102 protein-coding genes, 1 tRNA gene and 1 pseudogene (1 of these 104 running past the window's edge) are annotated in these 115,343 nt (G+C 38.1%); 74 read left to right on the top strand and 30 right to left on the bottom strand.

Annotated elements, in window-relative coordinates; all coding sequences use genetic code 11:
- The first annotated feature begins 37 nt into the window (after positions 1 to 37).
- From gatB to CYP43_RS05915, 3 genes are read left to right on the top strand one after another with little or no spacing between them, the layout of a single operon-like run.
- Entirely contained in the window at positions 38 to 1,459 is a 1,422-nt protein-coding gene (gene gatB, locus CYP43_RS05925) for an Asp-tRNA(Asn)/Glu-tRNA(Gln) amidotransferase subunit GatB (protein ID WP_103582859.1), read from the top strand.
- A gap of 11 nt (positions 1,460 to 1,470) precedes the next feature.
- Entirely contained in the window at positions 1,471 to 2,361 is an 891-nt protein-coding gene (locus CYP43_RS05920) for an NAD(P)H-dependent glycerol-3-phosphate dehydrogenase (RefSeq protein WP_021085124.1), read from the top strand.
- On the top strand, positions 2,358 to 3,413 hold the full coding sequence (locus CYP43_RS05915) for a glycoside hydrolase family 3 N-terminal domain-containing protein (RefSeq protein WP_103582858.1): 1,056 nt from the start codon (positions 2,358 to 2,360) through the stop codon (positions 3,411 to 3,413). Before CYP43_RS05920 ends, CYP43_RS05915 begins: the two co-directional genes overlap by 4 nt.
- Before the next feature lie 80 nt (positions 3,414 to 3,493).
- On the opposite strand, the gene CYP43_RS05910 is transcribed toward CYP43_RS05915, so the two are convergent.
- Genes CYP43_RS05910 through rarD (CYP43_RS05890) form a run of 5 tightly spaced genes read right to left on the bottom strand, consistent with a single transcriptional unit; the run spans position 3,494 to position 8,625 of the window.
- Positions 3,494 to 4,687: an McrC family protein gene (locus CYP43_RS05910; protein ID WP_103582857.1), complete on the bottom strand. Its 1,194-nt coding sequence runs from the start codon at positions 4,685 to 4,687 to the stop codon at positions 3,494 to 3,496.
- Between the two features lie 16 nt (positions 4,688 to 4,703).
- Positions 4,704 to 6,365 (bottom strand): McrB family protein, encoded by a 1,662-nt coding sequence (locus CYP43_RS05905; RefSeq protein ID WP_103583044.1) that lies wholly within the window; start codon positions 6,363 to 6,365, stop codon positions 4,704 to 4,706.
- Positions 6,366 to 6,420: 55 nt separating this feature from the next.
- On the bottom strand, positions 6,421 to 6,873 hold the full coding sequence (locus CYP43_RS05900; RefSeq protein ID WP_103582856.1) for an aryl-sulfate sulfotransferase: 453 nt from the start codon (positions 6,871 to 6,873) through the stop codon (positions 6,421 to 6,423).
- On the bottom strand, positions 6,866 to 7,753 hold the full coding sequence (gene rarD, locus CYP43_RS05895) for an EamA family transporter RarD (RefSeq protein ID WP_103582855.1): 888 nt from the start codon (positions 7,751 to 7,753) through the stop codon (positions 6,866 to 6,868). Before rarD (CYP43_RS05895) ends, CYP43_RS05900 begins: the two co-directional genes overlap by 8 nt.
- On the bottom strand, positions 7,741 to 8,625 hold the full coding sequence (rarD, locus tag CYP43_RS05890; protein WP_103582854.1) for an EamA family transporter RarD: 885 nt from the start codon (positions 8,623 to 8,625) through the stop codon (positions 7,741 to 7,743). Before rarD (CYP43_RS05890) ends, rarD (CYP43_RS05895) begins: the two co-directional genes overlap by 13 nt.
- 145 nt (positions 8,626 to 8,770) lie before the next feature.
- Between rarD (CYP43_RS05890) and CYP43_RS05885 the strand changes: the two genes are divergently transcribed.
- From CYP43_RS05885 to lpxD, 12 genes are all read left to right on the top strand, one after another.
- The gene (locus CYP43_RS05885) at positions 8,771 to 10,111 is read left to right on the top strand and encodes a class II 3-deoxy-7-phosphoheptulonate synthase (RefSeq protein ID WP_084041060.1); all 1,341 of its coding nucleotides are present in this window, start codon (positions 8,771 to 8,773) and stop codon (positions 10,109 to 10,111) included.
- Positions 10,112 to 10,134: 23 nt separating this feature from the next.
- Entirely contained in the window at positions 10,135 to 11,091 is a 957-nt protein-coding gene (locus tag CYP43_RS05880; RefSeq protein WP_103582853.1) for an NAD(P)/FAD-dependent oxidoreductase, read from the top strand.
- Between the two features lie 2 nt (positions 11,092 to 11,093).
- Positions 11,094 to 13,346, top strand: coding sequence for a vesicular transport factor Uso1p (locus tag CYP43_RS05875; protein ID WP_103582852.1), 2,253 nt, complete (start codon positions 11,094 to 11,096; stop codon positions 13,344 to 13,346).
- Positions 13,343 to 14,050 (top strand): tRNA1(Val) (adenine(37)-N6)-methyltransferase, encoded by a 708-nt coding sequence (locus CYP43_RS05870; RefSeq protein WP_103582851.1) that lies wholly within the window; start codon positions 13,343 to 13,345, stop codon positions 14,048 to 14,050. Before CYP43_RS05875 ends, CYP43_RS05870 begins: the two co-directional genes overlap by 4 nt.
- Positions 14,047 to 14,412: a YkgJ family cysteine cluster protein gene (locus tag CYP43_RS05865; RefSeq protein ID WP_103582850.1), complete on the top strand. Its 366-nt coding sequence runs from the start codon at positions 14,047 to 14,049 to the stop codon at positions 14,410 to 14,412. Before CYP43_RS05870 ends, CYP43_RS05865 begins: the two co-directional genes overlap by 4 nt.
- A gap of 8 nt (positions 14,413 to 14,420) precedes the next feature.
- Positions 14,421 to 15,656, top strand: coding sequence for a tetratricopeptide repeat protein (locus tag CYP43_RS05860; protein ID WP_180998649.1), 1,236 nt, complete (start codon positions 14,421 to 14,423; stop codon positions 15,654 to 15,656).
- Positions 15,653 to 16,438, top strand: a complete 786-nt coding sequence (gene trpC / locus CYP43_RS05855; protein WP_103582848.1) for an indole-3-glycerol phosphate synthase TrpC — start codon at positions 15,653 to 15,655, stop codon at positions 16,436 to 16,438. Before CYP43_RS05860 ends, trpC begins: the two co-directional genes overlap by 4 nt.
- Positions 16,438 to 16,920 (top strand): HIT family protein, encoded by a 483-nt coding sequence (locus tag CYP43_RS05850; protein WP_103582847.1) that lies wholly within the window; start codon positions 16,438 to 16,440, stop codon positions 16,918 to 16,920. Before trpC ends, CYP43_RS05850 begins: the two co-directional genes overlap by 1 nt.
- Positions 16,907 to 17,914, top strand: a complete 1,008-nt coding sequence (gene mnmH / locus CYP43_RS05845; protein WP_103582846.1) for a tRNA 2-selenouridine(34) synthase MnmH — start codon at positions 16,907 to 16,909, stop codon at positions 17,912 to 17,914. Before CYP43_RS05850 ends, mnmH begins: the two co-directional genes overlap by 14 nt.
- Before the next feature lie 270 nt (positions 17,915 to 18,184).
- On the top strand, positions 18,185 to 19,879 hold the full coding sequence (locus CYP43_RS05840) for an acetolactate synthase large subunit (RefSeq protein ID WP_258032182.1): 1,695 nt from the start codon (positions 18,185 to 18,187) through the stop codon (positions 19,877 to 19,879).
- Between the two features lie 5 nt (positions 19,880 to 19,884).
- A complete protein-coding gene (gene ilvN / locus CYP43_RS05835) occupies positions 19,885 to 20,346 on the top strand; it encodes an acetolactate synthase small subunit (protein ID WP_223154400.1) in 462 nt (153 codons plus the stop codon).
- On the top strand, positions 20,346 to 21,299 hold the full coding sequence (lpxD, locus tag CYP43_RS05830; RefSeq protein WP_103582844.1) for a UDP-3-O-(3-hydroxymyristoyl)glucosamine N-acyltransferase: 954 nt from the start codon (positions 20,346 to 20,348) through the stop codon (positions 21,297 to 21,299). The genes ilvN and lpxD overlap by 1 nt, the downstream gene beginning before the upstream one ends.
- Positions 21,300 to 21,424: 125 nt before the next feature.
- Here the strand turns inward: lpxD and CYP43_RS05825 are convergent, their stop codons facing one another.
- Together CYP43_RS05825 and pta are read right to left on the bottom strand one after the other, a co-directional pair.
- Positions 21,425 to 22,621, bottom strand: a complete 1,197-nt coding sequence (locus CYP43_RS05825) for an acetate kinase (protein WP_103582843.1) — start codon at positions 22,619 to 22,621, stop codon at positions 21,425 to 21,427.
- A gap of 1 nt (position 22,622) precedes the next feature.
- Entirely contained in the window at positions 22,623 to 23,990 is a 1,368-nt protein-coding gene (gene pta, locus CYP43_RS05820; protein ID WP_103582842.1) for a phosphate acetyltransferase, read from the bottom strand.
- A gap of 68 nt (positions 23,991 to 24,058) precedes the next feature.
- Between pta and flgH the strand changes: the two genes are divergently transcribed.
- The 16 genes from flgH (at position 24,059) to hypA (ending at position 39,339) form a co-directional block, all read left to right on the top strand.
- The gene (gene flgH / locus CYP43_RS05815) at positions 24,059 to 24,766 is read left to right on the top strand and encodes a flagellar basal body L-ring protein FlgH (RefSeq protein ID WP_072594280.1); all 708 of its coding nucleotides are present in this window, start codon (positions 24,059 to 24,061) and stop codon (positions 24,764 to 24,766) included.
- Positions 24,767 to 25,101: 335 nt separating this feature from the next.
- Positions 25,102 to 26,247, top strand: coding sequence for a hydrogenase small subunit (locus CYP43_RS05810; protein WP_103582841.1), 1,146 nt, complete (start codon positions 25,102 to 25,104; stop codon positions 26,245 to 26,247).
- Between the two features lie 9 nt (positions 26,248 to 26,256).
- Positions 26,257 to 27,975 carry a nickel-dependent hydrogenase large subunit gene (locus tag CYP43_RS05805; protein ID WP_103582840.1) on the top strand — a complete coding sequence of 573 codons (1,719 nt, stop codon included), beginning with the start codon at positions 26,257 to 26,259 and terminating at the stop codon, positions 27,973 to 27,975.
- 9 nt (positions 27,976 to 27,984) lie between these two features.
- The gene (gene cybH / locus CYP43_RS05800; RefSeq protein WP_103582839.1) at positions 27,985 to 28,665 is read left to right on the top strand and encodes a Ni/Fe-hydrogenase, b-type cytochrome subunit; all 681 of its coding nucleotides are present in this window, start codon (positions 27,985 to 27,987) and stop codon (positions 28,663 to 28,665) included.
- Positions 28,665 to 29,207: a HyaD/HybD family hydrogenase maturation endopeptidase gene (locus CYP43_RS05795; RefSeq protein ID WP_103559625.1), complete on the top strand. Its 543-nt coding sequence runs from the start codon at positions 28,665 to 28,667 to the stop codon at positions 29,205 to 29,207. Before cybH ends, CYP43_RS05795 begins: the two co-directional genes overlap by 1 nt.
- Positions 29,204 to 30,676, top strand: a complete 1,473-nt coding sequence (locus CYP43_RS05790; protein WP_103582838.1) for a hypothetical protein — start codon at positions 29,204 to 29,206, stop codon at positions 30,674 to 30,676. The genes CYP43_RS05795 and CYP43_RS05790 overlap by 4 nt, the downstream gene beginning before the upstream one ends.
- Positions 30,660 to 32,885, top strand: a complete 2,226-nt coding sequence (gene hypF, locus CYP43_RS05785; protein WP_103582837.1) for a carbamoyltransferase HypF — start codon at positions 30,660 to 30,662, stop codon at positions 32,883 to 32,885. Before CYP43_RS05790 ends, hypF begins: the two co-directional genes overlap by 17 nt.
- Before the next feature lie 45 nt (positions 32,886 to 32,930).
- Positions 32,931 to 33,344, top strand: coding sequence for a nickel-responsive transcriptional regulator NikR (gene nikR, locus CYP43_RS05780; RefSeq protein ID WP_021091291.1), 414 nt, complete (start codon positions 32,931 to 32,933; stop codon positions 33,342 to 33,344).
- Between the two features lie 17 nt (positions 33,345 to 33,361).
- Complete coding sequence (locus CYP43_RS05775) at positions 33,362 to 33,730, top strand: Na+/H+ antiporter NhaA (protein WP_103582836.1); 369 nt, start codon at positions 33,362 to 33,364, stop codon at positions 33,728 to 33,730.
- A gap of 95 nt (positions 33,731 to 33,825) precedes the next feature.
- On the top strand, positions 33,826 to 35,085 hold the full coding sequence (locus CYP43_RS05770; protein WP_103582835.1) for a DUF2157 domain-containing protein: 1,260 nt from the start codon (positions 33,826 to 33,828) through the stop codon (positions 35,083 to 35,085).
- Positions 35,082 to 35,687, top strand: a complete 606-nt coding sequence (locus CYP43_RS05765) for a GDYXXLXY domain-containing protein (RefSeq protein ID WP_103582834.1) — start codon at positions 35,082 to 35,084, stop codon at positions 35,685 to 35,687. Before CYP43_RS05770 ends, CYP43_RS05765 begins: the two co-directional genes overlap by 4 nt.
- A gap of 170 nt (positions 35,688 to 35,857) precedes the next feature.
- Positions 35,858 to 36,670: a hydrogenase nickel incorporation protein HypB gene (hypB, locus tag CYP43_RS05760; RefSeq protein WP_103582833.1), complete on the top strand. Its 813-nt coding sequence runs from the start codon at positions 35,858 to 35,860 to the stop codon at positions 36,668 to 36,670.
- A complete protein-coding gene (locus tag CYP43_RS05755) occupies positions 36,670 to 36,909 on the top strand; it encodes a HypC/HybG/HupF family hydrogenase formation chaperone (protein ID WP_054196671.1) in 240 nt (79 codons plus the stop codon). Before hypB ends, CYP43_RS05755 begins: the two co-directional genes overlap by 1 nt.
- Positions 36,909 to 37,997, top strand: coding sequence for a hydrogenase formation protein HypD (gene hypD, locus CYP43_RS05750; RefSeq protein ID WP_103582832.1), 1,089 nt, complete (start codon positions 36,909 to 36,911; stop codon positions 37,995 to 37,997). The genes CYP43_RS05755 and hypD overlap by 1 nt, the downstream gene beginning before the upstream one ends.
- Before the next feature lie 8 nt (positions 37,998 to 38,005).
- Entirely contained in the window at positions 38,006 to 38,998 is a 993-nt protein-coding gene (gene hypE, locus CYP43_RS05745; RefSeq protein ID WP_103582831.1) for a hydrogenase expression/formation protein HypE, read from the top strand.
- The gene (gene hypA, locus CYP43_RS05740) at positions 38,998 to 39,339 is read left to right on the top strand and encodes a hydrogenase maturation nickel metallochaperone HypA (RefSeq protein ID WP_103582830.1); all 342 of its coding nucleotides are present in this window, start codon (positions 38,998 to 39,000) and stop codon (positions 39,337 to 39,339) included. The genes hypE and hypA overlap by 1 nt, the downstream gene beginning before the upstream one ends.
- A 135-nt stretch (positions 39,340 to 39,474) precedes the next feature.
- Here the strand turns inward: hypA and CYP43_RS05735 are convergent, their stop codons facing one another.
- Entirely contained in the window at positions 39,475 to 41,940 is a 2,466-nt protein-coding gene (locus tag CYP43_RS05735; RefSeq protein ID WP_103583043.1) for an AsmA-like C-terminal domain-containing protein, read from the bottom strand.
- A gap of 73 nt (positions 41,941 to 42,013) precedes the next feature.
- Between CYP43_RS05735 and mltG the strand changes: the two genes are divergently transcribed.
- From mltG to CYP43_RS05655, 21 genes are all read left to right on the top strand, one after another.
- Complete coding sequence (gene mltG, locus CYP43_RS05730) at positions 42,014 to 42,958, top strand: endolytic transglycosylase MltG (RefSeq protein ID WP_103582829.1); 945 nt, start codon at positions 42,014 to 42,016, stop codon at positions 42,956 to 42,958.
- 83 nt (positions 42,959 to 43,041) lie between these two features.
- The gene (locus tag CYP43_RS05725; protein ID WP_103582828.1) at positions 43,042 to 45,216 is read left to right on the top strand and encodes an NADP-dependent isocitrate dehydrogenase; all 2,175 of its coding nucleotides are present in this window, start codon (positions 43,042 to 43,044) and stop codon (positions 45,214 to 45,216) included.
- A gap of 4 nt (positions 45,217 to 45,220) precedes the next feature.
- Positions 45,221 to 46,114 (top strand): lactate/malate family dehydrogenase, encoded by an 894-nt coding sequence (locus CYP43_RS05720; RefSeq protein ID WP_103582827.1) that lies wholly within the window; start codon positions 45,221 to 45,223, stop codon positions 46,112 to 46,114.
- 8 nt (positions 46,115 to 46,122) lie between these two features.
- Positions 46,123 to 46,434, top strand: a complete 312-nt coding sequence (locus CYP43_RS05715; RefSeq protein ID WP_103582826.1) for a 4Fe-4S dicluster domain-containing protein — start codon at positions 46,123 to 46,125, stop codon at positions 46,432 to 46,434.
- Entirely contained in the window at positions 46,431 to 47,561 is a 1,131-nt protein-coding gene (locus tag CYP43_RS05710) for a 2-oxoglutarate synthase subunit alpha (RefSeq protein WP_103582825.1), read from the top strand. Before CYP43_RS05715 ends, CYP43_RS05710 begins: the two co-directional genes overlap by 4 nt.
- Positions 47,551 to 48,396, top strand: a complete 846-nt coding sequence (locus CYP43_RS05705) for a 2-oxoglutarate ferredoxin oxidoreductase subunit beta (RefSeq protein WP_103582824.1) — start codon at positions 47,551 to 47,553, stop codon at positions 48,394 to 48,396. Before CYP43_RS05710 ends, CYP43_RS05705 begins: the two co-directional genes overlap by 11 nt.
- Positions 48,393 to 48,944 carry a 2-oxoacid:acceptor oxidoreductase family protein gene (locus CYP43_RS05700; protein ID WP_103582823.1) on the top strand — a complete coding sequence of 184 codons (552 nt, stop codon included), beginning with the start codon at positions 48,393 to 48,395 and terminating at the stop codon, positions 48,942 to 48,944. Before CYP43_RS05705 ends, CYP43_RS05700 begins: the two co-directional genes overlap by 4 nt.
- 305 nt (positions 48,945 to 49,249) lie before the next feature.
- Positions 49,250 to 49,945 (top strand): Plug domain-containing protein, encoded by a 696-nt coding sequence (locus CYP43_RS09705; protein WP_258032167.1) that lies wholly within the window; start codon positions 49,250 to 49,252, stop codon positions 49,943 to 49,945.
- Between the two features lie 62 nt (positions 49,946 to 50,007).
- Positions 50,008 to 50,229, top strand: a complete 222-nt coding sequence (locus CYP43_RS09700) for a hypothetical protein (RefSeq protein WP_258032166.1) — start codon at positions 50,008 to 50,010, stop codon at positions 50,227 to 50,229.
- Positions 50,201 to 50,695: a hypothetical protein gene (locus CYP43_RS09695; protein WP_258032165.1), complete on the top strand. Its 495-nt coding sequence runs from the start codon at positions 50,201 to 50,203 to the stop codon at positions 50,693 to 50,695. The genes CYP43_RS09700 and CYP43_RS09695 overlap by 29 nt, the downstream gene beginning before the upstream one ends.
- On the top strand, positions 50,683 to 51,420 hold the full coding sequence (locus CYP43_RS09690) for a TonB-dependent receptor domain-containing protein (RefSeq protein ID WP_258032181.1): 738 nt from the start codon (positions 50,683 to 50,685) through the stop codon (positions 51,418 to 51,420). The genes CYP43_RS09695 and CYP43_RS09690 overlap by 13 nt, the downstream gene beginning before the upstream one ends.
- Before the next feature lie 85 nt (positions 51,421 to 51,505).
- Entirely contained in the window at positions 51,506 to 52,345 is an 840-nt protein-coding gene (locus CYP43_RS05690) for a class I SAM-dependent methyltransferase (RefSeq protein WP_103582822.1), read from the top strand.
- A gap of 23 nt (positions 52,346 to 52,368) precedes the next feature.
- The gene (locus tag CYP43_RS09685) at positions 52,369 to 52,746 is read left to right on the top strand and encodes an iron ABC transporter permease (RefSeq protein ID WP_257640274.1); all 378 of its coding nucleotides are present in this window, start codon (positions 52,369 to 52,371) and stop codon (positions 52,744 to 52,746) included.
- The gene (locus CYP43_RS09680) at positions 52,710 to 53,348 is read left to right on the top strand and encodes a FecCD family ABC transporter permease (protein ID WP_345917496.1); all 639 of its coding nucleotides are present in this window, start codon (positions 52,710 to 52,712) and stop codon (positions 53,346 to 53,348) included. The genes CYP43_RS09685 and CYP43_RS09680 overlap by 37 nt, the downstream gene beginning before the upstream one ends.
- Positions 53,345 to 53,617, top strand: a complete 273-nt coding sequence (locus CYP43_RS09675) for an ATP-binding cassette domain-containing protein (RefSeq protein ID WP_258032164.1) — start codon at positions 53,345 to 53,347, stop codon at positions 53,615 to 53,617. The genes CYP43_RS09680 and CYP43_RS09675 overlap by 4 nt, the downstream gene beginning before the upstream one ends.
- A 16-nt stretch (positions 53,618 to 53,633) precedes the next feature.
- On the top strand, positions 53,634 to 54,119 hold the full coding sequence (locus tag CYP43_RS09670; RefSeq protein WP_258032163.1) for an ABC transporter ATP-binding protein: 486 nt from the start codon (positions 53,634 to 53,636) through the stop codon (positions 54,117 to 54,119).
- Positions 54,120 to 54,130: 11 nt separating this feature from the next.
- Positions 54,131 to 55,144, top strand: a complete 1,014-nt coding sequence (locus CYP43_RS05675) for an ABC transporter substrate-binding protein (protein ID WP_103582821.1) — start codon at positions 54,131 to 54,133, stop codon at positions 55,142 to 55,144.
- Between the two features lie 398 nt (positions 55,145 to 55,542).
- Positions 55,543 to 57,405, top strand: coding sequence for an 8-methylmenaquinol:fumarate reductase flavoprotein subunit (gene sdhA, locus CYP43_RS05670; RefSeq protein WP_103582820.1), 1,863 nt, complete (start codon positions 55,543 to 55,545; stop codon positions 57,403 to 57,405).
- Positions 57,406 to 57,414: 9 nt separating this feature from the next.
- Positions 57,415 to 58,380: an 8-methylmenaquinol:fumarate reductase iron-sulfur subunit gene (sdhB, locus tag CYP43_RS05665; RefSeq protein ID WP_103582819.1), complete on the top strand. Its 966-nt coding sequence runs from the start codon at positions 57,415 to 57,417 to the stop codon at positions 58,378 to 58,380.
- Positions 58,381 to 58,382: 2 nt separating this feature from the next.
- Positions 58,383 to 59,240 carry an 8-methylmenaquinol:fumarate reductase membrane anchor subunit gene (gene sdhE, locus CYP43_RS05660; RefSeq protein ID WP_103582818.1) on the top strand — a complete coding sequence of 286 codons (858 nt, stop codon included), beginning with the start codon at positions 58,383 to 58,385 and terminating at the stop codon, positions 59,238 to 59,240.
- A 226-nt stretch (positions 59,241 to 59,466) separates the two neighbouring features.
- Positions 59,467 to 64,173, top strand: a complete 4,707-nt coding sequence (locus CYP43_RS05655; RefSeq protein ID WP_103582817.1) for a hypothetical protein — start codon at positions 59,467 to 59,469, stop codon at positions 64,171 to 64,173.
- Positions 64,174 to 64,231: 58 nt separating this feature from the next.
- Here the strand turns inward: CYP43_RS05655 and htpG are convergent, their stop codons facing one another.
- Positions 64,232 to 66,088: a molecular chaperone HtpG gene (gene htpG / locus CYP43_RS05650; RefSeq protein ID WP_103582816.1), complete on the bottom strand. Its 1,857-nt coding sequence runs from the start codon at positions 66,086 to 66,088 to the stop codon at positions 64,232 to 64,234.
- Between the two features lie 247 nt (positions 66,089 to 66,335).
- On the opposite strand from htpG, the gene CYP43_RS09500 reads away from it, so the two are divergent.
- The gene (locus CYP43_RS09500; protein WP_180998647.1) at positions 66,336 to 67,211 is read left to right on the top strand and encodes a Cache 3/Cache 2 fusion domain-containing protein; all 876 of its coding nucleotides are present in this window, start codon (positions 66,336 to 66,338) and stop codon (positions 67,209 to 67,211) included.
- A 45-nt stretch (positions 67,212 to 67,256) separates the two neighbouring features.
- Positions 67,257 to 68,312 (top strand): annotated as a pseudogene (locus tag CYP43_RS09495) (methyl-accepting chemotaxis protein); the annotation flags it as partial.
- Positions 68,313 to 68,454: 142 nt separating this feature from the next.
- Here the strand turns inward: CYP43_RS09495 and CYP43_RS05640 are convergent.
- The 6 genes from CYP43_RS05640 to CYP43_RS05615 are packed head-to-tail and all read right to left on the bottom strand — an operon-like array spanning position 68,455 to position 73,350.
- Positions 68,455 to 69,129, bottom strand: coding sequence for a lysophospholipid acyltransferase family protein (locus CYP43_RS05640; RefSeq protein ID WP_258032179.1), 675 nt, complete (start codon positions 69,127 to 69,129; stop codon positions 68,455 to 68,457).
- Positions 69,110 to 70,405, bottom strand: coding sequence for an SH3 domain-containing protein (locus CYP43_RS05635; RefSeq protein WP_103582814.1), 1,296 nt, complete (start codon positions 70,403 to 70,405; stop codon positions 69,110 to 69,112). The genes CYP43_RS05640 and CYP43_RS05635 overlap by 20 nt, the downstream gene beginning before the upstream one ends.
- Entirely contained in the window at positions 70,399 to 71,064 is a 666-nt protein-coding gene (purQ, locus tag CYP43_RS05630; RefSeq protein ID WP_103582813.1) for a phosphoribosylformylglycinamidine synthase I, read from the bottom strand. Before purQ ends, CYP43_RS05635 begins: the two co-directional genes overlap by 7 nt.
- Entirely contained in the window at positions 71,061 to 71,297 is a 237-nt protein-coding gene (gene purS, locus CYP43_RS05625) for a phosphoribosylformylglycinamidine synthase subunit PurS (RefSeq protein WP_021091323.1), read from the bottom strand. The genes purQ and purS overlap by 4 nt, the downstream gene beginning before the upstream one ends.
- 8 nt (positions 71,298 to 71,305) lie before the next feature.
- Positions 71,306 to 72,016, bottom strand: a complete 711-nt coding sequence (gene purC / locus CYP43_RS05620) for a phosphoribosylaminoimidazolesuccinocarboxamide synthase (protein WP_021091373.1) — start codon at positions 72,014 to 72,016, stop codon at positions 71,306 to 71,308.
- A gap of 17 nt (positions 72,017 to 72,033) precedes the next feature.
- Positions 72,034 to 73,350: a S41 family peptidase gene (locus tag CYP43_RS05615; RefSeq protein WP_430622340.1), complete on the bottom strand. Its 1,317-nt coding sequence runs from the start codon at positions 73,348 to 73,350 to the stop codon at positions 72,034 to 72,036.
- Between the two features lie 207 nt (positions 73,351 to 73,557).
- Here CYP43_RS05615 and CYP43_RS05610 point away from each other — a divergent pair, with 207 nt between their 5' ends.
- Positions 73,558 to 76,131: an ATP-dependent Clp protease ATP-binding subunit gene (locus tag CYP43_RS05610; protein ID WP_103582811.1), complete on the top strand. Its 2,574-nt coding sequence runs from the start codon at positions 73,558 to 73,560 to the stop codon at positions 76,129 to 76,131.
- A gap of 105 nt (positions 76,132 to 76,236) precedes the next feature.
- Here the strand turns inward: CYP43_RS05610 and CYP43_RS05605 are convergent, their stop codons facing one another.
- Positions 76,237 to 77,775: an inorganic phosphate transporter gene (locus tag CYP43_RS05605; protein ID WP_103582810.1), complete on the bottom strand. Its 1,539-nt coding sequence runs from the start codon at positions 77,773 to 77,775 to the stop codon at positions 76,237 to 76,239.
- A 129-nt stretch (positions 77,776 to 77,904) separates the two neighbouring features.
- Here CYP43_RS05605 and CYP43_RS05600 point away from each other — a divergent pair, with 129 nt between their 5' ends.
- Complete coding sequence (locus CYP43_RS05600; protein ID WP_103582809.1) at positions 77,905 to 78,807, top strand: disulfide bond formation protein DsbA; 903 nt, start codon at positions 77,905 to 77,907, stop codon at positions 78,805 to 78,807.
- A gap of 30 nt (positions 78,808 to 78,837) precedes the next feature.
- Complete coding sequence (locus tag CYP43_RS05595; protein ID WP_103582808.1) at positions 78,838 to 79,269, top strand: GatB/YqeY domain-containing protein; 432 nt, start codon at positions 78,838 to 78,840, stop codon at positions 79,267 to 79,269.
- Positions 79,270 to 79,777: 508 nt separating this feature from the next.
- Here CYP43_RS05595 and CYP43_RS05590 read toward each other — a convergent pair.
- The 5 genes from CYP43_RS05590 to CYP43_RS05570 are packed head-to-tail and all read right to left on the bottom strand — an operon-like array spanning position 79,778 to position 86,832.
- Positions 79,778 to 80,269: a hypothetical protein gene (locus CYP43_RS05590; RefSeq protein WP_021091386.1), complete on the bottom strand. Its 492-nt coding sequence runs from the start codon at positions 80,267 to 80,269 to the stop codon at positions 79,778 to 79,780.
- A 4-nt stretch (positions 80,270 to 80,273) separates the two neighbouring features.
- Positions 80,274 to 81,620, bottom strand: a complete 1,347-nt coding sequence (locus CYP43_RS05585) for a TolC family protein (RefSeq protein WP_103582807.1) — start codon at positions 81,618 to 81,620, stop codon at positions 80,274 to 80,276.
- Position 81,621: 1 nt separating this feature from the next.
- A complete protein-coding gene (locus tag CYP43_RS05580) occupies positions 81,622 to 83,550 on the bottom strand; it encodes a MacB family efflux pump subunit (protein ID WP_103582806.1) in 1,929 nt (642 codons plus the stop codon).
- Positions 83,551 to 84,744: an efflux RND transporter periplasmic adaptor subunit gene (locus CYP43_RS05575; protein ID WP_103582805.1), complete on the bottom strand. Its 1,194-nt coding sequence runs from the start codon at positions 84,742 to 84,744 to the stop codon at positions 83,551 to 83,553.
- 54 nt (positions 84,745 to 84,798) lie between these two features.
- Positions 84,799 to 86,832 (bottom strand): ATP-dependent helicase, encoded by a 2,034-nt coding sequence (locus tag CYP43_RS05570; protein ID WP_103582804.1) that lies wholly within the window; start codon positions 86,830 to 86,832, stop codon positions 84,799 to 84,801.
- A 65-nt stretch (positions 86,833 to 86,897) separates the two neighbouring features.
- Here CYP43_RS05570 and pbpC point away from each other — a divergent pair, with 65 nt between their 5' ends.
- The 8 genes from pbpC to CYP43_RS05530 all read left to right on the top strand — a co-directional run bounded on the left by pbpC (position 86,898) and on the right by CYP43_RS05530 (position 101,185).
- Positions 86,898 to 89,066, top strand: coding sequence for a penicillin-binding protein 1C (pbpC, locus tag CYP43_RS05565; protein WP_103582803.1), 2,169 nt, complete (start codon positions 86,898 to 86,900; stop codon positions 89,064 to 89,066).
- Position 89,067: 1 nt separating this feature from the next.
- The gene (locus CYP43_RS05560) at positions 89,068 to 94,188 is read left to right on the top strand and encodes an alpha-2-macroglobulin family protein (protein ID WP_103582802.1); all 5,121 of its coding nucleotides are present in this window, start codon (positions 89,068 to 89,070) and stop codon (positions 94,186 to 94,188) included.
- Between the two features lie 119 nt (positions 94,189 to 94,307).
- Entirely contained in the window at positions 94,308 to 96,932 is a 2,625-nt protein-coding gene (locus CYP43_RS05555; RefSeq protein ID WP_103582801.1) for a valine--tRNA ligase, read from the top strand.
- Positions 96,932 to 97,888 carry a methionine ABC transporter ATP-binding protein gene (locus CYP43_RS05550; protein WP_103582800.1) on the top strand — a complete coding sequence of 319 codons (957 nt, stop codon included), beginning with the start codon at positions 96,932 to 96,934 and terminating at the stop codon, positions 97,886 to 97,888. Before CYP43_RS05555 ends, CYP43_RS05550 begins: the two co-directional genes overlap by 1 nt.
- Positions 97,888 to 98,562, top strand: coding sequence for a methionine ABC transporter permease (locus CYP43_RS05545; protein WP_021086223.1), 675 nt, complete (start codon positions 97,888 to 97,890; stop codon positions 98,560 to 98,562). The genes CYP43_RS05550 and CYP43_RS05545 overlap by 1 nt, the downstream gene beginning before the upstream one ends.
- Before the next feature lie 256 nt (positions 98,563 to 98,818).
- Entirely contained in the window at positions 98,819 to 99,601 is a 783-nt protein-coding gene (locus CYP43_RS05540; RefSeq protein WP_103582799.1) for a MetQ/NlpA family ABC transporter substrate-binding protein, read from the top strand.
- Between the two features lie 75 nt (positions 99,602 to 99,676).
- The gene (locus CYP43_RS05535; protein ID WP_103582798.1) at positions 99,677 to 100,456 is read left to right on the top strand and encodes a MetQ/NlpA family ABC transporter substrate-binding protein; all 780 of its coding nucleotides are present in this window, start codon (positions 99,677 to 99,679) and stop codon (positions 100,454 to 100,456) included.
- A 138-nt stretch (positions 100,457 to 100,594) separates the two neighbouring features.
- Positions 100,595 to 101,185: a DedA family protein gene (locus tag CYP43_RS05530; protein WP_103582797.1), complete on the top strand. Its 591-nt coding sequence runs from the start codon at positions 100,595 to 100,597 to the stop codon at positions 101,183 to 101,185.
- 70 nt (positions 101,186 to 101,255) lie between these two features.
- On the opposite strand, the gene murI is transcribed toward CYP43_RS05530, so the two are convergent.
- A complete protein-coding gene (gene murI, locus CYP43_RS05525) occupies positions 101,256 to 102,044 on the bottom strand; it encodes a glutamate racemase (protein ID WP_103582796.1) in 789 nt (262 codons plus the stop codon).
- Between the two features lie 92 nt (positions 102,045 to 102,136).
- On the opposite strand from murI, the gene CYP43_RS05520 reads away from it, so the two are divergent.
- A complete protein-coding gene (locus CYP43_RS05520; protein WP_021091312.1) occupies positions 102,137 to 103,297 on the top strand; it encodes an FtsW/RodA/SpoVE family cell cycle protein in 1,161 nt (386 codons plus the stop codon).
- Positions 103,294 to 104,316 carry an undecaprenyldiphospho-muramoylpentapeptide beta-N-acetylglucosaminyltransferase gene (gene murG / locus CYP43_RS05515; RefSeq protein WP_103582795.1) on the top strand — a complete coding sequence of 341 codons (1,023 nt, stop codon included), beginning with the start codon at positions 103,294 to 103,296 and terminating at the stop codon, positions 104,314 to 104,316. The genes CYP43_RS05520 and murG overlap by 4 nt, the downstream gene beginning before the upstream one ends.
- Here the strand turns inward: murG and CYP43_RS05510 are convergent.
- A complete protein-coding gene (locus CYP43_RS05510) occupies positions 104,308 to 105,042 on the bottom strand; it encodes an imidazole glycerol phosphate synthase (protein WP_103582794.1) in 735 nt (244 codons plus the stop codon). The two genes, murG and CYP43_RS05510, sit on opposite strands and share 9 nt — an antisense overlap.
- A 71-nt stretch (positions 105,043 to 105,113) precedes the next feature.
- Positions 105,114 to 105,190 (bottom strand) — tRNA-Arg (locus tag CYP43_RS05505).
- Between the two features lie 110 nt (positions 105,191 to 105,300).
- Between CYP43_RS05505 and CYP43_RS05500 the strand changes: the two genes are divergently transcribed.
- From CYP43_RS05500 to CYP43_RS05490, 3 genes are read left to right on the top strand one after another with little or no spacing between them, the layout of a single operon-like run.
- The gene (locus tag CYP43_RS05500; protein WP_054196631.1) at positions 105,301 to 105,486 is read left to right on the top strand and encodes a hypothetical protein; all 186 of its coding nucleotides are present in this window, start codon (positions 105,301 to 105,303) and stop codon (positions 105,484 to 105,486) included.
- 50 nt (positions 105,487 to 105,536) lie between these two features.
- Positions 105,537 to 106,367 carry an adenylosuccinate lyase gene (locus tag CYP43_RS05495; RefSeq protein WP_103582793.1) on the top strand — a complete coding sequence of 277 codons (831 nt, stop codon included), beginning with the start codon at positions 105,537 to 105,539 and terminating at the stop codon, positions 106,365 to 106,367.
- 38 nt (positions 106,368 to 106,405) lie between these two features.
- Positions 106,406 to 107,149, top strand: a complete 744-nt coding sequence (locus tag CYP43_RS05490) for a hypothetical protein (protein WP_103582792.1) — start codon at positions 106,406 to 106,408, stop codon at positions 107,147 to 107,149.
- Here CYP43_RS05490 and CYP43_RS05485 read toward each other — a convergent pair whose 3' ends face one another.
- From CYP43_RS05485 to CYP43_RS05460, 6 genes are read right to left on the bottom strand one after another with little or no spacing between them, the layout of a single operon-like run.
- A complete protein-coding gene (locus tag CYP43_RS05485) occupies positions 107,150 to 108,400 on the bottom strand; it encodes an RNA polymerase factor sigma-54 (RefSeq protein ID WP_258032177.1) in 1,251 nt (416 codons plus the stop codon).
- Between the two features lie 3 nt (positions 108,401 to 108,403).
- Entirely contained in the window at positions 108,404 to 109,132 is a 729-nt protein-coding gene (gene lptB, locus CYP43_RS05480; RefSeq protein ID WP_072594228.1) for an LPS export ABC transporter ATP-binding protein, read from the bottom strand.
- On the bottom strand, positions 109,125 to 109,523 hold the full coding sequence (gene tsaE, locus CYP43_RS05475; RefSeq protein ID WP_103582790.1) for a tRNA (adenosine(37)-N6)-threonylcarbamoyltransferase complex ATPase subunit type 1 TsaE: 399 nt from the start codon (positions 109,521 to 109,523) through the stop codon (positions 109,125 to 109,127). Before tsaE ends, lptB begins: the two co-directional genes overlap by 8 nt.
- Entirely contained in the window at positions 109,523 to 109,768 is a 246-nt protein-coding gene (locus CYP43_RS05470; RefSeq protein WP_103582789.1) for an RNA-binding S4 domain-containing protein, read from the bottom strand. Before CYP43_RS05470 ends, tsaE begins: the two co-directional genes overlap by 1 nt.
- A 33-nt stretch (positions 109,769 to 109,801) precedes the next feature.
- Positions 109,802 to 110,629, bottom strand: coding sequence for an alpha/beta hydrolase (locus CYP43_RS05465; RefSeq protein ID WP_103582788.1), 828 nt, complete (start codon positions 110,627 to 110,629; stop codon positions 109,802 to 109,804).
- Complete coding sequence (locus tag CYP43_RS05460) at positions 110,623 to 112,722, bottom strand: TonB-dependent receptor domain-containing protein (RefSeq protein ID WP_141089843.1); 2,100 nt, start codon at positions 112,720 to 112,722, stop codon at positions 110,623 to 110,625. Before CYP43_RS05460 ends, CYP43_RS05465 begins: the two co-directional genes overlap by 7 nt.
- 202 nt (positions 112,723 to 112,924) lie before the next feature.
- Here CYP43_RS05460 and CYP43_RS05455 point away from each other — a divergent pair, with 202 nt between their 5' ends.
- The 4 genes in view from CYP43_RS05455 to hslU are tightly spaced (at most 23 nt apart) and all read left to right on the top strand, a layout consistent with a single transcriptional unit that may run on beyond the window.
- Complete coding sequence (locus tag CYP43_RS05455; RefSeq protein ID WP_103582787.1) at positions 112,925 to 114,148, top strand: argininosuccinate synthase; 1,224 nt, start codon at positions 112,925 to 112,927, stop codon at positions 114,146 to 114,148.
- 23 nt (positions 114,149 to 114,171) lie between these two features.
- Positions 114,172 to 114,618, top strand: a complete 447-nt coding sequence (gene rplI / locus CYP43_RS05450) for a 50S ribosomal protein L9 (protein WP_103582786.1) — start codon at positions 114,172 to 114,174, stop codon at positions 114,616 to 114,618.
- The gene (hslV, locus tag CYP43_RS05445) at positions 114,619 to 115,164 is read left to right on the top strand and encodes an ATP-dependent protease subunit HslV (RefSeq protein WP_087580068.1); all 546 of its coding nucleotides are present in this window, start codon (positions 114,619 to 114,621) and stop codon (positions 115,162 to 115,164) included.
- On the top strand, positions 115,161 to 115,343 hold the beginning of the coding sequence (gene hslU, locus CYP43_RS05440) for an HslU--HslV peptidase ATPase subunit (protein ID WP_103582785.1). The gene runs 1,140 nt beyond the window's last position; only the first 183 of its 1,323 coding nucleotides appear in the window; the start codon lies at positions 115,161 to 115,163; its stop codon lies off the right edge, out of view. Before hslV ends, hslU begins: the two co-directional genes overlap by 4 nt.

Below are 115,343 nucleotides of genomic sequence, written 5' to 3'. Positions count from 1 at the left end.
ACGCCTTAAAAATTTGTATAAATTTAAAGGTAAAAATATGTTTGAAGTCGTTATCGGTTTAGAAGTTCACACTCAGCTTAATACAAAAACTAAAATTTTCTGCTCTTGCTCGACTAGCTTTGGTGACGAGGCAAATACTCACGTTTGTCCGACCTGCTTAGCTTTACCTGGAGCGCTACCTGTGCTAAACAAAGAGGCAGTCAAAAAAGCGATCAGCTTTGGCACAGCGATAAATGCTAAGATAAATAAAAAGTCAGTCTTTAATAGAAAAAACTACTTCTATCCGGATCTTCCAAAGGCATATCAAATTTCCCAGTTTGAGATCCCTATCGTAGAAGGTGGCGAGCTAATAATCGACGTAAATGGTACTAAAAAACGCATCGGTGTAACAAGAGCACACCTTGAAGAGGACGCTGGAAAGAACATCCACGAAGAAACCGAGAGTCTGGTTGATCTAAATAGAGCTGGCACGCCACTTCTTGAGATAGTTAGCGAGCCAGATCTTAGAAGCAGTGATGAGGCGGTGGCTTATCTTAAAAAACTACACTCAATCCTTCGCTTTTTAAACATCAGCGACGCAAATATGCAGGAAGGTAGCTTTCGCTGCGATGCAAACGTCTCTATCCGTCCAAAAGGCGATACCAAGCTTTATACAAGAGTTGAGATAAAAAATCTAAACTCATTTAAATTTATCCAAAAAGCGATCGATTACGAGGTGGAGCGCCAAAGTGCAGCTTGGGAAGATGGCAAATACGACCAAGAAGTCTATCAAGAGACAAGGCTGTTTGACACGACAAATTTGGTGACAAGATCGATGCGCGGTAAAGAGGATAGCGCAGAGTATAGGTATTTCCCTGACCCTGACTTGCTGCCTGTTGAAGTGTCAGAGCGGATGTATGATGAAGCGATAAAAATTCCAGAGCTTGCCGAGCAAAAGGTCGCAAGATATGTTAGCGAGCTAGGCGTAAAAGAGAGTGATGCCTTGAATTTAACTCAAAGCGTTGAGATGGCTAGATATTTTGAAGAGCTGATCGCTGCTGGAATTCAGCCAAAACTTGCTACTACTTGGCTTATAGTCGAACTTCTTGGTCGCTTAAATAACGGCGTAACGATCGAGACAAGCCCAGTTAATAGTGCCAAAATGATAAATTTACTAAAACGAATAGAAGATGGCACGATAAGCGGCAAGGCTGCAAAAGAGGTTCTAGACTATCTAATGGAAAATGACGTAGATGTTGATAGCGTCATCGAAAAGCTTGGCTTAAAACAAGTGAGCGACGACTCAGCTATTATCGCGATCATAGATCAAATTTTAGCTGCAAACGCCGATAAGGTAGAAGAGTATAAAAACGGCAAAGATAAGATGTTTGGCTTCTTTGTCGGTCAGGTGATGAAAGAGGGCAAGGGTGCCTTTAACCCAGGCAAGGTTAACGAGCTTTTAAAGGCCAAAATAGGCTAAAAAGGGCTAAAATGAGCATAGCAGTCATCGGAGCTGGCAAGTGGGGCAGTGCGCTTTTTCACGCATTTAGTGAAAATAACGAGTGTGTCATCAGCTCAAGAACGCCAAGAGAGATGCCAAATTTTGTAAGCTTGGATGAAGCTTTGGAGTGCGAATACCTAGTCTGCACAATCCCAACTCAAGCTACAAATTTATGGCTAAAGCAAAACTACAAAAACAAAGGTCAAAAAATATTAGTCGCCAGCAAGGGCATAGACACGGCAAATCTTAAATTTTTAAATGAAATTTATGAAGACTTTGTTGATAGAGAAAATTTGGCCTTTCTCTCAGGGCCGACCTTTGCAAAAGAGATCATGCAAAAGCTGCCTTGCGCTTTGGTGGTAAATTCTAAAAATCAAAATTTAGCTTCAAAATTTGCTTCATTTTTCCCAAGCTATATGAAAGCATACACTTCTGATGATGTGATCGGCGCTGAGGTGTGCGGAGCCTATAAAAACGTGATCGCCATAGCTGGAGGTATCTGTGACGGCCTTGGTCTTGGCAACAACGCAAGGGCGAGCCTCATTTCGCGTGGGCTTGTTGAGATGGCTAGATTTGGCAAATTTTTTGGCGCAAAAGATGAGACATTTATGGGGCTAAGTGGCGCAGGAGATCTGTTTTTAACCGCTTCGTCGATACTTTCACGCAACTACCGCGTAGGTCTTGGCATCGCCAGGCACGAGAGATTAGAAAAAATTTTAAATGAGCTTGGCGAGGTGGCTGAGGGTGTGGATACTGCAAGAGCTATTAGCAAGATCGCTAAAGAAAAGGGCATATATGTCCCTATCGCTAGCGAGGTTGAAAATATGCTAAATGGCAAAGACGTTTTTGAGAGCGTAAAATCGCTTTTGGGAAGAAGATGAGAGCTTTTAAATTTATACTTTTTGTGGCTATTTTTACTCTCGGGCTAAACGGCGCTGAAGTGAGCCTAAGAGCTAAGGTCTCGCAGATGATAATGGTTGGCTTTAATGGAGCTAGCACAAAAGACGCTGCGTTTCGCGCGATGTTAAGCGACGCTGGATATGAGAGGTTTGGCGGTGTAATGCTACTTGGCAGAAACGTCACTAGCAAAGCCCAGCTAAAAGCAAGCATAAAGGCGATCAAAGAGAAAAGTCCTAAAATTTTCATCGCTATCGACGAAGAGGGCGGTAATGTGAGCCGCATGAAGGATAAGAGCTTTGATGGTCCATATCCTAGCGCATACGAGGTCGCAAGCACGCTTGATATTAAAAGCGCTTATGATCTCTACTCAAAAATGGCTATAAATTTAAAAGAGTGCGGCATAAATTTAAATTTCGCTCCAGTGGTTGATCTGCACGATGAAAACTCGCCGATCATTGCCGCTAAGCAAAGGGCGTTTAGCGAGTATGCGAGCAAGGTGGTGATCTACGCTGATGCCTTTATGGATGCATTTAAAGAGCAGGGCATCCTAACGACACTTAAGCACTTCCCAGGACATGGCAGCTCAAAAGAGGACTCACATAAAAATAAGAGCGAGGTGACGCTAAGCAAAGACGCGTTACTGCCATACAAAGACGCTATAAGCACAGGTAGAGCGCAGATCATCATGGTCGGACATCTTTTTGTAAAGGGCATCGACGAGGACAATCCAGCCACACTTTCTAAAAAAATAATAACCGATCTCTTGCGAAATGAGCTTAAATTTAATGGCGTAGTTATCAGCGATGATATGCTGATGAAAGGCGTTGGCGACGAAGCTTTAGCGCAAAAAGTGGTGAAATTTATAAACGCTGGTGGCGATATCTTGCTCTTTAGCGAGTTTAAGATAAATAACCAAAGAACGGCCGATCTGATCACTCAGATCATAATCGATGCTGTAAATGAAAAAAAGATCAGCAAAGAGCGAATCGACGCTTCATATAAGAGGATAATGGCTCTAAAAGCGAAGCTTTAATGGTTGCTCTGATGAGTTGCAATCCACTTATTAAGAAATAGAAAATTAGAGTGGAATTTTAAGAGACTTTAAAAAGTACTTTAGACTAGTAATTTTCTAGCAATCTCGTCTTTTTCTAAATCAAAGTATAAAACATTAAGCCACATATTGTTTTCATATCTAAATTTCATTGCTTTTTGGTCAACACCACTTATTCTTGGGTAGACAAGATAAAGCCTACAGCACTCGTATTTCTTACCATAAGAGTAGAGTTGATATAGGTCAGCTTGTGAGATATTATCTCTTGACTTTATGATCTTCCATTTTGTATCAGCTATAAATTTGCTTTCTAAAAATATATCAGGTCTTAGCCTAAAGCTTTTTGGGTTTTCTACGAGGTGCTTTTCTGAGTGTTGCAGTATGACGTTGGGAAGCTTTTTCTTTACAAAATTTCCGACATAGCTTTCAAAGAGCACATTCATATCAAATAGCAAGGCAAAGGCCACATCGCTACCTCTATACGGGCTAAACGACTTATTTTGTAAAAATATCTTACTCCATAAAAGCGCTTGTTCATAGTGTTTTGTTTGGCGATTTAGTTTTAACCGACTAAAGTCCGCATTTATATCAGAGCTAGATGAAATTTCGTCAAAAATAAATAAGTATTCCCTAATAAGTCGTTGATTTTTGCTTGATTTTGAGCGCCTGTATAAAAACTCGAGCGTACTTTTTATGAGGCGATTTTCGGCTCTATCTATGGAAAATTCCTGATAGCAAACGTAAAATCTCTCTTTGTGGACGATATTTTTACGTATTTGCTCCGAGATTTTTAGCTTTCCTTTTAAAAATTTTAGGTTATCTTCTAGCTCTACGTAGTCGCTTTTTATGCCCATTTTTATGAGTTTTGATACTTCATCTAGGAACATCAATATAAAAATTTCAAGAAGCGGTAGATTCAAACTTTTTAAATTCGCTATGTTTATATTTTTAAATGGATGGTTTTTTAAAGTTTTTAACATTCTCAGTAAAATTGTTTTAGAATTTTCTACTGCTTCTTTATTGCCGCCATTGTCGTTATCATGGATCTTTGGAAGTATCTCAAGGCTATCGCCACTTTTTGTCTGGATGATACCGACATAGTTTTGAGCTTGTAAAAAATCGCTCTTTTTGTCTCTGCCGGGCTTTAAAAATTCTACTGCGGCAAAATTTTCTCTAGTAAAGGCATCTACGGCTTTAAATAGGTCTTGGTCGTCTTCCGGGCGAAATTTTTCAAACTCTATTAAGTATTTGGTCATTGCTTTGCGTTTTGTTTTATTCGTAAATTTTTATATAGCTTTGAGGGTTGTTGAAAGTTTCTCGGTTGTTTATCTCGTATAAGACTTTATCGTCTATATCGTCGATTTTTGATCCAAATAATTCTTTTGCAACCATATTTTTCTTGACTTTAATAAACTGCAAATCCTCATCTTTTTGATTATCGCCCAGAACTAGTCTTATTTTCTCCCAATCGTCGTAAAAATACTCTTGTAGTAGCGGTAAAATTTTGTTTTTAAAGACATTTGCAAGCGTTTTTATGTCTGATACATTTATAAAATAAGCATGCCCTATCGTGTGGTCTCTGTCATAAAGATACTCTATGCGTTCGTTTATCGTTTTTAGCATTTGTCCGATATCTATGCCAGCAACTTCTTTTAGATTATTGTATTCTGGCATCATCTCCACAAATTCAAACCTTCTTCTAAGTGCCGTATCCATAAGGGCTATGCTGCGATCTGCAGTATTCATCGTGCCTATTATGTATAAATTTGACGGCACTCCAAATTTCTCTTTTGAGTATGGCAGCTCGACCATTATCTCATCAGTCGATCCGAGCCTTTTTGATGGCTCTATAAGAGTTATTAACTCCCCAAAAATCTTAGATATATTTCCGCGGTTGATCTCGTCTATTATGATTGTATATTTTGGTGTTTTTTCATTTAAAAACTCTTGTTGTTCCTCTTTTGACAAAGTGCAAAATTTATCGAGTCCATCCTTGTATCCAGCCAAGCACAAAGCGTCCTCGCAACACTTATAAAAAATACCTTTTTCTATCCTATAAGATATCTCGTTGTCTTCGTTGCCATTTTCTCTATCAAATACAGGCTTTATGCCCTCAACAAATTCTTCATATCCATAGCTTTGATGAAATGTGATAAATTTTATTTGTCCATTTTCAACATACCTTTTAAATTTAGACATATCACCTGATACATTACCTTCTATAATTTCTAGTGCTTTACGAACAACGTTATATGTCTTTCCAGTTCCTGGAGGGCCGTATAAAATTTGATTAAGTGGATAAGTTAATTTCTTGTCATTGTCGGTCATTTTATATCCTTCATTATCACTATTATTTTGTTGATTATTTTCTGTATTTTTATAAAATTTCTCATATGCCAGCCTATATACATTTGTTAGTGCTTTTAGTAAGCTTGTGTAGTCTAGAGTTGTAAATGTCTCTATATTTTCTATGGCAAAAAATATATTTTTTTCAAATTCAAATTCAAATTTATCAAGTTTAAAACCATCGATATGTATCTTTTTGCATTCTGACTCCAAGAAGTTATATATTTCATCTTTTAGTTTTTCTTCTGTATCGCTTAGTTTTGTATCGATTAGTCCTATGGATACATAAAAATTACTTGGTTTTGCTAAAACGGCAAAATAAATAACTAAATGTGATTCGTTCTTAAAGGGCTTATATCTATTCCATATATATTCTGAAATATTTCCACTATTTTGCCACATCCCATAATCTACAGCCTCAAATCCATTAAATATATCTTTAGAAAAAGTTATTAAATTTTTACGAAAGTTACTTAACTTATAACGTGTTGTTTTGTCGTTTTTGCTATATTTTGTATCTTGTTTGTATCTATTTGTAAAATACTTAAACCCATCTAAAATTTCATTTTTTAAACTATCGCTTATCATATTTCTATCCTTAGTTTTTGTTATTTTATATCTTTTAGTCTTTTGGTTTGTCTTTTTACAACCCATCAAACTCTCTCTTTAGCTCCTCTCTTAGCTCTTCGGCTCTATCTTCGCCGTTTTTGAAATTTATCTTTATAAAGCCATCGAGCTCGTCCAAGATCGCAAAGAGTTCGCTCTCCCAGCTTAAATTTTCTTTCTTTGATAAAGTTTCTAATTTTTCTCTTATTTGCTCTAAGGCATCTAATGCTTTATCTTTTTCAGACTCACTATTTAGCGCATCTTCAAATAAAATATCTTGCCTTAAGGCGTTTATTTTTTTAAATATTACATTGCAAAATTTTGGATATTTTTCAGCATTGTTTAAATTTTCTAAAACCTCTTGTGCGGCCTTTTGATAAGCTGGCACCGCTCCCTCTTCGTCGAGCTTTCTGGTTAGTTTTTGTATCTGAAAATATAAAATAAGCGCTGCAAAAAACGCAAGCAGCAAATAAATCGTAACGCTATTCATTTTTACTCCTTTTTCTAAATTTATCTATGCTAATTATCGCGAGTGCCAGCCAGATCATGCAAAACGAGATGACCTTGTAGCCGTCCAAATTTTCGCCGTAAATGAAGACCGCACAAAGGATCGCGATGGTCGGCGAGATGTATTGCAAGTAGCCAATCGTGGTTAAATTTATCCTTGTTGCAGCTGCGTTAAAAGCGACAAGTGGCACGATGGTTACGATACTTGAAGCGATCATTAAAAGTGAGTCTTCGTTTAGTCCAAAGTGGCTTTTACCTAAAAATGCTATGTAAAAAACGTAGGCAAGTGCAAATGGGAACATAAAAAATGTCTCTATAAAAAGTCCGTTAAATGCGCTAATCTTTGCCATCTTTCTAACTGCTGCGTAAAATCCAAATGAAAGCGGCAAGATGATGGAAACTAATGGTAATCCGCCTTGGGCATAAATTTGTACGCTAATGGCTAAAACGACTATACAAATGGCTAAAAATCCGCTTTTATTTAGCCTTTCTTTGAAAATGATAACACCAAGAAGCATGCTTATTAGTGGATTTATAAAATAGCCCAAACTTGTGTCTAAAATTTTACCATTGCTAACTGCATATACATAAACGCCCCAGTTTGTGGTGATAAATATGCCACTCAAAAATAGGATTTTTAGCGAACGAATATCTTTAAGTAAAGCAAAAATTTCTCCCATTTTGCCACTAAAATAAAGCACTCCAGCCATTAAGAAAAATGACCAAATGACCCTATGAGCTAAAATTTCATAAGCATCGACATCTTTACTAAAGAGGTTAAAATAAACTGCTAAAAATCCCCACATAAAAAACGCACTAAGTGCGAAAGCAACGCCTTTTTGAGCTTCATTTAGTTTTTGCATTTTTTATCGCTTTTTATGGAATTTATGCTATCAATCATCAAGAGCGTAACCGAAATAGCAAGGCATATCATCAAAAAGTAAGAGCTTTTCTCCAGTCTCTCGCCGATAGCAAATGAGACAAAAAGCATCATTATAGGCTCAAAATATGTAAGCAAACCTAGTACATTTATCGGCACGAGCGTGCTTGAGAGGATCTGGGCGATGAGGGCTATGCCGCTGATAGCACCAAGCAAGATGAGCAGATAGTAGATGTTTGGATTTTGGCTCATCACGTAGTTCATATCGGCTGTGAGCGCAAAATAAAATGAGAATAAAAACATAAAAATTATCTCTATAACAAAGCTTGAGAAATTTGCAAGGTTGTAGTACTTTCTAATGGCAAAATAGACTGGATAAAGGCAAAAAACTACAGCGCTCTCCCACGAGATGCCGCCGCTTAGTATAGCTGTACTAAAGACGCCAAGGGCTGCAAAAAATATCGAGGCTAGCTTTGTTTTAGAGAGGTGTTCTTTAAAAAATATCCGTCCAAAAAGGACCATGACTATTGGCATGATGAGGTAGCCGATAGAGACTTTTAGTGCTGCGCCGTTGCTAGGGGCCCAGAGATAGAGCCACATCTGAAATGAGACGATGAGCGAGGTAGCAAGCAAAACTAGTAAAATTTTAGGTTTTAGCTTTATTTTTAGAAGTAAAAATTTGAAATTTCGCTGCTGTTTTAACAAAAAAATGGCGGCGATGACAAAAGGCATGGCAAAGATCATGCGGTATCCAATAAGAGCTTGTGTGCTGATGGGGTTCATGAGCACTGACATGTAGTAAATGCAGTTAAATAAAACTGATGCCAAAAGCGAATAAAAAATGCCTTTTATCATGAAAAAAATCTTCTCTTTTTTTGGGTAAATTTAAAGTAGCGATTGTATGCAAAATATCTTTAATAGCCCATTAATGGCTTTTATTTTTTAAGTTTTGCGTGATATAATCAGCGTCTAATTTAAGGCAAAAAAGATAGGAAAATAAATGACTTGGAACCGCGATAGCTGGAGAGAATTTAATATCTTGCAACAACCAAATTACCCAGATTTAAAAGAGCTTAAAGAGGTCGAAGAAAAATTAAAATCGCTTCCTCCTTTGGTCTTTGCTGGCGAGGCGAGAAGTTTAAAAGAAGAACTTGCAAAAGTTTGTAATGGCGAGGCATTTTTGCTTCAAGGTGGCGACTGCGCTGAGAGCTTTACAAATTTTAATGCAAACAACATCAGAGATATGTTTAAGGTTTTACTTCAAATGGCGATAGTTTTAACCTTTGCTGGTGGCTATCCAGTGGTCAAAGTGGGCCGCGTGGCAGGGCAGTTTGCAAAGCCTAGGAGTAGCGATTTTGAAGAGGTAAATGGCATTAAGCTTCCAAGCTATAGAGGCGACATCATAAATGGCTTTGAATTTGACGAAAAGGCAAGAGTGCCTGATCCAAAACGCATGATCGAGGCGTATTATCAAAGTGCATCTACGATGAACTTACTTAGAGCCTTTTCAAGAGGCGGTTTGGCCGACCTTCATCAAGTGCATAAGTGGAATTTAGGCTTTGTCAAAAAGCCAGAGATTGGCGAAAAATACGCAAAACTAGCTGATGAGCTAACAAAGACGCTTTCATTTATGGCAGCTTGTGGCATCACTTCAGCAAATACACCAGTCATAAATCAAACCGCGGTTTATACATCTCACGAGGCACTTTTACTGCCTTATGAGGAGGCTTTAACTAGAGTTGATAGTCTTAGCGGTGAGTGGTATGACTGCTCGGCTCATATGCTTTGGATAGGTGAGAGAACGCGTGGTATAAATGATGCTCACGTACATTTTTTAAGTGGTGTGAAAAATCCTATCGGCGTAAAGATCGGGCCAAGTGCAAAGGCTGAAGATGTCGTCGCTCTTGCAAATAAACTAAATCCAGAAAATGAAGCTGGTAGACTAAACGTGATAATCAGAATGGGCGCTGATAAGATAGGCGAAAATTTACCAAAAATTTTAAGAGAGCTAAAGCGAGAAGGGCTAAATATCGTTTATAGCATTGATCCGATGCATGGCAACACTGTAAAAACCTCAAATAACTACAAAACCAGAGAATTTGACAAGATAATAAGCGAAGTTAGAAGCTTTTTTGAAATTCACAAAGCTGAGGGCACAAGGGCTGGCGGTGTACATCTTGAGATGACAGGCCAAGACGTGACTGAGTGCACGGGTGGGGCATTAAACATCACTGAAAGTTCGCTTGAGCAAAGGTATGAAACACAATGTGACCCAAGGCTAAATGCTGATCAGGCACTTGAGCTTGCATTTTTGATGGCTGATCTAGTTAAAAAAGCTTAAAATTATAAAATTTGGAGAAAAAGATGGTAAATGTTTATGATCTAATTGTTGTTGGTGGCGGACCCTGTGGAATTGCTAGCGTAGTTGAGGCAAAAAGAAATGGCTTAAACAATGTTTTGCTTCTTGAAAAAGGTGATAATCACAGCCAAACGATAAGAAAATTTTATAAAGATAATAAACGCGTAGATAAAGAGTATAAAGGGCAAGATAGCACGATACATGGTGTAGTTTCATTTGAGGATGGCACGAAAGAGAGCACGCTTGATTATTTTGACAAGCTGCTTGATACTGAAAAGATTGAAGCTTTTTTTAATTCTGAAGTAGAGAACGTGAAAAAAGATGGAGAAATTTTTAAAGTAACTACCTCAAAAGCCGTCTATGAAGCTAAAAATGTGATGATATCAATTGGCAAAATGGGACGACCAAATAAGCCTGATTATAAAATCCCGCCTTCACTAAACTCAGTTGTAAATTTTAACCTTGATAGCTGTACAAACGGCGAAAAGGTGCTTGTTGTAGGTGGTGGAAACTCAGCAGTTGAGTATGCGATCGAGCTTTGCCAATACAATAAAACCACGATCGCTTATAGAAAAGATAATTTTAGCCGCGTAAATGAGACAAATTTAACTGCACTTTGGGAGCTAGAAAAGCACGGCAAGATAAAAGTTAGGCTAAACCACGATATAAAAGAGATAGATAACGAATCAGGCAAGGTTAGAGTGCATTACGAAAATGGCAAAATTCGCGTTTATGACAGAGTTGTCTATGCAATAGGCGGCTCAAGTCCGGTTGATTTTTTACAAAAATGTCAGATAAAAATCGATGAAAAAGGCACTCCAATAGTTGATAGTAACTACCAAAGTAGCGTGCCAGGACTTTATGTGGGCGGTGATATAGTACTAAAAAATGGCGGCTCAATAGTCGTTGCTCTAAATCACGCTCATCACGTCATAAAAGACATTTTAAAGGGCAAGGCATAAGCTTGATAAATAAAATTTTACTAGCTATTTTTTGTTTGGTAGTTGGCTTTTGCCTATCTTTTTTTAAATCTCCAAAAGAAGATGAGACACCAAAAGATACTAATCAAACGATTTATTCTATAAATTTTGGCAATTTACCGGAAGAAGAGAGACAAAAATATATCAGCAAAGACGATCTTTACGAATATGGCGGATATATAACTCCAAAAAGCTATATCCAAAATTTTACTGAAACGAACGATCAAAATTTATCAAATGATGTAAACGAACTCCAAGAACAAGTTCGTGAGCTAAGTAAAAAAAATAAAATTTTAGCTACTGATAATGTCGATATCAGCGAGAAAAATTTAGACTTTATAAGTAAAATTTCAGAGATGAAAAAAAATATCGAAAATGAAAAAAATGAGATAGTTGAGAAAAATCAAAAGACACTTGGCGAGCTTGAAGCACAACACTTTGAAAATATACAAACTCTCACAAAACGGCTAAATGAAGCTCGAGCTGATATGATTGAGAGCTCAAAAGCCTATGAAAAAAAGATAATAGACCTTGAAAATGCGATAAATGAGGCAAAAAATGGTGATGAAAGTAAGGTAAAAGATATCGAAGCAAATTTTGCTAAATTTAAAGAGGCAGCTGAGGCAAATTACACAGCTTTAAAAGAGCAAAATATAGAGCTAAATACGACACTGGCTCAAAAAGACGCGCTAATAAAAGAGTATGAAAATACTCAAAATGAAAAAGATAAAAACGAAAAAAAAGAAATTTTGCTTTTAAAAGAGGAGATCGAGCGAGCAAAAAATGACGCTAAGACACAAAAATTTAGCTACGAAAAAGAGATAAATGCACTAACTGATGGCTTTGAAACGCAAAAAAGCGTTATGGAGGATGAGCTTTCAAAAAAGGCAAATAAGATAATTGATCTTGAGGAGGCTCTTGAGTCAAGCAAGACTGCCTTAAAAGATAGAATTTATGAGCTTGATGAGATAAAGAAAAATTTAAACTCAAAAGATTTGGCAGTTGAAAACTATAATGGTAAAAATTTAGAGCTAAATGCCTCTCTTGCGGCACTTCATAAAAGTTTTAATGATCTAAAAGAAAAAAATCTTAAAAGCGAGCAGGAAAATAAACTCGCAAATGAAAATATAAATTCGCTTAAAAAAGAGCTTGAGCGAGTAAATTTGATAAATAAAAAGCTAGAGAAACAAAATTTAGATGCAAATGCAAGTTTAAGTGAGCTAAATAAAAAGCTAAATTTAAGTGAAGAGAGCTTTAAAAATGCACGAGATGAGCTAAAGACGCTTGATACAAAGACGAATAAATTTTTAAAAACTTTATTTGAGCAAAACCAAACTATCTCTTTGCAGACCCAAAAGCTTGGTTTAAATGACAGCGAGTTAAAAAATTTAAGTGCAAAGATAAATTTAAAAGATGAAAAGATAAAAGAGCTGGAAAATAATCTCACGCAAACAAGTCAAATGCTAGCAGCAAAGCAAAGTGAGCTAGAAGCTCAAAAAAGGACGCTAAAGATCGATATGCAAAACTATGAAATTTTGCGTCAGCAAATAAATATTTTGCAAAAAAAGATAGCTGATACGTCGGCTCTTTTTGCTGATAGTAATAAAAGTGGTAGTAAAAATTTACTAAGCTTACAAAATGAGCTTGAAAGTGCAAAACATAAGTTAAACGAGAGCAATAAGACGATTGAAAGGTTAAATTCTAAAATAAATGAACTTAGTTCATCTAGCGTAAAAGGAAGTCCAGTAAATGCTAAGATCATCGAACTTCAAAAAGATATCGAACAAAATTTAAATAGGCAAGATGAACTCGAAAATGAAAATGTAAATTTAAAAAATATCTTGCAGGCGACAACTAAGCCAGAGACGCCAACAAAGCTAGTTTTGATCTCTAGCCTTGAGTGTGATGACATGGATGCAAAAGATAAGGTTAGCGTGATGTGTAAGAATAGAGTGAGCGAATTTTTACAAAGATTTAACTCAAACTACCTTTATGAGATAATTCCGATCGTAGATAAGAAAAATTTTGTCATCCCATCAAATGTGGCTCAAAGCATCAAAAAAGACGATCTTGGCAGGCTAAATAACTATGTAAATTATGGCGTTGGCAAAGAGCGTGCAAAGGCAGCAGCCGAGCTTATAAAAGAAGAATTTGGCGATTTTGCAAGGATCAGCTTTAGCTCAGAAGTGATCGTAAAAGATGTCACTCGTGGCTTTATCATCAAGGTTTATAGATGATCTTGGCTCAGCTAAAAAGTGGCTATCGCTACAACAGCGATACTCTGGTACTTTATGATTTTATAAGCTCAAGTTTGAAAAATTTTTCAGGCAGGATTTTAGACGTTGGCGCAGGGTGCGGGATACTTGGGCTTTTGCTTAAACGCGACTTTAAAAATTCCAGCCTAAGCTTGCTTGATATCTTACAAATAAATGGTGAAATTTCTAAATTTAATGCCAGTAAGAATGGCTTGGAGGCAGAAACTATAAATACTAATTTTGCAGATTTTAAAGATAGTGAGAAATTTGACCTCATCGTATCAAATCCACCATTTTATCACGAGGGTGCAAAACAAAGCGAAGATGAGCATATAAAGGCTAGTAGATACACAAGCTCTTTGGATCTAAAAGACTTTATAAAAGGTATAAGCGTAAATTTAAAGCCTCACAAAAGGGCGTTTTTTTGCTATGCACCTGATGATCTTAGTCAGATTGTAGTGTGTCTAAAAGAGTTTAAGTTAAATTTAGTAAGCCTAAAATTTATTCATACAAAGGCTGATAAACCAGCAAATTTAGCCTTATTTGAGGTAAGAAATAATTCAAACTCAAAGCTAAAAATTTTGCCACCTTTGGTAATGAGCGAAAATGGCTCGCATACAAAAGAGGCGATTGAAATTTTTAAAAAAGCTGACACAAACAGCGTTGATTATCAGGAGTTAGCGTGAGGGTGCAAGGCTTTAACTATGAGTTTGATGCCAGCTTTTGCGAGAGCTGTGGCGGTAAGTGTTGCACGGGAGAGAGCGGATATATCTGGATAAATGAAGAAGAAATTTCAAAATTTTGTACTGCATTTCATATGAGTAAAGATGAGTTTGAAAAGCAGTTTTTAATAAGAGTTGGGCTAAGGTGTAGCATAAAAGAGAAGCCTTATGAAGATGGCTTTGCTTGTATATTTTTTGATGAAAAAAATAAAAACTGCTCAGTCTATGAGCTAAGGCCACAGCAGTGTAGGACTTTTCCGTTTTGGAATTATTTTAAAAAAAATTTAAAGGAGCTAAAAGCAGAATGTATTGGCGTAAAATTTTAGTATTTTTTATGAGCGTATTTTTTAACTCGCAGCTACTTTTGGCTGACGATAATAAAAGTATAAATTTACGTCTAATGCAGGCTTTATTGTTTCAAGATAGTGGAGATGTGAATGCTAGCATTCAAGCTTACTCAAACATTTTTAAAGATACAAATCAAAAAGCTTATTTAAAAGAGGCGATCAAACTCGCCTTTGCTACAAAAAATGAAAATTTAGACGCTTTGATAAGTGAAGGCGAAAAAAGCTTAAAAGACGATAGCGATTTTATCCGTATAAAGGTGGCAAATTTAGTAAATCTTTCAAAGCTAAATGAGGCTAAAAGTTTAATGCAAGAGCTTGCTACAAAAGAGCCAAATGCTCAAAATTTACTCATGCTTGGCACTATTTGTATGATGCAAAATGAAACAACGACTGCGTTAAAATACTTTGAAGAGGCATACTCACTAAAGCAAGAAGAAGAAATTTTGCTCCGCATCGTTGATATTTTGATAAATCGCATGGATAAGATAAAAGACGCTACAAAATATCTTGAAAAATTTAGAGATGAACAAGGCTGCACGCTAAAGACTTGCGAGCTTTTGGCTGAAATTTACTCCCAGCAAAGAAATTTCCCAAAGGTGATCGAACTCTTTGAAGAGCTTTATGAGCTAAATCACGACACTTCTTATCTTGATAAAATCGTGCAGTTTTTTATCTATGATAAAAACTACAAAGCAGCAATCGAAATTTTAAAAAAATATAGCTACAACGATATGGCGCTTATGGATCTTTATGCGGCGACTAGTAATTTCGGTGACGCATACATACTTGCTGTTAAAATTTATAACGATAGCAGGGATTTAAATTTTTTAGCAAAAGCCGCGATTTACGAATACGAGATGAATAAAGACAACTTAGATGAACAAAAAATGGCTGAAATTTTAGATAAATTTGAAGCTAGCGTGCCAAAACTAGAAAATGATATGTTTTTTAACTATTATGGCTACTTGCTGATAGATCATGACATCGATCCTAGAAAAGGTATAGAGCTTGTGCAAAAGGCACTTGCCATCTCGCCTGAGTCGCCCTATTATGAGGATTCGCTAGCGTGGGGATATTTTAAGCTTGGTGAGTGCAAAAAGGCAAAAAGCATTATGCAGTATGCAATGAAGGATGTTGATTTTAGAGCTTCAAAGGAGGCAAAAGAGCATTTGCACCTAATAGAGCGCTGTATAATAAATCTAAATAAAAGGCTTAAAAAATGATACTTGATGAGATAATTAAAAAAACTAAAGATGATCTTGAAAAAAGAAAAGCAGACTTCCCTGAGGAGTGGCTTGGTCGCTCGCTCGCGTACAATCCATACGTGCCAAGAGATGTTTTAAATGCTCTTAGAGCAAGTCAAAATGAGCCGATAAAAATCATAGCTGAGATCAAAAAAGCCAGCCCAAGCAAAGGTGTGATAAGAGAAGATTTTGAACCGATAAAAATCGCTCAGGAATACGAGCCATACGCAAATGCTTTTAGTATCTTGACTGAGCCACATTGGTTTAAAGGCGACATCGAGTACATCACGCAGGTTCGTCGCTACGCATCAAGGCCGATCCTTAGAAAAGATTTTATTATTGATAAATATCAAATTTTAGAAGCTCTTGTTTATGGAGCGGACTTTATCCTGCTCATTGCAAAAGCATTAACTCAAAACGAGCTAAAAGAACTACTTGAGTACGCGCACCACTTGGGTCTTGAGGTATTAGTCGAGACACATGATGTGAGCGATGTGAAAAAAGCGATATTTGCAGGAGCAAATATAATAGGCATAAATCACCGAAATTTAGATGATTTTACGATGGATATGAGCCTTTGTGAGAAGCTCATACCACTTTTACCAAATGGCAAGATAATAGTCGCTGAAAGCGGTCTTTACGAGCATGAACAGCTTAGGCAGCTAAGCAAAATAGGCGTAGATGCTTTCTTGATAGGAGAGCATTTTATGAGACAAGATGATATAAAAAATGCCGTCAAAAAGATAAAGGAGGGCGAGTAATGCAGCACCTTTGTGCCCCTTGGAGAAGCGAATACTTTAGCACTAAAAAAGATAGCTGTGTTTTTTGTGATGTTATAAACTCAGATGATGATGATAAAAATGGTGTGCTTTTTCGAGCTAAACATTGTTTTGGGATTATGAATTTATATCCGTATTCTCCAGGGCATTTTATGATAATACCAAATCAGCATACCGACAAGATCGAAGAGCTTGATGATCAGACTTGGTTTGAGATGAGTAAATTTGTAAGGCTTGGAGTTGAAATTTTAAAAAAAGAGCTTTATGCTAATGGCGTAAATATAGGTATGAATTTAGGCAAGGCAGCGGGAGCTGGCATAGCTGAGCATGTGCATTATCACCTTGTGCCAAGGTGGAGCGGAGATACAAATTTTATAACCACTATCTCTGATGTGAGAGTCAATGGCACACCATTTTATCCACTTTTTGAGAAACTAAAAAAGGCGTTTAGTGCCGTTATTTGAGCTTGATGTAGGGCAGTGGCTAGAGAAAAGAAGCTCTTTTGAAATTTTAATAGACGCAAGATCGCCACATGAATTTTTATATTCTCACATAAAAGATGCCATAAATTTATATGCTTTAAATGATGCAGAACATAAAGAGGTAGGCACGCTCTATAAAAGCGATAGATCCCTAGCAAAGAGCCTTGGTGCAAAATATATCTGTAAAAATTTACAAAATATCATTGATGAGGTTTATAAAAGAGTCAAGGTTGGTTCAGCTATTGGTATCTACTGCGCTAAAGGTGGGCTTAGATCAAATTCTATTGGCTATGTTCTAAGCATGATAGGATATAGAGTTTTTAGGCTTAGTGGTGGCTATAAAGCTTATAGAAATCACGTTTTAGAATTTCTAAATCGACCTTTGAGCACAAAATTTATCACTCTTTTTGGAAATACTGGCTGCTATAAAAGTAAGCTAATAAGGACTCTAAGCCCGTCAATAGACCTTGAAGCTATGGCAAATCATTTAGGCTCTGTCTTTGGGGCGATAAATGGCGCGCAGCCGAGCCAAAAAAGCTTTGAAGATGCGTTATTTGAAAAGCTCATCGCGCTAAAAGATGAAATTTGCTTTATCGAGGGCGAGAGTAGAAGGATCGGCTCACTTACTCTTCCAAAGAGCCTTTATGAGGCGATGCGTAGTGGCATTAATATTGAAGTGAGCGCAAGTTTAGAAAATAGAATTTCATGCATCACAAGCGATTATAAAAGTGTGGATAAGACCTTTTTTGATGAATGCATAAAGAAAATTTCGCCATTTATCGATAAAGAGGCTAGGGATGAAGCCGTAGCTAAATTTAATGAAAATGATATTGCTAAAGTAGCTGAAATTTTACTCACAAAATACTACGACAAAGTCTATAAGAAAAATGAGAATATTAATGTTTTCATAAATTCTGATAACTTTGACGAAGCCGTTAAGAAGCTAAATGATATAAAAAATGAAGCAAAATTTTAGGCTTATTTTAATTAAAAAATTAAGCCTAAAATTTATACAAATGAGTTTTAGCTCTTAAAATTTTATAATCTTTGCTCACTTAAATTTATCAATTTTACTAAAAATAATATGTTTAATTTTATGTAAAATATTTTGTATTATTCTTTTAAACTGGTTAAAAATTTTTCAATAAAATCAAAGCAATACCTAAAATTCGCTAGAAAGTTAAAATGGATTTAAAATGCTTTGGGATATAATCTGCGATAAATTTATCAAAAGGCTAAAGTGATGATAAAACAGATTTCTGGTTCACAGATGATAAGCGAGGCCTTGCACGAAGAGGGCGTTGAGATAGTTTTTGGCTATCCTGGCGGTGCAGCTTTAAATATCTACGACGAAACATATAAGCAGACTTATTTTAAACACGTTTTGGTTCGCCACGAGCAAGCAGCCGTACATGCGGCAGATGGATATGCAAGGGTTAGCGGTAAAGTTGGCGTTGCTTTTGTGACAAGTGGCCCTGGCTTTACAAATGCAGTCACTGGCCTTGCAACAGCTTATAGTGATAGTATTCCTATCGTGCTTATAAGTGGTCAAGTGCCAACATTTATGATCGGCACAGATGCTTTTCAAGAGATCGATGCAGTCGGCATTTCACGCCCCTGTGTTAAGCATAACTTTTTAGTTAATAGCGTTGAAGAGCTACCTCGTATCATAAAAGAAGCCTTTTATATCGCAAGATCAGGCCGTCCAGGACCGGTTCATATCGATATCCCAAAAAATATCACATCAAGACTTGGAGATTTTGTATATCCAAAAGAAATTTCTATCCCAAGTTACAAACCGACCTATAAGGGTAACTCAAAACAGATAAAAAAAGCAGCAGTTGCGATAAATGAAGCTAAAAGGCCGCTTCTATACATCGGTGGTGGTGCGATCGCATCTGGAGCTAGCAATATCATCCGTAAATTTATGCAAAAAACAGGTATTCCTGCAGTCGAGACACTGATGGCTCTTGGCGTACTTGACGCAAAAGATGAGTTTAATTTAGGCATGGCAGGCATGCATGGTAGCTACGCTTCAAATATGGCACTTAGTGAGTGCGACCTTCTCATCTCGCTTGGAGCTAGGTTTTGTGACAGGATCACTGGCAGGACGGATGAGTTTGCCAAACATGCAAAGATAATTCACATCGATATCGATCCAAGCTCTATCTCAAAGATCATAAACGCTCACTATCCAATCGTTGGCGATCTTACAAACGTGCTAACTGAGCTTTATGAAGAAGTCAATGCAAAGCCTGAAAACTACGCACCTTGGAGAGAAATTTTAGATAGATATTCTAAACTAAATCCACTTGGCTACACAGATAGCGACAAGGTCTTAAAACCACAATGGGTCATCGAAGAGACCGCGAAGATAGCAGGAGCTGATGCGATAATCTCAACAGACGTCGGTCAGCACCAAATGTGGGTGGCGCAGTTTTATCCGTTTAACCGAGCAAGACAGCTTGTCACAAGTGGCGGACTTGGCACAATGGGATACGGCCTCCCTGCAGCGATCGGCGCAAAATGTGCAAAACCAGACAATCTTGTTATAAATTTTACAGGCGATGGCTCAATACTTATGAATATCCAAGAATTAATGACTGCTCATGAGATAAATATGCCTGTTATAAACATCATTTTAAACAACAACTTCTTAGGCATGGTTCGTCAGTGGCAGACATTTTTCTATGAAAAACGCTACTCATCGACTGATCTTAGCTTGCAGCCTGATTTTGTAAAGATCGCTGAAGGATTTGGCGGAGTTGGCTTTGTTTGCAAGAGTAAGGATGAGTTTAGAAAGGCTTTAAAAGAAGCGATCGATAGCAAAAAATCAGCGATGATCGACGTTAGGATCGACCGCTTTGAGGATGTGCTTCCTATGGTTCCAGCAGGGGCTGCGATTTATAATATGATATTAAAGAGCAAGGAAGAAAAATGAGCAGTATAAGAAGAACGATATCAGTTATAGTTTTAAATGAACACGGCGTTTTGGCTAGAATTTCTGGGCTTTTTGCGGGCAGGGGTTACAACATCGACACGCTCACAGTTGCTCCAATACCTGAGAGCAACTTCTCAAGGCTAAGCATCGTAACAAGTGGCGATGAGAGAGTTTTGGAGCAGATCGTAAAGCAGCTTCACAAGCTCATACCTACATATAAAGTTATAGAAAGTGGCGAATTTGTCGAAAAAGAGATGGCGCTCGTAAAAATTCCGCTTGGTGAAAATTTTGCTGGCCTTGAAGCAATACTAAAGGCATACAACGGCATCGTGACAAACACAAATGAAAACTACATAGTCGTCATGGTGGCTGACGATGCGAGCAGGATAGAGAGCTTTTTAAAATCTATAAAGAAATTTAACCCAGTTGACGTCGTACGCGGCGGATCTGTGATAATGGATATATGATGAAACTAAGTGAAATAGCTTTAAAAGTTAACGCTACTTTTAGCGGAGAAGATATAGAAATTTTTGCTCTAAATTCTTTAAAAAATGCAAATAAAGCTGAGCTAACATACTGTGATGGCGAGAAGAATGCAAAATTTATAAGTACGTCAAACGCTGGAGCCATCTTGGTGACAAAATCGCTTTTAGACTTGGTGCCAGCTGGCATGGTCGCACTTGTCTGCGATAACCCACACCTTGCATTTGCCTTGCTTAGCAAAGATTATGCTAAGCCGCTTTTTTGTGAGCCAAAGCCATCAAATATTGCCAAGGGTGCAAAGATAATGCCAAATGTCTATATCGGCTCAAATGTGAGCATTGGTGAAAATACGATAGTCATGGCTGGAGCATTTTTGGGCGATAATGTAACTATTGGCAAAAACTGCATCATCCACCCAAACGTAGTCATCTACAACGACTGCGTCATCGGTAATGAGTGTCATCTGCTGGCAAACTGTGTGATCGGAAGCGATGGCTTTGGCTATGCGCATACAAAAACTGGCGAACATGTAAAAATTTATCACAATGGCAATGTAGTTTTAGGCGATTATGTCGAGATCGGTGCTTGCACTACGATAGATCGCGGCGTCTTTGAAAGCACGATGATCGCAAACCACACAAAGATAGACAATCTCGTTCAAATAGGTCACAACTGCGAACTTGGAAATGGCTGCCTCATCGTCTCACAAACTGGCCTTGCTGGCTCAACAGTGCTAGGCAGAAACGTCGTAATGGGCGGACAAAGCGGCTCAGCTGGTCATGTAAAAGTGGGTGACTTCGCGCAGATCGCTGCACGTGGAGGCGTTAGTAAAGACCTGCCTGGTGGCAAAAAATACGCTGGAGCTTACCCGATAATGGAGCTTTCAGATCAGTTTAAACTCCAAGCAAAAATTTTGAGATTTTTTAAGAAAAATTGATTGTAAGCTTTTGCGAGCTTAAAATCGCAAAAGCTTTTTATCTGGTAGTATAAAAATAATGCTAATTCTATTTTAAAACTAATTAGGCTTAAAATTTATATATCAAGTCTGGCTTAAACATCTATTTATTTGGCTTTGCTCTCTTTTATTACTCTAGCCGTTTCTATCGCGATTTCTAGCTCTTCGTTTGTTGGGATGATGAGCGTTTTTATCTTAGCGTCATCCCCGTCTATGCATCTCTCGCCTCGCAAGTCTTGGAAATTTAGATCGTGATTTATGTGAATGCCAAGATGCTTTAGTTCATCACAAATTTTTTGCCTTGTATTTGGTGCATTTTCGCCGATACCGCCAGTAAATATAAGTGCATCAACGCGTCCTAAAATGGCGTAATATGAGCCAATATATTTTTTCACTCGGTAGCAAAACATCTCAAAAGCAAGCTTTGCTCGCTCATCGTCTTGCATTTTGGCCACAACCTCTCTCATGTCGCTTGAGCCACAAATTCCAAAAAGTCCGCTCTTTTTATTTAAAAAGTTATCTATCTCGTTCCATTTTAAAACGCCGATATTTAGCAAGTAAATTACTACAGCTGGGTCCATATCGCCGCTTCTTGTACCCATTATGAGCCCTTCAAGTGGGCTAAGCCCCATCGAGGTATCGATACTTTTGCCGTTTTGTACCGCACAGGCTGAGGCTCCGTTACCTAGATGAAGCGAGATGGCATTAAATTTATCAAATTCTATACCAAGCATTTTGGCCGCTTGCTTACAAACATATCTATGTGATGTGCCATGAAAGCCGTATTTTCTGATGTGATGAGTCTTGCAAACGTCATAAGGTAGAGCGTAGCGGTAGGCGTACTCTGGCATGCTTTGATGAAATACCGTGTCAAAAACGACCACGTGAGGCACATTTTTGCTCTCTTTCATCGCGTTTTTAATGCCAGCAAGGTGTCCTGGATTGTGAAGTGGGGCAAGCGGACTTATCTCCTCGATCTTTTTGATGACACTATCATCAACGATCATTGAGCTAAAAAAGCTCTCGCCGCCGTGAACTATCCTATGTCCGATACCATCAAGTTCGCTTAGATCGTGCAAGGTGTGTGAAGTGACAAAGAGCTCGTTCATCGCCTCAAGTCCGTCATGGTGATCTTTTATGAAGCGTTTTATCTCGTAGGTTTCGCCATTTGCTTTTAGTACCGCTCTTGAGCTGGAGCTACCGATTTGCTCGACTAGACCGCTTGCTAGACTGGTTTTGGTATCCATTGCAAAAAGTTGAAATTTTATTGAGCTACTACCCGAGTTTAAAACCAAAATTCTCATATTATTCTCCTGCTTGTATGGCGCTGATTAAGATAGTATTTACCACGTCTTCAACGAGGCAACCGCGGCTTAGGTCATTAACTGGCTTTTTTAGCCCTTGAAGTATCGGACCCACGGCTAGAGCGTTTGCGCTTCGCTGAACCGCTTTATAGCAGATGTTTCCGCAGTTTAAATTTGGAAAGATAAAGACATTTGCATGCCCAGCAACCTCTGAGTTTGGCATCTTTTTACTAGCCACGCTTAGATCAACTGCTGCGTCAAACTGAATTGGCGCTGCGATCTTTAAATTTGCATCAAGCTCGCTCGCCTTTTTGGCAGCTTCTTTTATAAATTCCACATCAGCCCCACTGCCACTATCAGCCGTAGAGTAGCTCAGCATAGCAATCTTTGGGTTAAGGCCAAAGGCGCTTGCTGTTTGAGCACTACTTAGCGTGATGCTAGCAAGTTCATCTGCGCTTGGATTTGGCGTGACAGCACAGTCTGCAAAGAGTAAAATTTCCTCTTCAAGTGCCATGAAAAATGCCCCACTTACCACACTTACATTTGGCTTTGTTTTTATTATCTGCAAGGCTGGGCGGATCGTATCAGCCGTGCTCATCGTAGCGCCACTTACCAAGGCATCGGCTATGCCTTCATGAATTAGCATCGTAGCAAAGTAAATTTTATCTTTAGCAAGTGCGTTTGCCTTGACTTCGTCCACGCCTTTGTGCTTTCTTAGCTCATAAATTTTCTTTGCAAATTCGTCTGTCAGCTCATTTTGTTCTGGATTGATCACTTTGGCTTTGCTTAAATTTAGCCCCAAAGCGGTCGCTTTTTTTGAAATTTCATCTTCAAGTCCTAGCAATATTATATTTGCTGCACCTTTTTCTAGCACGATGTGAGCTGCTTTTAAAATTCTCTCATCGTCGCTCTCTGGTAAAACAACGGTTTTGTTTGCAACTTTAGCTCTTTTTAGAAGCAAGCTTTGAAATTTAAATGGCGTGATGATATCTGCTTTATAGTTTAAAATTTCATCTATCTTATCGGTGATTAGAAGCTTTGAGTTTGGATTTAGCGCTTTTAGCTCGCTTGCGTTTTCATCAAAAACTGGTGCGTTTAAATTTCTAGCTAGCTTTAAATTTAGCTCGCTTTTGCCAAAGACACTAAAGCTCTCACAGCCAAGGACTATGACAAAGTCGCTTTTGGCTTTTAACTCTTCAAATTTATCTATAAATTTTAGAAAAAATTCTTTTTCATTTGAATTTATTAAGTTATTTTTATCGTTTTCATCTGGGATTATCTTAAAAATCTCAACTTTTTTGAATTTTGTAGCTATAATTTCTTGCAGATGTGCTAAATTTTTGTCTGTAAAAACGTAACAACTTTTCATTTGCGACCTTTTTAGGAACTTAAATTGCTTAATTTTAGCACAAAGATACTTATTTTAAGGCATTTTTTATGAACCATAAAACGATTTGGCTCGTCTTATCTGCGGGCATTATTTGCACTGGTTGCACACCAAGCGCTGATCCTCATATCAATATGAAACCCCCGGTTTATGTCGAGCAACTCCCTTCAAAAGATAGTGGCACCGGACAAAGCAATGCTGGCAGCCTCTTTGGAAAGGGCGAAAATCCTCTTTTTTCAGACAGAAAGGCTATGAATGTAAATGATATCGTGACTATCGTTATCTCAGAAAATGCAAGCCAAACTTCAACTGGTAGCAAAAGTACCAACAAAGATAGCACTATCTCGCTTGGTGGCGGTGTATTTACGGCTGGAGCCGCTCCACTTTCAAATATAGCTGATAATCTAAACAAATACGGCGACATCGGCTTTAAAGCAGGTGGTGGAAACAAATTTACAGGAAGTGGCACGAGTAATAGAAGCGAGAAATTTACCGCAACCATTTCAGCTAGGATTATAAAAATCCTAAATAATGGCAATTACTTCATCGAGGGTAGTCGCGAGCTACTTATAAATGGTGAAAAGCAGATCATGCAAGTAAGTGGTGTCATCAGACCTTACGACATCTCACAAAACAACGAAATTGACTCAAAATACATAGCTGATGCCAAAATTTTGTATAAAACAGAGGGCGAGCTAGACAAATCTACCAAAAAACCTTGGGGTACAAGGCTTATGGAAGCTATCTGGCCATTTTAATGCAACTTTAAAAGCCTAAAATTTAATCAATTTGGGCTTTTAAAAATTTATATCTCAAAAATTTCTCTCGCCTTAAATATGCTAAATTTTTAAAAATTATAGTTGATATTTATTTTCAGAATAATATACTTAAAATATTGAAAATTTATCAAAACAAAATAAAATTCCTCAAAATATTATTTTTTATATTTTGAAAATATATCGCAAAAAGGGGATTTTAGATTTTTTAGTTAAAATTTATTTAATTATAAATATTAATTTTATAAAATAATTTTTTGCTTCTTTAAACAAAGATATTATTAACAAAAGTAAAATTTTCAAGCAAAGGAGCTTATATGAATAATGACTTGTGTCAAAAGATAGATAGACGCTTAAGTGAGCTTAGTGCGTTGCCTAAGATGAAAAGCGACTCGAGTATTGCGCAGCTTTTAAAAGAGAAGGGCTTTACGAGGCGTGATTTTATGAAGTGGGCTGGTGCGATGACAGCTTTTATGGCTCTACCAAGTGCGATGACACCGATGGTTGCTCGTGCTGCTGAGCTTAGCGATAGGCTTCCTGTGATATGGCTTCATATGGCAGAATGCACAGGCTGTAGCGAGAGCTTACTAAGAACCGATGCTCCAAGTATAGATAGTCTTATATTTGACTACATAAGCCTTGAATACCACGAAACTATCATGGCAGCTTCTGGTTGGCAGGCTGAAGAAAATTTAGAAAGTGCTATTGAAAAGTATAAAGGCAGATACATCCTACTAGTTGAGGGAGGTATTCCAACTGGTGCGACTGAAAATTTCCTAACAGTTGGACCTCATGGCACAACAGGTAAAACTCATGCTGTAAATGCTTCAAAAGATGCAGCTGCTATCTTTGCGATCGGCACCTGTTCTAGCTTTGGTGGCATTCAAGCTGCAAGGCCAAATCCATCAAATTCAGTAGGACTTTCAAAGGTCACTGATAAGCCAGTTATTAATGTTGCGGGCTGTCCACCAAGTGAGAAAAATATCGTTGGCAACGTGCTTCACTTCTTACTTTTTGGCACACTTCCAGCGCTTGATGTTTATAATAGGCCAAAATGGGCTTATGGCTTAAGAATTCACGATCTTTGCGAAAGACGTGGTCACTTTGACGCTGGCGAGTTTGTCCAAAACTTCGGCGATGAAGGTGCAAAAAATGGCTACTGCTTATACAAAGTAGGTTGCAAAGGTCCATATACATTTAATAACTGCTCACGCGAGAGATTTAACCAGCACACATCATGGCCAGTTCAAGCGGGACACGGCTGTATAGGCTGCTCAGAGCCAGACTTTTGGGATACGATGGGACCATTTGAAGAGCCTATGGCAGATAGACTCTTTGATACTGTTTTAGGTCTTGGAGCTGATAACGTCAGCGATAAAGTTGGCATCGGAATTTTAGCTCTTACCGGCATTGGTATAGCAGCTCACGCTGTTATAGCTTCTATGAGTAAAGATAAAGAATAAGGCGAAAAAATGAGTGAAAAAAGAATAGTAATAGACCCTATAACACGTATCGAGGGACACTTAAGAATAGAAGTTGTTGTAGATGAAAATAATGTCGTAAAAGAGGCGTATTCTGGCTCAACTCTTTGGCGTGGTTTAGAGCAGATCGTAAAAGGCAGAGATCCAAGAGATGCTGGCTTTTTTATGCAAAGAATTTGTGGCGTTTGTACATACTCACACTACCGAGCAGGTATCATCGCAGTTGAAAATGCTCTTGGTATCAAGCCTCCGTTAAATGCAGAGCTAACTAGAACGCTTATGAACGCAGCTTTATATCTTCACGATCACATCGTGCACTTTTATCAGCTCCACGGCATGGACTGGGCAGACGTGGTCTCCGCACTGAGCGCAGATGTGCATAAAGCTAGCGAAGAGGCGTTTAAATACACTGATTTGCCATTTGCCACAGGAGCTGACAAGCTAAAAGAGGTAAAAGAGAGGGTTGAAGCCTTTGTTAAAAAGGGCAATCTTGGACCATTTGCCAACGCATACTGGGGACATAGCACATATAAATTTACGCCAGAGCAAAATTTAATCGTCCTCTCACATTACTTAGAGTGCCTTAGAATTCAAAGAACAGCAGCTCAGATGATGGCGATCTTTGGCGCGAAAAACCCACATCCACAAAGCCTAACAGTTGGCGGCGTGACTTGCGTGATGGACCTTATGGATCCAGCTAGAATGGGCGAATATATGAGCAAATTTGCCGAGATCAAAGAATTTGTTGATAGAGCTTACTATCCAGATATCTTGATGGCGGCTAAAGCCTATGGTAATGAGCCAAGCGTTCTAAACGATGCTGGTGTGGCAAATTTATTCTGCTATGATGAGTTTTTGATTGGCAAAAATGACCATCTATTTAAAGGTGGCTATATCTTAAATGGCGATCTTAGCAAGGTTTATGACATAGACGAAGACAAGATCACAGAAGAGGCGACAAGAGCTTGGTATAAAAATGACAAAGCGCTTCATCCATATGATGGCGAGACTGAGGCAAACTACACAGGCCTTATTGACGGCGAGAGCATAGACGCCGAGGGCAAACTAGCTCATAGTAAGCTTTTTGATACAAAAGGTAAATATAGCTGGATTAAAGCACCAAGATATGATGGCATGCCTATGCAAGTAGGTCCAATAGCAAGTATCGTTATAAACTACGCTAGAGGCAACGAGAGAGTTAAAAAAGTAGTTGACGAATTTTTAGCAAAGAGTGGCTTGCCATTAAGTGCAGTTTTCTCAACTCTAGGCAGAACCGCTACTCGTATGCTTGAGGCAAAAGTAGTTGCAGAGCATACAATGGATGCATTTAATGCCTTGGTAGAAAATTTAAAATCAGATCAAGAGACTTGCGCAAAATATGTAATCGATAACAAAAAAGAGTACAAAGGAAATTTTCAAGGCAATGCTCCAAGGGGTGCGCTTAGCCACTGGTGCCGCATAAAAGATGGTGTTATCACAAACTGGCAAGCAGTCGTGCCAAGCACATGGAATGCCTCTCCAAAAGACGCACAAAATCAAATGGGAAGCTACGAAGCGTGCTTAGTTGGTTTAAAGATCGCTGATCTTTCAAAACCACTTGAGATAATACGAAAAATTCACTCTTACGATCCTTGCATCGCGTGTGCTGTGCATGTTATGGATACGAAGGGAAATGATTTGAGTACTTATAAGATAAATCCAAATTTGTAAGGAGAGAATATGTCACATAAAAATGCTGACAGGATCAGCGAATACGAATTCTCCATCGGCGTTAGGCTGACACACTGGATTAGATTTGCAGCGATCACACTTTTAGTTGTGAGCGGCTACTATATCTCATACGTTTTTGTGAGTCCAGAGATCACGAGCGAGCCTACAAATTTTATGCAAGCAAAGTGGCGTATGACTCACCAGATCGCTGGCTTTGTGCTAATAGCGGCGTTTATCTTTAAATTTTATCTATTTGTCTTTGATAAACATAGCAAAAAAGAGTGGATGAGCGTGGTTGATTTTCTAAATCCAAAAATTTGGATCGCACAGATTAAGTATTATCTTTTTATGGGGCCACATCCGCATTTAAGGGGCGTTTATAATCCTTTGCAGTTTGCCTCATACTTTTTCTTTTATCTTGTTTTGACTCTTATTTGCCTAAGCGGTCTTGTGCTTTATGTTCATGTTTATCATGAGGGACTTGGCGGAGCGCTTTATGAGCCAGCTAGGTTTTTTGAAGAGCTTATGGGCGGACTAGCAAATGTTAGAACGATACATAGAATTTGTATGTGGGTCATTATGATATTTGTGCCGATTCATGTTTATATGGCGGTATTTAACGCTGTTAAAGGTAAAAATGGAGCAATGGACGCCATCGTTAGTGGCTATAAATTTGTAAAAGAACACTGATGAGAGTGCTGGTTCTTGGTATCGGCAACGTGATGTTTGCCGATGAGGGTATAGGTGTTCATTTTGTAAATTTGATGGCTAAAAACTATAAATTTACAAGTTCTAAAAACGAGCTTACATTAATGGACGGGGGCACTTTAGCCCTCGCCCTAACTCACATAATAAGCGAATTTGACTATCTTATCGTCGTTGATTGCATTAGCGCAAATGGCGCAAGCGTGGGCGATGTTTATTTTTTTGATTTTCTAAATGTACCAAATTTTATCAGCTGGGACGGCTCGGCTCATGAGATCGAGATGCTCCAGACCCTTCATCTAATGGAGCTTGCAGGCGATAGACCTACGACTAAAATTTTAGGCATCGTGCCTAGCCGCATAGAATCATCAAATTTTAGCCTCTCAGATGAGGTTATAAACGCTTCTAATATTTTAGAAAAAACGCTGCTTGATCACTTAAAAGAGCTTGATTTTAAGTGTGAAAAAGTAGCAAATTTCACCCTAAATGATATCGTTGATGAATACGCTAAAAAAGGTTTAAAATGATACTTGCTTTTAAATTTACTTGCCACAAGGACGCTTCGTTTCTAGTGCCATTTTTACGCTTGCTTGCTGGCGATCTAGCTCATAGCCTAAAGTGCAAAGAAGATGAAATTTGTCTAAAGGTAAGTGGAGACGCCAGTGAGCTTGAGAGCGTGGCAAATAAAGCAAGTGCGCTCTTGCCATTTAGTCTTTTCATAAAGCACAGTGAGGTCTTGGCTGCAAGTGAGCTTGATGAAGATAGCAAGATAAATGAGATAAAATTTGGCGGTCTAACTCCGACTCAAGCGAGCACATTTTTGGCTAGCGAAAAGGCTATCTTAAATGAAAGTGGCGTGCTATGTGAGAGTAAATTTGAGGGTGAGATAACGCTTGATAATTTTAATGACAAGCTGAAAACCTGCCTAAATTTGTTAAAAAATGGTATGAGCGTTTGCATAGAGCAAGATAAAAATTTATATGAAATTTCTCTTGGCGTAAATTTTGACGCAAATTTCTTGATGTCTGTAAATTTAAAACAGCTACCAAAAATTTTTATTGCCGATGATAGAGCTTTGACATTTCTAGCTAGTTTTGAAAAGCCACTTTTAGCACTAAAGACGACAGCCATTTATAGGCAAAATTATAAGGACGCGCCGCTATTTTTTGACGTGATGGCACCAAACGATCTTTTTCTTTATGCCATTTGTGAGCAGCTAAATAAAGAAAATTTTAGCTTTTTAAGCGTTAAAGTAAAGGAGCAAAAAAATGCTCTTTCAAGACTAACTCTGCTTGAAAGTAGCGCAGTTTTAAGCCCATTTTTTTATACAAAAGATGAGGAATTTGAGCTTAGTAATTTTGGTGATATAGCTTTGGGGTTAAAATTTAGCAAATTTAGCGATGATGAAATTTGCCTGCTTTCAAAATCAAGCAAAACGCAGCTTCTATTTTTGCCAAAATTTAGTAGCTTTGAAGAAATTTATGAGCTCATAAGAGCTGATGAGGGTGGTGAAAGGCTACTTGAAAACTTCAGTAACGAGCATACTCTGCCGAGCGGTAAATTTAGCTCAAATGCTAGCTTTTTCTCGCTATTTTGCATAGCTGGGCGCATACTTGGCTTATGCGATGACTTTAAAAAAGCAGGGGAGAATTTGCTTCTTATGGCAGCTGATTTTAGCGGTCAAAAGGGAGTTAGGATCGATTATAAGATGAAAGATGACTTTGGTTTAGACGGGGTTAAGTTTGTAAAAAGTATCATTTCATTCATCCTTGCTGGCGCTGGAGAGAAGAATATCAGCTTTGGTTGCACCGAGTCTTTAGCGCATTTTTTGAGTGATTTTAGCTATGAAAAACGAGATAAATTTAGCATTAAAAATGTTACTTTAGGCGGGGATCTATTTTATAACAAGGTAGTTAGCAACTTGATAAAAAAGCACCTAAACCCAAATATAAAAACAAATTTTGACCCCGGATTTGGCGTTGAGATCAAGCTTTAGATATGAGATCAAAGGCTTAGTTCAAGGTGTGGGCTTTAGACCTTTTGTCTATACTTTAGCGGATAAATTTAAGCTTGTTGGCGAAATTTACAACGATGATGAGGGCGTGAAGCTAAATTTTAGCGGCGATGAGGCTAACTTTTTGGCTTTTGAAAAAGAGCTTTATGAGAAGCTGCCAGCCCTTGCCAGGATCGATGAGCTAAAGAAATTTAAGATAGATAAAATTTATAAAAAGCTTGAGATCATCGCCTCAAAGGCAGCGACCAAGCAAGCGCCTATTTTGCCTGATTACGCGCTTTGTGACGACTGCTTGCGCGAGTTTTATGACTCCACAAATCCACGCTACAAATATCCATTTATAAACTGCACCAACTGCGGACCAAGATTTTCCATCATCAAAGCATTGCCTTATGACCGGGTAAATACGACGATGAATGAGTTTAAAATGTGCAAATTTTGCGAGAGCGAGTATAAAGATCCGCTTAACCGCCGCTATCACGCAGAGCCGATCTCCTGCCCAAACTGTGGACCAAAGCTCTATCTAAAAGATAAATTTGGTAAAGCCTTGGCTAGTAAAAACGAAGCGGCCAAAGATGCGGCTAAGCTCATAAACGAGGGCAAAATCTTAGCCATTAAAGGGCTTGGTGGCTTTCATTTGATTTGTGATGCGACAAATGAAGCCGCAGTTAGCGAGCTAAGAGCTAGAAAGCACCGCCCAAGCAAGCCCTTTGCCCTAATGAGTAAAAATTTAGAAAATGCTAGAAAAATAGCGCAAATTTCAGAAGCAGAGGCCAGGCTTCTTACTTCAAATTTAAAGCCAATCGTCTTGCTTGAGGCAAAAAATGGCTCAAATATCGCAAAAAGCGTCGCTCCAAATTTAAACAAGCTTGGCGTCATGCTCGCATTTAGTGGCATACATCTTTTACTGTTTGATTATTTAGAACACGACATCATCGCAACTAGCGCGAATATCTCAGGTGAAGTTGTCATAAAAGACGAGAGTGAGCTAAGAGAAAAACTAGGTGACGTCATAGATTTTTACCTTGATCACGACCGAGAAATTTACTCGCCAAGTGACGATAGTATCGCATTTTGCGTTGGTGATGAGACAATTTTCACAAGAACGAGCCGTGGGCTAAATCCAAATTTCATTCATACAAATTTCAAGCAAAAAGGGACCTTTTTAGCCCTTGGAGCGGAGCTAAAGAGCTCATTTTGCATCTATAAAGACGGGCTTTTGATGATTAGCCCGTATATCGGCGATCTAAAAAACGTGGCGACTTTTGATAGGTTTAAGGACATTTTCACCCTTTTTGAAAAGACTTACAGCCTAAAAATCGATAAAGTTATAGCCGATTTGCATCCAAATTTTTTAAATACAAAATGGGCAAAAGAACAGGGTTTTGAGCTCATCTATTTGCAACATCACTACGCCCATCTACTAAGTGTAATATTTGAAAATGAGCTAGCAGACAAAGAGTATCTCGGATTTTGTTTTGACGGAACCGGATACGGAGAAGACGGCAAAATTTGGGGTGGGGAGGTTTTTAGGCTAGATAAAAAGGGCTTTAATAGAGTTTATCATTTTGATGAATTTAGCTTATTTGGTGGCGAAAATAGCATAAAAAATATCTATCTCATCGCTTATTCTATTATTTTGAAGTACTCACTTGAAGAAGAAGCGAGTAAATTTTTAGTAAATTTTGATGAAAAAATGCTTGCAAATTTTAAAAAAATGGAGCAAAAAGGATTAAACTTAGTAAAGACTAGCTCGGTTGGTAGGATATTTGACGCATTTGGTGCTATTATCTGTGGTCTTTTTCACTCAAGCTTTGAGGGCGAGAGCGGTATGAGGCTTGAAGCACTTTATGATAAAAATTTAGATGCGTGTTACAAATTTAGCCTAGATAATGGAGTGATCGGCATTAAAGAAGCTTTTAAAAGTACTTTAAAAGATGAGCCAAGAGTGGCTGCAACGGCGTTTATAAATGGCTTGGCTGATATTATTTTTGAAATTTCAAAAAAAGAAAAAATGGAAATTTTGCTAAGCGGCGGAGTTTTTCAAAATAAGACTTTACTCGAACTTATTTACAAAAAATTTACTAAAGCAAATTTGAAATTTTATATCAATAAAAAATTCTGTAGCAACGATTCTAACGTAAATTTAGGGCAAATTTATTATTATTTATCCACATTTTCTAATAAGTGATGTATAATGATTATAAACGGTAATCAAACGAGAAAGGAGCAGAAAATGGATAGTGTTATACGTTTTAGTGTTTCTTTACCTAGTCAGTTACTAGACGAACTAGATAAAAAGGTTAGCGAACAAGGCTATGCTTCTAGGAGCGAATTTACGAGAGATTTGATACGTGAAAAGATCGTAAGTGATAGCTGGAAAGACGCTAGCGAGGAGTTGATCGGGGTTTTGACGCTCATTTATATGCATCATCACAACGATTTGGTGAATAAAAAGATGGATATAGAGCATAGCTCTGATGTGAAAATCATCTGCACAAACCATGTTCATGTCGATCACCATAACTGCTTAGAAACGATTTCAATAAGAGGCGAGGCGGGCAAAATTGAACGCTTTGCTGAAAGGATCGCCGGCTTAAAGGGTGTAAAATTTTCTAAACTCACAAGGGCAGCTATTCCTAGGTTTTAGTTTTTTTAAGGGTCTTTATGTGTTTTAGGAATTTTTGGGATTTTTTTATAGGTGAAGTTAGTGGTGGTATTTTTCTTATCGCTGTTGCTTTAGTGGCATTTATCTTTGAAAATATTTTTTTAAGCAGTTTTTATAACTCATTTTTACAAATCGATACAAGGCTAAATTTTGGCAGATCGCCGATACAAAAGCCCCTTATCCTTTTGGTAAATGATAGTTTGATTGCCGTTTTTTTATTTTTACTTGGGTTTAGGCTTAAGCGAGAAATTTTTAAAGCAAAGCTTAGGAGTCTGGCCCAAGCTACCTTGCTAAAAATTTTTATCATCGGTGGCATCTTAGCTTCTGTATTTTTTTATATTTTAAATCACAATTATATTTTTTGTTGAAAGACTAAGGCAGTGTCAATGGACATAAATACGGCATTTAAGGCACTGGCTAGAAATTTGGTATTTTGTATATCTTATAAAAGAGAGTGTGAATAATGAACTTTTTAAATAGAATTTTTCTAACAAAAGAGCTGGATCGGTGGCAAAGTGACGGTATAGTCGATAAAGAGACCGCTATAAAAATAGCAAATTTATATGACATCGATCCTGATGCTCATAGTGACAAGATAAGTTTTGTCCTAAAGCTCGTAGCATATCTCTTTTTTGCGCTAGCCTTTTTTACGCTCGTTGGTGCAAATTGGGAAGAGATACCTAGACTAGGACGTTTGGCACTTGTGTTGTTTGTACTTGGGCTTGTAAATTTTGGTGGAATTTACTATCTCGCAAAGGGAAAGGAAAATCTATCAACAGCGATGTTTTTTCTTGGAAATTTCTGCTTTGGTGCAGCGATTGCACTTATTGCCCAAATTTATAACATTAGCGATGAGCCAAGCGGTGGTATTTTGCTTTGGAGTATCGGAGCATTTGCAGTTTCTTTTGTTAGTAAAAAAGGTGTGTTGGTAGCCCAAAGCCTTATCTTTGCGACGGTTTGGTTTTTTATGATAGCTTACCAGGGCGACTTTGGTTTTGGCTTTATCATTTTTATAGTACTTGGCGCATATACGCTTTACAAAGACGACTCAAAATGGCTTGCTTTTGTGCTTTTTATAGATATTTTTATATACATCATTTCATTTTGCGGCTACATTAGTGGTTTTAGAGCGATATTTGATTATGGATTTTTGTTTGGACTTCCAATGGTTGCGATCGTATCGCTATCTTATGCACTTTTACTTATTAGCATTTCGCCGCTACTAGATAAATTTAGAGTAGGGCTTGGCGCATTTACAAAAGAATTTGGTAAAAATTTTGGCGTTTTTGTGTTGTTATTTTGTCTATTTTTATTTGAAGAAAGAAATTTATTTGAGGTTGGAGATGAAGAGCTTTGGTTTGTGAAGTCGTTTTTTAAAAGCAATTTTGGCTTTGTCTTTATCCTATTTAGTGTTGCTTATTTTGCACTATTTTTTAAAGAAAAAAACAAGAGTGGTTTGCTGCTTGGGGCACTGCTCGTGTCGTTGCCATTTATCTTTAGCTACGGTCCTGGCTACGCAAATATATTTTTCTCGCTCGCAAATATCATAACAGCTGCGGTTCTTATCAAAAAGGGTGAGTTAAAACTTGGTCTTTGTATGATATTTTTGGTTGCAGCCGTGAGGTATTTCCAGCTAATAGGTGATTATATTGGTGCTACGGCGCTATTTATGGTGTTTGCTTTTATAGTGCTAGTTGTCGCTAGAAAAGGACGTAAAAAATGAAGATAAAAGTATTAATAGTAGCTGTAGTTTTTCAAATTTTGCTTATTGGCATTATGCTTGGCTACGCACTTATGCCACTTTATTTTGGGCAAGAGGTAAGAGTAAGGGTAAGTCTTTACGATCCAAGAGATCTTTTTCGCGGAAATTATGTTGATTTAAACTATGAATTTTCAAATTTTCACTCAAGAAATTTTGACGAAAATGATAAAGATGACCGCTATATCGACCAATACGATGAGAGAGCAAGAGATGGAGCTAGAGTTTATGCTGTTTTAAAACCAGATGTTAATGGCACCTACAGCTTTGCAAAATTTAGTGCAAGTAAGCCAGAAAATGGAGTGTTTTTAGCTGGTAGATATGATGGCTACTCGCTCGTAAAATACGGCATAGAGCACTTTTATATGTCGCCTGATAGTGCAGCTAATACTGAAGATGAAATGAGAGAAGAAGACGTTGATGCGTATGCGGTTTTGATGGTGATGGATAATGGCAAGGCTAGACTAAAGGATCTAATAATCCAAAAGAATGTCCAAAAAAATAGTAAAAAACTACTCGGTGATGAAAATTTTGATAAGTTGGATGAGATTAGGCAAAAAGAGTAAAGTAAATTTAGTCAAAATTCTTGTGTAAATTTCATTTATATTTTTAAATTTAAATAAAAATTTAAATAAATTAATTAATTTTGATCTATTTGCAAAAACTCCTAAATTTTAATTTTATTTTTAAATTTAAGAGTTAAAATCTCCATAAATTAATAAAAAAGGATGAAAAAATGTGTAAAGATTGCGGTTGTTCAATGGGTAATCACGCCCACGCCCACACTCACGCTGATGGTACCACTCACTCGCACCCACACACTCATGATGGGCATACAGATCACGCTCATGACGCGCACGAACATAGCCACGAGGCTCACGCACACCCTGTGCTAAACGAGAGTAAAACCATAGACGTGATAGAGAAAATTCTATCTGAAAACGACAAAGAGGCAGCTCACAACAGAGCACATCTTGATGAGAAAAAGATACTTTGTGTAAATTTGATGAGTAGCCCAGGCGCTGGCAAGACGACGCTTTTAGAGGCTACGATAAAGGCTGGTAAATTTAAAATAGGCGTTGTTGAGGGAGACTTGGAGACAAATCAAGATGCTGATCGCATAGTAAAAGCTGGCGCAAAGGCTCATCAGATAAGCACAGGTCAGACCTGTCACTTGGACGCATTTATGGTACATGAGGGGCTTCATCATCTGCCTCTAAATGAGCTTGACCTAGTCTTTATAGAAAATGTTGGAAATTTAGTCTGCCCTGCAAGCTATGACGTTGGCTCGCACTTTAACGCTGTGCTTCTTTCAGTGCCAGAGGGCGATGATAAGGTGAGCAAATATCCAGTGATGTTTAGGGCTGCTGACGTGCTTCTTATCACAAAAGCTTCGCTTGCGCCGCACTTTGACTTTGATATCGAGCGAGTGAAAAACGACGCTAGAAAGCTAAATCCAAAGGTCGATATCTTTGTGATAGATAGTAAAACTGGTGAAGGTATCGATAAGTGGATAAGTTATTTGGAATTTAAAAAAGAGCTAAGATAATGTGTCTCTCGATCCCTTCAAAAGTAATAGAAATAGATGAAAATAACGTTGCCACCGTTGAGACTTTAGGCGTTACTAGAAAGGTAAGCCTAGATCTCATCTCTGAAGAGGTAAAAGTTGGCGAATATGTGCTAATCCACGTAGGATACGCTATGCAAAAGATCGATACGCAGTTTGCGCTTGAGAGTTTAGAGGTCTATCAAAAGATCGCTGATGATATGAACGCGGGGAAAATTTGATGGATCTTATCAATGACTTTCGCGATAAAAATTTAATCCTAGCCCTTTCAAAGCTCATCCAAAAAGAGAGCACAAAGCCCTTAAATATCATGGAAATTTGCGGCGGTCACACGCATAGCATTATGAAGTTTGCACTGCCAAGCTTAGTTGGAGAGCATATAAATTTCATCCACGGCCCAGGCTGTCCGGTCTGCGTGATGCCAAAGAGCCGCATAGATGAGGCCTGTAAACTTGCTAGCATGGAGAATGTGATCTTTTGCACGTTAGCTGACATGCTAAGAGTGCCTGGCTCAAAGACAAGCTTGCAAAAGCTTCGCGGCGAAGGACACGATATAAGAGCGCTTTACACTCCACTTGATGCGCTAAATATAGCTAAGCAAAACCCAGACAAAAAGGTAATATTTTTTGCGATCGGTTTTGAGACGACGACTCCGATGAGTGCAAATTTGGTTGAAAAAGTGGTGCAAGAGGGCATTAAAAATTTATACTTTCATATAAATCACGTAACCGTCCCAGCACCAGTTAGAGCCATAATGAGCGATGAAAATGTGAGGATAGACGCATTTTTAGGACCAAGTCACGTAAGCGTCATCACGGGTAGCAAAATTTACAAAGAGCTGGCAAGCGAATTTAAAAGGCCTATCTCCATTAGCGGTTTTGAGCCGCTTGATATAATGGCAAGTGTGCTAAATTTAGTCCGTCAGCAAAACGCAGGCACTTATGAAGTCTATAACGAGTACGCAAGGGCAGTCAAAGAAGAGGGCAACCTCAAGGCAAAAGAGCTCATAGCTAAGTACTTTGAGCCGTGCGACTTTGTCTGGAGAGGCCTTGGCGAGATAGCGCAAAGCGGCATGAAACTAAAAGATGAGTTTGTCTACCTTGACGCCAGAGTGCAGTTTGACTGCAGCGTAGAGAGCGCTGGCGAGAGCAAGGCTTGCATTTGTGGGCAAATTTTAAGAGGGCTAGCAAAGCCAACAGAGTGCAAAGTCTTTGGCAAGGTCTGCAACCCGCAAAATCCGATAGGATCGTGCATGGTCTCAAGTGAGGGCGCTTGTGCGGCGTATTTCAAATACGCAAGAGTTGGTTAAGGAATTTAATGAAAAAGATAATGCTAAGCCACGGCGGAGGCGGCGAGGAGATGAACTCGCTTATTAATGAGACGATATTTAAAATTTTTGATAATGAAATTTTAAGGCAGAGCAACGACTCGGCGATATTAAATTTGGGCGGCAAGATTGCTTTTAGTTCTGATAGCTTTGTCGTGACTCCCATTTTTTTTAATGGCGGTGACATTGGCAAGATCGCAGCTTGCGGCACAATAAACGACCTAGCGATGGTTGGAGCAAGCGCAAAATACCTAAGCTGTTCGCTCATCATCGAAGAGGGGCTTAGTGTAGAGGAGCTCGAGCGTGTGCTTGGCTCTCTTGCAAAAACTTGTAAAGAGAGCGGTGTGAGCGTAGTTTGTGGTGATACAAAGGTCGTGCCAAAGGGCAAATGCGATAAAATTTTTATAAACACAGCAGGCATCGGCGAGATAGTTTGTGAAGGCGTGGAGCTTAAAAATTTAAAAGCAGGGGCTAAAATTTTAATATCTGGAGATGTTGGTAGGCACGGCGGTGTGGTGCTAGCAGCAAGAGAAGAATTTGAACTTGGGCTTGATCTAAAAAGTGACTGTAAGAGTTTAAAAGAGGTTTCTTTAAAGCTATTTAGCGCTGGTATAAAGCCGCAAACTATGCGCGATGCGACAAGGGGCGGACTAAGTGCGGTGCTAAATGAGTGGGCTAAATTTAGTAAATTTGACATTTTGGTTTTTGAAGAAAATATCAAGGTAGCAAACGAAGTGATGGGTGTTTGTGAGCTATTTGGATTTGAGCCTTATGAGCTTGCAAATGAGGGCACTTTTGTGATGGCTGTTGATGAGAGCGAGGCCGAGGCCGCGCTTAAAATTTTAAGAGAATTTGACAAAAATGCGATGATAATAGGCGAAGTAATGGAGGCCAAAAACGAGCGCGTCATCATCGAAAACGTCTATAAATCAAGAAGATTTCTCGAGCCGCCAAAGGGCGAGCTACTACCAAGGATCTGCTAATGCACGAGCTTAGCATCGTTCAAAATTTAGTCAGCCTTTGTGAGAAAAACGCCGCTAAAGAAAGTGCTAAAGAGATAAGCAAGATCGAGATAAAGGTTGGCCGTTTAAGCGGAGTAGAGCCACACTATCTAGAGAGCGCCTTTGATGTCTACAAAGCTGGCACGATCTGCGAAAATGCCGAGCTTGTGATAAATTTACAAGCTGTGGTTATCGAGTGTTTGGATTGCGGATTTGGTGGGGAACTTAGCGAAAATGACTTTACTTGTCCAAAGTGCAAAAGCCAAAATTTAAAGGTAACTGACGGCGAAGATATGTATCTCATGCGCCTTGAGATGAAGTAAATTTAAATCGCAGTTTAATTTAATCAAGCCTTGCCAGCAAGCAAAACAATAGCTATAACTTGTCTAGACTACTAATATGGCACTATAAAAATTCTCTTTTATGATTTTGCCCCTTAAAAGCATAAAACTACTTCTTTATTCAAATATCAAAAACGGAGCCTGAATCACGTTTCTTATTATCTTCAGTGGCGAGAGCAGGGCGTCTTGCAAGATCTGCGTCGAGTACTCAGGCTTATCGGTAGTGCCTCGTATGGCGATAACGGTTGAGAGCGAGCGGTCCTTGCCAAGGATTATTTGATTTACCAGTGGAATTTTATCAATGATACTGCTAGCATCTTTTAGTAGTTTTAGCTCAAGATCGATATTTATTTTTTTGCTCTTTAGATCAATCGTGCCACGTCCGCCGATATCAGCACTTGTTCCTATCATCTCGATCGCTAAAAACTCGATCACGTCGCCCTTTCTAGTGAGTAAAATTTTGCCATTTTTAACAGTAAAGCCCTTGTCGTTAAAGTCAGGCGTTTTAAAGCTAAGAAGCGATGGTACCGAGTTTAGGAAGCTAAGCAGCTTTTGATAAAAGATGTAGTCCTTGAGATATGTTCCAAAAAATCTCACCTCTGCCTTAAAATCTTTTGTGTTTTCTCCAAGAAGTTTTAAGCGAAATTTACCGCCCTCAAAGCTCTTGATACCAAAAAGATCGTTGATAAATTCGCCACTTATGTCAGTTGCGTCTAAGCTTATGCTCTTTTCATCGTTAAAATAGCCAAGTCTACCTTGCTGAGCTAGGCCATTTAGTGAGATGCTTTTGCCCTTTTTCTCGGCGCTAAAGCTAGTAAATGGTAGTGTTTTGTTTAAATCTTTTAAAATAATATCACTGTTTCTTGCCAAGAGCTCAAGTGGAGTGCTTTGCTCGCTGGTTTTGTTATCGTCAAGTACTAGCAAATCTAGATCTTGAGTTTTTACGTTTATGGCTTTTTCTTTTATGTCTAGGCTTAGCTTTTTACTTGCGCTATCTACCTTCACACCAGCTTTTGAGACTAAAATTTTAAGATCGTCATTTTCGTACTTTGAGCCATTTTTATCTAAAAACGGCAAGTCAAAGTTTACCTCTTTGGCAAAAATTTCAAGATCAGTAAAATCCTTACTTTTTATACTAAGCTCATCAAAACCAAGCACGCCGTTTTGCTTTAAAACAGGCGAGCTCTCTATGAAAAATTTACTATTTTTTGTTGCTATTTTACTTTCACTGCCAAAGCTCATATCAAGTCCAAATGGCTCTATCTTAAGCAAAGTTTCATCAGCCTTGCTAAAGTCTAAAAATGCGCTAAATGGCTCATTTTTAAAGGCCAAAATTTCATCATTTTTCTCTTTTAGGTCAAAGCTTTCTATCACGCCTTTTATCTCGCCAGTACTTTTTTGTAAATTTATATCAGCCTTGGCATTTGCTTTAAAAAACTCAAGTCCAAAGCCGGTAGCATCTATGTTTAAATTCGTCGTATTTATAAGCTTTACGAGAGCATTTTTGGTATTAAATTTACTTCCAGCAATCTCTAAAATCGCGTCACTTAGCTTAAATTCTCCATTTGCAATGACGCTTCTTTCATCAAAATTTTCTAAGCTTTTCTCATCAAGCTTTATCAAAATTTTTAAGCTAGCATCCATTTTTCCGCTAAGCTGCCTTACTGGCACGATGATCTTATAGGCTTTTAATATCTCATTTATAGCTTCATCATAGATCGATTTTGTCTTTATAAAAAGCTCTAAATTTGCACTTTTTTCATCAAAGATATTATTTATCACAACGCTTGAGCCATCAAGCTTTTTACCTTTGTAAATAGGCGAAATAAGATCAAATTTAAGCTTTGAGTTTTTAAGCGTGATATTTGCCTCGCCTACATTTACGGCAGGCAAGTCTTTTTCAAATTTAACGAGCAAATTTTTAGTATTTGCGGTGGCATTTAGATCATTTAGATAAAAGTTATTTTTGGCTAGATCAGCCTTGCCATTTATCTCTTTAAGCTCGTAATCATCAGCAACGATGTATCCATATATCCAGCTTTTAACTTCACTATTTAGCTCTATGCGTCTATCAAGCTCATCAATGAAGTTTTTGATACTTCCAGCCTCGACATCATAAGCTTTGTAAGTTAAAAATGTATCTTTTAGAGCAAAATTTAGCTTACCTTGCAGCTCATGAGAGGTAAAATTTCCCTCAAATTTATAGTCATTTTTATCAAAATCTGCACTTCCTTCGCCACTAATGCTTACGTTAAAATCCTTAAAGCTTAAATTTCTAACGCTAAAAAGATCTATTCCGTCTTGCTGTTCGTTTTGGAATTTTATATCCACATTTAAATAAGGGCTATCAACAAAAAATATATCATCTAAAAATAGAATTTTTAGTTTAAAATCATCACCTATTTGCACATTTTCAAGTGAAATTTCTTGAAAAATCGTATCTATAAAATCTACGCTTTTACTAAGATTTAAAAGGCGCTCATCGCTGCTTTTTTGCTTGCTCTCTTTCTTAAAATTTGGAAGCTTTATATGCTTTGCTCTTGCAATTATTTTTTTATCTAATTTTATATATAATTGCTCCAATTTTACGCCGTAAAACTCGAAATCGTTAATTTTTATGCCGTATTTTAAAAGTAAGATAAATGAAAGAATCAAGATGATAAAAAATTTTATGAAAAAGCCATATTTAGACATTTTTTTTGATATCGTAGCCATCATTTTCCTAAGTATTTTTGTCTATTTGGCACGCCCTATAAACACAAGCAAGGTCGTTTTTATACCAAAGGGAAGTGTGGGCGAGATTATATCTTATTTAGCTAATCGCAACTTTAACTTAAGCGTGATAGACAAATACGCCATACTTTTTATCGGCCCTCCGCAATCTGGCTGGATAGAGATCGGTCAAGATAAAATTTCAAGGGTTGATTTTTTAAAAAAACTTGCAAAGTCAAAAGCGGCTTTAACCGAGATAACGCTAATACCAGGCGAAACGACTATCGTTTTTTTAAACCAGATCGCCGCCCAGCTAGGACTTGATCCAGTCAAATTAAATAGCGAATATAACGCCCTTGCTCCAGTGAGTGATGGCTTTTTGATGCCAAATACATATAAAATTCCAATAGGCATCAGCGAAAGGCACCTTGCTTTTTATCTTGTAAATTCGTCAAGAAAGGCTCAAAGCGAGATCAGCAATAAAATTTTTGGCGAATACAATGAGAAAAAATGGTTTAAAATTTTAACGATTGCTTCAATCATCCAAAAAGAAGCGGCGAATGATGCCGAGATGCCACTTGTCGCCTCAGTCATTTATAACCGCCTAAATAAAGGCATGAGGCTGCAGATGGATGGCACACTAAACTATGGAATTTATTCGCACGATGTGATCACGGCTGAGCGCATAAAAAGCGATATGAGTGAGTTTAATACATATCTAAACGATGGTATCCCGCCAAGTCCGGTCTGCTCGGTCTCGATAAGCGCGATCAAAGCGGCGATAAATCCTGCAAAGAGCGATTATTTATACTTTGTGCTTGATAAAAAGGCGAAAAAACACATTTTTTCAAAAACCTTAAGCGAGCACAACCAAAATATAGGAAAATAGAGCTAGAATTTGCGACAAATGCCTAAAATACAACGAGATTTAATAAAGAAAGTGATAAATTTTAAAAAACTAAAAGGGCTAAAATGAGTGACATTATCTGGACCAAAACTGACGAAGCACCGCTTTTCGCAAGCTACTCTCTCTTTCCTGTCGTAAAGAGCTTTTTATCACGCGCTGACATTAGCATAACTAGGGCCGATATTAGCCTAGCTGGGAGAATTTTATCTCTTTTTAGCAAAGAGCTTGGACTAAATAAGTCCGATGAGCTAGAACTTTTGGGTGAGCTAACCGCGCACAAAGAGGCAAACATCATAAAACTGCCAAACATCTCAGCCACGCTTGTTCAGCTAAAAGCGGCGATTGAGGAGCTTAGAAGCAAAGGCATAAACGTGCCATTTTATCCAGATGAGATCATCACAGACTACGACGAAGAGGTTGCTAAAAAATACCAAAAAGTGCTTGGCAGCGCGGTTAATCCAGTTCTTAGGCAAGGAAACTCAGATAGAAGAGTTTTGCCACCTGTTAAAGAATTTGCCAAAAAGCATCCGCACAGCAACGGTGACTGGGATAAGGCAAATAAGACAAAAATTTGCTACATGCAAAAGGGCGATTTTTATGAGAATGAGCGCTCTATTATTGCTAGTAAAGATGAGAAATTTTATGTAAATTTCATAAGTTTGGAGGGCAAAAAAGAGCTTTTAAAAGAGCTTGCCATCCAAAGCGGCGAGATCGTAGATGCTACATATTTAAGCGTAGATGAGCTAGATAAATTTTATGAAAACTGTTTTGAAGAGGCAAAAAAAGAGAATTTGACCTTAAGTTTGCATCTAAAATGCACGATGATGAAAGTTAGCGACCCAGTCATCTTTGCTCACGCGATAAAGAGCTATTTTAAAGAGGTTTTTGAGCTGTTTGATGAGGAGTTTAAAGCTCACGGCGTTGAGGCAAAAAATGGTTTAAAAGATATGTTTTCTAAAATTTCAACTCTTAAAAATAAAGATGAAATTTTGGCTAAATTTGATGAAATTTTGAGCAAAAAGGCAAAAATTTGGACATTAAATGAAAGTGCTAGCAACTTTGATGTGCCAAATGACGTTATTATCGATGCCTCCGTGCCAGCGCTAATTAGAAACTCTGGCAAGGTAAAAGATAGAAGCGGCGAGCTAAATTTCTCGCTTTGCATGATCCCAGATAGAACATACGCTAGGGTTTATGAGGCCTGTGTGGCGGACTTTAAGGAGCATGGCGCGCTTGATGTGAGCAAGATCGGTAGCGTAGCAAACGTGGGGCTAATGGCTAAAAAGGCTGAGGAATACGGCAGCCATGATAAGACTTTCATCGCAAAAGAAGATGGAGAATTTGTAGTTTTTGATGAGGCTGGTGAGAGTATCTTTAAATTTAGCGTCAAAAAGGGCGACATTTTTAGGATGACGCAGGCAAAGGATGATGCGATAAATGCGTGGTTTGAGCTAGCTTTAAAAAGAGGCGAAATTTCAAAAGATGAGCTTATTTTTTGGCTAGATAGTAGCCGTGCTCATGATAGAAATTTGATAGCTAAATTTGAAAGATTTAGAGAGAAATTTGCTAGCGCTGGCGTAAAATTTGAGATTTTAAACTACGAGCAAGCGACTACAAAAACGCTTAAGGCAATAAGAGCTGGCAAAAACGTTATAAGCGTAACTGGTAACGTTTTAAGAGATTATTTAACCGATCTTTTCCCGATCTTTGAGCTAGGTGGCAGCTCAAAAATGCTCTCAGTTGTGCCGCTACTTGCTAGTGGAGCGATGTTTGAAACAGGTGCTGGCGGAACGGCTCCTACGCTTGTAAAAGAGCTAAAAGAGAAAAATCATCTACTTTGGGATAGCCTCGGCGAGTTTTTAGCGCTTAGTGCTTCGCTCGAGCATTTGGCATTTGCTAAGCAAAAAAAAGAGGCAAAAGAGCTAAGTGATGCGCTAAATAGAGCCGTTGCTAGCTATTTGGACGAAAACAAAACGCCAAATGCCACTCTTGATACCAGAGAGTCGCACTTTTATCTAGCGATATTTTGGGCAAGAGAGATGGCAAAAAGTGGCGGGATTTTAAGTAAAATTTTTGAAAATTTAGCAGACGAGCTAGAGAAAAATGAGAGCGAAATTTTAAAAGAGATAAGACAAAATGATGGTGCAAGCGTGGAATTTGGCGGATATTATTTGCCAGATGAAGTGAGGGCAAATGGGGTCATGAGACCAAGCAAAATTTTAAATCAAATAATAGGATGAGAAAATGAAAATAAGTATAGTTGGAGCTGGAAACGTCGGTGCAAGCATAGCTTATGCGCTTTGTATGAGAGAAGTTTGCGATGAGATCGCGCTTGTGGATATATTTGGTGACGTGGCACGTGCAAAGGCTATCGATCTAGCACAGTCAAGCTGCGTTTTTAATGCTAAAACTACCGTTTGCGGTGGCGATGACTTTATGCTAATAGAGGGCAGTGATATCGTAGTGGTAACTGCTGGGAGCCCAAGAAAAGAGGGTCAAACAAGAGAGGACTTGCTCCTTAAAAATGCCGTAGTCGTAAAACAAACAGCTCAAAATATCGCAAAATTTGCACCAAATGCGGTGATAATCGTCGTGACAAATCCGCTTGATGTGATGGTCTGGACGGCTCATAAATTTAGCGGTTTTAGCAAAAATAAAGTGATCGGCATGGCTGGTGAGCTTGATGGTGCAAGATGCAGATATGAGCTAGCACTTCTAAAAGATAAAGATGCAAAAGGGCTAAAGACAAAGATAATTGGCGCTCACAACGACGAGATGATCGTATCTGCTAGTAACATTAGCGAAAATTTAAACGAAAATGAGCTTGCAACTCTTAAAAAAGAGACAAGCACAGGTGGCGCAAAGATCGTTAAGCTTCTTGGCACATCAGCATATTACGCACCAGCGGCTGCAGTTGTGAAAATGTGTGAAGCGATCATGGGCAAGAGTGATGAAATTTTAAGTGCTAGTGTACTTCTTGATGATGAACTAAGTTGCGGCAGGCTAGTAAGGCTTGGACGTGAGGGCTTAAAAGAAATTTTAGAGCTAAATATAAATGAAAGTGAGCAAGAACAGCTAAGTAAAAGCGAAGCTGATATTAGAAAAAACATTAAATTTTTAAAAGAAAATTTGGATTAGGAATATAGATGATAGTAAAAGAAAACGTACCTGTTTGGGTCGATGAGAGCAGGTGTAAAGCCTGTGATGTCTGCGTGAGCTACTGCCCAGCAGGTGTGCTAGCGATGAGACTTGAGCCAAAGGCGGTGCTTGGCAAGATGATAGAGGTCGTCTATGCTGACTCATGTATAGGCTGTCGCGACTGTGAGCTTCACTGCCCTGATTTTGCCATTTATGTGGCTGAAAAAGGCTTTAAATTTGCAAAGCTAACGCCTGAGAGCAAAGAGCGAGCTGTGGCTGTAAAGGCAAATAAATTTGCAAAGCTTGGAGAGAGTGCATGAGAGAGCTGGTATCAACAGGAAATGCCCTAGTAGCCAGGGCTGCGGTCGAGTGCGGCTGTAACTTCTTTGGCGGATATCCTATCACTCCAAGTAGCGAAATCGCCCATGAACTAAGCGTGCTTTTACCAAAACATGGTGGCACATTTATACAAATGGAAGATGAGATAGCTGGGATTTCAGTTTCTCTTGGCGCAAGTGCGAGTGGCGCTAAGGCAATGACTGCTAGCTCAGGACCTGGAATTTCACTAAAGGCTGAGCAAATAGGCCTTGGCTTTATCGCTGAGATCCCGCTTGTCATCGTAAATGTCATGCGCGGCGGCCCATCAACTGGCCTACCAACCCGCGTCGCGCAAGGTGATATATTACAGGCCAAGAACCCAACTCACGGCGATGTAAATATGATGGTTTTAGCCCCTAGTAGCCTAGAGGAGTGCTACACTGAGACGGTTCGAGCGTTTAATCTTGCAGCTAGGTTTATGACGCCAGTTATGCTGCTACTTGATGAGACGATAGGTCACATGCAAGCAAGGGTGCGTTTGCCAGAGATCAGCGAGTTAGAAATTTATAAAAGAAAAGAATTTAGTGGCGAGCCAAAAGAGTATAAACCTTACGAGGCGGCACCTGATGAGCCAGCCACGCTAAATCCTTTCTTTAAAGGCTATCACTACCACATAACTGGGCTTCATCACGGCGCTACTGGCTTTCCGACTGAAGATGGCAAGATCGTTGAATACTCGATGAATAGGCTGTTTAATAAGATAAATTTACACACTGATGAGTGTGAGAAATTTGAAGAGTTTATGCTTGATGATGCTGAAATTTGCATCATCGCCTTTGGTAGCGTGGCGCTTTCGGTCAAGCAAGCGATCTTAAATTTACGTGAAAAAGGGCTAAAAGTAGGGCTATTTAAGCCGCTCACACTTTTCCCAGCTCCAGCTAAGAAGCTAAAAGAGATATCAAATAAATTTAAGAAAATTTTAGTCTGTGAGCTAAATTTAGGTCAATATAGCGGCGAAATTTCAAAGATCATCTTAAGAGATGACTTTGCAAAACTGCTAAAAGCAAACGGCAGACCGATAAGCCCAAGCGAGATTGAGGCGAAGATAGGAGAAATTTATGGCTTTTAATTATGATAAATATTTACGAACAGATAAAATGCCTACTCTTTGGTGCTGGGGCTGCGGCGACGGTGTCATACTAAAGGCGCTCATCCGCGCTATCGATACCATGGGCTGGGGTATGAACGACGTTTGCGTGGTCTCAGGCATAGGCTGCTCTGGCCGCTTTAGCGGATACCTCGACTGCAACACCATTCACACAACTCACGGCAGAGCCGTAGCCTACGCCACTGGCGTAAAGATGGCAAATCCAGATAAACACGTCATCGTGGTAACTGGCGATGGCGACGGGCTAGCGATCGGAGGCAATCACACGATACACGGATGCCGCCGAAATATCGGGCTAAATCATATATTGATAAACAACTTCATCTACGCGCTAACCAACTCGCAAACCAGCCCAACCACGCCAAAGGGCATGTGGACGGTCACAGCGCAGTATGGCAACATCGATCCTAGTTTTGACGCCTGTAAGCTCGCAACCGCCGCAGGTGCTAGCTTTGTAGCGCGTGGCAGCGTCATCGAGCCAGAGAAGCTTACAAAGCTCTTTGTAGAGGGCTTTAGCCACGATGGATACAGCTTTTTTGATGTATTTTCAAACTGCCATATAAATTTAGGTCGCAAGAACAAAATGGGTGAGGCGGTGAAAAATTTAGAGTGGATAAAGGGCCGCACGACGAGCAAGGTCAAATTTGACATGTTAAGTGATGAGGAGAAAAAGGGCATTTTCCCACTTGGTGTGCTTCATAAAGATGAAGAAAAGATAGAATACACCAAGGCTTACGATAGGGTAAGAAAGGCTGCTATGAGTGGTGAGAAGATAAATTTTGAGGAGCTAGCATGAAGTCACAATTAAGATTTGTCGGCGTTGGCGGACAGGGCGTCATACTAGCAGGCGAGATCCTCTCAGCTGCTAAGATAAAAGCAGGCGGATACGGTGTGAAGGCCTCTACCTACACATCTCAGGTGCGTGGCGGCCCAACGAAGGTCGATATCATACTTGACGAGAAAGAAATTTTATACCCTTATGCAAACGAGGGTGAGATAGACTTCATGCTAGCAACCGCACAGATAAGCTATGATGCCTTTAAAAGTGGTGTGAAAGAGGGCGGCGCGATCGTGGTTGAGCCAAATTTGGTAAAAGTGAGCGATGAAGACAAAAAGCGCTGGAAAATTTATGAAATTCCTATCATCTCTATCGCAAAAGACGAGGTAGGAAATGTCATCACTCAAAGCATTGTGGCTCTTGGCGTGGCTGTGGCTATGAGTGGGTGCATGGATGAAGATTTAGTGCGTGAAGAGATGCTGTCAAGCGTGCCTGAAAAGGTCAAAGAGGCAAATGCAAAAGCTTACGATCTAGGTCTAAAATACGCAAAAGAGCTTCTAAAATAAATTTTGGCTAATTTTTAGCCAAAATTTCTACAATAAACAGAAAAATCAATTATTACTTTTCTTAAAATTTTAAGCATCACTTATCGATATAAGAGATTATATTTATAGTATTTGTTTATCTTATCAAAGCTATGAAATTTTTAAAAATAGTTCTCATAATGCCTTATTTTAGCTTTCTTAAATAAAATGTATTTTTAAATATTTAATAAGTTAATAAATTATATTTAATATTTGTTTTAGTAATATTTCAGATGTAAATTTTTGTAAAAGGAGTAAAAATTGAGTTACAAAATCTCAGTTGCAATATGTGCTGCACTTTTGATGTGCAGTGGTTTTTAAGTCAAGTTTTTGCTGTGCAAACGACAAAGCTTAAGGGTGTTGAAGTAAATTCAGTTGGTGACAACATCAGCGAGAGCGGTATTGATGAGGGAATTTTAAGCAAAAGAGTAGCCGCTGGTCCTTTGGCTGACAAAAAAGTTTTAGATATGCCTTATAAAGTAAATACGATCTCAAAAGAGGTTCTTGATAATCAAGGCGTTCAAGGCTTTGAAGATGCAGTTAGGTACTTCCCCTCAGCACAAATTCAATATCGTGGCGGTGGCGATGTTGGTCGTCCGCAAACTCGTGGTTTTCAAGGTTCGGTCGTAGGTAACGTTCTTTGGGATGGCTTTTATGCTTCATCAACCACAGCTATACCTATGGCGATGTTTGAGAGCTTACAAATTCAAAACGGACTTGCTGGCTCACTTTATGGTGGTGCTACACCTTCTGGATATTTCCTATACTCTCGTAAACGCCCAGTTTCACTTCAAAACGTTATCTGGACTGATTACAGCTCAAGGTCAAATTTGGGCGTAGGACTTGATACTTCAAACAAATTTGAAAAAGTTGGATATAGAGGCGTCTTTTACTACTCAGGCGGTGAAAAGAATGCCAAAGATAGTAAATTTTCTCGTCGCTTAGCCTCATTAGGACTTGATTTTACCTTACAGAGAATTTAACACTTGAGACAAGCTTTAGCTACTATGAGCATAAAAACTCAGGTATGCTGGGTGGATTTAGTATGCCATTAACAAACGGAGTTGCAGACTTTGATGTACCAAGCCCTGTAAAAGATACCAAAAGAGGACTTGAGCAGTCTTTTGGTGGCAATCACCTTAAAACAACGACAGCTAGCGTAAAACTAAAATACGCTCCAACAGAGAACTGGTACTTTGAAGGTGGCTATCAGTGGCAAAAGGCTTTAAGAAATATGTATGGTCCTAGTAATACTTTTTTTAAATAGTGACGGCAAATTTAATGTAAAAGAAGATTATACTCGTGGTGGTGCTTCTGGTAAATTTCAAGTCTATGGTTGGTTTGCCAAAGCTAACACCAGTTTTGAAACAGGAAGTATAGTGCATAACGTAGGTTTAGCAACTAATGGATATAGATTTAAAATTTATTCAGGAAAAACTACTGGTGACAAAAAAGATTACGGCAATTCTTATTTAAGTAACCCAGTGATTTTTAATAATGCTCATGTAAGTAGAGGCGATGGTTTATATAAATCAAGATACTCTGATACTAAAAATATAGTATTGGTAGATGATATAGCTTTAAACGATAAATTTAGCACTATCTTATCTTTTTCAAATTCATGGTTTCAAAGCAATGTCATAAATAAAAATACTGGCAAAAAGACAAAAACTTATGACAAAATGGACAAAGTTATGCGGTCAGTTTTGTTTATAAGCCTATTGAAAATTTAAATCTTTATACGACATACGCAGATAGTATCTCAGATGAACAAACGTCATATACTTTTCCGAGCATACATCCAAGACGAGGAGAAATGATCGTAATAGAGCCTATCAGAAGTAAACAATATGAGATCGGTGCAAAAGCAAGACTAGGTGAGCTTGATCTATCAGCTGCGGTATTTGAGATCAAACGCCCGGTAGCATATCTAGTCGGTAGCGGAGCAAGTGCAGAGTATAAAATTCAAGGCACACAAAGAAACCGCGGCTTTGAGCTAACTACTGGTGGAAAGCTTATTGATACTTTAAGTATGTATGGTGGCTTTACACTTCTTGATGCTAAGATAAAAAATGCTAAAGACGGTGTGTCTGAAGGCAAAACAGTTATCGGTGAGCCAAAATTTCAAGCAAATGTCTTGTTTGACTATGCAGTTCCTAGCACAAATAAACTTGCATTTACAACAAATTTTCACTACACAGGTAAACGCTACATAGACAATGCCAACGCTCATAGTGTAAATGGCTACTTCACAACCGATATTGGAGCTAGATACACTACAAAAGCTTGGCTAGGCAAAGAGACAACTATAAGATTTGACATAAATAACCTCTTTGATAAAAAATACTGGGCAGGAATGTTCCCATCTGATGTGGATGGAGCAATTGCTGGACGCGGAACTTCGCTTTTCTTAGGACAAAGCAGAACCTTTATGCTTTCTGCTCAAGTCAAATTCTAAAAACCAAAGCCAAATTTATTTTGGCTTTAGGCTCTTTAAATTTGCCCTTTTTATAGGGTAGATTTAAATAACCAAAGGGAGAAAGATGCAAGGGCTGGTTGATTATCAAGCGATTTTGGAGCGAGTGTTTTTGCCTACTTTGCAAAAAGTAAAAGGTAAAGATGGCGGCGTAAATTGGGATGATTACGCAGATATGTATAACGAGATGACTGGCATGGAGACGGCCTCTACACTAAATTTGCTCTCAAATTTACCTATCACAAAAGATGATAGCGTGCTTGACGTGGGATGTGGCCCAGCAAGGCTTAGCGTGCCACTTGCAAAGCTAGCAAAGAGTGTAAGTGCGCTAGATCCATTTGCAAAAATGCTTGAGTATGCCAAGAAAAATGCAAAAGAGGCTGGAGTAAAAAATATAAATTTCATCCAAAAAGACTGGAGTGATGAGCAGAGTTTAAAGGATCTGCCAAAACACGACATCGTACTAGCATCACGCTCAGTTGGGCTTTTTGATATAAAAAAGCTTTGCAAATTTGCTAATAAATATGTCGTGATGACCTCGTTTTTGCCAGACCATCCAAGCCTAAAAGATATCTGGCAAGACTTTTTAAAAGGGATAAAAGATGAAAACGAGACAAGTTTTAGTGATAGGAGATTTGGCTACAACTTTATCTTTAACATCGCTTACGACATGGGAGCAAATCCAAATTTAAAGATAATAGATACCATTTTTGAGAGGGATTTTGCTAGCCTTGAAGAGGCGTTTTCTTATTTTAGATTTGTCGGTGAGATCGCGCCCGAAAAAGAAGAAATTTACAAACAAAACGTGGAAAAGTATCTTATTAAAACAAATGACGGATATAAATTTAAAAGAGAGACAAAGAGCTATCTCATCTGGTGGGACGTGCGGGAGATGAAATTTGAGTAGCCAAAAGATCATTTTCGCATTATTTGCGTTTCTTTTGCTGGTGCTCTTTTTTCTCTCTAGGCATCGGACGCTACGAGATAAGTTACACTCAAATTTTTGAGTTTATAAGATCAGCCATTTTAAACGAGCAACCAAGCGACGAGCAAGGCTACACGGTCTTTACGCTCATTCGCTTACCAAGGGTGCTTTTTGCCATCTTAGTTGGAGCAGCGCTTGCTAGCTCTGGAGCTGTCTATCAAGGACTTTTTAAAAATCCTTTAGTCTCGCCTGACATCCTTGGTGTCTCAAGTGGCGCAGCTGTGGGAGCTAGCGTGGCTATCATCTTAAATTTCAACTACATAGGCGTGCAGCTTAGTGCCTTTGGCTGTGGTCTTTTGCTGTTTTTGCCGTCGTTTTTATAAGCAGCGTCATCGCAAAGGGTAGGCTAAATTTACTCGTGATGGTGCTAACTGGCATCGTCATCTCATCTGTTTTTGGGGCGCTTAGCTCGCTTATAAAATTTCTAGCTGACAGTGAAGATAAGCTGCCTGAAGTTACTTTTTGGCTGATGGGAAGCCTAGCAAGAAGCGGCGGATATAAAAATTTGGCTCTACTTTTTTGCGTAGTTATGATCTGTCTTGTGCCACTTTTTATGCTTCGCTATAAGCTAAATACACTTAGTTTTGGCGAAGAAGAGGCTAGGGCGATGGGGCTAAATGTCAAATTTTACAACATCATAATCATCATCGCCTCAACGCTTCTAACCGCCACTTGCGTCTCATTTTGCGGTATCGTGGGCTGGGTGGGGCTTATCATCCCTCACATCATGCGCTTTGTCGTGGGAGCAAATTTCATCACACTCTTTCCAGCTTCACTGCTTGGCGGAGGGCTATTTTTACTGATAGTCGATACCGCTTCACGCAGTCTAATGGCAAGCGAGATCCCACTTGGTGTCATCACTTCGCTAGTTGGCGCGCCTCTTTTTGTCTATCTGCTCTATAAGAGCAAAAAGGGTTTTGCGTGAAATTTAAGATCAAAAATTTAAGCTGTGGCTACGATAAAAAGGTCGTTATAGAAAATTTCAATGCGAATTTACAAGATGGCGACATCTTTTGCCTGCTTGGTAGCAATGGCGTTGGCAAAACAACGACGTTTAAGACGATACTTGGCTTTTTAAAGCCACTTGGAGGAGAAATTTTAATAGACGGCAAAGACGCACTAAAGATGAGCGAAAAAGAGAGCAAGCTTTATAAGCTATGTCCCGCAAGCTCACACTCCGCCATTTGCCTTTAGCGTTTTTGACGTCGTGATGATGAGTGCAAATGCAAGGCTTGGTATATTTGAGCGCCCTAGCAAAGAGGACGAGAAGATAGCGCTAGATGCGTTAAAGACGCTAAATTTAGAGAGCTTTAAAGATAAAATTTACACCGATCTAAGTGGTGGCGAGCGGCAAATGGTGCTGATAGCTAGGGCTTTAGCGCAACGCTCAAAGGTGATGCTACTTGACGAGCCAACGGCAAATTTAGACTTTGGCAACCAAATGCGAGTTTTAAAAGAGATAAAAAAGCTCGCAAAGCAAGGCTATATCATCATCCTAACCTCTCATCAGCCAGAGCAGGTCTTTTATCTAAATGCAAAGGTCGCGATGCTTGGGCGTGATAAAAACTACATCTACGGCGAGGCTAGCGAGGCTATGAGTAGCGAAAATTTAAAGAAAATTTACGGCGTAGATATACGAGTGGTGAAAAATATCATCGATGAGCGCGAGCATTACTCTTGCGTTATGGTGGATTGAAAGGAGAAAATATGTTTAAGAAAATTTTACTTTTGGCTTTTTTGCTTGTTAGTTTGCAAGCAAGAGTGGTGCTTGATAGCGACGATAAAAAGGTAGAAGTGCCTAACGTGATCGAGCGTGCGACGCCTTTGATAGGGGCTTTTGTGCAGGTCTCTGCGATGCTTGGCAACGAGGATCATATAATTAGCGGTGCGCCAAAACTGCCTGCGCTCATGTCAAAAATCTTTCCAAAGATAAAGAGCAACGACAACAAAAGCGGCATGCTAAGCAGCAGCGTCGAGACTATCATCGCTTCAAAAACGCAAGTTGTTTTTGGGCCAGTTGGTATGATGTTTGATGAAAATAGCAAGGCTCAGCTTGAGAGTGCTGGCATCGCCGTTGTGAAGATAGATAAATTTCAAAGCATCAAAGAGATACAAGATAGCTTTAGAAAGATCGCTGAAATTTGGGGCGAAAAGAGTATAAAAAGGGCGCGTGAGTTTAATGACTATTTTAACGAGAATATAAAATTTGTAAGCCAAAAAACAGCAAATTTAACGCCAAAAAAGAGAGTTTTGGTGCTTAACTACAACTCAGGAAACTTTAACACCATTAGCTCAAAAGATATCGGCGCAGAGTATATTAGCGTGGCTGGTGGTATAAATTTAAGCTCAGAGCTAAGCGATGGAGATTTTAAAATTTCAAAAGCGATAAACGAAGAGCAAGTCATCATCTTTAACCCAGACATTATCATCACAAATTCACAAAAAAGTGCCGATGCCATCGCCAAAAACGCATCATTTGCCAAGCTAAAAGCTGTGCAAAACGGGCAAATTTTTGTAGTGCCAAGTGGTGTTTATCTTTGGAGCGTAAGAAGTGCCGAGGGTGCGCTTTATCCGCTTTGGCTGGCTAAGACATTTTACCCAGAGCAGTTTAGCGATCTAAATTTAGAGCAAAAAACAAAAGAGTTTTACGAGAGATTTTATAACTACAAGCTAAGTGATGGCGAGCTAAAAGAAATTTTGCACCCAAGTGGTGAATTTTGATAATAGGACAAAAATAATGTTATTTATTATATTTAATATATTTATTTAAGTATAAAAGTAAATTTATCTTCCTAATTTCCTAGAAAAAGAGCTTTCAAAGCTTAAAAACTCAAAAATAAAAATAAACTTCAAATTAGTAGAAATTTTTATACATCTTATAAAATTTCTACCGCTAAATTTATATAAATCGCCTAAAAAAATCCCATTCTATCCTTTTTGATTTTAATATCAGCTCTCATTTCTTAATCTAAAATAAATCTTTATGTTTCTTTTAAGTAAATTTAATGTAATGTTTCATTATTAATTATTTAATTAATATAGTTGTTTTAAAAAATATTAAGAAATAAATTAGCGGTGCGTTTTAAACGTTAAAAATTTACTAAGATAGGAAGTTATCAATGAGTGAAAAATTTACCAGAAGAGAATTTCTGCAAAGTGCCTGTATCAGCGTAGGTGCACTAGCTACAACAGCTGGTGCGACCAATGTTTTTGCTGGTGAGTTGCCAAAGGGCAATGAAAGTGGCTTGCCATCTGTTGATGTGCTAATAATCGGCTCTGGCGGTGCTGGACTTCGTGCAGCAACAGCCGTTCGCAAGCAATATCCAAACTCAACCGTCGTAGTTGCTACAAAAATGATGCCATCTCGCAACGCAACCTGTATGGCAGAGGGCGGCATAAATGGAGTTACCGACTTTAGCAATGGAGACAGCTTTAAGCTTCACGCCTACGACACTGTAAAAGGTGCGGCCTATCTTGCTGACCAAGATGCGGTAGTGAAATTTTGCGAGGCAGCAGGCGCAGTCATCCACGAGCTAGACCACAATGGCATGCTCTTTTCTCGTATAGACAATGGCGACGTGTCCCGTAAAGATAATGGTGATGTTGCGTTTCGCTTCATGGGTGGCGCTAGCAAAAAGCGCTGTAACTACGCAGCTGACAAAACTGGTCACGTTTTGATGCACGCCTGTCTTGACGACGCTATTACAGCTGGCGTTAAATTTTTAATGGATCATGAGCTACTTGAGATCGGTCTTGAGGATGGCAAGGTCGAAGGCGTCGTTCTTCGCAACATCCAAGATGGTCAAATTTACCCAGTTCTTTGCAAATCTCTAGTCATCGCAACTGGCGGATACACTAGAATCTTCTATAACCGCACATCAGTTCCATTTATAGCAACTGGTGATGGCATCGCTGCTGCTCTTAAAGCAGGTCTTGGTTTTGAAGATCCTGAGATGCTTCAGTTTCACCCAACTGGCGTTCAAAATGGCGGCACACTAATCACAGAAGCTGCTCGTGGCGAGGGTGGTTACTTGTTAAACAACAAGGGCGAGCGCTTTATGAAAAACTATCACGAAAAGATGGAGCTAGCTCCTCGTGACGTCGTCGCTCGTGCGATCGAGACAGAAATTCGCGAGGGTAGAGGCTTTGGTGAGGGCATGAGCGCTTACGTGCTTTGTGACGTTCGCCACCTTGGCAAAGATACTATTATGAAAAAGCTTCCAAAAATTCGCCACACTGCTATGCTTTTCCAAAACATCGATCTAATCGAACAACCAGTGCCTATCCGCCCAACAGCTCACTACTCAATGGGTGGTATAGAGGTAGCTAAATTTGATGATATGAGTACAAAAATTCCTGGAATTTATGTAGGTGGTGAGGCATCATGCGTATCTATTCACGGTGCAAACCGCCTTGGTGGAAACAGCCTAACTGACGCAGTTGTAACTGGCGATCTAGCTGGCAAGGGTGCTGGAGCTTATGCGCAAAATGCAAAATTTTCAAGCGGTAAAAAGACTTCTGAGCTAGCAAAAATGTGGCAGGATAAATTTAAAGCCATAGCAACAGGCGAGGGCGGTGTAAATGATATGTACGCACTTCGCGAAGAGCTTGGTAAAAACAACTGGGATCTAATGGGTATCTTTAGAACTGGCGCAAAACTTGATCAGCTCTCTAAAAATTTAGAAGCTATCCAAGCAAAATATAACACCCTTAAAGTGCCAAATCAAAACCCAGTCATGAACACAGCATTTACTGACTATGTCGAGCTTGGCAACCTTATTCTCCTTTCTCGTGCAGCATGTCTTGCAGCGCAAAATCGTCTTGAGAGCCGTGGCGCTCACACAAGAGAGGACTATCCAAAAAGAGATGATGCGAATTTCTTAAAACACAGCATAGTCACACTAAAAGACGGCAAGTTGGAGCTTGGCTACAAAGATGTTGTGACAGGCATATTTTCACTTGACGGCAAGAAGCCAGAGTAAGGAGCTAGGATGAAAATTATTATCGACCGCTTTGACGGAACTAAAAAATATGAATCAACTTATGAACTAACAAATGAAGAGATCGCGGGAAAAACTCTTTTAACAGTGCTTCTTGATATCAAACAAAAAAAGGATGCGACGTTAAATTTCACAGCATCTTGCCGCTCAGCGATATGTGGAGCGTGCGCTGTTAGAGTAAATGGTCACTCATATCTAGCCTGTGATACAAAGATGAATGAGCTTTTGGCGGAGTATGACAATCCAGAGAGCATAAGAATTTCTCCACTTGGAAATTTCAGGGTCATCTCTGATCTTATAGTGGACTGGGAGCCAAGTATCGAAAATTTACGCAAGATTAGGCCTAGCATCACTGCTAAGTCAGAATTTAGCGCAGAAAAAGGCTGTAAACAAAGTCAAAAAGAGTATGAAAAAGTAGCACTTGAATGGGACTGCATACTTTGCGGTGCGTGCGCTAGCGAGTGTAATAAACTTGAAGCTGATGCGAGTGATTATATGCAGCCATTTGTATTTGTTCATGCTTATAGAGCTGCCTTTGACTCACGTAGCAAAGATCCTATGCCACATCTAAAACCAGCTATCGATAATGGCCTTTGGATGTGTGTAAAATGCCAAGAGTGCGCTGATCGCTGTCCAAAAGGTATAAGCGCATGCAAGGATATAACTGATCTTCGCATTATGGCTATACAAAAAGGCTTTGATGATGGCATGGGACCAGATCACGCTGAGGCGTTCTTAACTGATCTAGTTGATGGCTCAGGTAGACTAAATGAGATCAAGCTTGCACTTCGCTCTGAGGGAGTGTTTAGAAATATGGGCAAAATGGATATCGCTGCAAATTTAATGCTTGCAGGCAAGATGAATCCACTTCATATTTTCGGCGAAGAGGACATAGAAGGACATGATGATCTAGTAAAAATGATAAATGCGGCTCGCAAAGCTGCTAGTAAGGAGTAATTATGCAAAACGAATTCGCTTTTTTTCCAGGATGCGTACTCTCTCAAGCAGCTAAAGAGGCTAAGATGTCGCTTGAGGCTATCGCTCCGATACTTGGCTGGAAGCTTCACGAGATAAAGGGCTGGAGCTGCTGTGGTGCCCAACAAGCACAAGACGTAGATCCTATCGCTACGCTTGTAGCAAATGCTAGAAACATAGCGCTTGCAGAGCAGATGAATATGCCGATGCTTACGACATGTTCAACTTGTATGCTAACTCTAACAAGAGCAAAAAGCACGCTTGATAAGGGCGCAAAAGATCGTATCAATACATTTTTAGCTGAAGGTAATATGAAATATAATGGCTCAACCGAGATCACAAGTCTTCTTTGGGTGCTTTATCAAAACGTAGAAACGCTAAGAGCAAAGGTTGTTAAACCACTTAGCGGGCTAAAAGTAGCGCTATTTTACGGCTGCCACAGCCTAAGACCTGAAAAAGATCTACATAATAGAGAAAACTCAGTCAATCCAAAGAGCTTTGAAACCGTTGTAGGCGCACTTGGTGCTACTATTGTGCCATTTGAGAAAAGACTTGACTGCTGCGGATTCCACGCTAGCTACCCAGCTGGCACATCTGTAAGAAAAATGTCAAGCCAGATCGTAAATAACGCCGATGAAAACGGCGCTGACGTAGTTGTCACACCATGCCCACTTTGTCAAATGCAACTTGACATCTACCAAGAGAGGTATCAAGATGAGAACCACTCAAATGTGAGAAAGCCAATCATCCACCTATCTCAGCTTGTAGGACTTGCGCTTGGATTATCTGTCGAGGATCTTGGACTTGATCTAAACATCATCGACGCTACCAAGATAGCGTAAATTTTATCCCACGTCTTTTGGCGTGGGAAATTCTTAAAATTTATTTTTCTATTACAAACAAAGCAAATTTGGCATTTTATAAAAATTTTAATTTATTTTTTAATATAAAAATGGGTCAAAAATAATAAAATTTATTATGTAAATTCTTTTATTTATATAAAATATTTTTTAGCTATAATCGCGTGAAATTTTAAATGGATTGATTATTAAATTTAAAGGACTAAATATGCAAAACGTTGGTATAGTCGCAAAAATAAGTGGAAAAGTATTTGTAAAACGCAATGGAAAGTTGATCGCACTAAAACAGGGAGATGAGATATTTTTAGGCGACGAGATCATAACACAAAGTAGTGGTGATACAGTCGTTATCAATTTCTATCACGCTTCGCCTATTATGCTACTTGAGCCCCAAACTATCGTCATCACAAAAGAGCTATCAAAAGCAAATTTTAATACGCAAGGCAGCGAAGCCCAGATAGAAGAAGATAAGAGAAATTTTCTTGTTGAGAATGAAGAAACAAAAAACAAAGGCGAAGACGACAGCCCTCATAACGCAAGTCATAGTTCTCATGGCTCAAGCCACAGCAGTAGCTTCGCAAGCATAAATGGTTTAAATTTTGATACACAAGGTCACATCTCAAATATTATTGGTGTTGATGGTGGTGCGGTTGTACTGCCAGTCATATTAAAAGAGTCGGCATTGGCACATAGGTCTATTAGCGGTGCGGTAGCAGCGGTAGAGCAAAAAGAGAGTGCTCCGGTTATTACAGCACCAAGTGTTAGAATTTTAAAAGACATTGATGGCGACGGATATATAAATATTGCAGAAGCAGGTGGTGATCCAAACTATACAAGTATAGCGGTTGCTTTTAATAATGACTTCAAGCCAAATGATAAAGTGACATTAGAAGTCATAAATAACGGTGTAAAGACTATGCTTGTTTATAAAGTTGATCAAGCTGGTACAAGCGTGATAAATATAAATAATCCAAGTGAAATTTTACCTATTGTGCCAAATGTTATAAACCCAGAGCAAAAAGAATTTATCATTCCAAGTGTCGCTGTCACTCCAAATGCTACATTTAGTGTAAATTCTAGCATCACTCTAGCAAATGGCACTAATTCATCTGTGGCAAATATAGCCACAAGTGTTGATACCATCACTCCAACTCTTGCTTTTAAAAAGGTAGTTTTGGGTAAAGATTTAAACCGAGATGGCGTCATAGATGCAAGCGAAAATAGTTTTAATCCAGCAATTAGCACACCAAGTGATGATGCAAAGGTCATCTTATCACCAAATATGAAAATAGGTGACAAGATAAAACTAACTACCACTAATCCTGACGGAACTTTACATAAAAAAGTGCTGGTTAAAACATCTGGTAATATGCTTGTAGATAAAGAGAGCGGTGAGAGCTATCCGCTTATAAGTGAAAGTGGTGGAAATGTCGGTTTTAATGTAGCAAATGCGGTTAAAATTTCATCTTCAACTCCAACAAATGTAAATATCCAAATGATAAGTAAGTCGGGCAATCCAGGTGCAACTGAAACCATAACCATTGCAAACAATAACAACCCAATCGCTGTTTTTACGCTTGATGAGAATAAAGATGGCATGATAAATTTGGCCGAGCTCGCAAAAAGTGGTAGCGCGGCCTTGATGATAGATATTTATGTGCCAAACAATGCTACAGCTGGCGACAAGATCCGTATAAAAGTTGATGATCCAGCTAGTACACCAACAAGCGTAACAAAGACATATACCATCTCATCTGACGGACTTACCGCTACGCTTGATGGTGGCACAGAAATTATCCCTATAGAAAATGGCAAGATAACAATTGCTGATCCAACAAACTCGAGCGATCCAAGCATAAAAAGACTAAGTACGACAATCATTGATGGTACGACTGGCACTCCAAAAGCTTCAAATGTAAGTGAAATTTCAAGCGACACAGTAGCACCTATTAAATCTCCACATGTACAGTTTGCAAAAGATAGCGATAAAGATGGTGTTCTAACCAGTAAGGAGAGTGGCTTTAGCCCTGATGGCGTAAAGACACCGATAAAGATAAAAATTCCAAACGATGCAAAAGATGGTGATAAATTTGAGATAGATATCGCAGGAAGTGATGGCAAAATAGATAAAATCACTATTAAAATTTCTCAAAACGCATCTGGTGTATATAGTGCCACGAGAGATGATGGTGTGCCTATTAGTGTAAATAATGGCACCATAGAGACCACCACAAGACTTTATGGACTTACGACAAATTTTACAACTACATTTACTGACAAAGCTGGCAATAAAGCAGCCCCAGTCACAGACAAGATAACTCTAGATAATAGCATAAGGGTGCAGTTTGCAAGGGATAATGATGGTGATGGACTGATAGATAGTATCACAACTCCTTCTGGCTCGTCATCGACTCAAAGCGATCTTGATATCTACTTACCTAATAATACAAAACCAGGAAGCAGCATAAACGTCACGATCTCGACTCCTACCATACCATCTGTTACAACAACTGTCAAATATACCATAAGCGATGATGGATTAACAGCCATACCAAGTGATGGTTCGGCACCGCTTCCAATAGCTGGTGGTAAATTTAGCATACCAGATGTTCCTATTTCTATGGATCATTCTACGCCGGTTAGAGCGACTATCACAACACCTGGCGAGGCTACGACGACTGATGGTATCCGTGGTAGATTATTTGACTTTGGAATTTTAGAGTATATTGACGATGTAAAGCTTGCTACGCAGATAGATGGAGGAGTTATAAATATCGCAAAATACTTAAGAGCAGGAGATAATGAAAAAGTTATTCAGAAAAATAACTTTGATAATGAGAGCAAAACTATAAAAGAGTACAATATTTCGCTTACTAACGATGAGCAGCCAAATATAGTCTTTGGTGTAGACCGTGCTCCTGGAACCAAGCTTCGTTTAGCTCTTGAAGATGATCATGGTAATGCTAAAATTTTACCAAACGGACAAAACTATATAGACCTAGTTGTAGGTGCGGACAAGCGTGTAAATATGGATTTTGAAGCGCTTGGGATAAAGCTAGATAAAAGATACTCAAATATTAGAGCGACTGTTTTAAAAAGTGATGAAACAAAAGATGATGATCTCTTGGTTCGAGTCGATCTTGATGCTACTCCAGATGCGATAGGCACACCAAATGCTACGTCTAATGTTACTAGTGTAGATATTTCAGGTAGTATCGGAACCGACTCAAATGGCAATAACACTCTTAATAAAAATACCATAAATAAAGTCGATCTTTATGATTTGCTAAATTCTGTTCACAAAAGCTCATCTCTTGATAATACACATAGCTATTCTGAAAATTTTGCCCTATCAGCCAATAGCACTGGGGCAAATTTTATGATAAAAAATTCTGACGCCGCAGGAAACGTATCTATTAGTACTGTTACATTTATTGGTAACAGCGGTCTTGATGCTGATATGTGGTTTTACAACTACGTAGATCCGTCATGGAGAGCTAGAGTTGGTAACAATTCTGGTGTTTATAGTATGAGAGGAGGCAAATCCATCTATAAAGACTATATGGAAATTTATTCTCCAAGTGCCTCTACCACCTACGATGTTGTGCAGTTTGCTTCAGGAACGCACTATAAGACTTTGTCTAATCAAGGAAATATGCATGCGGAGGACCTAGCTAGAGTTGGTAGACATGGAGATAGTGCCTTATATGATGCGTCTAATCCATATGCACCAAAGAAATTTAGAAATGGCGTCGATACTGCTGCTGGCACTGGTGATAATATAAGCTTTGTAAATGGTGTTTTAAAAGGTAGACCCGGCAACTATACCCTTGGCGAGTCAAATCCTGTTGGATCTGATCTTGTTATGAAGATGAATGGCTGGATATATGTAAGCGCACCTGGAATATATTCTGTGAGAGCAGCAGACTTACATAACTATGCAGAGCTTACTATAAATGGAACGACACAAAAATTTGGAAGCGCAACAACTTATATAAACCCATCAACAGAAGCATCATATGGTAAAAATGGTCAGTGGTGGAGTAGGGATTTTACATTTGATAAAGCTGGTTTTTATAAATTTGACATGGAGTATATGGACGGAACCGGTGAGATGAACTTATCTTTATATATGCTTCCAAAAAGTGTAGCAAACACTTATGGCCCTCAAGATCCATATCCTTCATCTATGCTAGTTGGAGCACAAGGTAGCGGCACGCATCTCTTTAGTAATAATTATGTTGAAGCACTTATTCAAAATGGACATCTAAAAAAGATAGGGACTACAAATTCTTACGAGCTAAGTGATGCTAGTAAATACGGCGAATCAAATTTTGGCGATCTAATATATCTAAGACAAGAGGGTGATATAAAAGGTGGTAACCTAGACGACGCCTTTGTTTATAGTAAGGGTAGGGCGATAGATGGTAGAGGTGGCGTGGATACTCTGATAGTAGTTGATGATGTGGATTTTTCAAATTTAGATAATGTTAAAAAGATAAATAACTTTGAAAAGATTCAACTAGGCAGTGCCGATCAAGCGGTATCTATAAAATTTAGCCCAGATGGTGTCTTTGATATTATTGATAGCAGAAACACAAAGGATGCAAGCAATAGTGTAGCTAGTGAGAGCGTAAATACAGTTCTAAAAGTAATAGGCGACAGCAAGGACCTAGTACAGCTCACGCATGACTTTGTAAAAGCTACAAAAGCTGATGTTGCTACGTTAAATAGAAAACATAGCGTTGTCGGTGACATGTACAACAAGGTAGATGTTACAAGTGAGGGTGACGCAGTAAATCAAGTATATAAAGCGACATTTAATCGCCAAGAAACCATCAATGGAAATACAATAAACACAAGACACACCGTCTTTCTTGAGATCCAAGATGGTGTACAGGTCGATTTATTATAAGAAATTTAAATTTATAGAAGTAGGTTAAAGCCCAAAATTTCTCTTGGGCTTTATAAATTTAGATAGCTTTTATCATCACTTTCGTTAGTAGCTCTGAAAATTTAGCTGGGTTTTCTAGGCTCATGCCCTCATTTAGTCTTGCCATATCAAGAAGCAAAGGCGCTATGTCATAAATCATCGCCTCATTTTTCTCTAGTTTTGCAAAAATTTCATGATCAGCGTTGATCTCCAAGATCGGTTTAACTTTTGGAGCGTTTGTGCCTTGACCCATTTGCCTTAACATCTCTTGCATAGCGTAATCAGGGTCGTTTTTGTCATATATTAGCACCGCAGCCGAGCTTGAGAGCCTTGAGCTTAGTCTTACATCTTTGACTTCATCTTTTAAAATTTCTTTCATTTTAATAAGTGTGTTTGCAACCTTGCTCTCATCGATCTTCTCATCATTTTTGATCTCGTCATTTATATCAGCGTGTGAGACTGATTTTAGAGGTGTTTTGTCAAATTCATTAACCATTGGCATTACGATCGTATCGATCTCCTCGTCCATAATAAGCACTTCGATGTCGTTTTTCTTAAAGCTCTCAAGAAGCGGAGAATTTTTTAGCATATTTTCATTATTACCGCTGATATAATAGATCGATTTTTGATCCTTTTTCATTGCCTCTTTATACTCTTTTAGGCTGATTAGTCCATCTCTTTTTGAGCTTTTAAATAGACAAAGATCTAAAATTTGCTCTTTTTCTGCGTTAAATCCGTAAAGTCCCTCTTTTAGAACCTTGCCAAATAGTTTGTAAAATTTTATGTATTTTTCGCGGTCGTTATCTTTTACTTTTGCAAGCTCGCTTAAAATTTTCTTCACGCTTTGCTCTTTAACGGTTCGCATGATCGCATTTTCTTGTAAAATTTCACGGCTCACATTTAATGGCAGATCCTCAACATCGATGATACCCTTGATAAATCTTAAATATGGCGGCAAGAGTTCTTTTGCATCATCTGTGATGAAAACTCTTTTTACATAAAGCTTTACGCCACTTTGATAATCGACTCTAAATAGATCAAATGGCTCAGTGCTTGGCACATAAAATAGAGTTGAGTACTCAATCTTGCCTTCAGCCTTTGTATGAATATAAAGGAGAGGATCGCTACTGTCGTGAGAAATTTGCTTATAAAAGTCGTTATAATCTTGCTCTTTAAGGCTAGCTTTATTTAGCCTCCAAAGCGCATTTGCCTTATTTATTTGCTCGTTTTTAGTCTCATAAGTGCCCTCTTTTTCGCCTTCTTTTGGAGCGACATAGCTTTGTTTATCCATAAATATAGGATAAGGAATGTGATTTGAATACTTCTTGACTATTTCTTCGATACGCCAAGAATTTGCAAACTCATCATCGTTTAAATGCAAGATGATGTCCGTTCCAAAGCTATCTTTTTTAGTATCTTCTATCTCGTAGCTTTTTGCATCAGATGTCCATTTGTAGGCTTTGTCGCTAAGTGCTCGTTTGCTTATGACTTCGATCTTACTTGCCACCATAAATGCTGAGTAAAAGCCAACACCAAACTGACCGATTAGTGAGCTATCTTTTTTGGCATCGCCACTTAAATTTTTCATAAAACCTTTTGTGCCACTTCTTGCGATGGTGCCTAAATTTGCGATGAGTTCATCCTTATCCATACCGATACCATTGTCGCTAATGGTTAAAGTCTTAGCTTTATCATCTACTTTGATGTCGATCCTTGGAGTGTAGCTTAGACTTTTATACTTTTCATCAGTCAAGCAAAGGTAATTTAGCTTGTCAAGAGCGTCGTTTGAGTTTGAGATGAGCTCTCTTAAAAATATCTCTTTGTTTGAGTAAAGAGAGTGGATCATCAAATTTAAAAGGTCATTGACCTCGGTTTGAAATTCAAATTTATCTGCCATTTTTCTTTTCCTTGTTTTAAATTTTTGGCAGATTATAACACAAAGTGATAAAAATATACTTAACCTTGATAGCATTACTATCAAGGTTTTTAAATTAATTTTTTAAAATGATTTCAAAAAAGTTATAGTTTATGAATAAAATAATAATGATAATTTATTAATTATTATTAATTATGCATTCTTGTATAAAGTTTATTTAAAATAGTGCTATAATCAAGGCGAAAATTTTTAGAAAAAAGGAGACAAAATGAATTTACGAAGCATTTTGGTAAAAGTTTCAGCAACGATTGCTACGGTTTTGGCAGTGTCTATGACATGTTTTGTCATATATACATCAAATATTTTAGAGCGCGAGATAAAAGATGGTGTGCTTACAACAGTAGAACAAAACGTCCAGCTTGCCATAAATACGGTTAAATTATTTGAGAAAGATAATGTAAGTAGTGCAGAGCTAATAATGAGTGTTTTTAAAGAGATGATCGGAAAAATTTCAACCAATCACCAGATGAGTAAGACTGGTAAATACGAAGCGATAGAACTAATATCTCAAAATGGTATTTTAAACAATAACTACGATATTCTAGATAAATTTAACAACGCTACAAAAGGCGGAATTTCAACCATTTTTGCAAAATCAGGTGATAATTTTTTAAGAGTTAGTACATCAGTGACGAAGGCTGATGGTAGCAGAGCTGTTGGTACGATAATTGATAAAAATGGTCAAGCCTATAAAAATATCATGAATAAAGAGAGGTATATAGGTGTTGTAAATTTATTTGGACGCAACTATATGAGTATTTATGATCCTATTATTGAAAATAACGAGGTAATAGGAATTTTATTTGTTGGTTATGATCCTACCGAAGGATTAAACAATATGAAAAAGACTTTTTCTGAGATGAAACTTGGTAAGCATGGATATTTTTCTCTTTACAATACTAAAACTGGTAAATTTGACTTCCATCCAACTAAGGCAAATCAAGAGCTAAGTAGTGAATTAAAAACTACTATGGATAATATTGTTAAAAAAGGAAAAGGTATTGAGCCTATTATAATTGATGGGGTTGACTGCATAGTTGCTTTTGAGTCATTTGATAAGCTAGACTGGATGGTTTTAGGTTAAGCTGTTACTGATGATTTTTTAACACCATTAAAAGTAGTTAGTAAAAATTTCATCATAGCAAGCGTCATAGTTACCTTACTTTTGATAGCTGTTTCGATGTTCTTGCTTAAGAAGATGGTTGCAAATCCTATCGATAGACTAGGAACAAATTTAAATGCGATAACATCTGATTTTACAATTAAAATTCCTATTTATGGTAAAGATGAAATAGCTAAAATAAGTAAAGATATAAATGATTTTATTGAAAGAATAAGGGTATTAATAAGTGATACAAAGCACCTTTCAAGTGAAAATAGCTCCGTTGCAAATGAGCTTAGTTCTACATCTCTTCAGACAGGCAAACGTGTAGAAAAATCAACTGAAATAGTAGAAGAGACAAATCAAAGATGTAAAGTAATGCAAGAAAATATGAAAGAATCTCTAGCGGTAGCTCAAGCTGGCAAAGATGACCTTCAAAAAGCAAGCACACATATAAAAACGGCAACTGAAGCTATAAGATCACTATCAGCGCAGATTATTGACTCTGCTAATGTAGAAAATCAAATGGCTGATAAGATCGATCAGCTTAGCCGTGATGCCGAGCAGGTAAAATCGGTCCTTGTTGTTATCAATGATATAGCTGATCAAACAAATTTACTTGCTCTTAACGCAGCTATTGAGGCTGCAAGAGCAGGTGAGCATGGGCGAGGCTTTGCCGTCGTTGCTGATGAAGTTAGACAGCTGGCTGAGAGGACTCAAAAGAGCTTAACTGAGATAAATGCAACTATCAATGTGATCGTTCAAGCGATCAATGATAGCAGTGAGCAAATGGGTATCAACTCTAAACAGATCCAAGAGCTAACTCACGTGGCAAGCGACGTTGAAAAAACTATAAATGTTATGAGTGAGACAATGAATAACGCTATAGCAATGTCTGATAAGACTATGCAAGACTACATAGCAACTGGCAAAAATATAAATGAAATCATGGAAGGCATCTCAAATATCAACCAAATTTCATCTGAAAACGCTAGAAGTGTAGAAGAGATAGCTTCAGCAGCAGAACATCTAAACAAGATGACAGATGCATTAAATTCAAAACTTAGTGTCTTTAGAACTTAAGAACCTGCCTCTAAAGCCAATATTTTTAGGTCTAGCTCCCGCTAGACCTTTTTAGATTTATTGATAAAAATTTCTAGTATAAAATCAAAATTTTATAGATAATGATATAGAGTAGGGGCTTTGTAAATTTGAAAAGCCAAATTTATTTTCTATTTTCATCTAGGACTTTTTGCATACTCTCTCTAGTCGTCTCTAGCCAATTTTCTTTTGAAGTATCGACTAGATCAAGGCAAAAGAGCTTGATATCTGCTTTTTTAAAGCTAAATTCTTTCACTTTCATCGCATCGCTTCCTACGATAACGATAGGCTGAACTTTTAAATTTAGCTTTTCAACTAATAGTTTTGCGCCACCTTTAAAAGGCAAAAGCTTATTAGTTTGAGATCTAGTTCCTTCTGGGAATATCGCTAAAACGCGACCATTTTCAACTCTATCTTTTGCTTCGCTTAAAAGCTTTATAAGTGAGTGTTTATTTTCACGCTCAACCGCTATCATTTTTGGTAAGCTTAAAATTTTACCAATTATAGGAATTTTGCCGATTTGTGCCTTTGCTATCCAGCAAAGATTTTTTGGATGAACCTCTTCAAGCACAATAATGTCAAGCATACTTTGATGGTTTATGAGTAAGATATTTGCCTCATCACTAAAATTACCTATCACTTCAAGTTTATATCCACCAAAAAACCTTTGTGATCTTCCCCAAAATTTTCTTATGGCTCTATTTTTATCATTAAATAGCCACATAAAAAAGACGACTAGAACAACGCTGATAACAAACTCAATAGCAAAAAATAAAGCTCTAATTTTTGACAAGATTATCCTTTTTTACCCAGCCGATTTTACCGTCCGCAAATAAAATTTTTGAGTAGTCGTCTTTTGTATCTAAAATTTCAACATTTTCATTTTTACGAGATGTGTAAAAAACGGTTGAATTTTTAGTTGGAAGGATAGTTACGCTCACATCTGGCTTAAGCACTGCTTTGCCAAAAGGGTTGTAGGTGTAAATTCCAAGTGCGATAAAAACAGCCGCCACAAAAAAGTAGCTAAGCCTTCTGCGCCAAATAGCTAATAATATAAAAATTACCGCACAAGAGTAGATCATGACATCTTTATAAGTGCTAAACTCACTTTGTTTTGGGTTTAGTCCGATTTGTGTGCTGACATCGTCATCTTCGACACTCACCGGCAAAGAAAAGCTTTCAAATTTAGCCTTTTTTAGGTTGTAGTAGTTAAAGTCAAGCGATTTTTTATTTGGCTTAAATACTGCAAAATAATATGCACTTTGTGAGTTAAAGTCTCCATTTATCGTATCTACGCCTTGCTTTAATATCGTTTTATTTTCAATATTAAAGGCGCTTAGATCTACGTTGTTGCCATAAATTTCTACAACCATGATATTGTTTATATCATCAAATTTTGTTGTCTTAAATTTCTTAACTTCAAGATTATCAGCCACGATATGGTTGTAGTTCTCATCGCTTCTAAGCTCTTTTAGCTTTGGTAAAAAGATATTTATACTTGAGCTTTGATAGTTTTCGCCATTTCTTTTTAGGGTTAAGCTAACTTTTAAAGTCTTTGCATCAATGCTTGTTGCCTCAAGATAAAAAGTACCTACATATTTGTTGTCTTCGCTTTTTACCCATTGAAAATTTTTCTTATTTAGCCATTTGATATTTGTTTCATCAAGCTGTGTCTCAAACTCAAACTCAAAGTCATTTTGTGTATCAGCCACTATCTCAACACCAAAAATTTCTCCTATAACAACATTTTTTGGTACATTTGTGGCTTTTAAAAGAAGCTCTTTTACTTTGATCTTGTCATATACTTGATTGTCTGGAACACTAATATCTGGCTCGTTTGTTGGCACGATGTTTCGCATCTGCTCTGGAGTGATACGCTCTGGCTGTGGTGACACAAATTTTCTTGAAAAATCTTGTTCTTTTGGCGGTTTTTGAGTTTTTGGATTTGAAGTAGGGCTATTTACAAATTTATCCTCCCTAGCTTCGTCCATCATGTCAAAAACGCTGATTTCATCAGTGTTTGCGGCAAATAAATTTAGCGCGAGTAGGGCGATAAAAAGTGTTCGTTTTACCAAACTAGCCCTTTTAACATCTTCATGCCATCATCTGTGCCTAAAATTTTCTCGCAAGCGCGTTCAGGGTGAGGCATAAGACCAAAGATCCTCTTGCTCTCATCGCAAATCCCAGCTATGCTATCAACTGAGCCGTTTGGATTTATCTCATTGCCGTTGATGTCGCAGTATTTTAGCAGGACTTGCTCGTTATCATATAGGCTTTTTAGCGTATCTTCGTCGGTGTAGTAGTTGCCCTCGCCATGAGCGATAGGGATATTTACCACTTCATTTTTGGCTAAATTTGCTAGGAATTTATTGTTATTTGAGATTACTTTTAGATGGTGGTATTTTGAGACGAAATTTAAATTTTCATTTCTTCTCATCGCACCTTTTAAAAGTCCAAGTTCAAGAAGCATCTGAAAGCCATTGCAAATTCCCAATATATAGCCACCTTTTTTCGCATGCTCTTTTACAGCCTGCATAGCTGGGCTAAATTTAGCTATCGCAGCCGTCCTTAGATAGTCGCCATAGCTAAAACCACCGGGCAAAACGACTAGATCAGTATCGATCTTATCTTCTTTGTGCCAGATGATCTGCGTTTGGCAGCCAAGTAGCTTAAAAGCGTGAGCTGTGTCTTCTTCGCAGTTTGTGCCAGGAAAAAGTATGATCGCTACTTTCATAGCACGATCTCGTAGTCTTCGATGACGGTGTTTGCTAGAAGCTCTTCGCACATCACTTTTAGCTGCTCATTCGCTTTAGCTTTATCACTCTCATCAATATCTAAAACAATTTGTTTGCCTATCCTGACATTTGATACACCGCTAAATCCGAGAGAATTTAAAGCGTGCTCTACTGCTTTGCCAGCAGGGTCAAGGACCCCACTTCTTAATGCTATATTTACAACAGCTTTCATCTTTGTCCTTATGATAAAATTCTTCTTAAAACTTCTTCATAAGCAACTTTTACGCTACCAAGATCTTGTCTAAATCTATCTTTGTCAAGTTTTTCATTAGTTTTAGCATCCCAGAATCTACAACTATCAGGGCTTATCTCATCAGCTAAAATGATATTGCCATCTTTGTCGATACCAAATTCTATTTTAAAATCAACTAGTTTTAGATCTCTTTCGGCAAAAAATTTAAATAATATAGAGTTGATCTCTCTTGCTGTGTGTCTTAGAGTTTGAAGATCTTTTTCACTCTTTACTAATCCCATAATGATACAGTGCTCATCGGTTACTAATGGATCGTGCAAATCATCGTTTTTATAGTAAAACTCAACAAGCGTAAAAGGTAAAACTGTGCCTTCTTTTATGCCAAGTCTTTTGCTTAGTGAACCAGTTGCGATATTTCTAACAACAACTTCAAGAGGTATGATCTCGCATTTTTTGACTACTTGCTCAGTGTCGCTGATAGTTTCAACTAAGTCAGTCACAATGCCTTTACTCTCCAAAAGCTTAAAAAGCTGTGTTGAAATTTTATTATTTAATGCACCTTTACCAGCTTCATTGCCTCTTTTTTGAGCATCAAATGCTGTTAGATCGTCTTTAAATTCAGCCACAAGCAAATTTGCATCGTCTGTAGCATACATTTTTTTACCTTTTCCCTCGTAAATAAGCTCTCTTTTTTGCATGGAGATCTCCTTCTAATTTATTGTTTTATTTTTAAAATTTTGATCGTGTCAATCGCTGTTTTTAATTGAATATCTTCATCAACTTTCTTTTGCGTGATTATCTTTTTATCATCTTTTGCTTCAGTTTTATTGCCCTCACTTGTAGGATTTATCTTATTTAGTTCACTTTTTAGGTGCGCTTTTAGCTCACTCTCTTTGATGCTAAACGCACTATCGTCACTTTGTGGCACTTTGCCAGGATGTACGACTACATCAGGTGTTACGCCAACTGCTTGGATAGTTCTGCCACTTGGTAAGTAATATCTTGCGATGGTTAGCCTTAATGCTTCGGTGTCATCTATCGGAAGGATTACTTGAACGCTTCCTTTACCAAAGGTATTTTCGCCGATTATTACAGCACGTTTATGGTCTTGAAGTGAGCCACTTACGATCTCGCTAGCACTTGCACTTCCGCCATTTACTAGTGCAACAAGCGGTAGTTTTGAAAGAGTTTTACTCACACTTGCTTTATACTCTACATTTTCAGATGCATCGCGGCCTTTTTGAGAGACGATGACGCCGTTATCTACAAAAAGATCAACTAGATCGACAGCTTGATTTAAAAGTCCGCCAGGATTGTTTCTAAGATCAAGTATGATGCCACTTGCTTTTGGATATTCTTTGATTGCTTCTTTTACCTTTGTAACAACATTTTTATCAAAATTTGTGACACGCACATAAAGAATGTTGTCATTTTCTATCATTTTTGCATAGACAGACTCAACCTTTATTAGATCTCTTATGATCTTTACGTCAAATGGCTTTTGCTCGCCTTTTCGCAAAATTGTGATAGTTATTGGAGTTTTTGGCTTGCCACGCATTTTATTTACAGCTTCATCTATCGTTGTGCCGATAGTTGAGTTCCCATCTATCCTTAAGATAATGTCGCCTGATTTTATACCTGCTTTATCAGCTGGGGTATCTTCTATCGGTGAAATAACGGTTAGTGCGCTATCTTTCATGCCAACTGTTATGCCAAGGCCACCAAATTCTCCACTTGTTTGCACCTGCATATCTTTGTAAGCTTTTTCATTTAAAAAGCTTGAGTGGGCATCTAAATTTTGCATTAACCCTGCTATGGCTTTATCAATGATCTCTTTAAATTTAATATCATCAACATAGTATTTTTCAACGGTTGAAATTGTTTTTGTAAGCTTTGAAAGTGCTTCAAGCTTCGCACTTGCTTCGTCTTCACTCTTTGCAAAAAGTGCATTCACTGCTACACTTGAGATAAGCAAAGCACCTGTAATTTTTAGTGCAAAAAATCTACTAAATTTATTCAAAATTTCTCCTATAATTTTTGGCTCAATTCTATTAGCTTTTGGCTAAAAAAAGTATAAATTTAAGCTTATATTTTTGCTTTTGGATAGTTTTTGATACAAATTTATAACAGCAAATTTTAGCAATTAAATAAAAAGAGTGACAAGCATTATAAAAATACTTGACAATATAAGACTAAAGTTATATAATGGCAACCATATAAAATAACCCAAGGAGATTTAATGGCTGATATAACAGAAAATTTAACAGCTCAGATGCAAGAAACTCTTGAAAAAGGTATTAGTTTAGCGATATTCTCTAAAAACCCACAAGTTGTTCCGCTTCATATTTTTTGGGCTTTACTTGCAGATAGTAATTCTATTTTAAATCAAGTGTTTAATAAAATGAATGTAAGTAAAGACGCTGTTGAGCTTGAGGTAAAAAGTAAAATTTCTTCACTTCCAAGTAGCTCAAATGTTACAAAAGATAACGTTTCAGTTTCAAGAGAGCTTATAAATTCTCTCGAAAATGCAAAAGCTTTGATGGTAAGCATGGGCGATAGCTACATAGCTGTTGATACATGGATCATTTCATCTCTTGAGCTTAGTGAGATCAAACAAATTTTAAGTAAATTTTGTGACATCTTGGAGATCAAAAAGAACCTTGAGAGCATAAGAGGTGGTAAAAAGATAGATAGCCAAACTGGCGATGATACGCTTGATAGTTTAGAGAAATTTGGTATCGATCTAACGCAAAAAGCACTAAATAAAGAGCTTGATCCAGTCATCGGCCGTGATGAAGAGATCACTAGAATGATGCAAATTTTAATAAGAAAGAGCAAAAACAACCCTATCTTGCTTGGTGAGCCAGGCGTTGGTAAGACAGCCATCGTTGAGGGGTTAGCTCAAAAGATAGTGGCTCGCGACGTGCCAACAAGCCTTGCAAACAAGCGTGTCATCGCGCTTGATATGAGTGCAGTCGTAGCTGGTGCAAAGTATAGAGGTGAGTTTGAAGATAGGCTAAAAGCAGTTATTGACGAGGTAAAAAAAGCTGGTAACATCATACTTTTTATAGATGAGATTCACACCATAGTTGGAGCTGGTGCGAGCGAGGGCGGAATGGATGCTGCAAATATCCTAAAACCAGCTCTTGCACGTGGCGAGCTTCACGCTGTTGGTGCGACGACATTAAAAGAGTATAGAAAATACTTTGAAAAAGATGCAGCACTTCAAAGACGTTTTCAGCCGATAGACGTTAAAGAGCCAAGCGTAAATGAGGCACTTCAAATTTTACGTGGTATAAAAGAGCGTCTTGAAGTTCATCACGGCATCACGATAACAGATAGTGCGTTAGTTGCTGCTGCAAGGCTAAGTGACCGCTACATAGCAAACCGTTTCTTGCCAGATAAAGCGATAGACCTTATTGACGAAGCCGCAGCTGAGCTAAAAATGCAAATAGAAAGTGAGCCATACGAGCTTTCAAAGATAAAACGTGAGATCGTAACGCTTCAAGTAGAAAAAGAAGCTCTAAAGATGGAGGATGCTGATAAAAATAAAGAAAGACTTGGCGAGATCGAAAAAGAGATAGCTGACCTAAATGAGAAAAAGCTAGCACTTGATACTAAATTTGAAAACGAAAAAGCTGTTTTTGGCGGAATTTCAAAAGCTACAAAAGAGATCGATAGCTTAAAATCACAAGCTGAAATAGCAAAAAGAAATGGCGACCTTCAAAAGGCTGCCGAGATAGAATACGGCAAGATAGCTGACGCTAAAAAGCACAAACACGAGCTTGAAGAAAAATGGGAAGGCATGAAAAAAGAGGGCGTGCTTCTTAAAAATCAAGTCGATGAAGAGCTTGTGGCTGAAATTTTGAGCAAATGGACTGGAATTTCAGTTAAGAAAATGCTAACAAGCGAAAAAGAAAAGTATCTGCATATTGAAGAGCATTTAAGAGAGAGTGTAGTCGGTCAATATGACGCACTACACGCATTAGCGCGTGCTGTTAAGAGAAATAAAGCAGGGCTAAACGAAGGCCAAAGGCCGATTGGTTCATTTTTATTTCTTGGACCAACAGGCGTTGGTAAAACTCAGTCAGCTAAGGCTTTGGCTAAATTTTTATTTGACGATGAGAAGGCGCTTATCCGCTTTGATATGAGCGAATATATGGAAAAACATAGCGTGAGCAGGCTTCTTGGTGCGCCTCCAGGATATGTGGGCTACGATGAGGGCGGTCAGCTAACAGAGGCAGTTCGCAGAAGACCTTACTCAGTCATCCTTTTTGACGAGGTTGAAAAGGCCCATAAAGATGTATTTAACATACTTTTGGGAATTTTAGATGACGGACGTGCGACTGATAATAAAGGTGTAACGGTTGATTTTAAAAACACTATCATTATTTTAACTTCAAACATCGCTTCAAATTTCATAATGGAGCTAAAGGGCGAAGACCGTGACGTGGCTGTTAAAAACGAGCTTAAAAACTACTTTAAGCCCGAGTTTTTAAATAGGCTTGATGATACTATCATATTTAATCCTCTAAATGAACAAGGACTAATCTCTATAGTTGAGATCATGTTTAAAGAGCTTGAAAAAACTCTTCACAACCGCGGTATCAAGGCAGTTTTAAGCGAAGAGGCTAAGAAATTTATCGCAAAAGCTGGCTTTGACATAGTTTATGGCGCAAGACCTCTTAGAAGAGCGCTTTATGAGCTAGTTGAAGATAAGATCGCTGATATGATCTTAAAAGATGATCTTGAAAGTGGCGATGAGATCACTATTGATAGCGACGGCGAGAAGATCATCATTAAGAAAAAATAACTTCAAATTTACTTGGCAGGTTGAACTTGACTTGCCAAGCTCTCATATAAAATTTATACAAAAAATATCTAAAAATAGGGCGGTTTTCGTTATTTAAAAATATATCTAAACGTCTAAAAATTTAGCAAGGGCAAAATAAAATATAGCTGATGAGATAGCAGCTGCTGGAAGCGTGATGAGCCAAGCAAGAATGATTGGTCTTACCATTTTCCAGTTTGCATTTTTATTTACGATGCCGATGCCTAAAACTGCGCCTATTAGGATATGCGTCGAGCTAACTGGTATGCCAAGCTTTGTGGCTAGAAGTATGACGATACTTGAGGCAAGCTCGGCGCTAAAGCCGGTCGTAGGTAAAATTTCAGCTAGTTTTGAGCCGATAGTAGTGATCACCTCTTTGCCTAAAAACCAAAGTCCAACGACAAGCGAGATACCAAAGGTTACCATCGCGATGCTAGGTATCGGTGAGCTTTCGTTTATAGAGCCAGTTTTTAGCACGTCGAGTACGGCTGCAAATGGTCCAACCGCATTTGCGATGTCGTTTGCACCATGTGAAAATGCAAAAGATGAAGCGGTAAAAATTTGAAACCATGAAAAAATTCTATTGATGCTCTTTTCGCTATCGTTTTTGCTCATGACATTTATGATAGCAAGGCTTGCAAGATATGCCAGAGCCCCAATCACAAAGATGATCCAGATAGTTTGGATGATACTAAAGGCTAAATTTATATGCTCTAGCCCTTTAAAAAGCATCATCGACGAGATCACCATCGCGGCAAATCCAGCGATGATTGGGATGTGCTTTTTCATCGCTTTAAAAGTGTCTATCTCTTTTTCACCATCTTTCATGATGCGAATTTTTGAGCGATACTCGCTGTATTCAGTGGTTTCGATTTCGTCCTCGTCGATAACTGCGATCTTTGAAAGAGTAGCTATTTGCTCCTCGGCCGGCTTTGTTTTTAGTGCTTTTACAAAGCTTTCTTTATATGCTTTTCTCTCAGCCTTTAGCGCTTTTAGATTCATTTTAAGTTCATGTGTTGGCTCGATAATCTTACTTTTTACGTAGCCAAATATAATGTAAGACATCACGCCGCCAAGCAGTGGTGAGATAACCCAGCTAACGGCGATCCTGCCGATCTCACTCCAAGAAACCATACTAAATGGCTCGGGATCTTTTATCATAAAGCCCATAGCAAGTCCTGCGCCAACGATGCCGCCAACGATTGAGTGAGTGGTCGAGACCGGTAGACCTTTTTTAGACGCGTAAAAGAGCCAAAGGCCTGAGCTAAGAAGGGCTGAGATCATAATGATGACAAATTTCATCGGGTTTAGATCGCTTGGAAATTTCACGATCTCGTTTCTAATCGTATTTGTAACCTCTGATCCTGCAAATATAGCACCGCTAAGCTCAAAAATGGCTGCGATGATGAGAGCTTGCTTAAGCGTAAGAGTCTTAGCGCCAACACTTGTGCCAAAGCTGTTTGCAACGTCATTTCCACCGATATTGAAGGCCATAAAAAGACCAAACATGCCGGCGATCAAGAATAAAAAGTAGTTATTTGTCGGGATATACTGATAGCCCCAAACGAAAAATCCAACGCTACAAATTGCAAAAATAACAAATGCTAATAAGTTATCTCGAAGCAATCAAGCCCCCTTATAAGGTTTTTGATAGGGATTATATCTTGAAAAATATTAAAGTTTTTAGAATTTTTCAACTTTAAATGATACTAAATTATCATATGTTAGAATCTGCAAAAATTTTAAGGATAAATTTTGGTCATAGCGATCGATCTTGGCTCAAACACATTTCGCGTAGCGCTTGTCAAAAAAGAGCAAAATGGCTTTAGTAATGAGCAAATTTATGAAAAGATAGTAGGAGCTGCTAGAGGGCTAAATGAAAGTGGCAAGATAGCAGATGAGTCTAAAAATAGGTTATTTGAAGCGATATCGGAGGCTAAAAATAAATTTGATTTTGATAAATTTAAATGCGCAGCAGTCGCAACTGAGGCTTTTAGGGTAGCGTCAAATAGCGAGGAAATTTTTAGCGAGATAAGAGAGAAATTCGGCATAAATTTTCATATCATCAGTGGTAAAGCAGAAGCAAAGCTTACATTTTTGGGTGTTCAAAATGCTTTTAAAAAGCTTGGAATCAATGAAAAATTTAGCGTCATTGACATCGGTGGAGCAAGCTCAGAGATCGGCGAAGATGGAAATTTTATGAGTTTTAAATTTGGCATTATTACATTTTTTGAGAAATTTAAAACACTTGATTTAATGCAAGAAAATGCAAAATTTTATACAAAAGATGCAAGAGAATTTTTAAATAGCTTAAAAAATAAATTTATCGTACTGACTTCCGGTGTACCAACTACTATCGCAGCGCTACGACTTGGACTTAACTACGAGAACTATGATCCAAAAAAAGTAAGCGGATATGAGCTTAAAAATGATGATCTTGCTTGGTTTATAGATGAGCTTTTAAAGATGGATGATAAGGGCGCTGATGTGGCGGTTGGAAGAAGCAGAAAGTATCCGCTCATCGCTGGAACCTTGCTTTTAGAGGAGCTTTTAAGCGAGCAAGAAGCAAAATTTTTAGTTATTGACGATGGGCTTAGAGAGGGTGTTGGGGTGACCTATCTGCAAGGAAAATTTCAAGAAATTATCACAAATTTTTAGTTAATATTTCAAAAATTTAAAGGAGAGGAAATGAGTATAAGAGAGCAAATTTTAGCTGATATAAAAGAGGCTATGAAGGCAAAAGATGAGTTTAAAAGAGACACTTTAAGGACACTAAATGCAGCACTTAAGCAAGTCGAAGTCGATCAAAGGATCGAGATGACCGACGATGTCGTACTTCCGCTACTTCAAAAAGAGATCAAAAAGAGGGCTGACTCAGTTGAGCTTTATATAAAAGGCGCTAGAGAGGATTTGGCTAAAAAAGAGCAGGGCGAGATTGAGTTTATTAAGGCATATTTGCCAGCACAACTAAGTGATGAAGAACTTAAAGAAAAAATAAAAAAGATTATTGAAAGAGCTGGTAAAAATTTAGGTGCCGTAATGAAAATGGCAAAAGATGAGATCGGAGCAAGTGCTGAAGCAAAACGCATAAGTATGATCGCAAAAGAGCTTTTGGCTTAAAATCTACAATCTTATAAAACTTCTAATTTTGAAAACTTACTTCTAAGTGTTGTAAGTTTTCAAAAAATCAAATACGACTTTCATTTTAATAAAGATAATTTTAAAGCATAATACTTATATGAATATGTTAAAAGGTAAAATACAAGCTTTTTTATATATTTGTATTGAAAACTATAATTTTCAAATTGTTATTTTAATTTTCTTATTTTTTCTTTTATATGAATTTAAATATTGATTTATAGGCTTATTTTGGATTTTATCTTTTGTATGATTTTAATTTATCCATTAAATTTGACATAAAAATATTTGTAAGAAAATTAGTTAAATTTTACACTTTTCAAAAAATGTGAAATTTGTATTTATCTTATATATAACTTGAAATTTGATCTACCCTATTTTGAAAAGTGAGCAAGAGCTATCTTTGGAGTTTGCGGTTCTTGCTTTTAAGCGCAGAGCACTAACCTTGCAAAAAACTGCGATAAATGTACATAAAGCGCTCGCTCAAGAATTAAATTTTATCGTCAAAAAGTGTGCGGATATCCAGTGTGTAGTTTTTAGGCATAAAGATCGGCGAGTCTAAAATTTCAAGCAAGCCATCATCAAATGAGAGAAATTCCACTACTCTTTTGCGCCTATTATCAGTTTTTATGCTCATATCGGCTAGGTGCACTACCTTTACGATCTGCATTTTATCTGCCGTCCATTCAGAAAAAGCTAGAAATTTAGAGTCCTCTGAAAACAAAAAGCAAGCAGTCGCCCTTTCGCTAAGTAAAATTTGAAGCGCATCGTCATCTTTAACTAAATTTTGATCAAAATTTGATAGTCTTTTTTCGTGGTTTGAAGGCTCATTTTTTAATTTTAGACAGTGCTTGCTATTTATAAAAAGTCGTAGCTCGCCAAGGGTTGGAGCGCCCATAGCGACCTCACAGCCTTCAAATTTGGCGCTAAATTTGCCATCACTGCTACACGCATTTGCCTCATAGTCCCAAGCCGAGCTCATAAATTTACCTATTAAATTTGCCAGCCATGGCTTTGTAGATATTTAGCTCGTCTTGTAAAAGCGTGTATTTTGCTTTTAATAGCCCTATTTTAGCCTCTAGCTCGCTGTTTTTAGCCTCCAAAAACTGCTTTAGCTCGACTTTGCCGTAGGAGTATTTTAGCTCATAAATTTTTGAAATTTCCTCGTAGTTTTTTATCTGTTCTTGATAGTTTATAAGCAGCGCCTCGTCGTTTAGATAGCCTTTGTAAAATGCGTCTATCTCGTTTAATGCGCTATTTAGAGTACTTATATAGTTTAGTTTTGCAAGCTCGAAATTTGCCTCACTTACTTTTAAATTTGACTTTAGCTTGTGATAGTTTAAAAATGGTAAATTTAAAGCGACGTTACCATTTAGAAATTTAAGGCTAAATGCGCCCTCTTTTGTACTTGAACTACTTTTGAGGCTAGCTCCTAGCGTGATGCTTGGATAAAAATCTTTTTGGCTAGCTTTGTAGTTTAGGATGCCCTCTTCTATGCGGTAAATGGCCGCTCTTAGGTCCGGGCGGTTTGCTATGGCGCTTGTTGGCACATCTAGATCAACACCCACTCTTTTAACGGAACTTAGCGTGAGATCTTCAAATTTAAGCTCAAATTCTGGCCTCTCATTTAGCAAAATCCTAAGCGTTTTTTTAGCACTCACAAGCTCTTTTTTGGCACTTTCTATCTTATTTTGAGCGTTTAGTTGCTGTGAGTTTATCTGCTTTAAGCTTAACGCCTCCTCTTTGCCAAGCTCAAATTTAAGCCCAACTATCTCATTTAGCTTATTATAAATTTCTAAAATTTGCTCATAAGTTTTGATGCTCTCGTTTAGATATAAAATTTGAAAATAAGTGTCTGCCACGGAGTTTATCACGCTTAGTTTGCCAGCCTCCAGATCAAATTTAGTAGCATCTGCTTCAAACATCGCTGCGTCTTTGCTATTTGCTAGCTTTTGCCAAAGGTCAAGCTCATAGCTAAGCCCTATGCTTGAGCCAAAACTTCTACTAGAAGCACCGCCCTCTTTTATGTTTTTACTACTTGTTGCCTCAAAACCAGCGTTAAAGCTTGGGGTTAAATTTGCCTGCAAAATGCCAGCTTGAGCAAGTGCTTTATTTACATTTATCGCGGCTTTTGCAAGGTCGGTGTTGTTTTTAAGCGCAAGTTCTACAAGCTCATCAAGGTAGCTTTGATGATATTCTTTCCACCAAGAAGTGTTTAAATTTAGCTCCCTGCTAGCGTTATCTTCAAGTAAAATTTGTTTATAATTTTCATCTATATTTTTAACAGCGCAACCGCTTAAAACGAGCACTAAAACTAGGCTTAGAAATTTCATATTACTCCCTTGAAAGCGCATCTATTGGATTTAGTTTTGAGGCATTTTTAGCTGGCATATAGCCAAAGATGATGCCAATGGCCATCGACGTAACAAGCGCAAGCACGATCGAGCCGTTTGAAAAGATCATGCTAAAACCATCTAAAAAGTTGTTGAAAATGTAGCCAATAGCGTAGGAAAAGGCTATACCAATAGCTCCGCCGATAAGGCAAAGTAGCACCGCCTCTATCAAAAACTGCTGCAAGATGTTGCTCTGTCTGGCTCCGATCGCCATTTTGATACCTATCTCTTTGGTGCGCTCGGTGACCGAGACTAGCATGATATTCATCACGCCTATGCCACCAACTACTAGCGAAACCACGGCGATACTTGATATTAGAAGGCGCATGGTTGAGATCGTCTCTTCGATAGTCTGCTTGATGCTATCAGAATTTCTAGTAAAGAAGTCTTTTTTGCTGTGTTTTATCGTTAAAAGATCGGTTAGGCTCTTTTCTGCGATTTGAGCATTTACGCTTTCATTTACTTTTACGGTTATTGAGCTAATAAATTTATCTCCCGTTATCTTGTTTATCACAGTCGTGTATGGAGCATAAATTTTAAGCGAGCTAGCATCGCCGACTTTAAACTCATCTTTTTGCAAAACGCCTATAATGCGAAGTGGCTTTTTATTAAAAAGTATGATCTTGCCGATAGGATCTTCGTTTTTAAATATACTATTTTTGGTGTTTTGGTCTATTAGTGTGACAGAATCTGAGTTTAAAACCTCGTCCTCGTCGTAAATTCTTCCCTTTTCTAGTTTTAGTCCATTTACGTCAAAGCTCCCTACTCCACCGCCCTTTAGTGTCGCTGTTAAGGAGATATTTTCATATGTTAGTACGCCTGAAGTACTTGTGTTTGGAGTGACTGAGTCCAGAAATGACTGCTTTGAGAGCATATTTGCGTCACTTATAGAGAGCGTTTTTACCCTACCTGAGAGCATATCGCCAAAGCCTTTTCCTGGCATGATATCGATCGTATTTGTGCCGATCTTTCTGATACCAGCTAAAATTTGCTCCTGTGAGCCTTTGCCAAGAGCTACGACGCTAATGACTGCAGTGATGCCAATAATAATGCCAAGCATCGTTAAAAGTGATCTTAATTTATGAGCTAGCATCGCATTTACCGACATTTTAAAGCTTTCAATTAGCTGATCTTTATAGTAGGTAAATTTGCTTTTTTCTGGCTGGCTCTGCTTTGTAGCCTCGTAAATTTCGCTATTTTTTACATTGTCGCTTACGATGTTGCCATCTTTTATCTCGATCACTCTACTCGTGTACTCGGCGATCTTTGGATCGTGCGTAACGATGATGATGGTGTGACCTTTTTTATAAAGATCCACTAAAATTTCCATCACTCTAAGACCACTTTTGCTATCAAGCGCGCCTGTTGGCTCATCAGCCAAGATGATCTCGCCACCATTCATCAGCGCCCTTGCTATGGAAACCCTTTGCTGCTGTCCGCCTGAGAGTTTATTTGGTAAATTTTTAGCCTTTTCACTAAGGCCAAGAGAGTCTAAAATCTCCATTCCTCTTTTTTCTCGATCGCTCTTATTTGCCCCTGCATAAATGCTAGGAAGTGCGACGTTTTCAAGGGCGTTCATCGTGCTAAGAAGGTTATATCTTTGAAAGATAAAGCCAAATTTATCTCGCCTAAGCTTGGCAAGCGAGTCACTATCAAATTTAGATATATCTTTGCCATCTAGTAAGTATTGCCCGCCACTTGGGCTATCAAGGCAACCAAGGATGTTCATCAGAGTTGATTTACCAGAGCCAGACTGACCGATGATAGCTATAAATTCGCCCTTTTTTATCTCTAAATTTATGCCATGAAGAATTTCTATCTCATTATCGCCAAGCTTAAAGCTTTTTGTGATATTTTTTAGGCTTATCACTTAAAACTTCTTATTTTCTTTTTCGATCATCTTGGCTATCTCGCTTGCTGAGCCTTGTGATGTGATGATCTCGTCGCCCTCGTTCACACCGCTAATGATCTGCGTATCGAGGTTGTCTTTTATGCCAGTTTTGACCGCTGTTTTTACCGCTTTGCCATCTTTTAGAACATAGACAAATGTGCCGTTTTCATCTTTTTTAATACCAATACTTGGTACGATGATAGCATCCTTTACGCTTGCTATCAAAAGCTCATTTTGCGTGGTCATGCCTATTCTTAAAATTTTATCTTTATTTTCAACTATGCTTTGAGCATAATAATAAACAGCTGAGTTGCTTGAAGTGCTTGAGCTTGTGGATTTGCTACTACTGCTAGAGCCATAGCTACCATCGCTTAATGTCGTTAAGCCAGGGTCGATTGAGCTAACCGTCGTTTGAAATTTTTTCATTGGCTCAGATAGGATCGAGTACTCAACTGGCGTGCCGACTTTTATCTTTGTGATGTCGCCTTCAGCTATTTGCATCTTCATCTTGACATAGCTAAGATCTGCGATCTTTACGATGGTTGGCGTAGTTTGATTGGCATTTACGGTCTGTCCCTCTTCGACCTGTACGCTTACTATTATGCCATCTCTTGGGGCGGTGATCTTTGTGTAGCCTAAATTTATCTTAGCTGTGCTTAGCTCAATATTTGTCTGTTTTATCTGAGCTTCAAGCTCCTTTATCTTGGCGCTATTTGCGCTATATGTGTTTTTTGCACTTTCAAATTCTTGTTTTGAAGTGGCGTTTTTGGCAAAAAGTGCATTTTCTCTATCAAACTGCGTTTTAGCGATGTTTAGAGCTACTTTTGCGCTTTCAAGCTGAGCTTTGTAGATAGCAAGCTGTGCTTCTTTATTATCGATGTTATTTTGCTGGGTCGAGCTATCGATACTTGCGATCATATCGCCTTTTTTGACCTGATCTCCAAGCTTAACGTAGAGTTTTTTTATCTGGCCGCTCACCTGAGCACCCACATCAACTAGCTCGGTGGCGAAAATTTCTCCAGTCGCATCGACTTTTTTACTGAATGAACCTTTCTTTGCCTTTTTAGTGATAAATTCCACCTTTTCATCTTTTATCTTGAAAAAATTATCATAGATAAAATATCCGCCGACGCCTAAAATAAGTAGGATTATTAAAATTTTAGATTTTTTCATTACTTCTCTTTGTAAAAAATTGGTCAATTTTACTTAATAAGATTAAAATTCTCTTTAAACTTCCTCTTTCGCCATGCCAGCCTCTATCAAAAACCTACTCGGTTGGTAGTTGATCTTCTTTATCTTGTCGTATTTTGCATAACTTAGATATAGCTCGTCTTTTGCTCTAGTTACTGCCACGTAAAAGAGCCGTCTTTCTTCTTCTAGGCTGCCACCCATGCTCATTAGCTTTAAATTTGGAAAGCGGTTTTGAGCGAGATCGACGATAAAAACTTGGTCAAACTCAAGCCCCTTGCTCGCATGCACACTAAGCAGGCTAACGCCCTGCCCTTCGCTCATCTCATTGCTTCCAAGGGCTAAGAAGTTATAAAATTTACTGATATCTTGGTACTTTTTGGCTAGCTCGCTTAGCACCACGCTCTTTGCCATTATGCGCTCTTTGACCTCTTCTTTGAGTGCTAGATCAACATTGCCATTTTTTAGAGTTGCCCTTTTTGTGCTGAGATTTTCAACGATTAGAGAGTAAATTTTGCTAGTTTTTATCTCGTTTATCATCGTGGCTGGCTTTGAGATATTTCTCATGCCTCTTAAAAAGTTGTAAATTTCATATAAAAACTGCGCCCCACTCTCGCTTAGTTTTTGTAGTTTTAGCACAGGATGACCTAGAAATTTATCGCTAAAGCCAAGCTTAGAAAACCTTGAAACTTCGGCAAATTCGTCAAGGTCATCAAAAAGACCAAGCTGGTAGTTTCGCCTTTTGTTTGATGAGATATTTACGCTATCATCTGGCTCAACTATCCCTTTTATCAAATTTCCATGCCCAAGCTTAAGCAGCGCATCAAAAATTTCTTTGCTAACGGCGCTACCAACGCCTTTTGCGTATTCGCAGATGTGGATAAATGCCATTATATCTTTTGGATTGACATAAATTCCCATGATGTCGATGAGTGCCTTGATCTCGCGGCTCTCAAAAAAGCTCACCCCACCCTTTCGCTTTGAGCCGATGCCTCGCTCTTTTAGCGCAACTTCGATGCCATCAGCTGATGAGTTATTTCTAAAAATTATGGCGATATTTTCTCTATTAAATGGCGAAAGCGAGATGATATCAGCGATGTTTTGATACTGATCAAAAAGCTCGTTATAGACAAGCAGCCTTGGAGGCTTGAAATTTCCCTCACGGCTAACTGTGAGGTGCTTTTCATAAAGCCTTGGATTGTTGTTTATCACCTTATTTGCAAGGGCAAGTATGCTTGAGCTTGAGCGGTAATTTACATTTAAAGCGTAGATATTTGCGTTTGGGAAGCGATCTTTAAATGAGCCTATTATCTCGATATTTGCGCCGTTAAATGCGTAAATACTCTGATCAAAATCGCCCACACAAAATAGACTCTTTGTCTTAAATGCGTCTATGAGGCTGCCTTGAAGAGTATTTGTGTCTTGATACTCATCGATCAAAATTTCATCATAAGCTAAATTTGCCCCCTTTTTTAGCTCGTCGCGCATTTTTATGAGAAGGTCGTTAAAATCAGCGTAGGCAAATTTAGCCTTTTCAACCTCAAACTCCTCTAAAACATCTTCATAAATTTCAGCATAAACGCCCTGCTCTTCGCTCTTATCGCTTATCCACTTGCCAAAAGTAGTGCCTTGCTCGCTGTTTTGAAAGAGCGAGTAAAGATCGTATAGATAGGCTCCGCCGTAAGGTTTGACGTCGCTTAAATGGTAAAATTTACGCCTTTCAACAAGACTTTTTAAAAGCGTCTTTAGCTCGCTTGGCTGCTTTAGCGTGACGCCTTTATCAAGGCTTTTTAAAAGCGAAAATGAGACCGAGTGAAAGGTGCCTGCGGTGATTTTGGAGGTGATTTGCTTGTCAAAATACCTATTTAAACGCTCTATCATTTCGCTTGCTGCTTTGTTTGTAAAAGTTAGAAGTAAAATTTTCTCTGGTTTTACGCCTAAATTTAGCAAATGAGCGATGCGTGCGACAATGGTGCTAGTCTTGCCAGTGCCAGCTGAAGCGATGATCAGATTGTGTCCAAATGGCGCAGTTGCGGCGGTGTATTGTTCTTTGTTTAACCTAGATAAGGGCATTGTTTCCTCTTTTTTAAAAAGGTCTAATTATAGCTACTTAAACTTTAACAGCTATAATCACGCGGATGAAAAAGTTTAAATTTTTAAAATTCCTTGCCCTATTTTTGGCTTTAGTGGTTGCTATTTTTTTGATACTTGATCAAATTTATCCACTAAATTTAGACGCACTCAAAAAAGACGAAGCCAAAATTTTGCTTGATAAAAATGGCGAGATCATAAATATGAAGCTTAGTAGCGATGGAATTTGGAGATTTCACGAGCAAAGCTTCCCAAACTCGCTAAAACAATGCGTCGTTCTCTTTGAAGATAGATATTTTTACTACCATTTTGGCGTAAATTTTGCCTCCATTTTTAGGGCATTTTTTCACAACCTAAGAAGCGATAACCGCATAGGCGCTAGCACTATCACGATGCAAGTGGCAAGAATGCTTGAGCCAAGTGATAGGAGTTATAAAAATAAGATAAGAGAAATTTTTAGAGCATTTCAGCTTGAACTTCACTTTAGCAAGGATGAAATTTTAAATTTATACCTAAATTTAGCCCCTTATGGTGGCAATATCGAGGGTGCAAAGGCGGCAAGCTTCTTTTACTTTGGCAAGGAGCTAAATGAGCTTAGCTACGCTCAGGCCGCACTTTTAAGCACAATACCAAAAAATCCAAATAAAAATAGACTTGATAGAGTTTCAAACATAAACGCCCTAAAAAACAGGGTCATAAAGATGCTTTACAAGGCAAATTTAATCGATCTTAGTGCCTTTAAAAGAGCGCAAGCTGAGCCATTTAAAAATGTAAGAGCAAAAGCTATCGTAACCGCGGAAGATTATGCAAATGTCGCTTTTAAAAACCAAATTTCAAAGGCGAGTTTGGATCTAAATTTACAAAAAGATATGCTTAAAATTTTAAAAGATACGATGTTTTTGCTAAAGGCTAAAAATGCAAACAACGCAGCAGCCGTGGTCATTGATAATAAAAAAATGAGTGTTGTTGCCTTCATCGGCTCGCATGATGAGCATGCGCGTGACGGTAAAAACTCAGCCCTAAATATGAAGCGAAATACCGGCAGCACGCTAAAGCCTTTTATCTACTCGCTTGCGCTTGATAACGGGCTTATCACGCCAAATTCGCAGTTAATTGATACGCAAATTTATATAAAAGAGTATGCCCCAAAGAATTTTAGTAATGATTTTTTAGGTATCGTAAGCGCGAAAGATGCTCTAAATTTCAGCCTAAATATTCCGGTTATAAATTTAAACTTAAAACTAAAAGACAATTCGCTTTACGAACTACTTGAAAAGGTAAATTTAGTAGATGAAGATAAAGAGTATTATGGAGCTTCTATAACGCTTGGAAGTGCTGAAATGAGCCTGCTTGATCTTGCTCATCTTTATACTATTTATGCAAATGACGGCATTTATAGGCCGCTTGAGTTTGCTGGCAAAAACTACAAAAATGAGGAGAAAAATGTAACTCTCATCTCGCCTCAAAGTGCCTATTTGACTGCTAAAATGCTAAGTGAAGCCTCAAGATCGTATCTAAAAAATGCTTGGCAGTACGCCCAAAATACGCCAAAGATTGCTTTTAAAACTGGCACAAGCGCAAACTCACGTGATCTTTACGCCATAGGCGTTGATGAAAATTACACAATTGCTATTTGGATTGGAAATTTTAATGCCGGTAAAACCGATAAATTAACAGGACTAAATGACGTATCAAAGAGTCTTTTTAATATGTTTAAGATAATCGCTCAAAAAGAGAAGTTAAGATTTATGAGTGAGCCAGATGGCATAGAAAAGCTGTCAACCTGCCTTGATGCCTTTAACTATGAAAAGTGCAAAAAAATGGCGCTTGATGATAGGATAAAGGGTGTAGATTTAAAAGATAAATGCGAAAGTTTAAGAGGCGAAGAGCTTGATTTTTTGGTTAAAAATGAGCTTTTGGATAAAGATGAGATACAAAAAAGTCCTTGTGCTGAAATTTTTAAAGATAAAAAGCCAGCTTTTGCCTATCCGTATGACGGTGAAGAGATAGTGACAGATGAAAATATTACACAAGTTATGGTAAAATGCTACGCGTTTTTAGGCGATGAAATTTACCTAAAAATAGATGATTTGAACTTTTCTAAGATAGAAAATGCAAGCGAAAAAAAGTTTGATCTAACTCTTGGCGAGCACAGCATAAAATGCCTTGATCAAAACTCAAATCAAAGTGAAATAACAATAAAAATAAGGAGATAAAATGTGGCAAAAAGTAGCACTTCTAGCACTTTTGGGAATGACAAATTTATATGCTTTGAGCCTAAATGGCACTGCGCAGATAAAATCGCCCCTAAGCGTAGAGTTTGGGCTAGAAGATAAAGTCGATAAAAATTTTGTTGGTATGCTAAGTGATAAAAAGCTACTTTTGTGCCAACCAGCATTAAATGGTACGGTTAGATTTAATAGTCAAAGCTTGCTGCTTTTTACAAAAGATATGCATGCTGGTTTGGATTATAGCTGCAAGCTTGAAAACGGAAGCACTGCTAGTTTTGCCACGAAAGAATTTGAGCTAACAAAGATAGAAAAAATAAGCGACAGCAAATATATACTTAAATTTAATGATGAAGTAAATATTGAAGCTGTTAAAAATATTGCTGTAAAAGATGCGAAATTTAAAGCAATTGAGCTTTCTAATAATAGCTTTGAGCTTAATCTTGATAAAAATTTAAGCAATCCAGTTTTTGATTTTGGTGAAAAATTTGAGAGCAAATTTGGCGCGACGCTTTCAGGTGAAACGATAGTAAATTTTGCCGATGAAATAAGCGAAGAAAGCGTAAATATAAATGATAATGCAAAGAGTCTTGAGATACCAGAAATTTATCCAGTGAGCCTTGATAATGGCATCTTGGGCTTTAGAATTTATCTAAAAAATTGGCTTGATGACGATATTAACTTAAAAAAATTTATAAATATTAAAGGCGTAAAAAACTTTAGCATTAGTGACGTTAAATATAGTGACAACTATGAAGAAAACTCAGAACTTAGCGAGTATTATTACTACATTGATATTACAAGTGACGATTTTAAGCCACAAAATAGTTATGAAATCACAATTAAACCCGGTTTTGGCGATGATAGAAATGTAGTAAGAGAAGAAAGTAGCTATGAAGTAGTAGCTGGCAATTTCACTCCGTTTGCAAATTTTATAAATAATGAACCATATATCTCAAGTGTCGGTGAAATCGGTATCAGAAGTGCAAATTTGCCTGAGCTAAATGTAAGCATTGAAAAGCTAAGCGATCAAAATTTTAGATATTTCTTAAATTTTAATGACAATAACGAAGAGTTAAGCAACTTCAGCACAAAAGTGGCAAGCAAAAGCTATAAACTTGATGGCGCATTAAACGAAATTTCATTAAATAAAATCAAGCTTGACTTTGCCGGAGCTGGAGACGGCGTTTATAAGATAAATTTAAACTACGGCAAAGATAAGAGCGTCTCAAAAGTAGTCTATCTAAGTGATATCGCTGTAAATGCAAAGCTTGGCAAGGATGAAATTTTTGTATTTGCAAATCGTCTTGGCGAAAATACAATGCTTCCAAACGCAAATGTGAAAATTTATGGCAAGAAAAACGAAGAGATCGTAGTTGGCGCAACAAATGATATAGGCGTTTTTAAATTTAACAAAAAAGATATTTACAAAGATATCTCCTCAGTGGTTGTCTCTCTTGGAAAAGAGCAAAATTTTCTTATTTTAAAAGAAGACGAAGCGCTAAATGAAGCGAAATTTATGAGCCAAAATGCCAGTGAGAGCATCGATGCATACGTTCATTTTGCTTCAAATATCATAAGACCAAATGAGAGTTTAAAGGGTGCAATCTACCTAAGGGATAGAGATTTTAATCCTTTAAAAAATATGCCTGTAAAGATAAAATTTTTCGATCCACAAGGCAAAAGTAGTGCTGAAATTTCAAAAAATACAAATGACGTTGGCTTGGTAAATTTTGAAAAAGAGATATTAAGCGATCTAAGCGGTAGATTTAATATGCAAGTAATTTACGCAAGCAAAGTGATCTCAAATGTGCCATTTTTTGTTGAGAGTTTTATGCCAAATAGGATAAAAAATGAGATAACGCTTGAGAGAGATAAATTTTTCGCAAATGAGCTTATTAGAGCAAATCTAGCTAGTAACTATCTCTTTGGTGGCGCTGCTAGCGAGCTTGATGGCAGCATGCAGGTGAGCTTTTTTGATGATGAATATAAAAATAGCGAGTTTAAAGAGTATAAATTTAAAAATAATACGCTAAAACCAAGTGCTTATCCATCTTTTGAAAATGATCTCACTCTTTCAAAAGATGGTAAATCAAGCCAAATGATAGATCTTAGCTTTAGCACTAAAAATGCCTCTTCTATCATAACAGGCGTGATAAATTTCAATGTAAATGATGATGGCAAAAATGTAAGCGACACAAAAAGCTTTACTCTCTATCCTTACAAGGATATGGTCGGTATCGCAGCAAGCACGACATTTGCTGAGCCAAACGAAGATGTAAAAATAAAAACGGTTGTAGTAGACATGTCAAGTCAAAAGGCCGTAAAATCAAATTTAAAATTTGATATAAAACGCGTTACTTGGCAATACCAAAGAGATGCAAATGGGTATATAAAGTGGTTTCAAACGCTAGAAGATGTGGATAATTTTTATAAAGATAATGGCGAGTTTAGCTATAAATTTACACAAAGTGGCTCATATGTGATCATCGCTACAAATCTAGTAAGTGGAGCAAGCACAAGCCTTGATATGGACGTAAGTGGCTACAACTACTCGACTCTAGCGCCTACAAAAGAGCTTAGTAAATCTCAAATCAAACTAAATAAAAATATCTACAAAAAAGGCGATGAACTAAGTGCTGATATAAGCTCAGCCATAAAAGAGGGTATCGCCCTTGTTACACTTGAAGATGGTGGCGTGAAAGCTTACAAGGTTGTTAAGATAAAAAACAACTCAGCAAATGTGAAATTTAAACTTGATTTTGATTTTAGCGGACTTTACGTGAGTGCAAATATCTACCGCATGACAGATGGTGGATTAACTCCGTTTAGAACTTACGGCAAGGTTTATGCTAAAGCTGATAAGTCATCAAGAATACTTGATCTAAGTCTTGATGCACCAAATACGGCAAAAAGCGATGAAAATATAAAAATTTCTCTAAAAACAAAGCCAAAAGCTTATGTGAATTTATTTATCACAGATGTTGGCGTGCTTGATATAACGTCACAAAAGCCAGCTGATCCACTTAAATTTTTTGACAAAATTTTACCAGATGGCGTCTTTGACTATGACATTTATAATATGCTCACAAACTATAAGGTTGAGGGCAAAACTTTAAGCTTTGGTGGTGATATGGCAGCACTTGCCATGGAGGCAAAGATGGCAAAACATGCTAGCCCGGTCGATAGTAAAAAGGTAAAAACATATGCAAATTTAGTAAGCCTTCAAGCTGACGATAATGGTGAAATTTCATACGAGTTTAAAACGCCAAATGGCTTTAACTCTGCCATTAGAGTAGATGTCGTGGCAAATAATGAAAATAGTATGAATGCGGTAAATAAAGAAATTTTAGTAAAAGATGATGTGATTATTAAACCAAGTGCGTTAGTTTATCTGCTAAAAGGCGATGAGCTAAATGCGAACTTAAGGCTTATAAATACAACAAATGAGGATAAAAATTTAACCATAAAAGTGGCTAGCAGTAAAAATTTAAGCATCAAAACAAAAGAAAATATAAATTTAAAGCCGCTTGAAAATAAAGCCTTTACATTTAAAATTTCAGCTCTTGAAGCTGGAGCTGGCGAATACAATATAACAATAAGCGACAAAAATAGCTCAAAAACAGCTCAAAATTTACTTGATGTAGTTAATCCTTATACGATTAGCACCTATGCAAAAAGTAGCGTCTTTGATAAAGAGAGCATGATCTCTCTTCCAAAAGGCTTTCACAATGTTAGTATAGATGCGTCAAGCTCGGTCTCAAGCGTGCTATTAGCAGCTTCTAAAAATTTAGTCGAGTACCCTTACGGATGTTCGGAGCAAAGGAGCTCAAGACTGCTTGCGCTTTTAAATTTAAAGCCAAAAGATGAGCTTGAAAAAAATGATCAAAAGAGATTTATTGTAAACGGAATGAGTGAGCTAATTAAGATGCAAAAACCAGATGGTAGCTTTGGCTACTGGAGCGATCTAGGTAGTACTAATGCATTTGCTTCGATCTATGCAACTGATGTGTTGCTTGATCTTGAAGAGGCTGGATATGAGCTAAATAAAAATGTAAAGCAAAGAGCATTAAATTCGCTCTTAAAATATACAAACACAGACATTGAAGCTCTATATGCTATTTATGTAAGCTCCCGCGCAAATGTTGCTGATAAATCGGTGCTAAATAAAATTTATGACCACAAAGCTTACAATACGACCGCACTTAATAAGTATCTAATGGCAGCGGCTCTAAAGCTAAACGGCTTAAATGACGAAGCAAAGGTGGCGCTAAAAGATATTAAAAAAGCTCAGGCGGCTGATTATAACAGGGATTATTCTAGCTTTGGCTCAAAGATGAGAGACAATGCATTTATCTTGTATCTGCACGCAAAATATTTTGAGAAAAACGACTACTCAGATGATCTTGCAAATTTCTTGATCACAAATTTAAATGAGCTTAGCTCAACGCAAGAGCGTGCATTTACCCTTAGAGCGCTAAATGCCTACTTTGGCAAAGATGTTGGTGAGAAAAATAATAAATTTAAGCTTAGCTACAATGGCGAAAGCAAAGAATTTGACGGCCTTTTAAGTGTATCATTTACAGCAAAAGATGGAAATTTTACCATCACGCCACTTGGCGAAAACAAGCTATATGCCACTATTTTAAGCTATGCTTATGTGCCACTTGAGATTAAACATAAAATAGAGCCAAAAGAGCTTGATATTTATAGAACGTTTGTCGATGAAAAAGGCAAAGAGCTAGGTCTTGACAGCCTAAGAGTAAATGATGTTGTCTATTCAAAAATAGTGATAAATTCTAAAGCTATGGTTAAAAATGGTGTAATAAACGAGATAGTAAGTAGCTGCTTTGAGCCAATAAATGAAAATTTAAGTGGTTTTAGTAAGAATCTTAAAGATAGCATTGAGCTTGAATATCAAAGCATAAAAGATGATCGCGTTTTAAGTTTTTATGCACTAGATAGTGACAAGAGAGAGGCTGTGCTTTACACACCTTATCGTGTAAGACTTGGTGGCAAATGCTCGCTTGGTGCGGTCACAACTGAAAATATGTATAACGAAAGACAAAACGACTACGACTTAGCTCAAAGAAGCTTTACCGTAAAATAGCTATTTAAACTTTGGGGCGTTTAACCGCCCCAAGCCCATATTTCCCAACTTTTGCAAAGATTTTTTTAAACAAATTTTAGATAACATTAAGCATTTTTTAAACGAAAGAGGATACAAAAGTGGCAGAATTTTACAATGCAAAAGAGATAGAAGATAAATTTTATAAAATTTGGGAAGAACGCGGATACTTCGAGATAGACGCAAACAAAGATATCCAAAAAGATGGACGTAAATTTTGCATTATGATGCCACCTCCAAATGTGACTGGCTCGCTTCACATCGGACACGCCCTAACCTTCACGCTCCAAGACATCATGACTCGTTACAAGAGGATGGACGGCTACAAGACGCTTTGGCAGCCAGGACTTGACCACGCTGGCATCGCTACTCAAAATGTCGTTGAAAAGCAGCTTTTAGCCCAAGGCATCAAAAAAGAAGAGCTTGGACGTGAAAAATTTGTAGAAAAAGTGTTGGAGTGGAAAGAAAAAAGTGGTGGCATGATCGTTCATCAGATGCGCAAGCTTGGCATCACTCCAGCTTGGTCACGCCAGAGATTTACCATGGATGAGGGCCTAAGAAAAGCTGTTAAAAAAGCATTTGTAAATTTGTACGACAAAGGACTGATCGTTCAGAAAAACTACATGATAAACTGGTGCACGCACGACGGCGCGCTCAGCGACATCGAGGTCGAGCACAAGGAAAACAAAGGCAAGCTTTATCATTTGAGATACTACTTTGCAGATAAGCCAAGCGAATTTGTTGTAGTTGCTACTACTAGGCCTGAAACTTACTTTGGTGACACCGCCGTAATGGTAAATCCAAACGATGAACGATATAAAAATTTAATAGGTAAAAAAGTGGTGCTACCTATAATAAACAGAGAGATTGAGATCATCGCGGATGAGCACGTCGATATGGAGTTTGGAACGGGTCTTGTTAAGGTTACACCTGCGCATGATCAAAACGACTATGAAGTTGGAAAAAGGCACAATCTTGAGTTTATCACCGTATTTGATGAAAAAGGCATTTTAAACGACAAGTGCGATAAATTCGCAGGTCTTGAGAGGCTTGAGGCTAGAGATATCGTCGTAGCGGAACTTGAAAAACTTGGCAATGTCGAAAAGATCGAAAAATATGAAAACCAAGTAGGATACTGCTACCGCTGCAAAAACGTTGTCGAGCCATACATCTCAAAGCAATGGTTTGTCAAAAAAGAGATTGCAGACGAGGCGATACAAAAGGTCTCAGAGGGCCTTGCTAAATTTTACCCGCCGCACTGGATAAACAGCTTTAACGCGTGGATGAGAGAGCTAAGAGACTGGTGTATCTCACGCCAGCTTTGGTGGGGACATCAAATTCCAGTATTTTACTGCGACGAGTGCGGTCACATGTGGGCTGACGAGGACGAGCCATGCGAGTGCAAAAAGTGCAAAAGTAAAAATTTCCACCAAGACCCAGACGTTCTAGATACGTGGTTTAGCTCTGGTCTTTGGCCATTTAGTACGCTTGGCTGGGGAAATGATAATGAGCTAAAAAATGAAAAATGGTTTGAAGGAGACCTTGCTGAGTTTTATCCAAACAACCTTCTCATAACTGGCTTTGATATATTATTTTTCTGGGTTGCTAGGATGATGTTTCAGGGTGAAAACGCTCTTGGCAAGCTGCCATTTGACGACATTTATCTGCACGCACTCGTAAAAGATGAATTTGGTAGAAAGATGAGTAAAAGCCTTGGCAACGTCATTGACCCGCTTGATAGCATCAATGAGTATAGCGCCGATATATTGCGCTTTACGCTAACACTTCTAGCTGTTCAAGGACGCGATATCAAGCTAAGCGACGCCAAGATGAAGCAGGTAAGAAATTTCACTAACAAGCTTTATAATGCGAACAAATATCTCATGCTAAATGAGAGCAAATTTGCAAATTTAGAGGATATCAAGCTTCAAACAAAGCTTGGAATTTATATGAACAGCCGCTTTAACGAGTGCGTGAGAGAGGTGCGCGAAAACATCGACGCCTACCGCTTTAATGACGCTGCAAACACACTTTATAAATTCCTTTGGGATGAGTTTTGTGACTGGGGCATCGAGCTTAGCAAGGCTGACAAAGCGAGCGTAAAAGAGCTTGGAAGTATATTTAAAGAGGCGATGAAACTGCTAAATCCTTTCATGCCGTTTCTTTCAGAGTATCTATTTCAAGAGCTTAGCGGCACACAGCTTGAAAATGCAAAATCAATAATGGTTATGAGCTATCCAGAGATAAAAGAGCGAAATTTAGAGGTTGAGAAGAAATTTGAGTTAGTTATCGAAGCGATCGTGGCTATTCGCCGCGCAAAAGCGACCATAGATCTTGGCAACTCAAAGATCGCAAAAGCCTTTGTTAAATTTAATGAAAAAATCGATCTTGACGAGGTCAAAGAGTATATCAAGCTGCTTGCAAAATGCGAAGAGATCGGCTTTATAGATGAGAAAATAGAAAATTCTATCAGAGATGTGAGCGAAAATTTAGAGGCATTTGTTCCACTTGAAGGGCTTGATATGAGCGGTATCATCACAAGGCTCAAGTCTCAAAAGACAAAGCTTGAAAAAGAGATAGCTAAGCTTTCAGGCATGCTAAATAACCAAAATTTCGTAGCAAACGCACCAAAAGAGGTTATAGAGACGAACAAAGAGGCGCTAGAGAGCGCTGAGGCTAAATTTAAAAAAGTATGCGAAGAGCTAGAAGCTCTTGGAGAAAAATAGTGATAAAAATAGAGAAATTAAGTAAATTTTATGGTGATACGCAGATCCTTTTTGATATAAATTTAGAGGTTAAAAAGGGTGAAATTTTTGCTATCGTGGGTCATAGTGGCGCTGGTAAATCAACGCTTTTAAGATGCATAAACGGCCTTGAGAGCTATCAAGGTGGTAGCTTAAAAGTCTTTGATCAAGAGATAAAAAATTTAGATGAGATGCAGCAAAGGCATTTAAGGCGAGATGTTGGGATGATATTTCAGCATTTTGCATTAATGGCTAGAAAAAACGTCTTTGAAAACGTCGCTACTCCGCTTAAATTTTGGGGTTATAAAAGCGATGAAACTGAAAAAAGAGTGAGAGAGCTTTTAAATTTAGTCGGTCTTGAAAGCAAGGCAAAAAGCTATCCAAGCGAGCTAAGTGGCGGGCAAAAACAGCGTGTCGCTATCGCTAGAGCGCTTGCTTTAAATCCTAAAATTTTACTAAGCGACGAGGCGACTTCGGCTCTTGATCCAAACACTACAAATCAAATTTTAGAGCTGCTTGAAAAGATAAACAAAGAGCTAGATATCAGCGTCGTCATCGTCACGCACGAGATGGAGGTTGTAAAATCGATCGCAAAACGAGCAATCTTGCTAGAAGGCGGCAAGATCATAGGCTCTGGAAGCATTGAGGAGCTATTTTTAAAGCCAGATGAGAAGATGAAAGAGTTTTTAGGCGAGGTTGAAATTCTGCCAAGCACTGGCACGAATATTAGGCTATTTTTCCCAAAAGAAGTGGCCCAAAATAGCGTGATCACGCATATGGCTAGAAGCCTAAATATCGACTTTAACATAGTCTGGGGTAAGCTTGAGAAGCTAAACGAAAATGTTCTTGGCTCGCTTGTCATAAACATAGATGAAAAAGATAAAGAAAACGTGCTTAACTACATCAAGCAAAGTGGCGTTTTATGGGAGGTTGCTTGATGTTTGGTATTGATTTTTCTAAATTTCCAGATGTATTTTCTAGGATACTGTTGCCAGCTATCGGCGAGACACTATATATGAGCATAGTCTCTACTCTGCTCGCCTTTGCCATAGGCCTCATACCTGCGGTTTTGCTCATACTTTCAGATAAAGATGGACTAAAACCAAACAAACAGCTTTATTTTGTGCTAGATATCGTTATAAACGTGCTTAGAAGCTTTCCGTTTATCATTTTAATCATCGTGCTCTTTCCTGTCACAAAAATGATCGTAGGCACAAGCATCGGCACTACGGCTGCGATCGTTCCGCTAACTATTGGCGCGGCTCCGTTTGTGGCAAGGCTAATCGAAAATGCCCTAAAAGAGGTTGATAAAGGCATCATCGAAGCTGCTCAAAGCTTTGGAAGCTCGAAATTTCAGATCATCTTTAGAGTGATGTTTGTAGAGGCACTTCCTGGTATTATCTCGGCATTTACGCTAACACTTATCGTAAATATCGGCTTTTCAGCGATGGCTGGTGCGGTTGGCGGTGGCGGACTAGGATCTGTCGCTATAAACTACGGATATCAAAGATTTCGCCCAGATATCATGCTCTACACCGTGGTTATTCTTATCATTATGGTTCAAATTTTTCAAGTTCTAGGTAACTACTTATATAAAATTTCTAAAAAATAGGCCTTTGTTTTTATCTGATTTTAAGCTTTTTTCCTTAAAATTGCCCGAATTAATTTTAGCTGAAAGGATAAAAGATGAAATCAGATATGTGCCACATGTGCCGCCTATTAAAAAACGCGTTGTCGAAAGACTAATCTCTAAGCACAAAATTTCTTTTTAAGTGCTTAGAACTAGCTTAAGCGCTTAAAAAGAAATTTAACACTCTAGCTTAAATTTATCCTTTTTTGGTGCTTGGCAAATTTTAAAAGGATAATAAATGAAAAAACTACTTCTCTCTTCTTTAGTTGCTCTTGGTCTTAGTGTAAGTGCAAATGCAGCTGACAAGTCAAAAACAATAATCGTCGGTGCTACACCTATCCCACATGCTGAAATTTTAGAGGTTGTAAAGCCTATTTTGGCAAAAGATGGCTATACGCTTGAGATCAAAGAATTTAACGACTATACCACGCCAAACCTTGCAACAGAAGATGGCGATTTAGATGCAAATTTCTTTCAGCACCTTCCATATTTGGACGAATTTAATAAAAACAAAGGTACTCATCTTGTAAAAACAGTTGGCGTTCATCTTGAGCCAATGGGAGTTTATTCTAAAAAGATAAAAGACATCAAAGATCTAAAAGATGGTTCGACCGTATCTATCCCAAATGATCCGACAAATGAAAGCCGTGCTTTAGATATCCTTGCAAATGCTGGACTTATTAAGCTAAACGATAATCCACTAAAAACTCCGCTTGATATAGTTGATAACCCTAAAAAGCTTAAATTTGAAGAGATCGAGACTGCTCAAGTGCCAAGAACGCTTGATGACGTTACTATTGCAGTTATCAACACAAACTATGCTCTAAATGCTAATCTTAATCCGGTAAAAGACGCACTTGTGCTTGAAAGCAAAAATAGCCCATATGTAAACTATGTTGTAGTAAAGTCTGGCAACGAAAATAGCCCTAAAATAAAGGCTCTTGATAAGGCTATTAACTCATCAGAAGTTAAGAAATTTATCGAGATCAAATACAACGGCGCTATTCTTCCAGCGTTTTAATTAAAATTTTAAATAAGCGACGTAAAAGCTTTTACCTTTTTAGCGTCGCTTAAACCAAATAAAAAAGGAAAAACAATGAAATTTATCAAACTTTTAACCGCATCTTTAGTTGCTCTAAGCCTTCACGCAGCCGACAAGGACCATACCATAGTTGTTGGCGTTTCGCCAGTACCACACGCTGAAATTTTAGAATTTGTAAAGCCAAAGCTAAAAGATAAAGGCTACGACCTTGTTATCTCTGAAATTTCAGACTACTCTATCCCAAATGTCGCCACAGAAGATGGCAGTTTGGACGCAAATTTCTTTCAGCATTTACCATATCTTGAGGAGCAAAACAAGGCTAGAGGCTTACATCTTGTAAGTGTTGCAAACGTGCACGTCGAGCCACTTGGCTTTTACTCTAAAAAGATAAAAAACATAAAAGAGTTAAAAGATGGTGCAAAAGTTGCGATCGCTTATGATCCATCAAATGGCAATAGAGCACTTAGAATTTTAGAAAAAGCTGGTCTTATCGAGATCAATAAAAACGTAAAAGTTGCAACTATAAATGACATAACTAAAAATTCTAAAAATTTACAGTTTGTAGAGCTTGAGGGTGCTCAGATACCAAGAACGCTTGATGATGTCGATATCGCTGCCATTAGTACAAATTTCGTCCTTGATCTTGGCATGAGCGTGGCAAAAGACGCACTTTTGCTTGAGGATGCCAACAGTCCTTACGCTAATATCATCGTCACAAAGGCTGGCAACGAAAATAACCCTAAAATCAAAGCTTTAGTTGATGCGGTACTTAGCCCTGATACTAAAAATTTCATCATTACTCGCTATAAAGGCGAAGTTATACCTGCATTTTAAAAATGGGGCGAGCTTTCGCCCCATTTTGTTTCTACTTTCATCTTGTTTTATAAGCTACAAACTCTCTTTATTTTTTGCCAATAAGCTTAAGCTATGCTTTGCTAAAATGGCTCACTTTAAAATTTTTCAGGAATTTAAATGCTACATGATGTTATTGATTTTATAGTTGCAAGTGTAAGTAGCTGGGGTTATGCTGGCATATTTGTCATGATGTTTTTAGAAAGCTCGTTTTTTCCATTTCCAAGCGAGGTAGCGATGATACCTGCTGGCTATTTGACACATAAAGGTGAAATGAGTTTAATTTTGGCCTTTCTTGCAGGTACACTTGGAAGCCTGCTTGGAGCTATTTTTAACTATTATCTTTGCTACTTTTTTGGGCATGAAATCGTTTTAAAATACGGCAAATTTGTGGGAATCACTCACGAAAAAATGGATAAATTTGAGGCATTTTTCAATAAACACGGCGAAATTTCTACATTTAACTCACGTCTGATTCCTGGCATTCGTCAATACATCAGCCTACCAGCCGGACTTGCTAAGATGAACATTTTTAGATTTTGCCTATTTACCACGCTTGGTGCTGGGATTTGGTGTGCTGTTTTGCTTGGAGTTGGCTATTTTTTAGGCTCAAATCCTGATAAACAGACACTTTTAATAATCACGATCTCTCTTTTAGCTGTAGTTGCAGTAATAAGCGTGGTCTATATAATAAAGCAAAGAAAAGGCTAAATACATATAAAAGTATGTAAAATTTAATGTATTTTCTAAAATTTGGCTCAAGGTTTTAGCTAAATTTAGTCTAGTAAATCTCTCTCATCTTCTCTAATCTAGCTAAATTTCTTGAAATTTTATCTAGCTCAAATTTACTGAATACTTCATTACCAGAATAGAAAAATCTAACTTTTGGGGCTTTATTTAAAGTAGAAATTTTTAGTCCAATCTCACTTATAAGTCGGTTTATTGTCCCTTCGTTGCCATCAATTATGCTTATATTTGACGGCAAAATTTCTCTTAGGCTATCTTTAAAATAGTTAAAGTGCGTGCAGCCAAGCACCAAAAAGCCAAATTTGCTTAGATCAAATTTAGCTAACTCTTCTTTTAGATATGATTTTACGTTTTTGGTATCAAATTCCCCATTTTCAGCAAAATTTACAAGGCGCGGTAGAGCAAGTAGCTCAGTTTTATCTTTTGCGTGTAAATTTGCGATCAGCTCTTTTAGTTTTGCACCATTTACGGTGACCGGGGTGGCTATGACAAGCGTTTTTAAGGCATCATCATGGCTTAAGTCATGAGCCTTTTTTACGGCTGGCTCCATGCCAATTATAGGTACATTTAAATTTGCTCTAAGCTCTTTTATCGCTACGCTTGTTGCCGTGTTGCAAGCCACTACAACGGCGTTTGCGCCATTTTCTATGAGAAATTTCACCGCATCAAAGCTAAATTTTAAGATCTCATCCCTGCTCTTTTGTCCGTATGGGACATTTTTAACGTCTGCGTAATATAAAAATTCATGCTCGCTAAGCTTACTTAAAGCTTCATTTAAGACACTCAGTCCGCCAAGCCCCGAGTCAAATATACCTATCTTCATGCCCATCCTTAAAGCCTACAATTATAGCAAATAATATCTTTGTAAGCCGTTTTTTATTATACTTTGGCACTTTTTAAACTTGGAGTTAAATTTTGGCAGTTGATAAGATCATTTTCTATCTTTGTTCGACTTTGATCGCTATAAGCATTATTTTTTCACTATCTTTGCCAGTTTTTACGGTTTTATTTTTTAATTACGACGAGTTTCACTTTTTCATCCGCCAGTTTATTGTTGGTTGTATCGGAATTTTCATTATGTGGTGGCTTTCTAGGCTCAATCCTGAAAAGACGCTTGTTTGGATAGGGTTTGGCCTTCTTATATCTTGCGGTATTGCCATGGGGCTAATGCATGCATTGCCAGCTTCAATGGTGACTGACGCTGGTGGTGCTAGGCGTTGGATCAGGCTACCTGGCTTTTCGCTAGCTCCAGTTGAGTTTTTTAAAATCGGTTTTGTCTACTTCTTGGCTTGGAGTTTTACTAGAAAATTTAGTGAAGGCAAAAGAACCTTGCTAGATGAGATTAAGATACTTATGCCTTATATTATTCTTTTTGGTGTTGCTATCTTTCTTATCGCTGTTATGCAAAATGACCTTGGTCAAGTGGTTGTGCTGGCACTTACATTTGTAACGATGGCACTTTTCGCAGGAGCAAGTGCAAGACTTTTTAGTATAGGTATCTTAGGAGCTGCTTTTGTTATGACAGTAGCGATAATCAGCTCTGAGCATAGAATTTTACGTATAAAATCATGGTGGGGCACGATACAAAATATGGTACTTTCTTTCTTACCTGACAGTGTTGCAGATGTATTAAGAGTAGCTGATGCGCCAGAGCCATATCAAATTTCTCACTCATTAAACGCTATAAAGCATGGCGAATTTTTCGGCGAAGGGCTTGGCGCTGGTATCTTTAAGCTCGGCTTTTTAAGTGAGGTCCATACTGACTTTGTATTAGCTGGTATCGCTGAAGAGGTCGGTGTATTTGGTATTTTGTGTATTGTAGCTATATTTATAACGCTACTTTATAGAATTTTTAGAATTTCAGCTAGAAGCGAAAATAAGGTCTATCATCTATTTACGCTTGGTGTCGGGCTTATCTTATCGTTTTCATTTTTAATGAATAGCTATGGTATCACATCGATCACGCCTATCAAGGGTATTGCTGTGCCATTTCTTAGTTACGGCGGTAGCTCCGTGCTTGCGATTTGTATCGGTATCGGCATGGTTTTGATGGTTAGTAAAAGGGCAAAATTATGATTGTTATTTGCGGTGGAGGCACTGGTGGGCATTTAGCGATCGCAAGGAGCTTTTGCGAGGAGCTAAATAGACGAGATATTAAGCCCATTTTTATTGGTTCAACTAGTGGGCAAGATAAATTTTGGTTTGAAAATGACGAGAATTTTTTACAAAAATTTTTCTTACCAAGCAGTGGCGTGGTAAATAAGAGAGGCTTTGCTAAACTAAAATCACTAACAAATATCGTAAATCTTGCTTTAAAATGTAGAAAAATTTTTAAGCAAAATGACGTTAAGGCAGTCATTAGCGTTGGTGGCTATTCAGCAGCTCCAGCGGCCATTGCAGCCATTATCTCAAAAGTACCGCTTTTTATCCACGAACAAAATGCTGTAATGGGCAAACTAAATAAGATTTTAAAGCCTTATGCAAAAGGCTTTTTTAGCTCTTATAATGAAGCTTCACCCTACCCTTACCCTGTGGCAAAGAAATTTTTTGATAGTGCAAGAGTGAGAGAGGAGCTAGAGACTATTTTGTTTTTGGGCGGCTCGCAAGGTGCAAAAGCGATAAATGAACTAGCTATAAATTTAGCTCCATATCTTAAAGAAAAAGGCATAAAGATAATTCATCAATGTGGTAAAAATGGCTTTGATGAACTTAAAAAAAGATATGATGAACTTGGCTTTAATGAAACGAATTTAGAAATTTTTGAATTTAGTAAAGAGATAGAAAATAAGATGAGCAAGGCTGACCTTGCCATATCAAGAGCAGGAGCTAGCTCGCTTTGGGAGCTTTGTGCAAATGCTTTGCCATCTATCTTTGTGCCATTTCCTTATGCTGCTGGCAATCATCAGTTTTATAACGCTAAATTTTTAAAAGATAAAGGCATTGCTGAAATTTGCTTGCAAAATGGAGAAATTTTAAACAAAGACGAAGTTATAAGAATGATAGAAAATTTTGATCTAAACAAAAGCAGTAAAGCTCTAAAAGAGATTCTTTTGCCAAATGGAGCAAAAGAGATAATTGATAGAATTTTAAACTAGCTCCTCGCCTATCGCACAAGCTTTTAGTTCTTTTAGCTCAAAGATTAAGTAGTGATAAATAAGCTCATTTGTATTTAAAATTTTTGCACTAAAGACTGGTTTTATCATAGTTATTATCTTATCAGTTATACCCGCGATCTCCACTAGTAAAAGCTCATCTTTGCGTTGTTTTGCAGCCTTAATACAATTATAAAAGAACGTATAAATTATCTTAAAATTTTGCAAAATAACATTTGAAACAATCCTAGAATGAATATGCAAAACATTATGTATACGCTCTTGTAGAGTATTTAGCTCCGCAAGTAGTGATTTTATTTGAGTAGTATCTGTTGTCCTAGAAAAGAGATTTTTTGCTTTATTTTTGTTTTGTATTTGATATTCTGCTACTAAAATTTCTATTATATTTAAAATGGCGACATAGCTCTCTTGTAAATTTTCATTTGCCTTAAAGCTCACACCGTTTTTCTCAATTTTATAGTTTAAGCTTCTCTTTATCTGCTCCAAATAAGTACTAATGTTTTCATAATAGTCCTCTGTATTGAAGACACTTTTAAAGAAATCGCTTTCACCTTTTAAATTTGCAAGCTTTTTTTTAAGTTCATCAGCGTTTTTATTAAACTCAACAACCCCAACTGCCAACCCGATCTCGTGCTCACTATTTTGTTCTAATGCTGTCAAACTTTCTTTTAGTACCGAAATTTGTTTTTGAATATTTTGAAAATCCATTTTTTCTCTTTTAATTTTTTTGCTTATTTTACTATAAAAATTATGAAGTTTGTCATTAAGAATTAAAAAGATGGTGCGCCCGAGAGAATTCGAATCTCTGACCTTTTGAACCGCAATCAAATGCTCTATCCAGCTGAGCTACGAGCGCACAAGAAAGTTAAGTCGAGATATTAGCCAAACTTTCCTTAAAGAAAAATTGTATTCATTTTAATTTTATAACTGTTTTAGTAAAATCCGATAAAAATAAAAGGAGTAAAAATGAATGATTTTTTCGATAGTTTAAAAGAGATAAAAAAAGAACTTACTAAAGAGCAAGGTGAGATCAAAAAAACTCAAAAAGAAGCCGTTTCTCATACAAAAGAAGAGGCGATCTCGTATAAAGAAAATAAACTAAAAAACGAATTTGCCGAGTACATTAAAGGCCAAGATATAAGAAAAATATAAATTTGGAATGCTTATTGCTAAAACATGTAATATTTTATGTGGAGTAGGCAATGAAAGTTACGCAAACATTAGAATCTCTAAGTATTTTAACTGATAATGACACTTTGTTTCGTGAGCTTAGAGATATGATAAGCAGAAATTTTACAAAAATTTTATCTAATAAAAATAAGGTTATTTCGTTTTATGAAGAGAGCGAAATCCCACAACGCAAGTGCTTTTTAAAATTTATAAAAAAACTTTATGAAAAGCAAAGCGATGATAAGCTTGATATTCGTTTTGCAAACTATAAAACCATAAAGCTTGGCTTTGTTCAAAAAAATGCCCTAACTCCAGTCATTAGCCTAAACGTAAATTTTGTAAAAAATGAAGTCGAATTTGAACTAAAAGATGCACTTTGCAGAGATTTTGCTAGCTACATCAGCGAGAGTCTAGTAAAAAGTAATGTTACTTTTAGCAAAAATGATGATTTTTTAAACATCACCATCTCAAATGACAACGACATAAACACATTAAATAAACTACTCTACAAAAGAAGCTATCCAAAATTTAGCGTAAATTTTATCTATGATGAAAAAGACTACAGAGCCTTTAAACAAGGCATAAAAATAAAAAGCTCATCTAAATTTGTAAGCAGATTTTCTGTGCTTGCAAATTTACTTGAGGAAAATTTTGAGATTTTGGGTTGCAGAAAAAATGATGACTTTGAAACCATCAGACAAAGCTACCTTTCGCTCGTAAATATCTATCACCCAGATAGGCATGCCAACAAAAATCCTCTCATACAAGAAGAATATGCAAAGAAATTTAAAAATATTCAATCTGCTTATGAAAGCCTAAAACCATACTTTAAAAATCAAGAAAATTTTGTGATGGTTGGCTAGAGCACGGCTTGTCACAAGGGCTATTAAAGAGAGCAAAAATGAATGGTGAAATGTTTAATATATGCGCCATTATTGTTGCCGCAAAGCAGGCCATAAAGTCAAATTCTTCTATCCTGTATAATGGCACTAACTACGAAAATAGTATAAATTTTCACTTTCTCTCAGGCCATAGGGCAAATGGCGTAAATGAGTGGTTTGAGCACGCATTAAAACTTGGATTAAGCGATGTAAGACTTACTGCAAATTTAACTGGCTCATCAGATGAACGTTTATTGCTTAGCTTTTCAAACTCTACCGCAAAATCGATCATTTGTATTTTTAAAGAGCACATGAGCTGCTTCGTGCCCTACTGGAAATACAACAAAAATCAAAGAGGCTGGGACATAATATATAAAGAATTTGGTCTTGAAAAAGATGTAAATTTAGAAAATTTTAGTGACAACACAGAGGCTTTTATGGACACACTTACCAAGATAGCAGCCTTTGCAGATGAGATAGAGTGTGAGAATTTTGGTGAGTGTTTTCGCAGGGCATTAAAATCACTTAGATCTTCAAGCAATGATGATCAAAAGATATTTAATGCACCGCTTATGCCAAAGAAAAATTTAGCTCTTTTTGCTGCGGCAAGCTTGGCTGATGTCTTTGGCGGTATGGGCTCTTGGAACGACGATGCAGCAGGCATGGCACAATATAAAAAACGTGGCAAAGAGTACGAAGAGATTAGTAACGAGCTTTTTACGCAGATGCGTAAGGCCATACTTTTTGCTGTAAATGAGTGGTAGTTAGCCGTTTATCTGATAGACTCTTTTTCGCTGGCTTGAGCTACCGATGTTTAGAATTTTGCGGTATTTTGTGATAGTTCGGCGAACGATTTGGATGTTAAATTTAGCTTGGATTAGCTCTTGAATTTTTAGATCAGAAAGTGGCTTTTTGTGGTCTTCATTTTTGATAAGCTCTAGCAAAAATTCCTTTATCGCAGCATTTGAAGTCTCCTCGTCAAAGCCAGTTGAAAAGAAATTTTTAAGTGCGACCGTGCCTCTTGAACAGCTTAGATATTTGTTTGCGATCGCTCTTGAGATGGTTGAAGGGTTGCGCCCAAGCTCGTCAGCTAGGTCTTTTAGCTTCATAGGCTTTATATCTCCGCCCAAAAAATAGTCATACTGATACTCAACTATCATGAGCCCTATTTTATAAAGCGTCGCTTTTCTCATCTCAAGGGCGTCTATGAGCTCGCTCGCCTCTTTTATACGTGAGCTTACAAAAGCCTCTTTCTCGTCTAGTCCTTCGGTATCAACCAAAATTTCTGGATAGTACTCGTCATTTATCTGCACACTTATACCACTGCTTGTGCTTAGCACGAAGATATCAGGCACCGCCTCTTTTTCATCTTCGAGATACTCAATGGCCGGGGGATTTTTAAATTTCTTTATGATCTTTAGCGCGTCGTCATAAAATTTTAGCTTTCTAAGCTTTTCTATATTTTCAAAATTTAAGATAATCTTTCTTGCGCACTCTATGATCTCATCGCTTACCTCTGCTTCGTCAAGCTGAAACAAAAAGCTCTCTTTCACATCCTTTGCGCCCACGCCACAAGGCTCAAGATGAGCAAATCTCGCTCTAACCCGCTCCACTTCGCCCTCATTAAAGCCAGTAAAAATTTCATCATCATAAGAAAAATAGCCCTCATCGTCTAAGCACTCGATGATCTTATATGCGATATCTTGAGACTTTTGTGTGGGAAAAAGTGGCGGATTGATCTGACTAATTAGCTTTTCATAGAGGCTTTCTTTATAAACACTTAAAGCCTCGATGCTCTCGCTAACCGAGTTTTTGCTAACTTGCTCGAAAAAATTTCGCTTTTTTTCGCTTTTTTCTAAATTTTTGTGTTCGATCGTAGCAAATGGGTTCTCTTTTATAAAAGGCTCAAGCGTCTCTTTTAGCTCATCAAGCCCGCTTTGAAGTATGGGAAGCCAGCTTCGCAGCGTTTGGTTTAGTTTTATCTTTGGCGCTAAAGTTTGCTTTTGCCTTAGCATCATCTACTCAAGTAGCTTAAATTCTTCGCCAAGATAGTGCGTTCTAACGAGCTTGTTGTTTGCTACTTCGCTCGCACTGCCACTTGCTAGAAGTGAGCCATCCTTGATAACGTAGGCTCTGTCGCAAATAGCTAGCGTCTCACGGACGTTGTGGTCAGTTATCAAAACGCCGATGCCTAGCTTTTTAAGGTCTCTAACGATACTTTGGATGTCGCTAACTGCGATAGGATCGACGCCCGCAAATGGCTCATCAAGCAGCAAAAATTTTGGCTTTATGATGAGACTTCTAGCGATCTCACAGCGTCTGCGCTCGCCGCCACTTAGACTAACGCCCTTCCTTAGGCGGATAGGCTCGATGTTTAGCATATTTAGCATCTCATTTACTCTTTTTGCTATCTCTTCTTCGCTTTGATTTAAAATTTCAGCCCCAAGAAGTAAATTTTCTTCTACGCTTAGTTCTTTAAATATGCTTGATTCTTGCGGTAAATAGCCAATACCAAGGTGCGCTCTTTTGTGAAGCGGGACGTTTGTGATCTTTTCATCATTTAAAAAGACATCTCCGCTAGTTGGCGAGATGAGCCCACAGATCATATAAAAAGTAGTCGTCTTTCCAGCGCCATTTGGCCCAAGAAGCCCCACCACTTCGCCGCTATTTACCTCTAAAGATATACCTTTTATGATTTCAGTTTTTTTGATCGTCTTTTTTAGATCTTTTACTTCTAGTTTATGCACTTATAACCTCGTATTTTCTACCATTTTTGCTAGGAGAAATTTTTATCATCGTATAGCTCTCGCCGTTTTTCTTTAGAGCTTTTTCTAAATTTTCATCGCCCCACTCTACTAGATGAAGCCCCTCTTCAAACAAATTTTCAAAAAGGCCATTTTTAGCCATCCCGTCAAATCCGATCTGATAAATGTCGTAGTGGTAGATATCTTTACCATAAATTTGCATCAAAGAAAATGTCGGCGACGTCACGCTCTCATCTATCCCGTGCGCCTTGATGATCGCCTTTACAAGCGTCGTTTTGCCACTTGCTAGATCGCCACTTAGTAGTACAACGCCACTTTTTGGCAGCACCCGCACAAGCCCATCAAGTTCATTTTCTAAAAGCTCAAAAACCATCAAAGCTCTTTTACATATTCGCTTTGAGTGCTTTTTGGTATGCTTTTTGTAGTTGGGATCGCTAGCACCTCGTATCTCGCCTCACGCGTTAGAAATTTGATGCTAACCACATCGCCAACCTTAACATCTTTTGCCGCTTTTGCCTGCACGCCGTTAATGCTTACAACGCCGCTTTTGCACATATCTTCGCTAACGGCACGCCTTTTGGTGATATTTACTACGTTTAAAAATTTATCTACTCTCATGCGGCGGATTTTAACAAAAATAGCCTTAAATTTTTAATCCTTTAGATATTTTAAAAGCTCTTTTAAATTTAGAGGTATGACGCTGCCATGGGTTTCATTTTTAAAAAGCTCAAAGTGAGAATTTACGCCGCTTTGCTTTAAAATTTGGGCTAGATCGCTCGCCTTTAAAATGCCAGCTTTGTCTGTTTTGCCCTTTCTCTTTTCAAGCTCACCAACGCTAAGAAAGACAAATTTGGCCTTTAGCTTCTCTTTAAATTTACCCTCACTCACGTTTTGCTTTAAAATTTCAGACTCGCCCCACCAAAGAGATGGCGAAGCGATAAAGAAATTTGAAAAGATGCCCTCATTTTTAAGCAAAGCATAAAGCGTAAAAAGACCACCAAAAGAGTGACCATAAAGGCTCTTTTGGCTATCCTGCACATTAAATTTCTCATCGATTAGCGGCACTAAATTTTTAGTTAAAAAGCGGTAAAACGCATCTGCGCCACCACCCTTGCTAAACTCCTCGCCATCCGCCTTTGGAGTGAGATCTCTTGTGCGTTTTTCTACCTCGTAGCTTTTGTCTGTGTCATATCCTATGCCTATTATTAGTGGCGCAACCTTGCCATCAAATTCATTTATGAGCATATTAAACTGGGCATTTGCATCAAGCAAGAAAAGCACATTTTTAAACTCATTTTGCTCCTTTAACTTGGCTGTGAAAATTTTATAAATTTCATCATTTGCACTCATTTTAAAGGTTGAAATTTCAAATTTACTAGCAGATTTTTGGCTAAGTGGCTCAGGCGCTTGACTAGGTCCTGCGTGCAAAGCCTGCGTCACGCCAAGCGTAAAAAGCAAAAATTTAAACACTCTTACCATTTTGCAGCGACCTTAAACCAAAATCTCCTGCCCTCTTGTGGATACCAGTAGTAATTGCCGTCGTCTGCTAGCGCCTCATCGTATCTTACTTTATCAAAGATATTGTAGGCATTTAGGCTAAGTGTTAGGTGCTTGTTCGCGTCCCAGCTTACGCCTGTATCAAATGTGAGTAAATTTTTATTATTTTCACTCACTTTATTGCCAGGGCCAAATTTCACACTAGTAAGCTTGCCCTCATAGTTTGTGGTGAAGAATGTTTTTACACTCTTAATTGGTTTATAAGCAAGTGTTGCATGAAATGCATGCTCTGGGGTTGCTGTTAGGCTTTTTGCATCAAGTCTGCCAAGATTTGTCTCACTAAATTTCATAGGGCCTCTTGGCGTATTTATCGTTGGGTTGCCAGTTTTTATCTTTGACTTATTATAGGTGTAGTTTGAGGTTAGATTTAGATTTGAAAGGATGTCGTAGTCACCACTTAGCTCCACTCCCCAAACGGTCGCACCCTCAATGTTAAAGTAAGTTCCCCAGCCAGGGCAAGTAACGTCTGGTGCATTTGTGCAAGTACCAAAAGCTGGAATTCTATTTACATTACTGCCGTCAGTATCTAGGATCTTGTCTTTAAATTCATTTTTAAAAAACATTACCGAGCCTCTAAAATCAGCCTGATTGTCATAATATGCACCAACTTCGTAAGTTATGCTTTTTTCTGGCTTTAGATCTTTGTTTCCAAAATCAACTATTTTCCAAGCATTTTGAATAGTGCCTACTTCTGGGGAGATTTGATTGCCATTTGGCGTTTTATAGCCAGTCGCCACGCCGCCTTTTAAGCTTAGCGTATCTGTGGCATTATAGACTAGGTAGGCTCTTGGCGAGAGGTGGTTGCCAAAAAATTCGTTGTGCGTGAGTCTTGAACCAAGCGTTAAAAATAGCTTCTCATCTAAAATTTGCCACTCATCCTCGATAAATCCCGCATGCTCACTCATTGAGTAACTTTTTGGATTCCTAAGACCATTCCTTGAGGCATTTGAGACGATGAAGGTCGTGCCAACATTTTGCTTACTAAAGTCATAGCCAAAAGTTAGAGTGTGTGCGCCAAAAAACGTTGTAAATTTTGAGTTAAAGTTATGATTTTTGGCTTTTGCAGGTATGAGGCTGTCAAAAAGGCTCGTTCTTTGTGTCTGATCATAGATGTAGCTAAGATCGGCATTTAGGTTATCAAATTCGCCAAGATAGCCCACGCCATAGCTCTTTTTCTCATAGTCATAGGCGTTTAGAAGTCTGTTTGTTCTAGTAGTGGCTGACTTTCCAATAGTTCTTGAGTAATCATGCCTTTCATTTGAGCCAAGGATGAAAAATTTATTGTGCTCGTCTGGTGTGATCCAGAGCTTTGCGCTTAAATTTCTCTTATCACTTTTTTGGTAGCCACCAACGTAGCCATCCTCATCTCTTAGCTTTTTATAGCCCCAAAGCTGAAGCGCTAAAAACTCTTTATAAAGTGGCAAATTCAGATAAAAGTCCCCCTGTCTACCATCACCTATGCCTTTGTGTGTGTTTATCGTAGTTGAGAGACCGACGTTGCCGCTAAATTTTGAAAAATCTTTTTTAGTGATGATATTTATCACGCCTCCAACTGCGTCGCTACCATAAAGCGAGCTCATAGGACCGCGGATGATCTCTATGCGCTCGATCGCTTCAGCTGGTGGGATAAAATTTGAGTTCATATCCCCTGCTCCGCCCTTTGGGTTTGCGCTGCTAGAATTTACTCTTTTGCCATCAATTAAAACTAGCGTTTGAGAGCTTTCCATACCACGTATCGAGATACCGCTAGCTGGACCATCCTCGCCACCTATGACATTTACACCTGGGACTTTTTGAGCAATTGAATGAAGCGAAGTAAAACTATCTTTTGTAAGCTCGTCGCCACTTATCACGCTTATGCTTGCGGGAGCTTCTTTAATCTGCTGCGAAAAGCCGCTCGCACTTACTACAACACCATCAAGCCTTGTTTCGTTATTGTCTTTATGCTCTGCTCCAAAGAGCGAATTTGCCACGCAAGCGCTAAGGCAGATGGCAATAAATTTTGTTTTTCTCACGACTATCCTTTTAAAAATTTAATTTGAAAAAGTTTGAAATTTAACAAAGTATCTTTTAAAACAATATTAATTATCATAATTTTAAATAGTAATCTTTTTTATAAAATTTTCTAAGAAAAAACTTACATTATTTATCAAATTAGTTTATTAAAAATTAATCAATTTAGGCTAAAATACGACCATTTTAACAAAAGGAAGAGCTATGAAAAAAGACGTAAAAAAAGTGGTTTTAGCATACTCTGGCGGACTTGACACAAGTATCATTTTAAAATGGCTTCAAGATGAATATAACTGCGAAGTAGTCACATTTACAGCTGACATTGGCCAAGGCGAAGAGCTAGAGCCTGCACGCAAAAAAGCCCTAGCACTTGGTGTGAAACCTGAAAATATTTTTATAGAAGATTTAAGAGAAGAATTTGTACGTGATTATGTATTTCCTATGTTTAGAGCAAACGCAGTCTACGAGGGAGAGTATCTACTTGGCACTTCGATAGCGCGCCCACTAATAGCAAAACGCCAAAGCGAGATCGCAAGACTTGTTGGCGCTGATGGCGTGAGCCACGGAGCAACAGGCAAAGGCAACGACCAAGTTCGCTTTGAGCTTGGATACTACGCGCTTGGCGACAATCTAACTATCATCGCTCCATGGCGCGAGTGGGATCTAAATAGCCGCGAAAAACTTTTGGCATATGCTGAGAAAAACGGCATAGATATCACCAAAAAACCAGGCAAAAGCCCATATTCGATGGACGCAAATTTACTTCACATAAGCTATGAAGGTCTAGTGCTTGAAGATCCAAGTCACGCACCAGAAGATGATATGTGGAGATGGACAGTAAGCCCAAAAGATGCTCCAGATAAGAGTGAGATCATCGAGATCGGCTATGAAAAAGGCGATCCAGTGAGCATAAACGGCAAAAAAATGAGCCCAGCTAAAATTTTAACCGAGCTAAACCGCCTTGGCGCAAAACACGGTATCGGCAGACTTGACATCGTAGAAAACCGCTCAGTTGGTATGAAGAGCCGCGGCTGCTACGAAACACCTGGTGGCACGATAATGCTAAAAGCTCATAGAGCGATCGAGAGCATCACGCTTGACCGCGGTGCAGCTCACTTAAAAGATGAGATCATGCCAAAATACGCCGAGCTAATTTACAACGGCTACTGGTGGTCACCTGAGCGAAATATGCTTCAAGCTCTCATCGACAAGAGTCAAGAGCACGTAAATGGCTCAGTTAAAGTCGAGCTTTATAAAGGCAACGTGACCATTCTTGGCAGAAATAGCAAAGATGACAATCTATTTAGCGAGGCATACTGCACATTTGAGGAAGACAGCGTTTATGACCAAAAAGATGCAGAGGGATTTATCAAACTAAATGCGCTTCGCTTCATCATCGCACGTAAAAATGGGCGAAAATTTGACTAAAAATAAAATTTAAAAGGATAAAAATGAAAGTATTATTAATAAAAGATGTAAAAGGACTTGGAAAAGCTGGCGAGATAAAAGAGGTAAAAGATGGCTACGGCAACAACTTCTTAATCGGCAAAGGCTTTGCAAAAGCAGCTACTCCAGACGTTCTTCGTCAATATGAAGCAGCTCAAAAAAGAAAGGCTGAAGAGCTAAAATATGAGATCGCAAATTTAGAAAAGCTTAAAGAAGAGCTTGAAAAAGTGACAGTTGTCATCAAGAAAACTCTTGGTGCAAATGGCTCGCTTTTTGGCTCAGTTTCAAAAGAAGAGATCGCAGCAGAGCTTGAAAAAACTCACCATTTAGTAGTCGAAAAAAAAGCGATCGACATGGACACTCACTTAAAAGCAGTCGGCCTTTATGATGTTCATGTAAAGCTAGGACACTCGATAAATGCGAGCTTGAAGGTTGACGTGCAAGGAGAGTAGATGTTTCATGCGACAACCATCTTAGCCTACAAAGGCAAAAACAAATCAGTCATCGGCGGCGACGGACAAGTGAGCTTTGGTAATACTGTCTTAAAAGGCAATGCCGTAAAAATTCGCAAAATTCACAACGGCAAAGTTCTAGCTGGTTTTGCTGGTAGCACTGCTGACGCGTTTAATCTTTTTGATATGTTTGAGAAAAATTTAGAGCATACAAAGGGCGATTTGCTAAAGGCGGTTATAGAATTTAGCAAAGAGTGGCGCAAAGACAAGTATCTAAGAAAGCTTGAAGCGATGATGCTTGTGCTTGATAGGGATAAAATTTTCTTACTTAGTGGCACTGGAGATGTTGTTGAGCCAGAAGATGGCAAGATAGCAGCTATTGGAAGTGGTGGCAACTACGCACTTTCAGCGGCCCGTGCCTTAGATAAATTTGCCGATATCGACGAAGAGGAGCTAGTCAAAGAGAGCCTCAAGATCGCCGGAGAAATTTGCATCTATACAAATACAAACATCAAAACTTATGTTTTAGAACAAGAGAGAAAATGAACTTAACACCAAGAGAAATTGTTAAATTTTTAGATGACTATGTGATCGGTCAAAAGGACGCCAAAAAGATCATAGCGATCGCGCTTCGCAACAGATATCGCCGTATGAAGCTTGAAAAAAGCTTGCAAGATGACATCATGCCAAAAAATATCTTGATGATCGGCTCAACTGGCGTTGGC

The sequence above is a fragment of the Campylobacter concisus genome (genome assembly GCF_002913045.1).
GTDB classification, from domain to species: Bacteria; Campylobacterota; Campylobacteria; order Campylobacterales; family Campylobacteraceae; genus Campylobacter_A; species Campylobacter_A concisus_AP.
This window is presented reverse-complemented; position numbering and strand designations above follow the sequence as displayed.

Bases quoted from the DNA above. Each gene is read 5' to 3' on its own strand.
- CYP43_RS09695 (WP_258032165.1), top strand. From the start codon at position 50,201: ATGGTCCTAGTAATACTTTTTTTAAATAGTGACGGCAAATTTAATGTA.
- nikR (WP_021091291.1), top strand. From the start codon at position 32,931: ATGGATAGTGTTATACGTTTTAGTGTTTCTTTACCTAGTCAGTTACTA.
- CYP43_RS05860 (WP_180998649.1), top strand. From the start codon at position 14,421: ATGAGCGTATTTTTTAACTCGCAGCTACTTTTGGCTGACGATAATAAA.
- CYP43_RS09705 (WP_258032167.1), top strand. From the start codon at position 49,250: ATGTGCTGCACTTTTGATGTGCAGTGGTTTTTAAGTCAAGTTTTTGCT.
- trpC (WP_103582848.1), top strand. From the start codon at position 15,653: ATGATACTTGATGAGATAATTAAAAAAACTAAAGATGATCTTGAAAAA.
- CYP43_RS05810 (WP_103582841.1), top strand. From the start codon at position 25,102: ATGAATAATGACTTGTGTCAAAAGATAGATAGACGCTTAAGTGAGCTT.
- hypD (WP_103582832.1), top strand. From the start codon at position 36,909: ATGGATCTTATCAATGACTTTCGCGATAAAAATTTAATCCTAGCCCTT.
- purC (WP_021091373.1), bottom strand. From the start codon at position 72,016: ATGCAAAAAAGAGAGCTTATTTACGAGGGAAAAGGTAAAAAAATGTAT.
- hslV (WP_087580068.1), top strand. From the start codon at position 114,619: ATGTTTCATGCGACAACCATCTTAGCCTACAAAGGCAAAAACAAATCA.
- cybH (WP_103582839.1), top strand. From the start codon at position 27,985: ATGTCACATAAAAATGCTGACAGGATCAGCGAATACGAATTCTCCATC.
- CYP43_RS05825 (WP_103582843.1), bottom strand. From the start codon at position 22,621: ATGAGAATTTTGGTTTTAAACTCGGGTAGTAGCTCAATAAAATTTCAA.
- CYP43_RS05560 (WP_103582802.1), top strand. From the start codon at position 89,068: ATGTGGCAAAAAGTAGCACTTCTAGCACTTTTGGGAATGACAAATTTA.
- CYP43_RS05920 (WP_021085124.1), top strand. From the start codon at position 1,471: ATGAGCATAGCAGTCATCGGAGCTGGCAAGTGGGGCAGTGCGCTTTTT.
- CYP43_RS05455 (WP_103582787.1), top strand. From the start codon at position 112,925: ATGAAAAAAGACGTAAAAAAAGTGGTTTTAGCATACTCTGGCGGACTT.
- lpxD (WP_103582844.1), top strand. From the start codon at position 20,346: ATGAAACTAAGTGAAATAGCTTTAAAAGTTAACGCTACTTTTAGCGGA.
- CYP43_RS05490 (WP_103582792.1), top strand. From the start codon at position 106,406: ATGAATGGTGAAATGTTTAATATATGCGCCATTATTGTTGCCGCAAAG.
- CYP43_RS05495 (WP_103582793.1), top strand. From the start codon at position 105,537: ATGAAAGTTACGCAAACATTAGAATCTCTAAGTATTTTAACTGATAAT.
- CYP43_RS05765 (WP_103582834.1), top strand. From the start codon at position 35,082: ATGAAGATAAAAGTATTAATAGTAGCTGTAGTTTTTCAAATTTTGCTT.
- hypE (WP_103582831.1), top strand. From the start codon at position 38,006: ATGAAAAAGATAATGCTAAGCCACGGCGGAGGCGGCGAGGAGATGAAC.
- hypB (WP_103582833.1), top strand. From the start codon at position 35,858: ATGTGTAAAGATTGCGGTTGTTCAATGGGTAATCACGCCCACGCCCAC.
- gatB (WP_103582859.1), top strand. From the start codon at position 38: ATGTTTGAAGTCGTTATCGGTTTAGAAGTTCACACTCAGCTTAATACA.
- CYP43_RS05530 (WP_103582797.1), top strand. From the start codon at position 100,595: ATGCTACATGATGTTATTGATTTTATAGTTGCAAGTGTAAGTAGCTGG.
- CYP43_RS05710 (WP_103582825.1), top strand. From the start codon at position 46,431: ATGAGAGAGCTGGTATCAACAGGAAATGCCCTAGTAGCCAGGGCTGCG.
- pta (WP_103582842.1), bottom strand. From the start codon at position 23,990: ATGAAAAGTTGTTACGTTTTTACAGACAAAAATTTAGCACATCTGCAA.
- CYP43_RS05610 (WP_103582811.1), top strand. From the start codon at position 73,558: ATGGCTGATATAACAGAAAATTTAACAGCTCAGATGCAAGAAACTCTT.
- CYP43_RS05880 (WP_103582853.1), top strand. From the start codon at position 10,135: ATGGTAAATGTTTATGATCTAATTGTTGTTGGTGGCGGACCCTGTGGA.
- CYP43_RS09670 (WP_258032163.1), top strand. From the start codon at position 53,634: ATGATGAGTGCAAATGCAAGGCTTGGTATATTTGAGCGCCCTAGCAAA.
- hypA (WP_103582830.1), top strand. From the start codon at position 38,998: ATGCACGAGCTTAGCATCGTTCAAAATTTAGTCAGCCTTTGTGAGAAA.
- sdhE (WP_103582818.1), top strand. From the start codon at position 58,383: ATGCAAAACGAATTCGCTTTTTTTCCAGGATGCGTACTCTCTCAAGCA.
- CYP43_RS09700 (WP_258032166.1), top strand. From the start codon at position 50,008: ATGCCATTAACAAACGGAGTTGCAGACTTTGATGTACCAAGCCCTGTA.
- CYP43_RS05770 (WP_103582835.1), top strand. From the start codon at position 33,826: ATGAACTTTTTAAATAGAATTTTTCTAACAAAAGAGCTGGATCGGTGG.
- rarD (WP_103582855.1), bottom strand. From the start codon at position 7,753: ATGCAAAAACTAAATGAAGCTCAAAAAGGCGTTGCTTTCGCACTTAGT.
- CYP43_RS05535 (WP_103582798.1), top strand. From the start codon at position 99,677: ATGAAATTTATCAAACTTTTAACCGCATCTTTAGTTGCTCTAAGCCTT.
- rplI (WP_103582786.1), top strand. From the start codon at position 114,172: ATGAAAGTATTATTAATAAAAGATGTAAAAGGACTTGGAAAAGCTGGC.
- CYP43_RS05575 (WP_103582805.1), bottom strand. From the start codon at position 84,744: ATGAAAAAATCTAAAATTTTAATAATCCTACTTATTTTAGGCGTCGGC.
- htpG (WP_103582816.1), bottom strand. From the start codon at position 66,088: ATGGCAGATAAATTTGAATTTCAAACCGAGGTCAATGACCTTTTAAAT.
- CYP43_RS05870 (WP_103582851.1), top strand. From the start codon at position 13,343: ATGATCTTGGCTCAGCTAAAAAGTGGCTATCGCTACAACAGCGATACT.
- CYP43_RS05905 (WP_103583044.1), bottom strand. From the start codon at position 6,365: ATGATAAGCGATAGTTTAAAAAATGAAATTTTAGATGGGTTTAAGTAT.
- CYP43_RS05725 (WP_103582828.1), top strand. From the start codon at position 43,042: ATGAGTGACATTATCTGGACCAAAACTGACGAAGCACCGCTTTTCGCA.
- CYP43_RS05585 (WP_103582807.1), bottom strand. From the start codon at position 81,620: ATGAAATTTCTAAGCCTAGTTTTAGTGCTCGTTTTAAGCGGTTGCGCT.
- CYP43_RS05915 (WP_103582858.1), top strand. From the start codon at position 2,358: ATGAGAGCTTTTAAATTTATACTTTTTGTGGCTATTTTTACTCTCGGG.
- CYP43_RS05885 (WP_084041060.1), top strand. From the start codon at position 8,771: ATGACTTGGAACCGCGATAGCTGGAGAGAATTTAATATCTTGCAACAA.
- CYP43_RS05545 (WP_021086223.1), top strand. From the start codon at position 97,888: ATGTTTGGTATTGATTTTTCTAAATTTCCAGATGTATTTTCTAGGATA.
- CYP43_RS05775 (WP_103582836.1), top strand. From the start codon at position 33,362: ATGTGTTTTAGGAATTTTTGGGATTTTTTTATAGGTGAAGTTAGTGGT.
- CYP43_RS05500 (WP_054196631.1), top strand. From the start codon at position 105,301: ATGAATGATTTTTTCGATAGTTTAAAAGAGATAAAAAAAGAACTTACT.
- sdhB (WP_103582819.1), top strand. From the start codon at position 57,415: ATGAAAATTATTATCGACCGCTTTGACGGAACTAAAAAATATGAATCA.
- CYP43_RS05755 (WP_054196671.1), top strand. From the start codon at position 36,670: ATGTGTCTCTCGATCCCTTCAAAAGTAATAGAAATAGATGAAAATAAC.
- mltG (WP_103582829.1), top strand. From the start codon at position 42,014: ATGATAAAAAATTTTATGAAAAAGCCATATTTAGACATTTTTTTTGAT.
- purQ (WP_103582813.1), bottom strand. From the start codon at position 71,064: ATGAAAGTAGCGATCATACTTTTTCCTGGCACAAACTGCGAAGAAGAC.
- CYP43_RS05910 (WP_103582857.1), bottom strand. From the start codon at position 4,687: ATGACCAAATACTTAATAGAGTTTGAAAAATTTCGCCCGGAAGACGAC.
- CYP43_RS05470 (WP_103582789.1), bottom strand. From the start codon at position 109,768: ATGAGAGTAGATAAATTTTTAAACGTAGTAAATATCACCAAAAGGCGT.
- CYP43_RS05570 (WP_103582804.1), bottom strand. From the start codon at position 86,832: ATGCCCTTATCTAGGTTAAACAAAGAACAATACACCGCCGCAACTGCG.
- CYP43_RS05690 (WP_103582822.1), top strand. From the start codon at position 51,506: ATGCAAGGGCTGGTTGATTATCAAGCGATTTTGGAGCGAGTGTTTTTG.
- pbpC (WP_103582803.1), top strand. From the start codon at position 86,898: ATGAAAAAGTTTAAATTTTTAAAATTCCTTGCCCTATTTTTGGCTTTA.
- CYP43_RS09500 (WP_180998647.1), top strand. From the start codon at position 66,336: ATGAATTTACGAAGCATTTTGGTAAAAGTTTCAGCAACGATTGCTACG.
- murI (WP_103582796.1), bottom strand. From the start codon at position 102,044: ATGAAGATAGGTATATTTGACTCGGGGCTTGGCGGACTGAGTGTCTTA.
- CYP43_RS05655 (WP_103582817.1), top strand. From the start codon at position 59,467: ATGCAAAACGTTGGTATAGTCGCAAAAATAAGTGGAAAAGTATTTGTA.
- CYP43_RS05700 (WP_103582823.1), top strand. From the start codon at position 48,393: ATGAAGTCACAATTAAGATTTGTCGGCGTTGGCGGACAGGGCGTCATA.
- flgH (WP_072594280.1), top strand. From the start codon at position 24,059: ATGAACCATAAAACGATTTGGCTCGTCTTATCTGCGGGCATTATTTGC.
- CYP43_RS05675 (WP_103582821.1), top strand. From the start codon at position 54,131: ATGTTTAAGAAAATTTTACTTTTGGCTTTTTTGCTTGTTAGTTTGCAA.
- murG (WP_103582795.1), top strand. From the start codon at position 103,294: ATGATTGTTATTTGCGGTGGAGGCACTGGTGGGCATTTAGCGATCGCA.
- CYP43_RS05715 (WP_103582826.1), top strand. From the start codon at position 46,123: ATGATAGTAAAAGAAAACGTACCTGTTTGGGTCGATGAGAGCAGGTGT.
- CYP43_RS05590 (WP_021091386.1), bottom strand. From the start codon at position 80,269: ATGAGCTCGGCTTGGGACTATGAGGCAAATGCGTGTAGCAGTGATGGC.
- CYP43_RS05540 (WP_103582799.1), top strand. From the start codon at position 98,819: ATGAAAAAACTACTTCTCTCTTCTTTAGTTGCTCTTGGTCTTAGTGTA.
- CYP43_RS05790 (WP_103582838.1), top strand. From the start codon at position 29,204: ATGATACTTGCTTTTAAATTTACTTGCCACAAGGACGCTTCGTTTCTA.
- CYP43_RS05900 (WP_103582856.1), bottom strand. From the start codon at position 6,873: ATGAATAGCGTTACGATTTATTTGCTGCTTGCGTTTTTTGCAGCGCTT.
- CYP43_RS05705 (WP_103582824.1), top strand. From the start codon at position 47,551: ATGGCTTTTAATTATGATAAATATTTACGAACAGATAAAATGCCTACT.
- CYP43_RS05485 (WP_258032177.1), bottom strand. From the start codon at position 108,400: ATGCTAAGGCAAAAGCAAACTTTAGCGCCAAAGATAAAACTAAACCAA.
- tsaE (WP_103582790.1), bottom strand. From the start codon at position 109,523: ATGGTTTTTGAGCTTTTAGAAAATGAACTTGATGGGCTTGTGCGGGTG.
- CYP43_RS05805 (WP_103582840.1), top strand. From the start codon at position 26,257: ATGAGTGAAAAAAGAATAGTAATAGACCCTATAACACGTATCGAGGGA.
- CYP43_RS05510 (WP_103582794.1), bottom strand. From the start codon at position 105,042: ATGGATTTTCAAAATATTCAAAAACAAATTTCGGTACTAAAAGAAAGT.
- CYP43_RS05595 (WP_103582808.1), top strand. From the start codon at position 78,838: ATGAGTATAAGAGAGCAAATTTTAGCTGATATAAAAGAGGCTATGAAG.
- CYP43_RS05795 (WP_103559625.1), top strand. From the start codon at position 28,665: ATGAGAGTGCTGGTTCTTGGTATCGGCAACGTGATGTTTGCCGATGAG.
- CYP43_RS05720 (WP_103582827.1), top strand. From the start codon at position 45,221: ATGAAAATAAGTATAGTTGGAGCTGGAAACGTCGGTGCAAGCATAGCT.
- CYP43_RS05850 (WP_103582847.1), top strand. From the start codon at position 16,438: ATGCAGCACCTTTGTGCCCCTTGGAGAAGCGAATACTTTAGCACTAAA.
- sdhA (WP_103582820.1), top strand. From the start codon at position 55,543: ATGAGTGAAAAATTTACCAGAAGAGAATTTCTGCAAAGTGCCTGTATC.
- CYP43_RS05465 (WP_103582788.1), bottom strand. From the start codon at position 110,629: ATGGTAAGAGTGTTTAAATTTTTGCTTTTTACGCTTGGCGTGACGCAG.
- rarD (WP_103582854.1), bottom strand. From the start codon at position 8,625: ATGATAAAAGGCATTTTTTATTCGCTTTTGGCATCAGTTTTATTTAAC.
- purS (WP_021091323.1), bottom strand. From the start codon at position 71,297: ATGAAAGCTGTTGTAAATATAGCATTAAGAAGTGGGGTCCTTGACCCT.